This is a genomic window from Filimonas lacunae, assembly GCF_002355595.1.
Taxonomy (GTDB): domain Bacteria; phylum Bacteroidota; class Bacteroidia; order Chitinophagales; family Chitinophagaceae; genus Filimonas; species Filimonas lacunae.
Genome location: NZ_AP017422.1, coordinates 4,267,686 through 4,383,028, shown reverse-complemented (window position 1 = coordinate 4,383,028; position 115,343 = coordinate 4,267,686). Strand labels below are relative to the sequence as shown.

General features: G+C 44.0%; 85 protein-coding genes and 1 riboswitch (2 of these 86 cut by a window edge). Of the genes, 57 read left to right on the top strand and 28 right to left on the bottom strand.

Annotation, left to right across the window (positions count from 1 at the left end; all coding sequences use genetic code 11):
• The 10 genes from FLA_RS17410 to FLA_RS17365 form a co-directional block, all read left to right on the top strand.
• Positions 1–48: the 3' portion of an alpha/beta fold hydrolase gene (locus FLA_RS17410; RefSeq protein WP_231940279.1), read on the top strand. 888 nt of this gene lie to the left of the window's left edge; 48 of the gene's 936 nt are visible here — the last part of the coding sequence; the start codon falls outside the window, past its left edge; it ends in the stop codon at positions 46–48.
• Between the two features lie 30 nt (positions 49–78).
• Positions 79–1,113: an MBL fold metallo-hydrolase gene (locus FLA_RS17405; protein ID WP_084206438.1), complete on the top strand. Its 1,035-nt coding sequence runs from the start codon at positions 79–81 to the stop codon at positions 1,111–1,113.
• Positions 1,114–1,163: 50 nt separating this feature from the next.
• Positions 1,164–2,561: an alginate export family protein gene (locus tag FLA_RS17400; protein WP_231940278.1), complete on the top strand. Its 1,398-nt coding sequence runs from the start codon at positions 1,164–1,166 to the stop codon at positions 2,559–2,561.
• A gap of 64 nt (positions 2,562–2,625) precedes the next feature.
• Positions 2,626–4,965 (top strand): tetratricopeptide repeat-containing sensor histidine kinase, encoded by a 2,340-nt coding sequence (locus FLA_RS17395; protein WP_076381400.1) that lies wholly within the window; start codon positions 2,626–2,628, stop codon positions 4,963–4,965.
• Complete coding sequence (locus FLA_RS17390; RefSeq protein WP_076381401.1) at positions 4,962–6,908, top strand: sigma 54-interacting transcriptional regulator; 1,947 nt, start codon at positions 4,962–4,964, stop codon at positions 6,906–6,908. The genes FLA_RS17395 and FLA_RS17390 overlap by 4 nt, the downstream gene beginning before the upstream one ends.
• 76 nt (positions 6,909–6,984) lie before the next feature.
• A riboswitch (cobalamin riboswitch) is annotated at positions 6,985–7,192 on the top strand.
• Between the two features lie 110 nt (positions 7,193–7,302).
• Positions 7,303–9,375: a TonB-dependent receptor gene (locus tag FLA_RS17385; RefSeq protein ID WP_076381402.1), complete on the top strand. Its 2,073-nt coding sequence runs from the start codon at positions 7,303–7,305 to the stop codon at positions 9,373–9,375.
• Positions 9,372–10,523 (top strand): YncE family protein, encoded by a 1,152-nt coding sequence (locus FLA_RS17380; protein WP_076381403.1) that lies wholly within the window; start codon positions 9,372–9,374, stop codon positions 10,521–10,523. Before FLA_RS17385 ends, FLA_RS17380 begins: the two co-directional genes overlap by 4 nt.
• A 54-nt stretch (positions 10,524–10,577) precedes the next feature.
• On the top strand, positions 10,578–12,047 hold the full coding sequence (locus FLA_RS17375) for a PKD-like domain-containing protein (RefSeq protein WP_159445164.1): 1,470 nt from the start codon (positions 10,578–10,580) through the stop codon (positions 12,045–12,047).
• A 48-nt stretch (positions 12,048–12,095) separates the two neighbouring features.
• Positions 12,096–13,031 carry a DUF4465 domain-containing protein gene (locus FLA_RS17370; RefSeq protein WP_084206439.1) on the top strand — a complete coding sequence of 312 codons (936 nt, stop codon included), beginning with the start codon at positions 12,096–12,098 and terminating at the stop codon, positions 13,029–13,031.
• A 74-nt stretch (positions 13,032–13,105) separates the two neighbouring features.
• Positions 13,106–14,632, top strand: coding sequence for a hypothetical protein (locus tag FLA_RS17365; RefSeq protein ID WP_076381405.1), 1,527 nt, complete (start codon positions 13,106–13,108; stop codon positions 14,630–14,632).
• Positions 14,633–14,741: 109 nt separating this feature from the next.
• Here the strand turns inward: FLA_RS17365 and FLA_RS17360 are convergent, their stop codons facing one another.
• Positions 14,742–16,184: a glycoside hydrolase family 28 protein gene (locus FLA_RS17360; RefSeq protein ID WP_076381406.1), complete on the bottom strand. Its 1,443-nt coding sequence runs from the start codon at positions 16,182–16,184 to the stop codon at positions 14,742–14,744.
• A 966-nt stretch (positions 16,185–17,150) separates the two neighbouring features.
• Between FLA_RS17360 and FLA_RS17355 the strand changes: the two genes are divergently transcribed.
• The 4 genes from FLA_RS17355 (at position 17,151) to FLA_RS17340 (ending at position 21,946) form a co-directional block, all read left to right on the top strand.
• Positions 17,151–17,861, top strand: a complete 711-nt coding sequence (locus FLA_RS17355; RefSeq protein WP_159445165.1) for a GDSL-type esterase/lipase family protein — start codon at positions 17,151–17,153, stop codon at positions 17,859–17,861.
• A 284-nt stretch (positions 17,862–18,145) separates the two neighbouring features.
• Positions 18,146–20,614: a phosphoenolpyruvate synthase gene (gene ppsA / locus FLA_RS17350; protein WP_076381407.1), complete on the top strand. Its 2,469-nt coding sequence runs from the start codon at positions 18,146–18,148 to the stop codon at positions 20,612–20,614.
• Between the two features lie 110 nt (positions 20,615–20,724).
• Positions 20,725–21,273 (top strand): dihydrofolate reductase family protein, encoded by a 549-nt coding sequence (locus FLA_RS17345; RefSeq protein ID WP_076381408.1) that lies wholly within the window; start codon positions 20,725–20,727, stop codon positions 21,271–21,273.
• 67 nt (positions 21,274–21,340) lie between these two features.
• Complete coding sequence (locus FLA_RS17340; protein WP_076381409.1) at positions 21,341–21,946, top strand: FMN-binding negative transcriptional regulator; 606 nt, start codon at positions 21,341–21,343, stop codon at positions 21,944–21,946.
• 64 nt (positions 21,947–22,010) lie between these two features.
• Here FLA_RS17340 and FLA_RS17335 read toward each other — a convergent pair whose 3' ends face one another.
• Complete coding sequence (locus tag FLA_RS17335) at positions 22,011–24,182, bottom strand: TonB-dependent receptor (protein WP_076381583.1); 2,172 nt, start codon at positions 24,180–24,182, stop codon at positions 22,011–22,013.
• 53 nt (positions 24,183–24,235) lie between these two features.
• Positions 24,236–24,580, bottom strand: coding sequence for a hypothetical protein (locus FLA_RS17330; protein WP_076381410.1), 345 nt, complete (start codon positions 24,578–24,580; stop codon positions 24,236–24,238).
• Positions 24,581–24,756: 176 nt separating this feature from the next.
• Here FLA_RS17330 and FLA_RS17325 point away from each other — a divergent pair, with 176 nt between their 5' ends.
• Complete coding sequence (locus FLA_RS17325; protein WP_076381411.1) at positions 24,757–25,134, top strand: VOC family protein; 378 nt, start codon at positions 24,757–24,759, stop codon at positions 25,132–25,134.
• Between the two features lie 90 nt (positions 25,135–25,224).
• On the opposite strand, the gene FLA_RS17320 is transcribed toward FLA_RS17325, so the two are convergent.
• From FLA_RS17320 to FLA_RS17305, 4 genes are all read right to left on the bottom strand, one after another.
• Entirely contained in the window at positions 25,225–25,818 is a 594-nt protein-coding gene (locus tag FLA_RS17320) for a YdeI/OmpD-associated family protein (protein WP_076381412.1), read from the bottom strand.
• Positions 25,819–25,829: 11 nt separating this feature from the next.
• Positions 25,830–26,294: an SRPBCC family protein gene (locus tag FLA_RS17315; RefSeq protein WP_076381413.1), complete on the bottom strand. Its 465-nt coding sequence runs from the start codon at positions 26,292–26,294 to the stop codon at positions 25,830–25,832.
• A gap of 1 nt (position 26,295) precedes the next feature.
• Positions 26,296–26,616, bottom strand: coding sequence for an ArsR/SmtB family transcription factor (locus tag FLA_RS17310; protein ID WP_076381414.1), 321 nt, complete (start codon positions 26,614–26,616; stop codon positions 26,296–26,298).
• 153 nt (positions 26,617–26,769) lie between these two features.
• Complete coding sequence (locus FLA_RS17305; protein ID WP_076381415.1) at positions 26,770–27,195, bottom strand: hypothetical protein; 426 nt, start codon at positions 27,193–27,195, stop codon at positions 26,770–26,772.
• A 317-nt stretch (positions 27,196–27,512) separates the two neighbouring features.
• On the opposite strand from FLA_RS17305, the gene FLA_RS17300 reads away from it, so the two are divergent.
• From FLA_RS17300 to FLA_RS17200, 21 genes are all read left to right on the top strand, one after another.
• Positions 27,513–28,781 (top strand): sensor histidine kinase, encoded by a 1,269-nt coding sequence (locus FLA_RS17300; protein WP_076381584.1) that lies wholly within the window; start codon positions 27,513–27,515, stop codon positions 28,779–28,781.
• Between the two features lie 179 nt (positions 28,782–28,960).
• The gene (locus FLA_RS17295) at positions 28,961–30,922 is read left to right on the top strand and encodes a PAS domain-containing sensor histidine kinase (protein WP_076381416.1); all 1,962 of its coding nucleotides are present in this window, start codon (positions 28,961–28,963) and stop codon (positions 30,920–30,922) included.
• Between the two features lie 98 nt (positions 30,923–31,020).
• Positions 31,021–31,647: an RNA polymerase sigma factor gene (locus tag FLA_RS17290; protein WP_076381417.1), complete on the top strand. Its 627-nt coding sequence runs from the start codon at positions 31,021–31,023 to the stop codon at positions 31,645–31,647.
• A 91-nt stretch (positions 31,648–31,738) separates the two neighbouring features.
• Complete coding sequence (locus tag FLA_RS17285; protein ID WP_076381418.1) at positions 31,739–32,875, top strand: FecR family protein; 1,137 nt, start codon at positions 31,739–31,741, stop codon at positions 32,873–32,875.
• A gap of 171 nt (positions 32,876–33,046) precedes the next feature.
• Positions 33,047–36,304 carry a SusC/RagA family TonB-linked outer membrane protein gene (locus FLA_RS17280; protein ID WP_231940459.1) on the top strand — a complete coding sequence of 1,086 codons (3,258 nt, stop codon included), beginning with the start codon at positions 33,047–33,049 and terminating at the stop codon, positions 36,302–36,304.
• A gap of 12 nt (positions 36,305–36,316) precedes the next feature.
• Complete coding sequence (locus FLA_RS17275) at positions 36,317–37,702, top strand: RagB/SusD family nutrient uptake outer membrane protein (RefSeq protein ID WP_076381420.1); 1,386 nt, start codon at positions 36,317–36,319, stop codon at positions 37,700–37,702.
• A gap of 28 nt (positions 37,703–37,730) precedes the next feature.
• A complete protein-coding gene (locus tag FLA_RS17270; RefSeq protein WP_076381421.1) occupies positions 37,731–39,185 on the top strand; it encodes a redoxin domain-containing protein in 1,455 nt (484 codons plus the stop codon).
• Between the two features lie 170 nt (positions 39,186–39,355).
• Positions 39,356–40,399 (top strand): sensor histidine kinase, encoded by a 1,044-nt coding sequence (locus FLA_RS17265; RefSeq protein WP_076381422.1) that lies wholly within the window; start codon positions 39,356–39,358, stop codon positions 40,397–40,399.
• Complete coding sequence (locus FLA_RS17260) at positions 40,380–41,141, top strand: LytR/AlgR family response regulator transcription factor (protein ID WP_076381423.1); 762 nt, start codon at positions 40,380–40,382, stop codon at positions 41,139–41,141. Before FLA_RS17265 ends, FLA_RS17260 begins: the two co-directional genes overlap by 20 nt.
• A 96-nt stretch (positions 41,142–41,237) precedes the next feature.
• Entirely contained in the window at positions 41,238–41,813 is a 576-nt protein-coding gene (locus FLA_RS17255) for a porin family protein (RefSeq protein ID WP_076381424.1), read from the top strand.
• A gap of 375 nt (positions 41,814–42,188) precedes the next feature.
• Positions 42,189–45,779 carry a DUF4450 domain-containing protein gene (locus tag FLA_RS17250; protein WP_076381585.1) on the top strand — a complete coding sequence of 1,197 codons (3,591 nt, stop codon included), beginning with the start codon at positions 42,189–42,191 and terminating at the stop codon, positions 45,777–45,779.
• Between the two features lie 148 nt (positions 45,780–45,927).
• Positions 45,928–46,521 (top strand): RNA polymerase sigma factor, encoded by a 594-nt coding sequence (locus FLA_RS17245; RefSeq protein WP_076381425.1) that lies wholly within the window; start codon positions 45,928–45,930, stop codon positions 46,519–46,521.
• A 54-nt stretch (positions 46,522–46,575) separates the two neighbouring features.
• Positions 46,576–47,727, top strand: coding sequence for a FecR family protein (locus FLA_RS17240; protein ID WP_076381426.1), 1,152 nt, complete (start codon positions 46,576–46,578; stop codon positions 47,725–47,727).
• Between the two features lie 65 nt (positions 47,728–47,792).
• Complete coding sequence (locus tag FLA_RS17235; protein WP_076381427.1) at positions 47,793–51,938, top strand: SusC/RagA family TonB-linked outer membrane protein; 4,146 nt, start codon at positions 47,793–47,795, stop codon at positions 51,936–51,938.
• 19 nt (positions 51,939–51,957) lie between these two features.
• Positions 51,958–53,346: a RagB/SusD family nutrient uptake outer membrane protein gene (locus tag FLA_RS17230; protein ID WP_076381428.1), complete on the top strand. Its 1,389-nt coding sequence runs from the start codon at positions 51,958–51,960 to the stop codon at positions 53,344–53,346.
• Positions 53,347–53,367: 21 nt separating this feature from the next.
• Positions 53,368–54,390: a DUF1735 domain-containing protein gene (locus FLA_RS17225; protein ID WP_076381429.1), complete on the top strand. Its 1,023-nt coding sequence runs from the start codon at positions 53,368–53,370 to the stop codon at positions 54,388–54,390.
• 20 nt (positions 54,391–54,410) lie between these two features.
• The gene (locus FLA_RS17220) at positions 54,411–54,932 is read left to right on the top strand and encodes a TlpA family protein disulfide reductase (protein ID WP_084206443.1); all 522 of its coding nucleotides are present in this window, start codon (positions 54,411–54,413) and stop codon (positions 54,930–54,932) included.
• 11 nt (positions 54,933–54,943) lie between these two features.
• On the top strand, positions 54,944–56,071 hold the full coding sequence (locus tag FLA_RS17215) for a TlpA disulfide reductase family protein (RefSeq protein WP_084206444.1): 1,128 nt from the start codon (positions 54,944–54,946) through the stop codon (positions 56,069–56,071).
• Between the two features lie 5 nt (positions 56,072–56,076).
• Complete coding sequence (locus tag FLA_RS17210) at positions 56,077–56,964, top strand: S1 family peptidase (RefSeq protein WP_076381431.1); 888 nt, start codon at positions 56,077–56,079, stop codon at positions 56,962–56,964.
• Between the two features lie 25 nt (positions 56,965–56,989).
• The gene (locus FLA_RS17205; RefSeq protein WP_076381432.1) at positions 56,990–58,135 is read left to right on the top strand and encodes a TlpA disulfide reductase family protein; all 1,146 of its coding nucleotides are present in this window, start codon (positions 56,990–56,992) and stop codon (positions 58,133–58,135) included.
• Positions 58,136–58,210: 75 nt separating this feature from the next.
• On the top strand, positions 58,211–59,485 hold the full coding sequence (locus FLA_RS17200) for a TlpA family protein disulfide reductase (RefSeq protein ID WP_096511102.1): 1,275 nt from the start codon (positions 58,211–58,213) through the stop codon (positions 59,483–59,485).
• Positions 59,486–59,588: 103 nt separating this feature from the next.
• Here FLA_RS17200 and FLA_RS17195 read toward each other — a convergent pair whose 3' ends face one another.
• From FLA_RS17195 to FLA_RS17180, 5 genes are all read right to left on the bottom strand, one after another.
• Positions 59,589–60,023 (bottom strand): hypothetical protein, encoded by a 435-nt coding sequence (locus tag FLA_RS17195; protein ID WP_076381434.1) that lies wholly within the window; start codon positions 60,021–60,023, stop codon positions 59,589–59,591.
• A gap of 71 nt (positions 60,024–60,094) precedes the next feature.
• Entirely contained in the window at positions 60,095–60,301 is a 207-nt protein-coding gene (locus FLA_RS31205) for a hypothetical protein (protein ID WP_144264125.1), read from the bottom strand.
• Between the two features lie 21 nt (positions 60,302–60,322).
• Entirely contained in the window at positions 60,323–60,835 is a 513-nt protein-coding gene (locus tag FLA_RS17190) for a hypothetical protein (RefSeq protein ID WP_076381436.1), read from the bottom strand.
• An 83-nt stretch (positions 60,836–60,918) separates the two neighbouring features.
• Positions 60,919–61,701 carry a (Fe-S)-binding protein gene (locus tag FLA_RS17185; protein ID WP_076381437.1) on the bottom strand — a complete coding sequence of 261 codons (783 nt, stop codon included), beginning with the start codon at positions 61,699–61,701 and terminating at the stop codon, positions 60,919–60,921.
• Positions 61,702–61,746: 45 nt separating this feature from the next.
• On the bottom strand, positions 61,747–63,063 hold the full coding sequence (locus tag FLA_RS17180) for a 4Fe-4S dicluster domain-containing protein (RefSeq protein WP_076381438.1): 1,317 nt from the start codon (positions 63,061–63,063) through the stop codon (positions 61,747–61,749).
• A gap of 163 nt (positions 63,064–63,226) precedes the next feature.
• On the opposite strand from FLA_RS17180, the gene FLA_RS17175 reads away from it, so the two are divergent.
• The 3 genes from FLA_RS17175 to FLA_RS17165 all read left to right on the top strand — a co-directional run bounded on the left by FLA_RS17175 (position 63,227) and on the right by FLA_RS17165 (position 66,883).
• Positions 63,227–63,724, top strand: a complete 498-nt coding sequence (locus FLA_RS17175) for a phosphoribosyltransferase family protein (protein ID WP_076381439.1) — start codon at positions 63,227–63,229, stop codon at positions 63,722–63,724.
• Between the two features lie 98 nt (positions 63,725–63,822).
• Entirely contained in the window at positions 63,823–65,550 is a 1,728-nt protein-coding gene (locus FLA_RS17170) for a phospho-sugar mutase (RefSeq protein ID WP_076381440.1), read from the top strand.
• 112 nt (positions 65,551–65,662) lie between these two features.
• Complete coding sequence (locus FLA_RS17165) at positions 65,663–66,883, top strand: glycosyltransferase (protein ID WP_076381441.1); 1,221 nt, start codon at positions 65,663–65,665, stop codon at positions 66,881–66,883.
• On the opposite strand, the gene FLA_RS17160 is transcribed toward FLA_RS17165, so the two are convergent.
• Genes FLA_RS17160 through FLA_RS17140 form a run of 5 tightly spaced genes read right to left on the bottom strand, consistent with a single transcriptional unit; the run spans position 66,880 to position 72,958 of the window.
• Positions 66,880–68,010, bottom strand: a complete 1,131-nt coding sequence (locus FLA_RS17160) for a glycosyltransferase family 4 protein (protein WP_076381442.1) — start codon at positions 68,008–68,010, stop codon at positions 66,880–66,882. The two genes, FLA_RS17165 and FLA_RS17160, sit on opposite strands and share 4 nt — an antisense overlap.
• A 12-nt stretch (positions 68,011–68,022) precedes the next feature.
• A complete protein-coding gene (locus FLA_RS17155) occupies positions 68,023–69,207 on the bottom strand; it encodes a glycosyltransferase (RefSeq protein ID WP_076381443.1) in 1,185 nt (394 codons plus the stop codon).
• Positions 69,207–70,880, bottom strand: a complete 1,674-nt coding sequence (locus FLA_RS17150) for an ATP-binding cassette domain-containing protein (protein WP_076381444.1) — start codon at positions 70,878–70,880, stop codon at positions 69,207–69,209. Before FLA_RS17150 ends, FLA_RS17155 begins: the two co-directional genes overlap by 1 nt.
• Positions 70,855–71,796: a glycosyltransferase gene (locus FLA_RS17145; protein ID WP_076381445.1), complete on the bottom strand. Its 942-nt coding sequence runs from the start codon at positions 71,794–71,796 to the stop codon at positions 70,855–70,857. The genes FLA_RS17150 and FLA_RS17145 overlap by 26 nt, the downstream gene beginning before the upstream one ends.
• Positions 71,780–72,958: a glycosyltransferase gene (locus tag FLA_RS17140; protein WP_076381446.1), complete on the bottom strand. Its 1,179-nt coding sequence runs from the start codon at positions 72,956–72,958 to the stop codon at positions 71,780–71,782. Before FLA_RS17140 ends, FLA_RS17145 begins: the two co-directional genes overlap by 17 nt.
• Positions 72,959–73,308: 350 nt before the next feature.
• On the opposite strand from FLA_RS17140, the gene FLA_RS17135 reads away from it, so the two are divergent.
• Positions 73,309–73,968 carry a protein-L-isoaspartate(D-aspartate) O-methyltransferase gene (locus FLA_RS17135; RefSeq protein WP_076381447.1) on the top strand — a complete coding sequence of 220 codons (660 nt, stop codon included), beginning with the start codon at positions 73,309–73,311 and terminating at the stop codon, positions 73,966–73,968.
• A 421-nt stretch (positions 73,969–74,389) separates the two neighbouring features.
• Here the strand turns inward: FLA_RS17135 and FLA_RS17125 are convergent, their stop codons facing one another.
• Complete coding sequence (locus FLA_RS17125) at positions 74,390–74,836, bottom strand: septal ring lytic transglycosylase RlpA family protein (protein WP_084206445.1); 447 nt, start codon at positions 74,834–74,836, stop codon at positions 74,390–74,392.
• 55 nt (positions 74,837–74,891) lie between these two features.
• Here FLA_RS17125 and FLA_RS17120 point away from each other — a divergent pair, with 55 nt between their 5' ends.
• The 7 genes from FLA_RS17120 to FLA_RS17085 all read left to right on the top strand — a co-directional run bounded on the left by FLA_RS17120 (position 74,892) and on the right by FLA_RS17085 (position 82,021).
• A complete protein-coding gene (locus tag FLA_RS17120) occupies positions 74,892–75,998 on the top strand; it encodes a DNA topoisomerase IB (RefSeq protein WP_076381449.1) in 1,107 nt (368 codons plus the stop codon).
• Positions 75,999–76,463: 465 nt separating this feature from the next.
• Positions 76,464–77,912 (top strand): Fe-S cluster assembly protein SufB, encoded by a 1,449-nt coding sequence (sufB, locus tag FLA_RS17110; RefSeq protein WP_076381589.1) that lies wholly within the window; start codon positions 76,464–76,466, stop codon positions 77,910–77,912.
• Positions 77,913–77,928: 16 nt separating this feature from the next.
• Positions 77,929–78,699, top strand: a complete 771-nt coding sequence (sufC, locus tag FLA_RS17105; protein WP_076381450.1) for a Fe-S cluster assembly ATPase SufC — start codon at positions 77,929–77,931, stop codon at positions 78,697–78,699.
• Between the two features lie 5 nt (positions 78,700–78,704).
• Complete coding sequence (gene sufD / locus FLA_RS17100; protein ID WP_076381451.1) at positions 78,705–80,006, top strand: Fe-S cluster assembly protein SufD; 1,302 nt, start codon at positions 78,705–78,707, stop codon at positions 80,004–80,006.
• Positions 80,007–80,032: 26 nt separating this feature from the next.
• Positions 80,033–81,259 (top strand): aminotransferase class V-fold PLP-dependent enzyme, encoded by a 1,227-nt coding sequence (locus FLA_RS17095; protein WP_076381452.1) that lies wholly within the window; start codon positions 80,033–80,035, stop codon positions 81,257–81,259.
• Between the two features lie 16 nt (positions 81,260–81,275).
• Positions 81,276–81,701 (top strand): SufE family protein, encoded by a 426-nt coding sequence (locus FLA_RS17090; protein WP_076381453.1) that lies wholly within the window; start codon positions 81,276–81,278, stop codon positions 81,699–81,701.
• Between the two features lie 11 nt (positions 81,702–81,712).
• Positions 81,713–82,021, top strand: a complete 309-nt coding sequence (locus FLA_RS17085) for an iron-sulfur cluster assembly protein (protein WP_076381454.1) — start codon at positions 81,713–81,715, stop codon at positions 82,019–82,021.
• Here the strand turns inward: FLA_RS17085 and FLA_RS17080 are convergent.
• Positions 81,951–82,682 carry a hypothetical protein gene (locus tag FLA_RS17080; RefSeq protein ID WP_144264126.1) on the bottom strand — a complete coding sequence of 244 codons (732 nt, stop codon included), beginning with the start codon at positions 82,680–82,682 and terminating at the stop codon, positions 81,951–81,953. The genes FLA_RS17085 and FLA_RS17080 overlap by 71 nt on opposite strands.
• A 98-nt stretch (positions 82,683–82,780) precedes the next feature.
• Between FLA_RS17080 and FLA_RS17075 the strand changes: the two genes are divergently transcribed.
• On the top strand, positions 82,781–83,506 hold the full coding sequence (locus FLA_RS17075; RefSeq protein ID WP_076381456.1) for a hypothetical protein: 726 nt from the start codon (positions 82,781–82,783) through the stop codon (positions 83,504–83,506).
• Positions 83,507–83,632: 126 nt separating this feature from the next.
• On the opposite strand, the gene FLA_RS17070 is transcribed toward FLA_RS17075, so the two are convergent.
• The 4 genes from FLA_RS17070 to FLA_RS17055 are packed head-to-tail and all read right to left on the bottom strand — an operon-like array spanning position 83,633 to position 89,785.
• Complete coding sequence (locus tag FLA_RS17070; RefSeq protein WP_076381457.1) at positions 83,633–86,704, bottom strand: efflux RND transporter permease subunit; 3,072 nt, start codon at positions 86,702–86,704, stop codon at positions 83,633–83,635.
• On the bottom strand, positions 86,701–87,756 hold the full coding sequence (locus tag FLA_RS17065) for an efflux RND transporter periplasmic adaptor subunit (RefSeq protein ID WP_076381458.1): 1,056 nt from the start codon (positions 87,754–87,756) through the stop codon (positions 86,701–86,703). Before FLA_RS17065 ends, FLA_RS17070 begins: the two co-directional genes overlap by 4 nt.
• Before the next feature lie 8 nt (positions 87,757–87,764).
• Positions 87,765–89,135 (bottom strand): TolC family protein, encoded by a 1,371-nt coding sequence (locus tag FLA_RS17060; RefSeq protein ID WP_076381459.1) that lies wholly within the window; start codon positions 89,133–89,135, stop codon positions 87,765–87,767.
• Positions 89,136–89,167: 32 nt separating this feature from the next.
• Positions 89,168–89,785: a TetR/AcrR family transcriptional regulator gene (locus FLA_RS17055; RefSeq protein WP_197705802.1), complete on the bottom strand. Its 618-nt coding sequence runs from the start codon at positions 89,783–89,785 to the stop codon at positions 89,168–89,170.
• A gap of 282 nt (positions 89,786–90,067) precedes the next feature.
• On the opposite strand from FLA_RS17055, the gene FLA_RS17050 reads away from it, so the two are divergent.
• Entirely contained in the window at positions 90,068–91,480 is a 1,413-nt protein-coding gene (locus FLA_RS17050; protein ID WP_076381461.1) for an MATE family efflux transporter, read from the top strand.
• Here FLA_RS17050 and FLA_RS17045 read toward each other — a convergent pair.
• Positions 91,477–91,974 carry a hypothetical protein gene (locus tag FLA_RS17045; protein ID WP_076381462.1) on the bottom strand — a complete coding sequence of 166 codons (498 nt, stop codon included), beginning with the start codon at positions 91,972–91,974 and terminating at the stop codon, positions 91,477–91,479. The two genes, FLA_RS17050 and FLA_RS17045, sit on opposite strands and share 4 nt — an antisense overlap.
• A gap of 217 nt (positions 91,975–92,191) precedes the next feature.
• Here FLA_RS17045 and FLA_RS17040 point away from each other — a divergent pair, with 217 nt between their 5' ends.
• Positions 92,192–92,515 (top strand): hypothetical protein, encoded by a 324-nt coding sequence (locus FLA_RS17040; RefSeq protein ID WP_076381463.1) that lies wholly within the window; start codon positions 92,192–92,194, stop codon positions 92,513–92,515.
• On the opposite strand, the gene FLA_RS17035 is transcribed toward FLA_RS17040, so the two are convergent.
• The 3 genes from FLA_RS17035 to FLA_RS17025 all read right to left on the bottom strand — a co-directional run bounded on the left by FLA_RS17035 (position 92,501) and on the right by FLA_RS17025 (position 94,743).
• Complete coding sequence (locus FLA_RS17035) at positions 92,501–92,899, bottom strand: response regulator (RefSeq protein ID WP_076381464.1); 399 nt, start codon at positions 92,897–92,899, stop codon at positions 92,501–92,503. The two genes, FLA_RS17040 and FLA_RS17035, sit on opposite strands and share 15 nt — an antisense overlap.
• Positions 92,900–93,101: 202 nt before the next feature.
• Positions 93,102–94,220 (bottom strand): M42 family metallopeptidase, encoded by a 1,119-nt coding sequence (locus FLA_RS17030; protein WP_076381465.1) that lies wholly within the window; start codon positions 94,218–94,220, stop codon positions 93,102–93,104.
• Positions 94,221–94,299: 79 nt separating this feature from the next.
• Positions 94,300–94,743 (bottom strand): hypothetical protein, encoded by a 444-nt coding sequence (locus tag FLA_RS17025; protein WP_076381466.1) that lies wholly within the window; start codon positions 94,741–94,743, stop codon positions 94,300–94,302.
• 13 nt (positions 94,744–94,756) lie between these two features.
• Between FLA_RS17025 and FLA_RS17020 the strand changes: the two genes are divergently transcribed.
• From FLA_RS17020 to FLA_RS16990, 7 genes are all read left to right on the top strand, one after another.
• Positions 94,757–95,737: a LuxE/PaaK family acyltransferase gene (locus FLA_RS17020; RefSeq protein ID WP_084206446.1), complete on the top strand. Its 981-nt coding sequence runs from the start codon at positions 94,757–94,759 to the stop codon at positions 95,735–95,737.
• Positions 95,738–96,005: 268 nt separating this feature from the next.
• Positions 96,006–96,959, top strand: a complete 954-nt coding sequence (locus tag FLA_RS17015; protein WP_231940277.1) for a PorP/SprF family type IX secretion system membrane protein — start codon at positions 96,006–96,008, stop codon at positions 96,957–96,959.
• A 59-nt stretch (positions 96,960–97,018) separates the two neighbouring features.
• Entirely contained in the window at positions 97,019–103,240 is a 6,222-nt protein-coding gene (locus FLA_RS17010; RefSeq protein ID WP_096511100.1) for an MBG domain-containing protein, read from the top strand.
• 248 nt (positions 103,241–103,488) lie between these two features.
• Positions 103,489–104,499, top strand: a complete 1,011-nt coding sequence (locus tag FLA_RS17005; protein ID WP_076383019.1) for a PorP/SprF family type IX secretion system membrane protein — start codon at positions 103,489–103,491, stop codon at positions 104,497–104,499.
• A gap of 55 nt (positions 104,500–104,554) precedes the next feature.
• Positions 104,555–111,064: an MBG domain-containing protein gene (locus FLA_RS17000; protein ID WP_096511098.1), complete on the top strand. Its 6,510-nt coding sequence runs from the start codon at positions 104,555–104,557 to the stop codon at positions 111,062–111,064.
• Between the two features lie 141 nt (positions 111,065–111,205).
• A complete protein-coding gene (locus FLA_RS16995) occupies positions 111,206–111,994 on the top strand; it encodes a DUF5995 family protein (RefSeq protein WP_076381469.1) in 789 nt (262 codons plus the stop codon).
• 155 nt (positions 111,995–112,149) lie between these two features.
• Positions 112,150–112,362 carry a hypothetical protein gene (locus FLA_RS16990; RefSeq protein WP_144264127.1) on the top strand — a complete coding sequence of 71 codons (213 nt, stop codon included), beginning with the start codon at positions 112,150–112,152 and terminating at the stop codon, positions 112,360–112,362.
• A gap of 861 nt (positions 112,363–113,223) precedes the next feature.
• On the opposite strand, the gene purL is transcribed toward FLA_RS16990, so the two are convergent.
• Positions 113,224–115,343 carry the 3' portion of a phosphoribosylformylglycinamidine synthase gene (gene purL / locus FLA_RS16980; RefSeq protein ID WP_076381472.1) on the bottom strand. The gene runs 1,543 nt beyond the window's last position, so only the last 2,120 of its 3,663 coding nucleotides appear in the window; its start codon lies beyond the right edge, outside the window; its stop codon occupies positions 113,224–113,226.

Below are 115,343 nucleotides of genomic sequence, written 5' to 3'. Positions count from 1 at the left end.
ACGGAACAGGTGCAGAAGGATTTACTTGATTTTTTCTTGAGCAAATAGTATTGCCCTTACCTAAACAAACTAAGAATAATGAAAAAGCTGATCATGATATTAGCCATCAGCAGTGGAACGATGGCACTTACTAATTTTCGCATAATGGCACAGTCGTTGACTATGCGTGTGCCTGCACAACCGCCATTGCCACCGCATGTGCCTATCTGGGATGGTAATACGGTAGATTTAAAACTGCATAAGGTGTCCGATGGTGTATATGCCATTCAGCCTTCCACTGTAGAGGTGGAAACTACCAAAGGCATTCCACAGGCAACATCGGGCGGGTTTATTGTAGGCGATAAAGGTGTAATGATCATAGAATGCTTTTTAAACAAAAAACTATTCCAACAGCAAATAAAGCTGATCAGGTCGGTAACGGATAAACCTATTGTGTACGCCGTAAATACAAGCGATCATGGTGATCATTGCTTTACCAATTACCTCTTACCGGCTTCTACCATCATTATTCAAAATGAGTTTGCGAAAGAGAATCTCTCTAAAAACTTTGAGAACATTAAACAGTTTATGATTAACCTGTTTGGTAAAGGGCGTGGTATTGAAGAAGTGAAATACCGGGCAGCCGACGTTACCATTGCAAAAAATAACACGCTGTCTGTTGATATGGGAGGTGGCAAAGTGGTAGAGTTAATTAACACGGGTACCGCACAGTCGCCTGCCGATCTTTTTGTATGGATGCCTTCTTCCAAAGTGTTTTGGGCAGGTAATCCTTTTATAGCAGAAAGCCCCACCATTCCCTGGTTGTTTGACGGCTTCTTTTTAGAGCCTGCCGATAACCTGCAAAAGATATACAATATGCTGCCGGATGATGCTGTTGTAATTCCGGGCCATGGAAGAATTACCAATAAAGCGGGCATAAAATATACTATTGACTATGTACAGACTTTGAAGCAATCTGTAGAAGAAGCGGTTACAAAAGGGCTTTCGCTGGAGCAGGCACAGCAGACCATTACTATGAAGGAGTACAATAAAGGCTATGAACTTTTCGACTGGTTGCATTTTTACTTCAACCTTCCGAATGCTTACAAGGATATCAGCAGTAAGCGTAAATAGAACGCTGTAAGCCCTGGTAGGGTGTTACAGTGATTACCAAAACGAATAGTATGCAAAAGCGGATGATGACAACTGCCAGGCTGGTTACGCTATCCTTATTGGCTTTATTGTTTTATGATAGCCATGCGCAAAGTATGGCTCCTTTTAAACAGTTGAGATATGACGAGGATTATGCTTACCTGAAAAAGGATAGCAGCAGCAACTGGTATACAGCTACCAAGTTTACGGCGCTTTCAAAAGATAAAAATTCCTGGTTGAGCGCAGGGGGCGATATCAGGTATCAGCGCTTGTGGTTTAACAATGAAAACTGGGGTGAGACTCCGGCTGATAAGGATGGTTTTCTCCTTACCCGTATTCTTGTTCATGCCGACTGGCATGCCGGCAATCGTTTCAGAACCTTTGTACAAATGCAAAGCAGCCAGGCGAATGGAAGGGTGGGAACGCCTTCTCCTGTAGAGGAAAACCTGCTGGATTTGCACCAGGCTTTTGCCGATGTGGTATTCCCGTTTCAGCAAACTTCATCGTTGACCCTGAGGATGGGACGGCAGGAGTTATTATACGGTTCGCAAAGATTGGTGGCAGTGCGTGATGGGCCTAACAACCGGCAGGCGTTTGATGCTGCCCGGTTAATATATACCAATAGTAATATCAAAGCAGATGTTTTCTATTCTCACCCTGTACAGTCCAGGCCGCGACTATTCGATGATGGTTTTAATGATAACTCCAGGTTCTGGGGTGGGTACCTGGTTAAAAACCAGGTGCCCATTCTCAGTAATGTAGATGTATATTACTTTGGGTTATGGAAGAAAAATGCAAGATTTGACGATGGCGCGGGGCGGGAGATCCGGCATTCTATAGGTGGCCGCATCTGGTTGAATAAAAAGTACTGGAGATATGATGTGGAAGGGCTTTACCAGTTTGGCGATTTTGCCGGTAAAGCAATTGATGCCTGGACGTTCTCTGTAAACACAGGTTATAAATTTGCTGATACAAAGCTGAAACCGGAAATAGGGATAAAAACGGAACTGATAAGCGGTGATGCCACTAACGGTGATAATAAATTGCAGACTTTTAACCCGTTATTTCCCCGCGGAGGCTATTTTGGTTTGGTGTCGTTGATTGGTCCTTCCAACTTATTTGATGTGCATCCATCCATTACCCTGGATTTGTCTAAACGGTTATTCTTTAATATAGACTGTGATATATTTTCGCGTTATAGCCGGAATGATGGTATCTATGGGCCTAACGTGGCCATGATTTATCCGGGTACCAAAAGCACTAAAAAATCTATCGGGCGGCAATATTCCACACACCTGGAATATGTTCCCAACAATTTCCTGTACTTCCGGTGCGAGTTTACCTGGTTTAAAGCAGGGACTTTTTTGAAGGAAGTAGGGCCGGGTAAGGATATCTTGTTTGCCGCTACCACAGTACAGTTGAAATTTTAATATGTTTGTGGAAAGTGATAAAATATTTTTATCTTTCCATATTGCATTTTAAAAAATACAGTATATGAAGCCGGGGCGTATAAAAGCCAGTGTAAAGTGTGTCATATACTTTTTCATTTCCCTGTTATTTACTAAATCCTTTACTGCAACAGCGCAGTCTGTACCTGATTATCACAACGCAGATTCCATATTATATCAATTGCAAAAAAGCCGGCCCGATTCAAACCGGGTAAGTTTGCTGAATGAGTTAGCGGCAGACTATCTTTCAAAAAATGAACTAAGTGCGGCAGAGTTTGAAGCAGTTTTTAAGCATTTGGAGCATGCAGTGGCATTATCCGATTCGCTTCACTTACCCTTTGTAAACAGGAAAGCCCAAAGTCTTCATTTAATGGGAAGTGCACTGGTGCTTGGTAACAAGGTGGCCCAGGGGAAGGCGGTTTTTATGGAACTGGTTAAAAATGCGCATGATGCTGGTGATAAAAGAAGGGAAGCAGAAAGTTGGGTGGCGTATGAGAAGGCCCTGTGGGATGCCAATAAATTAGATACTTTCAGAATTGATGCAGAAGCGGCCGATTTGAATGCGATGGCCATTTATCATGAGATAAAAGAACTGAAAATTGAGCTAAATATTGGTTTGCGACTGGCTGCAGTATACTTTTCTAACCTGGAATTTAGTAAAGCAGAGAAATTATTGCTTTCTCTTATAAAACAAAGCGAAGCTATAGGTTCCCGTAAACTGCCTTACGCTTATTATCTTTTGTCGGTTGTAAACAGATATATTGGTAATTATAACAAGGCGCTTGGATATGCTTTACATGCAGTAAAGGAAATGGACGATTCCAACGATTATGCTACTGCTGAAACATGCTATGGCGAGCTTGGAGAAGTGTACCAGGCATTGAATAAACCGGCAGAAAGCGTTATCTGGTACAGAAAGTGCATTGAGCAAAGGGAAGCTATGACAGGTTATCCTAACTTCTTTTTATACCGTACCTACAGTTTACTGATAGTTCAACTTATAAAAGCCGGAGCTCAAAAGGAAGCATTGGCAACCATCAAAGACCTGCAAAGGCGCAGACCACCTGTTACGTCAGGAGAACGCGCTGTTTTTTTTCAAAGCATGGCCTATTGCTACGATGCTGTTAATGTGTATGACAGTACCGAGAAATATTTTGTAAAAATGGTGGAGAGCTATCATAAAGCAAATGAAGGCGCATTAGTGAATGAAGAAATTTATTTGCTGGCCTATTATGATATTGCTGAGTTTTATATAAAGAGCCTGCAGTTTACAAAAGCCCGTCCTTTTTTGGATATCATTATTTCAAAACCCAACTCTGTTAAAGTATCCAAAATGGCGGATGCGCAATTGTTGTTATTTAAGGTTGATTCTGCAGCAGGTAACTACCTGGCAGCGATAAGACATATGCAGCAATATAAAACCCTGGCAGACTCTGTTTTTAGCGAGAAAAAAAGCCTGCAGATAGAGCAATTGCAGGTGGAATACAATACGGAAAAGAAAGACCAGGCTATAAGGCTGCTGACTAAAAAGGAGCAGTTACAGCAAGCCAACTTAAGGCAGGCCAATATTATACGGAATTGGACAGTAGCAAGCGCTGTGTTATTGACACTACTATTGATAGCCGGGTACAACCGCTACCAGTTTAAACAAAAAACCAACAAAAGACTCGAAACGCAGCAAATTGTGATTAACCAAAAGAATGTTTCTTTACAACGTCTTGTTCACGAAAAAGAATGGCTGATCAAAGAAATTCATCACCGGGTTAAAAACAACTTTCATATTGTGATGGGGTTGTTAGGTACACAATCGGGCTATCTTAAAAACGAGGAAGCGATAGCAGCCATCAATGAAAGCCAGCAGCGCATACATGCCATGTCCCTGATTCACCAGAAATTGTATCAGTCAGATAATCTTTCCTCTATTGATATGCCAGGATATATTTATGAGCTGGTAGATTATTTAAAGGATTCATTCGATAATAGCATGGCTATACGGTTTCATTTACAGGTAGATCGCATAAACATAGCGCTTTCGCATGTGATACCTATAGGGCTTATTTTAAATGAGGCCATTACTAATGTTTTTAAATATGCTTTTCCTGGAAAAAAAGAAGGGAATATATATATATCGTTTACGCATAACAGCGAAAATGATCAGGTGGTGCTTACGGTAAGGGACGACGGAACAGGATTGCCTGCTGAATTTAATAGTAATGTACAATCCTCCATGGGCCTGAACCTGATGAAAGGATTAAGCGGAGACATTGACGGTAGCTTTACCATGCAAAGTAATAATGGAACCATTGTTACGGTTAGTTTTATATATAATCCCAATCAACCGGAAGACTTTTTACCATCTGATGCCAGCCAAAATTTTACTGTATGAAACCTAAAATACTCATTGTAGAAGACCAGTATATAGAAGCAGATTATTTACGAATGATGCTTACCAAGGCGGGCTACCCGGTGTGTGGCATTGCCCGCTCAGTGGCGGAGGCGCAGGATATTATAAAACGCGAAAACCCACAGCTGGTGTTACTGGATATTTTTTTAAAAGGAAAGTTTACGGGCATTGACCTGGCAAAACAGTTGAAAGAAGATCGTGTTGCTTTTATTTATCTTTCTGCCAACTCCAATGAAGATATTTTAACTGCGGCCAAGGCTACAGAACCTTATGGCTTTCTGGTAAAACCGTTTAGAGAAAAAGATCTGTTGATTTCATTGGAAATTGCTTTTTACCTGTATGAGCAAAGCATGAGTGCAAAGTGGCAGATGGAAGCACAGGTAAAGAAAGAGTTATTACAGATTGAACAAACAAAAGATGGCTGGACTAAAAAATTACTGCATACTGCCCGTGCCTTGCAGCCCTATCTTTCTTTCGATTGTCTGGCTGTAAAGTTTAAGGCGTTGGAGGGGGCGCATTTTTCCGGTTTTGCTTTATTACGTATCGGGTTCGATGAATACCAGGTGATAGGGTTTAAAGAATTGTGCACCATTTCGGGAAAAGACCCTGAAATAATACGGCAGGCATTAGTGCACACGCCTAATGACAACGCTGCCGGATGGTATAACGGGGAGGATTTTAAAAGCCTGTTTGCCACACACCCGATGAAAGCCTTGTTTGCCGATACTTTTGATTTAGGGTCTAACCTGGTACTCCCATTTTTATCTTCCGATAATTATGTTTTTTCTTTAAGCTTTTTCCGGCGTATTACTGATGGATATAGTACAGATAAAATGGAAGGGATGTTTCGCCTGCAACAACCTTTGGCAGCAGTTATGAACAGTATTGCCGCAGAAGAAAAGAAACAGGCGTTACTGATGGATGATAAACCGGCTGGTGCTGCCAGGGAAGTAGTGAACAGCAGCGAAGGCCATTTTAATGGTATTATTGGTAGCAGCCCTGCATTGCTGAATGTAATGGATATGATAAACCAGGTGGCGCCTGTAGACACTTCTGTTTTAATACTGGGCGAAAGTGGAACAGGGAAAGAGAAAATAGCAGATAGCATACATCATCTCTCCCGGAGGAAAGGGCAGCCGTTTGTAAAAGTGAATTGTGGTGCACTGCCGGCTACTTTAATAGAATCTGAATTGTTCGGCCACGAAAAAGGCGCTTTTACAGGAGCCATTGATAAAAGGATTGGCAAGTTTGAGCGCGCTGATAAAGGAACCATTTTCCTGGATGAGATAGGTGAATTACCCATTGAACTGCAGGTAAAGCTGTTGCGTGTATTGCAGGAGCAAGAGGTGGAACGTTTAGGATCACGGGCACCCATTAAGATAAACGTACGTATTATAGCAGCCACTAACCGTAACCTGGAAAGAGAAGTTGCGGAGGGCAGGTTTCGCCTGGATTTGTATTACCGCCTGAATGTGTTTCCCATTCTGCTACCTCCGTTGCGGGAGCGCCGGGAAGACCTGCCTGCATTAATAGAACATTTTATTCATTATTATAACAGGAAGGCCGGAAAGAAAATAACCGGGATGGCAGATAAAGCATTCAAAAAAATGATGGCCTATGAATGGCCGGGTAACATACGTGAATTAGAGCATTTTATTGAGCGGCACATTCTGCTGGCTAAAACCGGTATCATAGAAGATGTCAGCTTTTCAAAGCTGTTATCCCAGGAGCAGCCAGGCACTGCAACGGCAGGCAGAATGAAAACAAGCGATGAAAATGAAAGAGATCACATACTGGCAGTACTAAAAAAATGCAATGGTAAAATTTGGGGACCTGCCGGTGCCGCAGAAATATTAAACCTGAACCCATCTACATTACGATCCAAGATGATAAAGCTGGGTATTAAAAAAGAGTACAGTGAATAACAGAGCGGGCGTTTATACTGATATACAGGAATATCTGTAAAAAAAATTGCTATTGAATACTTGTCGATATTTTCCATTACTTTCGTGCCGCATTGGTTCTTAACATAGATTTCACATATGTTAGGATTAATAGGGAATTAGGTGAAAATCCTGAGCAGTCCCGCTACTGTAAGTTCTATACCAAACACTTGAACCATCTTTTGCCACTGTTTTTAGTGAATAAAACGGGAAGGCCGCGTCAAGTGAGAACAAGCCAGGAGACCTGCCACTGCGTATAAATTTTTAAGCTTTCGTGGATTGGGGCTTTGATTACTACTTAAACCGAACTATTTCAGGCTTTTTGCTTGTTGTCGTGCACCATTCTGCGTAAGCTATACGAGAAATCAATTGATGGATGTGTAGTGTAAGCGCTTCTAATACTTTACTGATCACCTTTCTGGCATGTATAAGCACCGGTTTGTATGGGCAACAAACCTATCGTGATACAACGCGTGCCGATACAGGCGTTGCTAAAAACCTGCCGCATGTTACCATTGCTACCACCGGGTATAAAGAAGTGATTCCTTCACAAAAGCTAGCAGGCAAAAATTTAGAAAGCTTAAACAGTTTTTCCGTAGCAGATGCCATACGGTATTTTGCCGGTGTGCAGGTGAAGGATTATGGCGGTATTGGCGGGTTAAAAACCGTGGATATGCGCAGCATGGGTACCAACCATATGGGCGTGTTTTACGATGGTATTCAGCTGGGCAACGCACAGAACGGACAAATTGATCTGGGCAAGTTTTCCATGGATAACATCGAATCCATTTCCTTGTATAATGGTCAGAAAAGCGAAATTTTTCAACCCGCCAAAGATTATGGTTCGTCCGGCTCTATCTATCTGCGCAGCCGCAAACCCGTTTTTGATTCCTTGCGGAAAACGCATGTGAAAGGGGTATTTAAAACCGGCTCCTTCGATCTCATCAATCCCTCCATTTTATTCGAGCAAAAGCTCACCCAAAAAATAAACCTTTCGTTTAGTGGTGAATCTATCTATTCTTCGGGCCGTTATCCATACCGCTACAAAAAGGTGATACATGAAACCCGCCAGGTGGCCTGGGATACCACAGCTATACGGCAAAACGGAGATATTCATGCGCAGCGGCTGGAGAGTGGATTGTATGGAACGATGAACCGCGGCTATTGGAATGCCAAAGCCTACTTTTATAATTCGGAAAAGGGTATACCCGGCGCTATTGTAAATAATATCTGGAAGCGCTCGCAAAGGCAATGGGACCGAAACTTTTTTGTACAGGGCTCTTTTCAAAAGAACATTAGCAAGGGATATGATGTACAGGTGAACGCCAAGTATGCCAATGATTATATGCGTTACCTGAATCCTGATACCACGCTGTTGCTGATTGATAACAGGTTTAAGCAGCAGGAGTGGTATGCTTCTATGGCCCATAAATACAGCGTGTCGAAAAAGGTAGATATGAACCTGGCTACCGACTTCCAGTATAATACACTCTGGTCAAGTATGGAAGGTTTTGTGTTTCCCAAAAGATGGACTTCCCTGGTAGCATTAGCCGGTGCTGCAGACCTGGGCAGGTTTAAAATGCAGGGGAGTGTGCTGGGCACGTTTGTAAATGAAAGCACCACTGTAAGTGGTACTTCTGTAGGTGATTCTGCTGCCGCGGCGCCTGCTAAAAAAGAATTGTCGCCTGCTTTGTTTGTATCGTATAAACTCTTTCCTAAAACAGACTTCAACATCAGGGCCTTTTATAAGCATATTTTCAGGATGCCCACTTTCAACGATCTGTATTATACAGATATTGGTAATAGCAGTTTGAAACCGGAATACACGCACCAGTATAACCTGGGCTTTGTATATCATAAAAGCCTGCCGGGTTCGGCATTAAGCGACTGGCAAATACAGGCGGATTGTTACTTTAACCAGGTTACCAATAAAATAATAGCTGTACCCAAGGGGGGGAGCCAGTATCGCTGGACGATGATAAATGTGGGCTATGCAGAGATTAGGGGAATAGATATCGTATCCGACCAGGTATTCACTTTGCCGGATGGTATTTTATTCAACCTGAGGGCCAGTTATACTTACCAGAAAGCGCAGGATTTTACGGAGCGTAAAAGTGGACAATTGCAAAGCATTACCTATGGCAACCAGCTTCCTTATATACCCTGGCATAGTGGTTCAGCAATATCAAGTATACAGTACCGGTTCTGGCGCCTGAACTATAGTTTTATTTATATAGGCGCCCGTTATACCGGAACCAATATCCCTTTTAATTATGTACAACCCTGGTACACACATGATTTGAGTGTATCGAAAGAATTTAAATGGAAGAAAAACCGCTTGAAGGTGGCCGGGGAGATGAATAATATTTTCAACCAGAATTTTGATGTGGTAGATAACTACCCGATGCCGCTAAGAAATTATAAACTCATTTTATCTGTTGAACTATGAGAACCTATGTATTATACTTCCTGGTGTTGCTGCTGGTTTTTGCAACACCATCGTGCCGAAAAGATGCAGAGGTGTTCCAGGCCGAACTGGATTCCCTGGCAGCTCCTGCACAAAACGGTTACCTGGGCTTTTACCTGCTGAATGAGGGTAATATGGGTAGTAATAAAAGCACGTTGGATTATTTTGATTTTACTACCGGTATTTATCAAAGGAATATTTATGCAGGCATTAACCCTACGGTTCCTAAAGAGCTGGGAGATGTGGGTAATGATTTAGCTATCTATGGCAGCAAGTTGTATGCGGTTATCAATGCTTCCAATAAAGTGGAAGTGATGGATGCAAAAACGGCGAAACGGATAGGGCAGATTGAAATTCCTAACTGCCGCTATATAAAATTTGATAAAGGCTTTGCATATATTACTTCTTATGCAGGCCCCATTGAAATAAACCCCAACTATGCACAAAAAGGGTATGTAGCTAAAGTAGATACGGCCACCCTTGCCATAGTAGCCAGGTGTATTGTAGGATACCAGCCGGATGAACTGGAAATAACCGGCGGTAAAATATATGTAGCCAACTCGGGTGGTTATATGGGCGCCGGCAATAGCGAGAAATACGAGCGAACTGTTTCGGTAATAGACCTGGAAACTTTTACAGAAGAGAAGCGTATTGATGTGGCTTATAACCTGCACCACATAAAGGTGGATAAGCGGGGCGACCTTTGGGTTACCTCCCGTGGCGATTACAAACAGCTGCCTTCCCGGTTATACTTTATAGATAAGACTACACAGCAGGTCACCGATACATTGCCCATTGCAGTGAGTGAGTTTTATCTCGACGGCGACTCCTTATACATATATAGTACGGAGTGGAGTTATATTACCAATTCCAATGTCATCACCTATGGTATTGCCAATACCCGCACGCACGAAATAGTTACCCATTCTTTCATTACCGACGGAACTGATAAAGACATAGAAATACCTTATGGTATTATGGTGCATCCGGTTACCAAAGACATTTATGTTACAGATGCCGGCAACTATGTGTCGCCTGGTTTACTGTACTGTTTTTCAAAAGAGGGGAAAAAGAAATGGAGTGTACGTACCGGTGATATTCCTGCGCATTTTGCCTTACTGCCTAAATAAATATCATATAAACCATAACCAAAGAAAAAGCAGACTAAGCTGAACATGAAACATATGAAAAAGAGCATTTTTCTAAAGCTGTTGACCGTTGTTGTTATCATTGCTTTCTCCTGTAGAAAAGAGCAATTCCTGGCTCCGGATATTACCGGGGTAACTTCTGATACCATTATCCTGAACCTTGGAGATAAGATGGTGCTGGCGCCTAATATCACTAACCTGAAAGGGAATAGCTATACCTGGCTGGTGAATGGAAAAGCTGCCGCCACTGGTATTAATTACACTTTCGAGGCTACCCAATCAGGCAATTTTGAAGTGATCTTTAAAGTAGATAATAAGGGTGGTAGTGATCAGCAATCGTATCACATCCTTGTCGAAGCGCCTATTGCTATTCAACTGGATAGCACGCTTACCGTTGCCCTGAGCACCGTAAAAGAAATTGTTCCTGTTATTACCGGCCCCCAAAGAGACGATTACACCTATGAATGGGCTATTGGCGATTCTGTTATTGGCAAAAGCCTGAACCTGAGCTTTATCTCGCCTGTATCGGGTAGCTATAAGCTTTCGCTGAGTGTAACGGCTGGCAAGCAAACTACCACAGCCACCAGCAATGTAACGGTAACCACCGCACAGTATGAAAGCAATGCCTATACGGTGTTAGAATATGCTCCTGCACCTGGTAAAAACCATAACTGGTCTATTATCGGAGATAAAGAATCCTGGAAATACGGAGCTGAATATCCGCTGGCTTATAACGACTTTATAGCCAAGGCAACAGCACTGAGAAAAGCGGTTCCTTATAATGGTTTGTTTATCGGCGCCTGGGGAGGCTATGCTACGTTTCAATTTGATCACACAGTGGCCAATGTGGCGGGCAAAACCGATCTGGAACTGACCGCTTATTTCTCCAGCCGCGATTTGCCTGGCGTGTATGTAGCCTACGATCGTAATAAAAATGGTAAGCCAGATGAGGGTGAATGGTATGAGATTAAGAATGCTGATTACGGACTGGAAGATACATTGAGCTATGAAATTACCTATACCTATGATAGCACCTTAACAGATGCCAAAAGGGTATATGCCTACTATAGCTGGATAGATAACAAAATAACACCTGCAAAGGGACAGATACTGACAAATAAAACTTTCAGCAGCGCTACTACTACCGCCGCAACACTCTCTACCAGGGGCTTCTTCCCGGGTGGCTACATGGATATCAGCACCAAACAAATGGTGTTACTGGATGGCTGGAAAAATAAATTCTCTCTGAAAGGAAAGCGTGTTACCAAAGACCTTACAGGTGCTGCTCCGTTTTCGCAGAAGCTGAATATTGATATTGATATGGCTGTAAATGAGAAAGGGGAAAGTGTGCAGTTACCGGGTATTGACTTTGTGAAAGTGAGAAAAGTAGTGTACCCTATACAGCAGGACTATATTAATAATGGCGGTGCGATGACCGATTTTAATATGGAAGAAGAGCGCATGTTACAGGTAGGTTCTATTATAGACAGAAACCTGAAAAACTAAACGAAAAGCCGGGTCACTCATATATATAACTCATCAAAATTAGCACTAATGAAAAAAACACTTTTTAGCAAAACACTACTGGTAGCCAGCATATCCCTTGCGGTGGCTACCTCCTGTACCAAGCAGAACGATCTGCAGGTTCCGGCCGCACAGGCCGAAACCGCAAAAGATGGGAAAAGCGGCGCTAAAGCATTGACTACTACTTATACCATTACGTTTGAAGGTATAGGACGCAGTTACATGGCTGATACTACTTCTTATGGAGACAATACCTATGCAGCTTATGGTGGTACACAAATAGCACCTTATACACATTCACCCAGCAATCTGCGGTTTGCTATCAAAGGCGCCGGCGGAGCTTCTCCGGTGAATTTCTGGGATGGAGGTTTTGTAGTTTCAGACTGGAACTATAAAACGAATAAAGCGGGTACATCAGGCGATTGGTGGTATTCGTACCTGAATCAGTGCAGCGTTTATTCCGGCACAGATGGTGCTAAAAATGGTGGTTACGGTGGCAGCAGCAATTTTGCAGTAATGTTTGGCTATGTAGATTCGTATAATTCCAGTTATGCAACCCGCCCCACCTTAAACTTTACCTCTGGCAGCGGAGTGGTAGAGGGCATGTATGTATGCCTTCCTTCCTACACTTATGGCATTATTCAAAATGGTAACACATTCGGTTCCACTGGTGTTGCTACGCCACTGAAAGATATTGCCAGCGGATATGGATATCTGACATTGCGTGCTTATGGTTTTAATGGCAGCACGGCTACCAACGGCGGCGCTCCTGTTGAAATTGACCTGGCTAGATATGCTAATCACATCGCTACTGCAGGCCCACTGACTGCATGGACTTATTTCGACCTGTCAGATCTAGGTACTGTTACACGTGTGGAATTTAATATTGTAGGTAACGATTCAGGTACTTATGGTTTGAACACTCCTGCTTATGTGTGTATGGACAATGTAGATGTAACCTTGTAATCGTATAACAAAATGCAGTGCCCGGCTTTTTTATAAACACTCTAATCATTAGTGCCACTTTTTAACTTATTAAAATGAATAATAAATATAGATTCCTGGGTTATCTAACCTTCGTTTTATTTTTAATAGCCAGCTGTGGTAAAAAAGACGCAGAACAACCAGAAACAGCGCCGGATATATCGGGGCTGGAATCGGAATATTATGTAGTGGTGAAAGACTCTGTAAAATTAACCCCCACTGTTGCCAGCAGAGTGGATTCTATTGTATGGGTAGTGAATGGCAACCGGGTGGGCAATGCACTGGAATATACCTTTCAGGCGTCTGCTGATCCTGCTACTTATAACCTGGTTGTGATAGCTTATAATGGTGGTAATGTTTTTCAGAAAGTGATACAAATAACCACTGGCAGATATCTGAACTTTAATACCACTATCAATAGCATCATCACCTTGAAGGCATCACAGAAATTTGCCGGTAAGAATGATGTAAAGTGGGAAATAGTGTCTGCGCTTTCTGAGTTATACAGGCTTGCAGGTACGGGCACAGATTCTGCATTGTTCAGTACCGTAGAGGTGGGCGCTTATAAAGTGAAAGTTTCTTCCGGTAGCCTGGTAGATACTTTACTGGTTACGGTGAGAAAGGGAGATAAAACACTATCACCCTATATTGCTAAAGTATTCGATTACCTGCCTGCTCCTGGTCAGTTTGTAAATGAAATTCCCAAATATGTTGCAGGCGATACCTACGAAAGCATGATAGCCAAAGCCGGTCAGGAACTGGTGGGCGAAGATGCCAATATTGTTACATTAGGCGGCTGGGGTGGTTATGTTGTATTAGGGTTTGATCATACCATTGTAAACGTAGCAGGCAGGCGCGATTTTCGTATTGATGGCAATGCTTTCCTGGCAACTGCCAATCCACGCCCTAATGCGCCCATTGGTGGCAGCTGCGAGCCGGGCATTGTGATGGTGGCGTATGACAAAAACAAAAACGGCAAACCTGATGAAGACGAGTGGTATGAAATAAAGGGTAGTGGCAGCTTTGGCGCTGAAAGTGAGCCGTGGTATAGTGCGGCGGTAGCCAATAAAAATGATGTGCGCACTTTTCGTAGTTATGAAATGACTTATAGCCGCCCAACAACAGAAGTGGCAGATGCCACGCCGGTTGATACATATACCAGCATTGGCCAGTATATTGCCTGGACAGATAACCAGGGACAGCAGGGCTACAAAGTAAAGAACACGTTTCACGCGCAAAGCTATTATCCGGCCTGGGTAAAGGACAATGCCATCACTTACAAAGGCGTTCGTCTGGCCTGCAATGGTATCAATGAGAGCATAGGAGCCGGTTATTATGTATTGTATGCTTATAACTACGGGTATGTAGATAATTATCCTAACACGCATGATAATTCCGGTATTGATATTGACTGGGCTATTGATAAAAACGGCAATAAAGTAATCTTGCCAGGCATTGACTTTGTAAAAGTGTATAATGGCTTAGACCAGGAGAACGGCTGGCTGGGAGAAGCTTCTACAGAAGTTGGCCGCGGTTCAGACCTGCACTTGCTAGGAACAAAAATAGATACCATTAATCAGTAGATATCTGGTGCCCGGCATATTGCCCGGTAGCTGGTATAAGAATGCCCTGTATAGGATTGGCTTTTGCGCTATCCTGTACAGGGCATTATGGTTTTATATGTGGCCTGGGTTAATTATTATCCTGTGTGGCAGGAGAAGTGAACAGGCTGTCGTTAATGCGAACATTGGTAAAGTTTAAATCCTTTACATGATCGGCTTTCATGGGCGTTTTAACGCCTTTTATGGTGCTATTGAACAGCTGCAGGTATTGAACAGGTGATTCTTTATAAGCATGAATGTTAATGCCATACTGTCCACCATTGGCTACATTCAGGTTGTCGATCAATATGTTTCTGATAGTGGGCACGTAGTTGCCGGGTTGTTCGTAAAACATGTCGAAGCTTAGTGCTGCATCTTTGTAAGAACCCACCTCTATATCTTTGAAGAATATATTTTCAATGATTCCCCCACGGGAAGAACTGGTTTTAAAACGGAGCGCAATATTTAAATTATGGCTGCTCATTTTACAGTTCATCGCATAGATGTTTTTAGCACCACCTGCAATTTCACTACCTATGGTAATGCCACCGTGCCCGTCTTTCATCTGGCACCCTTCTATGATATGGTTGAGGGCTGGTCTGCCGAATTTTCTGCCATCTTCATCGCGGCCCGATTTAATGGCAATACAGTCGTCGCCGGTATCAAAAAAGCAATCTTTAATCAGTACATTCCAGCAGGCATCCGGGTCGCAACCATCGGTGTTAGGTCCATCGGCCTGCACATGCACTTTTTCAATGGTTACATTGTCGCACATCACCGGGCTGATAAACCACATAGGAGAGTTGAGCATGGTAACTCCCTGTAGCATTACGTTGCGGCAGTTATAGGGAGCAAACATATAGGGACGCAGGTAATAGCCATCGCCAAATATGCGCTTGCGTGGATCGGTGCCTGCGTGCATTAGCAAATGCAGGCTATCCCTGGCTTTCAGCTGGTTGGGCATGCCTTCTTTCCAGCCATATTGTTTTTTGCCTTTCCAGCTCCACCAATGCTCATTGCTGGCGTTACCATCTATAGTACCGCTTCCGGTAATGGCAATGTTCTCTTCTTCATAAGCATAAAACTGTGGAGAATAGTTGATGCAGTCCATGCCTTCCCAACGGGTAAGCACCAGCGGGTAGTCTTTGGTATCCTGACTAAACACTATTCTTGCCCCGCTTTCCAGGTGAAAATCGGTGTTACTTTTCAGGTAAACAGGCCCGGTAAGATAATTCCCCGCAGGTACTATTACCCGGCCACCGCCACCTTTGTTGCAGGCTTCAATGGCATTTTTAATAGCAATGGAGTTGTTAGTAACGCCATCACCTTTGGCCCCATACTCTAATATATTATAGTCTCTGTTTTTGAAAACGGGAGGGGGGATCAGTTTACGCAACTGCTCCATTTCCTGTTGCGCCTGTGCTGGTGATGCCCATATTCTGGGCTTATCGATAGTTAAAGAGGTAAGTGCAAAAGCGGCAGCCAGGAACAGGGAGCCGCCGAGGAGTAGTCTGGTGGTTTTTGTTTGGAACATGAACAGTGAATATGGGTAAACAATCTGTGTTTTTTCAAATATAATCTATCGGGGAATATCTTTATCCATCTTTACCTGTTCGTACCGTTGCTGCTAATAATTATTATAAATCCTTCCATTTCTCCCACCTGCTGGCTTCTTCGTGCGTACTGCTGCGTCTTTCGTTCGTACGGATGAGTCATTCATCCCATGGGATGGGCCATCCATCCGTACGGATGAGCCTTCAGGAAGTTAAAATGGCTCCTTGTTGTGTACTTTTTGCTTGTTGGTCGGTACTGCTCCATGCTTCTATTGAGCAGTTTTGTCTCCACTTTTTACCTTCCGGACCTTCCTCCGTACGCATGAATGACTCAGCAAAACGGATAAGTCGTCGGGCAAAACGCACGAGACTCCCATCCTATGGGAGCAAACTCCCGGCAGTATGCACGAAGAAGCCAGCAGGTGGGAGGAGTGACTGATCCGTACTGCTGAGCCACTCCTCCCATGGGAGCAAACGCCGGACAGTACGCACGAAGAAGCCAGCAGATGGGAGGAATGACTGATCCGTACTGCCGAGTCTTTCCTCCCATGGGAGCAAACGCCGGGCAGTACGCACGAAGGAGTCAGCAGGTGGGATGGATGACTGCTCTGTACTGCCCGGCCATCCATCCCATGGGACGAGTCATCCATCCGTACGGATGAGTCGTGGGAAAGTGATTTTTTGTCCTAAATGGCCCTTTTTAATAAAAAGGCTCCAACTGTACACTGCCCGTCTGTTAGTTTCTTTATAATACGGGCGGTGCACAGTTGGGAAAAGGGGAGAGGGAAACTGGCGGAGCGCTACCTCACAGATGGAGGGAAAAGCGGATGCAGGCAGGTTCGTTCAGGATAGTTGTCAATGGATTTGTGTATAGGTTTGGCTCTCATTTTTCAGACCTGATCATTACTATGACATTCAAAACCTTCCCCGTACTTTTTACAGCCTTTATGGCTATGGAATTAGCCAGTGTAACTTTCCCTGCTTCTTCATATGCACAGGCGCCTGTTGCGGCTGAAACGGCGCTTCCGGATAGTTTATATCCCCCATTGGACAAGGTGGTGGCTACGCATAATGAATGGACGCGTGGCAATTATCCTAAAATGATTAAAGAGTTTAAGGCAAACCCGTTGCATATGCATGATATCGTTTTCCTGGGCAACAGTATTACCCGCCAGGGGCGCGACTGGAGCAAGCGTTTGGGGATGAGTGGAATAGCTAACCGTGGCATTGCCGGTGATGTTACGGATGGCGTGTTGCAGCGTTTGGACGAGATTGTTTACATACAGCCCCGTGCGGTGTTCCTGGAAATAGGCGTGAACGACCTTTTTAATAGTGAATTATCGCCTGAGCGAACTGCTGATAATATTGTTGCCATTATAAAAACACTCCACGCTAAATGCCCTGAAACACGCCTGTTTGTACAAACCGTTTTTCCTACTCAGCGCGATTCCATGGTAAAACGCATCCGGGAAACCAATGCCGGTATTCGCAAAAAGCTGCCTAAGAAAATCTGTACTATTATAGAAACACATGTGTTATTTGCAGATAGCGCTGATCATATGCAGGCGGCTTATACCAATGATGGGGTGCACCTTACTGAAAAAGGGTATGAGGTGTGGGTAGAAGAGCTGAAAAAATACCTGAGTCAATGGCAATAGGCTTATTTTGCTAATCTACGGCAGACAGCCACCATTGGGTGGGCAGTTAACAAGTAAAGGGACCAAATAGTTTGCCCGAAATGGCGTTTGGGTGCTGTTTGCGGAAAAAATAATATTCCTGCATATTTTCTTTGGATACGGGCGTGTGTTCGCAATGAGGTGACGATAAAAAATAATTTCAGCGTAATTTTTAGGCATTTTTATTAAACAGTTGTTAATAGGCTGGCTTGGCGTATTTGATAAATTCAAAGGATCAAAGAGCTTTGTGTTCTAAACGATTTGCTATGCCAGCGCTAAATTTTATTACACAATTGAAGGATGTGGGCATTAACGACATTGCCACAGTGGGAGGGAAGAATGCTTCTTTGGGAGAAATGCTGCGGAACCTTTCCGGACTGGGCATTCAGATACCGCAGGGGTTTGTTATAACGGTAGATGCTTATTACCAGTTTATCCGCTTTAACAACCTGGATGAAGTGATCCGGGAAATTGCCGGTAACATCGATTGCGATAACCTGGAATCTTTACGTCGCGGAGGGTTGCAGATAAGACAGCTGATACGCAATAGTAAATTTCCGAAAGACCTTAGCGAAGCTATTATTGAAGCTTATTATGCTTTAAGCGCCACCTATGAACAAGCCGTTACCGATGTAGCTGTTCGGTCGTCGGCCACGGCAGAAGATTTACCAGACGCCAGTTTTGCCGGTCAGCAGGAAACCTATTTAAATGTGAGAGGTCCGGCCGCTTTGATTGATTCTGTCCGTAACTGTTTTGCTTCTTTGTTTACCGACAGGGCTATCAGCTATCGTCAGCGTTTTGGATACGATCATTTCCAGGTAGGATTATCGGTATGTATTCAAAAAATGGTGCGTTCCGACCTGGGAGCGAGTGGTGTGGCTTTTTCACTGGATACAGAATCGGGTTTTAAAGATGTGGTGGTGATCAATGGTTCGTGGGGATTAGGGGAGATGATTGTGCAGGGAAGCGTATCGCCTGACGAGTTTATTACTTTCAAGCCCTTGCTGCATGAAGGATATGCCGCTATTGTAGAAAAGAAAATGGGGCAGAAGGATAAGATGATGGTATACGGTGATGGTCCTGATGCAAGGGTGCGTATTATACCGGTAGATAAATCTTCACAACACCAGTTTTGTCTTTCCGAAGAGCAGATACTTCAGCTAAGTAAATGGGTGTGTACCATTGAAACCTATTACTCTACCTTGAAAAACCATTGGTGCCCGATGGATGTGGAATGGGCACTGGACGGTTTAAGCAAACAGTTGTTTATAGTGCAGGCAAGGCCTGAAACCATACATTCCCGCAAAAAGAATAATGATTTTACAGAGTATTTCATTACCGATGAAAAACGCAGTAGCAATATTGTTTGTAAAGGCATATCTGTAGGCGATAAAATTGCAGCAGGCAAAGTGCATATTATGCACTCGCTGGACAAGCGGTTGGAAGGTTTTGATTTTAAACCCGGTGAAATACTGGTAACCGATATGACCGATCCGGATTGGGAGCCTATTATGAAAATAGCCGGTGCTATTATTACCAACAAAGGTGGCCGCACTTGTCATGCAGCTATTGTAGCGCGTGAAATGGGCGTGCCTGCTATTGTGGGCTGTGGCAATGCCACAGAAGTACTGAATGATGAACAAACGGTAACGGTGAGTTGTGCGGAAGGGGAGTTGGGGCTGGTGTATAACGGCGAGCTGGAATACACTGTAACCACCACCTCGCTGGATGATTTGCCTGTTATACAAACACCGTTGATGTTGAATGTAGGCACTCCCGGTATGGCCTTTCAATTTGCCCATTTACCCAATAAAGGGGTTGGATTGGCGCGGGAAGAGTTTATTATTAATAACTATATCCAGGCGCATCCGTTGGCCTTATTGCATCACAGGCAACTGAACGATGCAGAGTTGTCAAAGTCTATAGCCGCGATGATTAAAGGCTTTAAGGATGAAGAAGATTACTTTGTTCAGAAGCTGGCTTTTGGTATTGCACGTATTGCAGCCGCTTTTTATCCGCATAAGGTAATTGTTCGCTTTTCCGATTTTAAAAGCAATGAGTATTACAATCTGCCCGGTGGCAAGTATTTTGAACCGGCAGAGGAAAACCCCATGATCGGCTGGCGGGGAGCATCCCGCTATTATTCCGATGCTTTCAAACCTGCTTTTGCACTGGAGTGTAAAGCTATTAAGTGGGTACGGGAAGTGATGGGTTTTAAGAACGTAGTGGTGATGATCCCTTTTTGCCGAACAGTAAGCGAGCTGCATAAAGTACAGCATACTATGCAGGAATTTGGCCTGGAAAGGGGCGTAGATGGTTTGGAAATATACCTGATGGCAGAAGTGCCTTCCAATATCATCCTGGCAGATGAGTTTGCACCGCTGATTGATGGCTTTTCCATAGGCAGCAACGATCTCACGCAGCTGACCCTGGGGCTGGACAGGGATTCGGCGCTGGTGGCGGATATTTACGATGAGAGAAACCATGCAGTTAAGAAAATGATCACGCATCTTATCCGCACGGCTAAACAACATCAGGTAAAAGTGGGAATATGCGGGCAGGGGCCTTCTGATCATCCGGACTTTGCACAGTTCCTGGTAGAAAACGGAATAGACTCTATTTCGGTAACACCGGATTCTATTTTAAAAACTATAAAAGCAATTCACGAAATAGAAATGAAGTTGGGTGTAGCACAGCCGGAGCCTGTGGCAGATAAGCAACTGATTTTTCAATAAAAAACAATCAACCCGCTTCCATAGCGGGTTGATTGTTAATGGCACAAATACCCTGCAATCTGTCGTTTCTGCACCCTGTGCTTATCAGGTGTTTCATCGAACTTTAAAGTATGAGAAAATTAAAATTACAAGTACACATCAGTATTGATGGTTTTGTGGCCGGGCCAGCCGGAGAGTCGGACTGGATTTTTAATGGAGCAAGTCAGCAGCCTGTTATTGATTTGGCTGATAGCTGTGATACTATTTTGATGGGACGCAAAATGAGCCAGGGTTTTATCGAGCACTGGGAGAATATACTGGACAAATCCGGTGGCAGGGAGCAGCCACTTGCCCAGCGAATGGTAAGCATGCGTAAAATTGTGTTTAGTCGCACACAAACTACCATCCAGGGTAGGAATGCAGAAATGGCCAATGGTGATTTGGTTGCTACCGTACAAGCGCTTAAACAAGAAGCAGGTAAAGATATGATTGTGTATGGGGGCGCTACTTTTGTGAGTAGCCTTATTGAGCACAATCTGATAGATGAATATAATCTGTTTGTAAAGCCAGTTGCGCTTGGCAATGGTCTTAGCATTTTTAAAACAAGAAAACCTTTGGTGCTGGTTAAATCAGTGAATCATGAAAACCTGGTTACTATCAATACTTATTTGCCGGGATAAAAATGGACTACCCGTTTTCTTGTAATTGGTCTATAAGGGCAATCTCATGTGCGTGTAAGTTTGTAGTATGTACACACCACATCAGTTTCAATTTACCAACAGGGAAGAAATGGTTGCTTTTATGAAGCAATACAGCTTTGCTACCATTGTAACCAACAAGGGTAATTTACCTATAGCTACGCAACTTCCTTTTGCTGTGAAGTACAATGCCGGCGAACTATTATTGACTTCACACTTTGCGGTAGCCAACGAACAGGCAAAGTATATAGCTGAAAATACCTCATTGGTTATTTTTAGTGAACCGCATGCTTATATATCACCTACACACTACGATAAAATAGAGAGTGTTCCTACATGGGACTATATAGCTGTGCATGCGTATGGAAAGGCTAAGATTATTACAGAAGAAAATGCGGTAATAGGTGTGTTGGAGCAGATGATTGCATTTTATGAACCTGCTTATAGGCAGCAGTGGAATCATCTTCCTGATAAGTTTAAACAGGGAATGATGAATGGGATTGTAGCTTTTGAAATAGAAGTGGTTGACCTGCAAGGGCAAAAGAAACTGTCTCAGAATAAAACGGAAGTGGAGAAACAACGAATAATAGCTCACTTGGAGAAAAGTGACAATACTGTAGAAAATGTTATTGCGAAACATATCAGAGAACTGTAAAGCGCGGGACAACAAAAAAGGAGAACAATTACGTTCTCCTTTTTTGTTGCTAAACCAGTTTTTTTTATAAGTGCAATTTCAGCCCTCCATTGACTACAAAGCCATCCAGTGGCGCATACACATCTCTGAAAGCAGGATTGCTTACACTACCTGTGTAAATGGAGTCAAATTTTGTTTGACGGGCATCTGTAAAGTTTTCGAAATTGATAAACAGCGAAAACCGTTCCCATAGCTTTTCTGCCATAAACCCGAATATCCAGTAAGGTTTACCGGCGGCGCCGTCATGTAAAGTCTGCCATCCGTAATAATAGCCTTCCAGCCCCAGTTTCCATTTATCTTCTATTTCGTACATCAGCACATTATTGAGCCGGTGCTTAGCGGTGAGCGGATTCACACTTTTGATGCCATTGGCCGTTAATTGTGCATCTGTATAAGTATAACCAATTAACAGCTTTATATCCTGGTAGGTGAGCTTTATATTGGTTTCCCAGCCCTTGGTGTCTATATGTCCTCCCGACTCATTTAAAAGCCTGTATTCGCCGCCTGGTGCCTGGGTAAGCTGCAACGGATCTTTAATGCGGGTATAGAAGAACAACTGGTTAATGTGGAGGTGAAGGTTTTCTGATAAAGCTGTTTTATAGTTGATGTCGAAGTTAAGCCCGTGCGATTTTTCCAGTTTATTAGTGGCAATGGATACGGGCATTACATACCTGAACTGTATACGTTCTGCTTCTTCTGTAAAAATAGTAGGTGTTTTATAGCCAAACCCGCCACCTACACGCGAGGTGAGGGCAGGTGTTATGGTAAACAGCGCAGACAAACGGGGCAGAAATATCCATCCATAATCCGTTACATAGTCCGTTCTGATACCTGTTTCTGTATGTAACCAGCGGGTAGGTTTCCAGGTATTTTGAATAAAAGCGCCACCGGTATTGAGTTCATAATTTCTTTTAGTAAAAGCGTCTTTGGGGTATTCCCTGAACTTATCTGTGTAAAAGTTGAAACCGGCAACCCAGTCGGCCTTTTCGTGATTACTGTTGAAGGCCAGTTCTGAATAGCTGGACAGTTGCTTGCCATCAAACACATAACCAGGTATGGTAATGGTTCTGTTAAACAGGCTCACCGAGTTTTTAACCGTGAGTATATTGTTGGCATTGAAAGCATGTTCAACTGCCAGTTGTGAAGATAGGCGGGTGCTTTTATTCTTTTCAAAATAAGCATGAATAGCATCACCATTGCCTTTTATGTATTGGATATCACCACCGGTGCGGTTTTCAAAAGTGGTGTTCACGCCGGCATTCATCTTTGTTTTAGGACTGAAATAAATAAACAGTTTGGGGTTTAAGGTATATCGCTCTGTTTGCGGGATGGCCGTAAAGCCGGTGCTGGAAGGATCGTAAGCCTTGCTGGTATTGCGGGACGCAAACAAGGTTACCCCCACTTTTTCAAACTTTTGAGCGTAAAATCCGCTGAGGTCCAGTCCGCCTGCCGATGTCCCATTTACCAGGAAGCGAAGGTCGCGTTCTGCTGTGGGTGTTTTGGAAACCAGGTTTACCAGGCCGGCAATAGCACCTCCACCGTATAAGGTGGAAGAAGAGCCTTTTATCACCTCTACTTGTTTTAAATCCAGCGGTGGTGTTTGCAATAACCCCAATCCGCCGGAAAACCCGGAATACAGCGGAAATCCATCCCGTAGTATTTGTGTATAACGACCATCCAATCCTTGTATGCGAATGCTGGAATTGGCAGAAGTAGCCGATACCTGCTGGGTTTGTATGCCCGTGCTTTCGTTCAGCATCATGCGTATATCGCCGGGCTTCATATTGCCCTTTTCATCCAGTTCTTCTCTTGCAATCACCTCTACGCGTGTGGGTATTTGCTGTAGTGTACGTGAGCTACGCGTGGCTGAAACCACTACTTCTTCCATTTCTTCGCTGGATGATTCCAGTAGTATAGTGGCGGTATCGCTACCACCCGGAAAAGAGTAGGAAAGGGTGAGTGGTGCATAACCAACAAAACGAAAAGTGATAGCGTGTAGTCCATCGGGTATACCTGTGATAATAAGAACACCCGCAGAATCGGCGCTGGCTTCCAACTTTGCGGTGGGTATAATGGCAGATGCTTTTGCTAAGGGTTGCCTGGAACCGGCGTCTTTAATAATGGCTTTAAATATATTTTGTGCAATGCTGGTATTACCCAGGCACAGCAAGGATAGTATCACTATTATGTGTTTCATGAAAAGATAACAATTGATCATTACAGAAATATTCCACTATGGGTGGAATGGTGCTAAAGAATGGTATAGTTGTATAAGCACCGGGGCGGCTGCCAGATCACGGCAGTAAATTGGGGAAGTTGTTGTGGGGTATAATATGCCAGATGCAAGACGCTAGCCATAACGGGGTAGGGAACTTCCATAATGGCGGTTGCAGGTAAGGTAACTGCATGACAGGCACCGCAGGCGAAAAAAGGAGAGCAGGGGGCCGGGTAATTGTGCCCGGTGTCGTTTTCTTTTTCGCAATGGGCGTTAGCGCTTATGTCTTTTTCACCCATACAACAGCCATCATCCGCACTACAGGGAATGCCGGATAAAGCCAGGAGGTATAATGCAAAAAGGAATGCCAGCCATTTCATGGGGGCAAATATACTGTATCCAATACTTTAGTACTATATTTAGCTAAGGCAGTTCATACATAAACCTGCAATACGTTTTCATGAAAAAAACAGTTTTACTTATACTGATAACCTCAGCATCTTTTTGCCTGGGGTTTGCATTTAAATCCATTACATCTACACCAAAAACGATAAAAATGAAAAAAGTAACGGGCATTGGCGGTATCTTTTTCAAATGCAAAGATCCTAAGGCGGTGCGTGAATGGTATCAAAAGCACCTGGGACTTAATACCAACGATTACGGGGCCACTTTTGAATGGTATGAAGGAGACGACAGCACGAAGAAGGGCCAGACACAATGGAGCCCGTTTGATGAAAAAACAAAATATTTTGAACCTTCGGCTAAAGAGTTTATGATCAATTACCGGGTAGAAAACCTGGTAGAGTTGGTGGAGCAATTAAAGCAGGAAGGGGTAACCATTGTAGATAAAATTGAATCGTTTGATTACGGCAAGTTTGTACATATCATTGACCTGGAAGGTAACAAAATTGAATTGTGGGAGCCAGCCGTATAAGGCCTATGTTTCAAGAAGTAAAATAAGGTCGCCGGTTGAAAAACAGGCGACCCAAACTAAAATCGTATTAGTAAATAGTCCTCTTTCCAATTAATCATCCATTCCTTTCCCTTCCATAATTTTAGGCAGGTACTTCTCAATTCTGGATGCTCTTGTTGTAGATTGTTTGGCCTGTGAAAAATAATACAGGTAACCGCGTTGCCTGCCGGGCGTTAGCGATTGAAAAGCTTTTTGTAAGGCAGCATCGTTATCCAGTTTTTCCTGAAACTCTTCCGGTACTTCGTATTCAGCAGTTTCCTTTAATGTTACTTTCAGGCCTGCTTTTTCAATGGCTACGGCTTCTTTGATGTAATCTTTAATAACAGACCGTTGCTTTTTTATCTGTGCCAGAGTGGTAAAACGTAGCTGGCGTGCACTTTGAACATTCTCTGTTTGCTGGATAAGCAGGCCTTCCGGGTCTTTTAATAAAGCGCCTTTATGAAACAGTAAAGCGCAATACTCTTTAAACCCGTGTATCAGCACCACGTTTTTATCTTCCAGGGTATAGCACGGGTGCATCCACTTATAATCTTCGGTCAGCTCTTTGTTTTCCAGCACAATGTCTCTTAATAAGGTCATCTCTTCTTTCCACTGTGTGGCCTTATATAAAAACTGCTCTACTTTAGGATGGCTATTCTGTTTCATATGACTACAGATTATTTCAGTTGATGAGCTACTTGTTGCAAGCGGTCGTGCGCCATGTTAAGTCCCTGCGCAAATGGCATTTGCAGTAACTGGTTTCTGAATGCGATGGATTTAAAGATGATGTGCATGGTTAATTTGCTGGTATCATCTGTTAATTTTTCAAATTCAAAAAACTCCAGCTGCGCCGGAAAAGTACTGTTTTCCATTTCAAAGGTGCGGGTAATTTTTTGGTTAGGCACAAAGTCGAGTATGACACCATTGGCGCTAAACACCACTTTGCCATCGTACGTGGTTTCAAAGCGCCAGCTGCCATGCTTTTTGTTTTCCAGCTGCAATACGTTGGTGCCCATCCATTGCGCAACAATTTCAGCATCTTCATAGGCTTTAAACAACAGGTCTACGGGGAGGTCAAATTCACGGGTAATGATTAGCTCCTGTTTGCTTTCTTCGGCATGCACTTGTGTTTTCCTTTCCATATTATTTTTTTTTATAGTTTTTCATAATCGATTCCAGTTTGTTAAACCGGTCGTCCCAGGTTTGACGGAAGGGTTCAATAAAATCAGCTATCTCTTTCATTTTAGTGGCGTTTAAATGATAATAGATTTCTCTTCCATTTTGTTCCGGTTCCAGCAGTTCGCACTCGGTTAGTATTTGCAAATGTTTAGAAATAGTGGGCCGGGCTGTGTCGAAGTTGGCAGCGATAGCACCCGCAGTCATAGCCTGCGAAGCTATCAACATAATAATAGCCCTGCGTGTAGGATCGGCAATTGCCTGGAATACGTCGCGTCGTAAATTCATTGTGTAGCTATTTGGCTACAAATATATGTGTAGTTATTTGGCTACGCAAAATTTTGTAAGGTATTTTTCCAGGGAGGTATGTTGTACCTGCTATAAATGACAATAGCCTTCCATTAGGAAGACTATTGAAGAGATAATTCAGTTGTTGTATGCTTATTTTTTGAATATGCTCACAGCGCCTTCCAGGCTTACCTGTGCAATCACTTTCTGGTTGTTGTTCACCAGCGATACATAATAGAATACGCCTTCGGTGCTATGGTCCATTTCAATAACTTCGGTAGTGGTGTAGTGGCTGAATTTACGCTGTAAGGCGTTGATCGCTTTTAAAGGCAGCGCCTGATAGCTGATTACTTTGCTGATGGCTATTTGTTCACCATCCGTGTTGTAAAAGGCTTCCATGGCAGTATTGTCTGCTATAAAATGAATACTTACCAGATCGCCCAGTGTTTTGTAATGAACATGGGTGGCATTAGGGTAGGCAGCTTTAAACAGGCTGAGTGTTTTGTCGTTAGTGTCTGCTGCAAAAGTGTTGGCAGTGAAAACGATAATAGCGATGGCGGCGATGATAAACTTTTTCATAATTGTAAATTTTATAATGATGTTGTGTTTGCGTTTACAGTAACAGTAAGTCCAACGCAATGCCAAACCGAAATGCTAGCTGTAACTGATTGATTGCCAGTGTTGGCAGGGGTAAGGGATAAAAGTATGTTTGTAACGGAAGCGTACACTTTCTGTACGGTGGTGTGGCAATACAGGTTTGCGGTAGCATTTTAGCGATAAGGGAAACGCTGTTGATGCCAAACTAAGCACGGTTGACTTCTATGTGCAAAAGCAACTGTAGTAAAGGGCATAATCTGACGGGAAATAGGGGATATTACGGTAGTTTTGATGTAACCATGATAACCAAACAACTAGAACCGCACTTTGCAGAAGATGTACGCAGGATACAGGAACTGGAGATAGTACCTGCCATACTGGAGCTGATTTGTAAAACAACAGGGATGCGCTTTGCTGCGGTAGCACGTGTTACGGATGACCGCTGGATAGCCTGCGCAGTAAAAGATGAAGTTGATTTTGGATTACAACCCGGAGGGGAGCTGCGTATAGAAACCACTATTTGTAATGAAATAAGGGATAGCGTTAAACCGGTGGTGATTGATGAAGTGGCCACTGATGCAGCTTATTGTGCGCATCATACCCCCAGGATGTATGGCTTTCAGAGCTATATATCTATACCGATCATTCTAAAGGATAATACTTTTTTTGGTACCCTGTGTGCTTTAGATGCCAGGCCAATGCCATTAAAGGCGGGTAATATGGTGGATATGTTTACGTTGTTTGCCGATTTAATTGCTTATCATTTACTTTCCCGCGATCAGCTGCGTAACAGCGGCACTGCCTTGCAGGTGGCTAAAGAGGAACTGGCCGATACGCTGAATGAATTGCGACAGTTTGATCATTTGAGCAGGCATACTTTACAGGAGCCTTTGCGTAAACTGCAATTGTATTCGGATATGATTGCATCGGGCAAGACAATTGCTGCTGATAAAACCCAGCAACTGGCAGAGCGGATCAATAGCCTGGCCAAACAGTGTTCGGCTATGATAAAGGAGTTGACAGATTACAATGCGCTGCATCAGCCAGAGCAGGTGTTTAAGCCGGTAGACCTGAACATTGCTGTGCAAAATGCCTTAACCAGGCTACATCCCAAGATGGAAAAGTTGAAAGCCGTTGTATATACAGATTACCTGCATACCATTCCCGGTGTAGGCTCACAACTCAATCAGCTATTTTATCATTTCCTCGATAATGCACTCAATTATTCCTTGCCAGGTAAAGCACCGGTGATTAAAATTTCTTCTGTACTGCTGGAGGGAGAAGCGTTATTGCATTATAAGCCTGATGCAGCCTATAGCAGTTATTGCAGGGTGTGTATAGAGGACAATGGTATAGGGATTAACAAAGCCTATCAGGAAACGGTTTTTGACCTGTTTGTTCGCCTGAATCCGGGCGAGCATTTCCCGGGCATGGGCACCGGGCTTTCGCAATGCAAGAAGATTGTAAGAAACCATGAAGGCGCTATTCTTGTGGAGTCGGAAGAGGGCGCAGGATGTACATTTTCCTTGATCTTTCCTGTAGAAAAGCAGGGGGTAACAAAATGCTGATGCCACGTTTTTGGAAGAAATAAATTTCTAAACAGCTTGCATTCAGTGAGTTAGTACAGTGGCTGTTGCTAAGTATGTCTGCCATTATTTTTTCCGGCAAATTGGTGTGTTTATTGTTGCTGCATAATAGTATGCCCCCTTGCTGTATATCACCGGCAATGAAGTTTAATTGAAATCAGATGACTGATCCTCTTGTAAACGTCCACTTAACGGAAAATAACCAGGGAAAGCTGGAAGTGTTAAGTGCGAAGGAGTTGATAAAGAACATACCTGCTGCTGTTGCAGTGGTTGATTATACATGGCAGCTGAAGCTGGTAAATGACCGTTTCCGGCAGCTATTGCATGCTACTGACAACCCGTTGCTGCATCAGCCGCTATCCTTGCTTTTTCCTGCTGCTTTTGTTAACACGGAAATGATACAGCATGCTTTTGCTGGTGGTAAAACCTGCTTTGAACTGGCGGCAGTTCCTTACACCTCTGCCACAGGAGTTGAACAATATCTGAACCTTTCTTTTCAGCCGGTAACTGATCAATGGCAATTGCTGCCCGACATTATTATATATGCTTATGAGGTAACAGAACGCGTCGGGGATATACAGCGGGCTGCAGTAAATGAAAAAGAGATTGTTGTTTTACAGGAAAGTGAAAAACGCTTTCGGGCACTGGTAAGTGTGTCCTCTGAAATTGTGTACCAGATGAGTGCTGACTGGAGCCAGGTTCGCCGACTGGATGGACGTGGCTTTTTGATGGACACAGTAGAACCCGATGGGGAGTGGATGCACAAATATATTCACCCCGGTGATGTGGCTAAAGTACAGGAAGCTATTGCGCATGCGATTAAGTATAAAATGGTGTTTGAGCTGGAACACAGGGTGCTGGGGCCGGATGGTGCAGAGGGATGGGTATTTTCCAGGGCGGTACCTATTTTGAATGAGGAGCAAGAGCTGGTAGAATGGTTTGGTTCGGCCAGTAATATTACCGGCCGCAGGCTTGCTGAGCAGGCGCTTACAGGTGCGATGAAAGAGAGGGATGCACGCGAAAGATTGTACAATGCCGTTACAGACAGCACGCCCGATCTTATTTATGTGTTTAATCTTGATTATAAGTTTATTTATGCAAATACCGCTTTGCTGAACATGTGGGGGCGCACGGAAAGCGAGTCGATTGGTCAGGGATTATTGGCCCTGGGCTACGAGCCGTGGCACGCCGAAATGCATGAAAGAGAAATTGACCAGGTGGTGGCTACCAGGAAGGCCATAAGGGGCGAGGTTTCGTTTCCGCACGCTACGCAGGGAAGACGGGTATATGATTATATTTTTACTCCTGTGTTCGACGAAAGGGGAGAAGTGGAAGCCGTGGCGGGTACTACCCGCGATATCACTGATATGAAAGAAGTAGAAAGCAGGCTGGAGCAACTGGTACTGGAAAGAACCCGGGAATTGCAGCGTTCCAATACCGATTTGCAGCAGTTTGCACATGTGGCTTCGCATGATTTAAAGGAGCCGGTGAGAAAGATCAAAACTTTTGCAGGCAGGCTGGAGGCAGATAGCAGCAGCCGGTTATCGGAAGAGGGACGAAAATATCTGGATAAAATACACAGCGCCAGCAATCGCATGTTTAACATGATAGAAGGGGTGCTTTCGTATTCAACTTTGGGTAGTGCCGGCGAGCCCTTCCGGGTATTAAATACAGGTAGCATTATTAAGAATATAGAAACAGACCTGGAACTGGTAATGCAGGAGAAAGCGGCTTTTATACAGTATGGGCAGTTATTGCCCGTATGGGGGGCACCGGTGCTGGTGCTTCAGTTATTCTATAATTTAATGACCAACTCCCTCAAATTTGCGAAAGCGGGCGTGCCGCTGGAAATAAAGATAGAAAGCTGTGCCTGCACACAGGAAGGCAGGGATGGTGTAGAAATAGTATTAACGGATAATGGAATAGGCTTTGCGCAGAAAAATGCAGTAAAGATTTTTGAAACCTTTACCCGGCTGCATCCTAAAGATGTGTATGAAGGCACCGGTCTGGGGTTATCATTGTGCAAAAAGATAATGGAGCGTCATCAGGGTTCTATTATTGCATCGGGTGAGGAAGGGGTGGGAGCCACCTTCCGTGTATTTTTTCCCGCCGGACCATTGTAGCTGCGGAATGAGCCGGCCTAAATCACTGATTTCTTTATACCTTCACCCTCTGGCAGATAGGCAATGTACCTGTCTGTACCAACATCTTTTTACACGGGGTGACTGATTTTAATGTACATATCACGGGAGAAACTCAATTTTCGTTATTACATCAGGTGGCGGGAGGGGACGAGACTGCTTTTAAGCAGCTGGTAGACCTGTATTGGCTACGGGTTTTCCGTAATATTCTGGCCCTGACCAAGCAAACGGAAACCGCCCAGGAAATTACCCAGGACATCTTCTTAAAAATATGGCAACACCGGGATAAGCTGTTGGAAATTAAAGATCTGATGGCCTATATCTATGTGCTGGGACGTAACCAGGTGTTTTCGGCCATGCGTAAAAAACTGCTGGAAACAGTGGATGTAGGCCGGGGGCAGGAAGATTTTGCTGAAAGCAGGAATTTGCCCGAACTGGAACTGGAATACAAGGAAACCTGGCGGTTAATTCACCAGGCGATTGATCATATGCCGCCCAAACAGCAGGAGGTGTTTCGCCTTAGCCGTATTGAAGGGCTGTCGAACCAGGAAATTGCCCAAAAACTGAATGTGAGCAATTCTACTGTCAAAAGCCATATTGTAGCGGGGTTAAATACGGTGCGGGTGCACCTGGCCACCAGTGGTGGTGACCACGTTTTATTGTATTTATTGATTGCTGGCTGGGAGTTGTATGCTGCCCGCCAATAGCCCTTTTCCCCCTTTCTAAAAAAACTTTAGATTTTTTTTCACATGCACCCGTCCGGGAAGCAATTGTATGCGTCTATAGAATTGAATCATTATGAGTACAGAGAAGCAACAAGAGGTAAATAAGGCCTTTGACGCCTGGTTAACAGGCGAGCTGACTGACGAACAGCGCAAAGAACTACTGAACAGCCTGGAATCGGCTGAGGGAGAAGCGCGTGTGCAGGAAGAGATGATGCGTGACTATGAAGGAAGTGTAACAGCAGCCGAAGCGAATGTGAAAACGCAGATAGATGCCTGGCTATTGAATAATATGCAGGCGCAGCCAAAAGTGGTGCGTTTGCGGTGGTGGAAATATGTGGCAGCAGCCGTGGTGGTGCTGGCGCTTTCAGGTATGGGATACCTGTTCTGGGAGCAAAAAAGCGGGCAAACCCAGCTGGCAAGGCAACGGTATAAGAACGATCTGATGCCGGGTGGAGATAAAGCGATTTTAACGCTGCCGGATGGAAGTACCCTTGTGCTGGACGGTGCACATACGGGCCTGATAGCCATGGGTAATGGTGGAACGGTGCATAACGAGCAGGGAGTGCTTTCTTTCAATGGAAATGGCACGGCTGTTTACCAGGATATTCATACACCGGTAGCCGGTAAAATAGCCTTGAAGTTATCAGACGGTACCCGGGTATGGCTGGATGCGAATTCGGGCATTCATTTTCCAACCGCTTTTACAGGCAAAACACGGGAGGTGGAAGTTATGGGGCAGGCTTATTTCGAGGTGGCAGAGAGCAGGGGCAAACCTTTTCTGGTGCATGTAAAAGGAGAAACTATCCGGGTGTTGGGTACACGTTTTAACGTAAACAGCTATGCCGGTGAAGGAAAGGTAAAAACCACCCTGATACAAGGCAGTGTAAAAGTATCGGGTAGTGGAAAAGACCTGGTGCTGAAACCAGGTGAAGAAGCCAATGGGATGGCGTTGAACACTACACCGGACATTAACGAAACTGTGGGTTGGAAAGAAGGAGAATTCCGGTTTAATGGTGCTAACATAGAAACGATTATGAGCCAGGTGGCAAGATGGTATGGAGCAGAGATCAGGTATAAAGATGATATATCGGAGGAGTTTGTAGCGAGAATTCAGCGGAATGTGCCTGTATCGGAATTGCTGTTGCTGCTGGAAGCAACTAACCAGGTACATTTTGAAATAGAAGGAAAGGTTATTACCGTATCTAAATAAATAAAACGTGGGATAAAAGAAGCCGGTAAGTGTTGGAAGCGCTTACCGGCGGAATAAGATGAATAAATAGACTGGAATCGTAATTAATCACCTAAACACAAGCCCAAAGCTATGCTGATTTTCTCAAACGGCAAGGACGCGCCGTGCCCCAAACGTAAACTACTGATAGTGATGAAGCTGACGACTGTTTTACTACTGGCTACCATGTTGCAGGTAAGTGCCCGCACTTATTCACAGCAGGTTTCGCTGAAATTTAATAACGCAACACTGGACAAAGTGTTCGCGGAAATTGAAAAACAAAGTGGTTATAGTTTTATTTATGGCAAAAAATTATTACAAACAGCGCACCCGGTAAGCATTAGTATCAATAATGTATCGGTAGAAGCTGCTGTGCAGGCTGTGTTAAGCAAACAGCCATTGGGTTTTAAGATCAATAATAAATATGTGATCATTTCTCCCAAAGCCGACAACCCTGAATCTTCTGCTAACGCTTTGCAGGCGGCACCTCCATTGGTGCGGGGCCGTATCACCAATGAAAATGGGGAACCTGTTGCCGGTGTTACCATTAAAGTGAAAGATGGTAAGGTAGTAGGCATCAGCGGTGCAAATGGTGAATTTGAGTTAACAAACATTGACAAGGACGCTATCCTGGTGTTTTCCAGTTTGAATATGGAGCAACTGGAAATAAAGCTACAAGGCAGAACGGAACTGGCTTTTGTAATGAAAACGGTTGTAAGCAGCCTGGATGAAGTGGTAATGATTGGTTATGGTTCTTCGGTAAGGCGCGAGGCCACTGCTTCTATTGCTTCTATTACCGCTGAAGATATTAAAAAGCAACCCGTACAAAACCCGCTGAATGCTTTACAGGGACGTGTTGCAGGTGCAGTAATTACACAAGCCAATGGTTTGCCAGGCAGCCGTGTTACTATACAGATACGTGGTCAAAACTCTATTGATCCTACCGGTGCAGGCGTACAGCCTTTGTTCCTGATTGATGGTGTGCCTTTTAACATGAACGATAACAGTTTCCCGGTTTCCAACGATTTAAACAGCCGCGGTGCTTTTGCTGCTGCAGGCGGTTTAAGCCCGTTTTCTATGATTAATCCGGAAGACATTGAAAGAATAGACATTTTGAAAGATGCGGATGCTACGGCTATTTACGGTACCCGTGGCTCGAATGGTGTGGTAATGATCACTACCAAAAAAGGTAAAGCCGGTAAAACCAAAGTAGATGTGAAATTATACCGCGGCTGGGGTAAGGTAGCGCATTATATTCCTATGATGAATACGCAGCAGTACCTCGCTATGCGTAAGCAGGCTTTTGCCAATGACGGCATTACACCTACTGCTGCGAATGCACCGGACCTGGTAACCTGGGATCAGAATGCATATACCGACTGGCAAAGAACGCTAATGGGCGGTACCGCCGGTACCAGCGATGCGCAAGCCACTATTTCCGGTGGCGACCAGCGCACCCGCTTTTTGCTGAACGCAGGGTATCATCACGAAACCCCTGTTTTCCCGGGATCGTATAAATCGGACAGGATCTCTACGCGTTTAAATGTAGATCACAGCTCGCTGGACAAGCGTTTTAATGCGAATGCATCTGTTCTATATTCTTACGATAACACTAACCTGCTTGGCAACGACCTTAGTACTTTATATAACCTGCCGCCGAACATGCCTGTTAAAAATGCAGATGGTACTTATTTCTGGCAGAGCTATTATTTAAACAACCCGGCGGCTTACCAGTTAATAGGTTATTATGGCAAAACACACAACTTGCTTACCAATGTAATGTTGCGTTATACGGTATTACCTGGTTTGGATATCAAAACCAGTGTAGGGTATAATTCGGTAAGTCTGGATCAGAATACACGTACGCCTGGTGTGGCCAAAAATCCATTTGCCGGCGCTACCTTAACCAATTCCTCTCTTTTTGCTTATATAAATCAGCGTTCTTATATAGTAGAGCCGCAGATTACTTATAATAGAAATATCTCGCTGGGTAAGTTGTCTACTTTAGTAGGTGCTACTTTCCATAACTCACAGAACACATCGCTTAAATTAAATGGCGACAACTATAGTTCCCTGGCTTTAATGGGTTCTTATGCCAGTGCGGGTACATTCAGTACACCCAGCACCAGCTATGTGCAGTATCGCTACAACTCTCTGTTTGGTCGTGCTACCTATAATTGGGATGGTAAATATATCCTGAATGCAGTGTTAAGGCGTGATGGCTCTTCCCGTTTTGGTGCCAACAACAAGTTTGGAACCTTCTGGGATTTGGGTGCTGCCTGGGTGTTTACCAACGAATCTTTTGCTCAATCGCTGAAATTCCTGTCTTTTGGTAAGCTGCGCGCGAGCTATGGTAAAACCGGTAACGACCAGATTGCAGATTATTCTTTTGCAGCTACTTATGGCGCAGGTACTGCTTATCAGGGCGTTCCTGCTTTGAACCCTTCCAGGATAGATAATCCGAATTTGCATTGGCAAAGCACCTATAAAATGGAGTTTGGTTTAGACCTGGCTTTCCTGAAAAAGAGAATTGAATTAACGGCCAATTACTATCGCAACAGAACACCGGATCAGCTGGGCTATATCAACCTGTCGTCACAGGTTGGATTTAACTCTACGGTAGCCAACTTTGATGCGTTGATTCAAAACAGAGGTTTTGAGGTAGAACTGACTACACATAATATCGCCAAAAAAGATTTTACCTGGAATACTTCTTTTAATATTACTATACCCAGAACCAGGCTGATTACTGCAAGCCCACAGTATTTCTATTATAACCCCCAAACACTGGGTCAGCCGTTGAGTGCTGTATTGCGTTATATATACCAGGGTGTAGATAAAGCAACCGGCAACCCGGTGTATAAGAATATGACTAAAGACACACTCACCTTTACTCCTAACTACAGTTCTGACAGGGGTGTTATTGGTTATACTGCACCTAAAATGTACGGTGGTATCAACAATACTTTCAATTATAAAGGTATTGAGCTGAGCTTCTTCTTCCAGTTTACTAAACAGGATGGTAATATCTATCCTAATACTTCACCAGGCAACCTGGATAATGGTAATCAGACAGCTTATTGGTTAGATAATGTATGGACTAAAGCAGGTGATAATGCCAGCAAGCCACGATATACCACTGGTGGTAATTATACTGGTGCTTACGCTTATTATGGCAGCTCTTCTGCCAGCTGGGGTGATGCTTCTTTCCTGAAATTGAGAACTGTATACCTGGCTTACAACTTACCTCGTGAGGTATTGAAGAAAATGAAAATAGACAATTTCAGGATTTACTTACAGGGACAAAACCTGTGGACGGCTACTAAAAACAAGTATGCATTTGATCCGGAAACCGGCACTTCCATGCCTCCGCTGCGCATGCTTACCACAGGTATTAATGTAACCTTTTAATTTTTACTACCAATGAAATTGAATATATACAAATACGCTTTCACTGCCTTAACAGGTTCTGCATTGTTAATGGGTGCTACCTCCTGTAAAAAATATGTTACACTGGATACGCCCCCCGATGCATTAGAAACAAACGTAGTTTTTACTGATTCTGCTACAGCTACCTCTGCTATTGTGAATATGTATTCACGCATGGCTGCCAGTAACCAAACAGGCACACTGGCCAATACATGCGGATGGGGTGTTACCACGTATGGTGCTATGAGTGCCGATGAGGGTTATTATTATGGTAGTGGCAATTTTACTGATTATCAAACAAACACCCTCGCAGCTGGTAACACCGCCAACGTGTTATGGTCGGGTTTGTATCAGCGTATAGCCAGAGCTAATGGAGCTATCGTAGCTCTGCCGGATGCACCTTTGTCCACTACATTAAAAAGTCAGCTGCTGGGTGAGGCCAAGTTTGTAAGGGCATGGATGTATTTTTACCTGGTAAGTTACTATGGTGGCGTGCCTTTATACCTGAATACAGATGCTATCACCGGCTCGTTATTGCCACGCTCAGCTGCAGCAGACGTGTATACTCTGATTTTGCAGGACCTTACAGATGCCAAAGCACTGTTGAATACCAATTATCCTTCTACAGAAAGGGCCAGAGCCAACAAATATGTAGTAAGCGCTATGTTAGCCAGGGTGTATTTCTATATGGGTAAATGGGCTGAGGCCGAAGCGGAAGCCACCACTGTTATCAGCAGTGGTACCTATAGCCTGGTGCAAGACCTGTCTACCGTGTTTTTAAATAACAGTAACGAAACCATCTGGCAAATATCACTGGCCAGCACTACCACACCACAAACTATCTTTGGTTCGGAATACCTGCCAACAGGCACTACGCCCAAATTTGTATTGTACGATACCCTGGTAAATGCCTTTGAAACAGGTGACCAGCGTAAAACCAACTGGGTTGCTTCTCTTAGCAATGCTAATGGCACCTTCTATTATCCTTATAAATACAAAGTAGCTGCTACCACCACCGGCAAAGAATATCCTATTATGCTGCGCCTGGGCGAGCAATACCTGATAAGGGCAGAAGCCAGGGCAAACCAGGATAATGTAACAGGAGCCAAAGAGGATGTAGATGTAGTTCGCAACCGTGCAGGTTTAACCGGTACAACAGCACAAACCAAAGCCGAAGTACTGGCAGCGCTTACGCATGAAAGATGGGTAGAGTTGTTTATGGAATCAGGAGACAGGTGGTTAAACCTGAAGCGCCTGAACCAGGCATCTGTATTAAAAGGGTTAAAACCATCCTGGAAAGATTTCCAGGTGTTATACCCTATTCCATTAAGTTCAAGAAGCGCGAATATTAACCTGCTGGATAACGACGGCTATAAATAAGGATCTGAAAAACATTTAAACCTATAACATGCGCACTAAAGTGATGCTTACGGTTTTGCTGGCTGGCAGCCTGTACCAGGGATGGGCACAGAATACAGATAGCACTATCCAATATTATACACGCCTGGCCAAAAGCTCCGATGAAAAGGATAAGGCTTTGCTGAAAAATACCTTATACCAATTGCTGAAAAGCGATAAGGAAGATGATTGGCTTACTGCCCGCCGCTTCTTTTACCAGTTGAATGAAATAAACGTGTCCGATTCTATCACCAAAGCCGACAGGGTAAAATTTCCGTTAGGCCAGGTGGTAAGAGATTCAGAAGTAGAACCTATCTACAATGAAAAAGACCCGGTAAAGAAGGAGGAAATGTTTAAAGCCTGGATCAGCAAATATCCTCCTGAAAAGCTGGGCAGCGATCGTATTGTATATGACTATGCGCGCAACTCTGTATCTACTGCTTATGCCAATGAGGATAACGTAGAGAAGGCGGTGTATTACGCTGGTCAGATTGAAACCGGCCCGTGGAGAGGGGAAGGGTACGCTTCTGCCGCTCAGGCACTGCGTAAAAAAGGGCACCTGGCAGAAGCAGCCGATTTGTATAAGAAGGCAAGAGCCATTTCGTATGAATATCTTACCACTAAACGTAATGAACCCGGTGCAGGCTTTGCCGCTATGGGCTTCAGGGGCTATAGCACACAACTGGCAAGTGTGTATGTTGATCAGAAACGTTATGAAGAAGCTTTACCTATTTTGAAAGAGGCGCATGACAGTTCTAAAACAGTGAGCGCTGCTACCAATTCTGCCTATGTGCAGGTGCTGGAAAAGCTGGGAAAGAACAACGAAGCTTTTGATGTCATTGACGAGTCTGTTAAAGAAGGGCAGGCTACCGGTGAAATGAAAGCCACGTTAAAGCGCCTGTATGCCAAAGTAAAAGGCTCTGACGCCGGTTACGATGAGTACATGGCAACCGTAAATAAACAACTGGCCGCAAAGATCAGGAAAGACCTGGCGAAGCAGATGATTAAAGAAACGGCTCCTTTGTTTACACTGAAAGATGTGAATGGTAAAACTGTATCATTGGCCGATTACAAAGGCAAAACAGTGGTAGTGGATTTCTGGGCTACCTGGTGCGGTCCCTGCAAACGTTCTTTCCCTGCCATGAAGCTGGCACAAGCTAAATACGGCAGCAACTCCGATGTGCAATTCCTGTTTATACACACATGGGAAAAAGAAGAAAACGCTACCGCCAGCGCCAAAGCATATATTACAGACAATAAATATCCTTTCGAGGTATTGATGGATCTGAAAAATGCCAAAGGTGTTAACGAAGTAGTAACCAGTTATAAAGTGTCTGGTATTCCCACCAAGTTTATTGTAGACAAAAACGGCGATATCCGTTTCCGTTTCACGGGTTTCTCAGAAGGCGAAGACGCCGCTGTAGAAGAGGTGAGCGCTATGATAGAACTGGCGCAGAAAGGATAAGATTCGTATTCCCCTTTTACCAATAGTATAAGGCAAGCAGTATTTTACTGTTTGCCTTTTTGTTTTTATTGGCCGTCCATTCAGCCGGCTATAGGCCTGTTCGGGTGTGAATTTGTCCCTTTGGCCCGTTATCAGTTGCAGGCTGGTCGGGTTCGGATAATTTGCGGGTTATGAAACCTGTATTACCGGTTAAAAACCTGGTGCGTATTAACTGGGTGCTGATTATAGTATTCAGCATGGCTGTGCTGCTTTTTCTCACCTTTATGTTAGAGGAAACAGAGCTGCATAAGCTGTTGTATGGGGTAATGACGGCGGTAGCGCTGGGCTTGATCAGCTTTGCCAATGTGGCCATTATGAAGCTGTTGAGCCGGCGGCTTGTGGTGCATACCAGCACATTTAAGCAATATCGGTTTGTATGTACTTATGTAGCCAGTCTGGTTATTTACCTGGTGCTGGCCCCGGTTTTCGACTTCATTTCTCCGCAGCAGTATCGTTACTCTTATGCTGTGTACCTGCTGATATTTGTGCTGGCAGGTATAGTGGTGAACACGGTGGTGATAGTGGTGCATGACTTTGTGATTTTGCAGAGCATCCGGTTGCATAGCGATCTGGAGCTTTCGCGACTAAAAACGGTACATACAGAAGCTGCTAACCTTTTATTAAAACAGCAGATACATCCTCATTTTCTATTTAATGCGCTTAACACGGTAAAAGCGCTTTATCACACCAACCAGGATATGGGGGATTCTTATATTGTGCATCTGGCCAATTTTCTCAGGGCTTCTATTCATCATCATACGGCTAAAACTGCTTTGGTAGCGGAAGAGCTTGGAATACTGGAAAGCTACCTGGAAATGCAGCGTATTCGTTTTGGGGAAGCATTGAAGTGTGCAATAGATATTCCAGCTGAAATAAGACAGCGCTATTACCTGCCTGCCTTTTCGTTGCAGCCTTTATTGGAAAATGCCATTAAGCATAACGAGCTTACCTGTATGGCGCCTTTATCAGTGCAGGTATATTGCAGCAACGGGCGTATAGTGGTATGCAATAACTTAAAAAGAAGAACTATTGCCCTGCCATCTGCACATTATGGGTTGGCTAATCTTGCTGAAAGATCCCGTATACTATCGGGGGATGAAATAGTGGTGGATGAAAAAGAATACTCCTTTTCTGTAAGCATTAAATTGTTGTCGGATGAATATCGTGATCATTGAAGATGAGCGGGTAGTAGCGGAAGATCTGGAGATCAATCTCCGGAAATTAATACAGGAGCCATTGCAGGTAGTGCAGCTGGGTTCAGTACAGGAAGCCATACCGTACCTGAACGGCAGGAATGACATTGATGTCATCTTCAGCGATATTCAGTTGGGCGATGGTTTAAGCTTTGAAATATTTATCGCCGTTGCGCATGCCATACCCGTTATATTTTGTACGGCTTATGATGAGTATGCGTTGGATGCTTTTAAGGTAAATGGCATCGATTATATACTAAAGCCTTTTACCAGTCAAATACTGGAGAAGGCGTTGAATAGATATTACCAGTTGAAGAAGGCATTTGCGCGTGACCAGGTGCCGGCCTATCACTCGTTAATTCAATTGCTACAGGATAAGGGACGTAAAGCTTCTTCTGTGTTAGTGTACCACCAGGACAGGATTATTCCTGTAAAGTTTGCAGAGGTGGCTATTGCTTACCTGGCTAATGATATTATTCATTTGCATACGTTTCATGGCAAAGTGTATTATCCCAACAAATCGCTGGACGAGCTGGAAAAACTGGGTGGCTCGGAGTACTTCCGGGTAAACCGGCAGTTTCTGGTGCACAGGAATGTAATTACAGATGTGTCCAGCTTCTTTTCCCGCAGGTTATCGCTGAACCTTACCATTGCCTTCCCGGAGCGCATTACGGTTAGTAAAGCACGGGTGGCGCCTTTTTTAGAGTGGCTGGCGAATAGTTAGGTCCACTCAGGAGCTATTTTGTCCCGGCCGGGTGGTTTCTGCTTTCCTTCTTTTGTCTGCGTGGGCATCTTTGTGCGACTATTAAATAAACGTACAATGAAAAAAACACTCGTTATTATTTTAACCCTGTTTGCTACAAAAGGGTTTAGCCAGGGATTGTTTTCACGATTAGAGTTTGGATTAAAAGCAGGGGGTAACGTTAGCAATTTTACCAATGCTTCTTTTCCTACCGATCCGCTTTATGGTTTTCATGCAGGCTTCACTATGGCTTTTAAAATCACCGACCGTATCCTTATCCAGGAAGACATTCTATTCTCTACACAGGGTGCAAAAATAAAAGGGGGCTCTTTGGGCGATCAGGATCTGAAGCTTAATTACATCTCTATACCGTTTCTGTTGAAGTATAGAGCCCAGTCTGGTTTTTTTGTAGAAGCAGGCCCGCAGTTTGGTATGAAGGCGAATGAAAAAGTAGCCGGCTGGAGTAAAGATGATTTTGCTAAGAAGATAGATATAGCGGCAGCCGGGGGAATAGGGTATCAATCACGTATAGGATTAGGCGTGGGAGCCAGGTATATATACGGATTATCGAAGGTGGGTAACTTTGATATCTCTAATGTGAATAATGATTTTAAGAATAATACCATACAGGCAAGTATATTTTATGTGTTTTAAACAAAACGGCCATCTCCTGGCCTGGTGAGATGGCCGTTTTTAGTTTTTATGGCTTTGTAAGCATAAGTAAGCTCAATAAGCAAAAGATTCCCTTCTTTTGTGCAATACAGGATAAGACAGGATAGTTTTTTTGCGGGTAGTTGATAATATCGCTGCTCAGATTGTTGATGCTATTTCTTTTTGCTTGCTGTTGCCTTCCTTAATGCTGTGTGCATACGGTGGTGTTAGTAAGCTGCTGAAGCAAATAAAATCACCCGGATAATAAACAAACACAATCACCTATAGTCAAAGAAGTTAATAGGGATGCAGCCAATAGTTGTATACCCTGTTAGCTTTAATTTTTTTAACGATATGCAACAGACCAGGAAAGGAAACATGCCGAAAAGAATAGTTACAGCAGGTATAGGGTTGTTATTGTGCTGGGGCAGTGCCCGGGCACAGCAACAACAGGTGATGAGTGAGTGGCATTACCGGCCGCAGGGCAGCGATTTTGTAAAAGTGAACGGTAAACAACGTTTTAACCGGGCCTTATATGGAAGTAACACTGCTTTTAGGGTAGAAGCAGGCGATTTGCCTGAATTTGCTTTATATCTGCCCGGTATGGGCGGTAGTTTGCGTTTGGGCCTGATGCACGGTAACGAAAGTAAATGGCTGATGGATGCGCAGGAGGTAACAACGGTATATCGTCCTGGCTGTATGCTGTACGAAATAAGTGACAAGCTGTTGGGTAAAGGTAAGCTAAGCCTGAAAGTGATACCGCTGGCAGATAAGGAAGGTATGCTGTTACAGATAAAGGCCGACCAGGTGCCTGCTGGTGTTACACTTTGTTGGGCTTATGGTGGGGTAACGGGTAAAAAGTTTAGTCGCGATGGCGATATTGGCGGAGACCCGGAATCTTCTTTTTATCTGCAACCTGCTTATTGTAAAGATAACCAGGTAACTATTTGGGAAAATAAAGCCGGCATCAGCTTAGGGCAGAAACCTATGGTGGAGGCGATATTTCCGAAAAGTGCGGTGTTAAAAATGGCGGATGCTGTCAGGCAGGAAAATCCGGCTGTTTGTTTAAGTGCAGTGGTGTCCGGCACACCTATCGTGGCAGGTTCATTACCCCTTACTGGCTTTCAGGGATATTTCTATATTGGAAAACCTGATGCAGGCGTTAAAACATATGAAGAGCTGGCAGGGGCATTTGATAAAGCAGAAGCGGCGCGCAAAGCGCTGGCGGAACGGATACAGGTAAAAACGCCGGATGCATATATCAATACGCTTGGCAGTGCATTAAGCATGGCGGAAGATGGCATTTGGGAATACCCTACCTACCTGCATGGTGCAGTAGCCTGGCGCATGCGACTAAATGCGTGGCGTGGCCCGTATGTAGCCGATCCTTTAGGCAGGCACGACAGGGCCAGGGCGCACTTTAGCAGCTATGCGTTATCTCAGTTAACTGAACCCGCTACTGCACCGGTAGTAGCCGATACTGCGCTGCACCTGGCACGACAGCTGGAAAAGCTGGGCACGTCTCTGTTTAGTAGTGGTTATATCTGTCGCAATCCCAATGGCGATTTCCGGGCGCATCACTACGATATGAACCTGGTGTTTGTAGATCAGTTGCTGCGTCATTTTAACTGGACCGGTGATACGGCTTATGTAAAACAAATGTGGCCGTTGCTGCAAAGGCACCTGGCCTGGGAGAAGCGTAATTTTGATATGGATAATGATGGTTTATATGATGCTTATTGCTGCATATGGGCCAGTGATGCTTTACAATACAGCGGTGGTGCGGTAACGCATTCTACTTCTTATAACTATTTTGCCAACCGCGAAGCGGCTTTCCTGGCAAAGGTGATAGGGGAAGATGCCAGCTTGTATGAAAAGGAAGCAGATAAAATTTATCAGGCTATTCAATCCAAACTGTGGATGCCCGAAAAGGGCTGGTATGCAGAATACAAAGATGCATTGGGCAACCAGCAGCTGCATCCGTCTGCGGCTTTATGGACTATCTATCATGCCATAGACTCGAGGGTGCCGGATGCTTTTCAGGCTTACCAGAGCTTACGTTACATCGATACACATATACCGCATTTGCCCGTGCATGTAAAGGGAGAAACTACTCCTTCTTTATACCTGTTAGCCACCACCAACTGGCAACCCTACGATTGGTCGCTGAACAATGTGGCGCTGGCCGAAAACCTGCACACGGCATTGGCTTACTGGCAGGGCAACCGTTCTGACGCCGCTTTCCGTTTATGGCGGAGTGCTATGATAGAATCGATGTACATGAGTGCCAGCCCCGGTGGTTTTCCGCAGTTATCGAAGTATGATGCTGCAAGAGGAGAGTTGTACCGCGATTTTGGAGATCCGATAGGTATGGCTGCACGTTCATTGGTAGAAGGGTTATTTGGTATTGTGCCCGATGCTATGCGCGATACGCTTACCATTCACCCGGGCTTTCCCACTGCCTGGAAGCAGGCGGCTATACAATTGCCGGATACCCGCTTGCAGTTTCAGCGAACAGGCACTACAGACGATTATACTATTACCTCCACTTTTGCCAAACCCCTGCATTTGAAAATGGTAGTGAATGCGCCATTTACACAGGTGCAGCAGGTAACCATTAATGGCAAACCTGTACAATGGAAGCTAATAGTGCAGGTAGGTCAACCGGCTATCGAATTAGCCGCGCCTGCCACTACAAGCTGGCATGTAGTCATTCGCTGGAAAGGAGTGGCGCCTGAGAAGCCGGCATATGATAGTATCCGTTTGGGGCAACAGCTGTTTGCCTGTAATACAGCTAATGCTACCATACTGGATGTGTACGATCCGCAGCAGGTATTGCAAACGCATCAGCTACAGGCGCATCGCCTGGCGGCACAGCCGGTAGCAACACCGGGGGCGCATACCTTTTTCCTGTTATTAAAACAAGGCCAGCTGCAATGGTGGCATGCGGTAGATTTTTACCAGCAACAGGCTATAAGCATAGCTGCTACCAAACAACAGCCTGTGAATGCATTGGCATTTACCCTGTATAATGCAGCATCCGGTGCAGTAAATGGTACGGTGCAGGTGAATGACGGCAGCCGTGCCTTTATACAAAAGATCAGTATTCCTGCGGGAAAGCAAGGGATGAAGGTGGATGTGTCAGCAATCTCTGTGATTACAGGAACCAATCGTATACAATGGATAGGCGATGATGGCAGCAGGCTGGATACTACCATAATTAACTGGAATGTAACCACGGATCAAAAGAGTAGCTCCGTGGCGCTGGGGGCATTGTTCAATGATAAGCTTACCCGCATCTTTAAAAACAATTATCTCTCACCACGTCCGCAATCGCCCACGTTGCAATTGCCTGTACAGGGTATAGGTAACTGGTGTTATCCGCTGATACAGGCCGATATTGATAATAGTGGTTTGCGCAAAGCAGCAGGAGGCAGCAACAGATTCACGCTGCCACAGGGGATTGTGTTTGCTACACCGGCCGATAGCAATGCCAATAACATCATTTACACCTCTAAATGGGATAACTATCCTGATACAGCTACTGTGCCTTTAACGGGCAAAGGGAGCCACATATACCTGTTAATGGCAGGCAGCACCAATCCCATGCAAAGCCAGTTGGTGAATGGCAGGGTTACGGTGTATTATAAAGATGGCACCAGTGGTGTGCTGAACCTGAAGAATCCGGAAAACTGGTGTCCGATAGAACAGGATTATGAAGATAACGGGGGAGCTTTTAGTTTACAAACGCCACGCCCGTTGCGTGTGTACCTGAAAACCGGGCAGGTGGGTTTTACGCTGCCTAAATACAGTTCCATTAAAGGTTTCAGTAACCGCGCCATCGAAGGGGGTGCCGCTACGGTGCTGGATATGGTGCTGGACCCCCATAAAGTACTGGATCATTTACAACTGGAAACCCTTACCAATGATGTAGTCATTGGTTTAATGGCAGTGTCGGTAGTGCTATAAAATGTTGTTTTCAACTATAAAAAATGCCGCCTCATATATATGGGGTGGCATTTTTGTGTCATGTCTGTTTTTCTGTTTACAGCCGCTTTTGGTAGAATACTATTTAATTCCTTTTTTTGGGGACACATTCAAATAAGTAGAATTACTCATGCAGTCCATCCGCGAATATTCTGATGAAGAGCTGTTTACGCAGATAAAGGATGGGAAGCATTGGGCTTTTGCCGAGCTGTATAACCGTTATTGGGAAAAACTGCTGGTAGTGGCCAGTAATAAACTGAACGATGTTTTTCTGGCACAGGAAGTAGTGCAAAACCTGTTTATTGATGTGTGGACCCGTAGGGAAAAGATTGTTATACAGAAAACTGCTAACATATACCTGGCTGCTGCGCTCAAGTATAAAGTTATCAACGCTCGCCTGGAACGGACTAAAGCCCGGCAAAAATCCGGAGAGTACACCGATGATTCCTTCGTGGCGCCTGCCAATGCGCATGAAACCCTTTCTTTCCAGGAGTTGCAGCAACAGCTGGAAACCATTGTTACGGGGCTGCCCGAAAAATGCCGGCTGGTGTACCAGATGAGTCGTCACGATGGATTCAGCAACAAAGAAATAGCCTCTCAATTAGATATATCCGAAAAGGCCGTGGAAGCCAATCTCACCCGGGCACTGCGTGTTTTACGCGAAAAATTGAAATATTTCAGCCCGCTACACATTGTTTTTAAAAATATATTGGAAATGATATAGGGGTGCCTTCTTCTTTTTTGACTATAGGTATAGAAACAGCTGCTATTGTTGAATATGAATGAAGAATTACTGACAAGCTTAGAGAAAAAATGGCTTAACGGCACCATTACCCGCGAAGAGATGGATTTATACGCGGCCTGGTATAGCGATAACCAGGGAGCGGATGTGCTGGTGCCTGCTGCTATAGCGGAAGATCGTGAGCAACATCGTTTGCAGGTGCTGAGCGCTATAGAGCAGGAGATTGCCAAAGAAGACCCGGCCGTTCGTTTCACCCAACCAGCAAAGGTGCGCTCTGTTAAACGTGCTACTATTATTTACCTGTCTGGTGCGGCTGCGGTAATTGTGGCTTGTATTCTATCCTATGTGCTGTTTTTCCCGTCTAAAAAAGTACCGCAACTGGCTAATGTGGTGAGTGATAAAAAGCCTGGACAGGCGGGGTTGGTGCTTACCATGAATGATGGCAGAAAGTTGCTGCTGGATACGTTACAGGATGGTGTGGTTTCGGTGGAGCAGGGGATAAAAGTGATTAAGGAAAATGGAACGCTGCGTTATGAAGGTAAAGGTGTGGGTAACATATATAATACCGCTACTACCAACAGGGGCAGACGTTATCGTGTGCAACTGCCTGATGGCAGTGAGGTGTGGTTGAATGCAGGCTCTGAAATACGTTACCCGTTGAACTTTGAAAAAGGGATACGTTTAGTGGAACTGAAAGGGGAGGCGTATTTTGATATTGTGCAGCAGGCGAAAGCGCCTTTTATGGTAAAAGTGGACGGGGTAGAAGTGAATGTGTTAGGTACGCGGTTTACTATTAATGCTTATGCGGATGAACCGGCTATTGCCACTACGTTAATAGAAGGAAGTGTAAGTGTGCATGCAGGTGGGAAACAATCGTTATTGAAGCCTAACCAGGCAGCTATAAAACCCAGAAGTACAGAGGAGTTGAAGGTGGTGGAGGTGGACGCTGATAATGCAACGGGCTGGCTGAAGAATAAGTTTGTATTTGATAACATGAAGCTGGACGAAATTATGCGGTCCATTGAAAGATGGTATGGTATAACGGTAGTGTATGCCGATAATGTTAACAGGAATATTGTATTTACCGGTTCTACTCCTATGAACCAGAATTTATCCGAAGTAATAAAGGTGCTATCTCTCAGTGGCATACACTGTGTGCTGAAAGAAAACACACTTTATGTGAAATAATAATGATATAGCTATGTAACTGCGTTCGTCCCTTCCCTCTATTGATTAAAACAAAACTGCTTATTATGTACACTCTGCAAAATGGAGACAGGCATTCTATTACCCCAACTTACCGGGTTTTAACGGTAAGCCGGCACGGCCTTTTGCGTGCTCTTTTACAAAACAACTTCAAGCGGCTATGGTTGCTGCTGGTGCTATGTATTGTATCGGTTGCCACTGTAACGGCCCAGGAAATAACACTGGATATTACCGATGCGCCGTTGAGTAGGGTGTTGGATGAAATTAAAACACAATCGGACTACGATGTATTCTACAACCAGGCGTTGCTGCGTGATGTAAAGAAGGTGACCATCAAAGCCGAAAAAGAACCATTAGACAAACTGTTAAAAAGGCTTTTTGAAAAGCTGCCGGTAAACTATTCCATTGCCAATAAAACTATAGTAGTTACGCCCAAAAGCACCAGGAAGGCTGACGCGGGTAGTATCAATGCCCTGTTGCCCGTGGCCGGAAGCCAGGAGCAGATAAAAGGCCGTGTATTAGATTATAAGAACAGGCCACTGGCAGGTGTTATGATACAATACGATCAAAGTTATTTCTATACCTATACCAACGACCAGGGTGAGTTTTCTATACCCGGCACCAATGGCACCATCATCAACTTTTCGGGAGAGGGCTTTACCGATATGGAACTGCGTTATGATGGGGAAGGCTTTTTGCTTGTGCATATGGAACCTATAGGTGGCTCTTTACTGCAAAATGTAAAAGTATCATCTGTTGCCAGCAGAAAAGACCCTACTACGCACATCGATCTTACCAACAGAAGTTATATGAACCTGGGACAGGTGTTACAAGGCACTGTTCCGGGGTTAACATTACAAACGGTTACTTCTACCAACGTTATCGTTACCAATGTTGCTTCTTATAATCCCCGTACGTTGTGGACAAACATGACCTTAGATCAGTTTTTGCGCAGCAATCCTAACGGGCAGGAAATTATCAATGCCAAACTCAGTGGCAACATTCCCAGCTGGATGAATGCGGATATATATCATCTTACTACGGTTACCCGTGTGTCTACCACAGTGGTGCCTGAGTTGAGGGGGGTAAATTCTTTTGCCGGCAATGCTACCAGCATGCTGGTGGTCATCGACGGTTTTCCTAAAGATGGTTTCCCGTCCGATTTTCCCATGAACAACGTAGAATCAGTGGAGGTGATCAAAGACCCGAAAGAACTGATAAAATGGGGGCCAAGGGCCACCACCGGTATTATTATGATTCGCACCAAACAAGGTAAAAGCGGGCAGATACAGCTGAATTATTCTTCCAACCTGTATTATACACCTGCATCCCGGTTTAACAGGGAAAAACTACAGCTGCCTAATACCGCCGATGTGCTGGATTATATGTTACAGGCCGATTCCATGTTTGTTAGTCAGAACACTTACAATCCGGTAACCTCTTTTCATAATTCGCCTGCTTCGTTGTTGCTGGCCCGCTTACATAACAATCTTATTAGTAAAGGTGCGTTTCAGCAATCCTGGGATTCGTTAGGGAAACTGGATAATGAATCACAGCTGCGTCAGTTGCAACAGAATGCTTTTAGCCAAAGCCACAACCTGTCGATGAACGGCGGAACCAGGAATTATAAATTCTCTTTTATGGGTGGTTATAGCAATAACCAGGACAACAACCTGAAAGGATATAATAAAACCTTTAGCCTTAACCTCAACAATTCTTTTAACCTGTTACAGGATAAGCTGAACATTAGCTGGCTGGTATATGTAGCCAGTATGCATTCCCGCGCCGGCTATAACTTAAACCCCAGCAGCTTAAGCTTACAGCCTTACCAGATGTTGCTGGATAACAGTGGTAATTATGTGTACGATTATTATTCGCTTAACCCCGATGCTAATGCTAAAATTATGTCGCTGGGATATAAGAATAATGCCGAGAACATTTTAGAGGACGCCCTCATTAACAAAAGCACTACTAAAAACTACCAGGGACAAACCCGGTTTAACCTCAACTGGAAACTGTTGCCAGGCATACAATGGAACGCTGCGGTATACTATACGCAACAGAATAATACTACGGAAGATTTTTATGATAAAGAATCCAGCCTGGCCAGGCAAACCTATAACCAGTATGGTGAGTACAAAAGCACCGGTATTAACTTTTATGTACCCTATGGTAACATTTTTAAACAAGGCAAAAGCATTAACAAAGAGTGGAACGTGCGCACGGGGCTGGATTACAGCAGAACCTTTGGTAAAAGCGAGGTTAGCCTGGCTATAGGTGGAGGTGCGGCCAGCGTTAGTTACAGAAGACCTGATGCCTATACCTTGTATGGTTATAACACCATTACCAAAACCGGAGCTCCCATTTTTTTACCCACGCCCGATCCTAATGCTGCGGTAAGCAATTACTATGTGTTGTTTCCCGGCCAGGGCGCTACAGTATATCCTTCCAGTCTGGCAGTGCCTACCAATATGCTCAATACCAATTCCAGGAACATAAACTGGAACGCGGCGGCCAGCTATAAATATGATAACAGGGTAACTCTCTCCGGTTCTTATAACAGTGTATACAATCCTAATTACGGACAGGATAAAAAGTATTCTGTGATGTCTAACTATTATATCGACGGATCGGTAGATGTGCTAAAGCGTCCGTTAAACAGCTGGCTGGATAATATCGGCTTTTCTACAGGCGTAGTAGGTAATAAAATGCCTGACTTACCGGTTATTTATAATGCAGCACGTTATCAGCAGGTATATTGGAGCAATTATGCTATCTGGGTAAACAGCGCTTCGCCTACCCAGCAAAAGGGCCAACGTTCACAGAATGTGTACCAACGGCTAAAACTGGCATTGTTACAGGGAAAGTTTGAATTGTCGGCAGCTTACAATACACAAAAAATGACCGGGTTAAGCAGTGCTTCCGGAGTTGATACTACTATTCATTACGTAAGTGCCAGTGCCAAAGCCAATTTAAGAAATGGACTCTTCTCTATGGGAGTGAGCTACAGCAAATCTCCGGAAGGACAATCGCAGGTGAATGGTGAAGCCAAGTACAATATTGCCAAAGAATCTTTCTTCCATTCTAAACGTATCTCCACGCTCGAAGCCGAGGTGATAGTTCAAAACGTAAGTCCTTATCAGGGCTTAGGGTTAATGATGGGTACCAATGCTTCCAGCGGGGGTAGCTACAGCATGGCTACCAACAGTACATTTAATGTACTTCCTCCCAAGAATATCAACTACGAGGTAAGGGCAAGGATAGGTATTCAGGACGATAAGTACATGGTAGACCTGCGATACTACAATAAAACCACTTCAGGGTTGAACAGCACCGTTTCTGTTAGCTCAGATGTAGCCAGCGGTTTGGGGTCACAGGTTGCCTACAGTAATATCGTAAACAAGGGTGTGGAGTTCTTTTTAAAAACCAGCGTGGTAAAAACACAAAAGGTAAGTTATTCCATTACGTTAAACGGGGCTTACAATGTAAATATCGCCAAATCGGTACCTAGAACTGGTTTTACAGGTACCAACCAATATGCTACTGCTTACCGGGATGGATACAGTACCTCTAACATATGGGCCTATAAATGGGCGGGATTAGACAATCAGGGTAACCCACAGATCTATAATACCAAAGGGGAAAAAACAACTGCCTTGGATAGCGCTACGCTTACCTCTTCTCTTACCTATGCAGGTGTGCTAAAAGCTCCCTGGAACGGTGGGCTGATACAGGAAGTAACGCTGGGTCAGTTTTTTGCAAGGGCAGCCCTCACCTTTAGCTGGGGCGCTGTTATGAAAAGGTATATTCCTACCTCTTCCGGAACGCTGGTGAACAGCGCATTGATCAGGAACCGTTGGAAAAAGCCGGGCGACGAACTGTATACAGATGTGCCTGCTATGTCGGCAAATGGAGAAGGTACTTACCGGGCATTTGTTGCCAACAACTCTACCAATAGTATTACCTCGGCCGACTATGTTCGGTTACAGGAAATAATGGCAGGCTGGCGTGTGCCACAGAAAATGATCCAGCATCTGAAACTGAATAGTGTTATGCTTACCGTGCAAATGCAAAACGTGGCTGTGTGGGTAAAGAATAAGTATAAACTGGACCCGGCAGTAGTAGGCAGCAATGGTATTATAGGCCTGCCTATTCCCAAACAATATTCCTGTAGCCTGATGATAGGCCTTTAATCCACTAACTCAAATGTAAATGATGAAACAGCATCTTTATAAAATAGCTTTTTTACTTACCTGCTTTGCTTTTACAGGGTGTAGTAAGTTTTTAGATGTAACACCTTCTACGCAGGTGGTAAACCCCAGCACGATTGCAGACTTTCAGGAAATGCTGAACAGCGATTCGCTGGGCATTGGTAACTATTTTCTTACCGACCTGATGAGTGATGATACTTATATGACCAATAACATGCGTGGCAGCATTGACAATAGCTATACCCGCAGTTATTTATGGCAGAACACCATATGGAATGCGGCAGATGTAGATTTTATGTATTCCGGTTCTTATACCCGCATTCTGCAAATGAATGTGATATTGAGTAAGGTGACAAGCGCGCCGGCCGATACTTCCAATACCGTACAGAACAGGAATATGGTGATAGCTCAAAGCCTGATACACCGTAGCTGGTATTATCTGCAACTGGCTAACATATATGGTCCTGCCTATCAGACCACTTCTTCCTTTACCGATCTGGCGGTACCACTGGTACTTGCACCCAATGCGGCTGCTTTACCTTACAGGGCTACCGTACAGGAAGTGTATTCGCAGGTGGTGAGCGATTTGAGAACAGCAGTAAGTAATTCTTACTTGCCTGGCACAGGCAAGGATATCCTGCATCCAGGTAAGGCCGCAGGTTATGCTTTATTAGCCAGGGCATACTTATACATGCACAACTACGATTCAGCACTGTTATATGCCGATTCTTCATTGGCCCTGGTAAACAAAGTAACCAACTATATCAGCGGCTATGCTATTCCTACACAGCTGGTAGATCTGCGTAATAACCCGGAAATACTGATGGCCAAAATAGCCTATGAGCAAACATTTTATAAGATGTTTAATAACTACTCAGTAAGGAACAGCCCTTCTTTATATGCTTACCTGGGTTATTATGACATGCGTTATAGTCTTAGGTTTGACTATGCAGGGGCTATGCGCACTACTACTTACAACGGCGCTACTACTATTGTTACAGACTTTAGCCTGTCCACGCCGGAAGTGCTGCTTACCAAAGCCGAATGTCTGGCCAGGAAAGGGGAGATAACCGGAGCGGTGGATATTGTAAATACCATTGCAACCAACCGGGTAAGGTATTACGTTCCGGTAAGTGCTTCTACGTCATCAGAAGCGTTACGGCTGGTGTTGGCAGAAAGAAGGCGCGAGCTGTTTATGCATGGTGGCCTGCGGTTATTCGATCTCAAACGCCTGAACCAGGATGCTGCCACAGCAGTGGATTTAACACGTAAAGGGGATGACAGCACGGTGCTGGCCACCTTGCCCGCACTTTCTTCGCGGTATGTGATGCCATTTACACAAACCATACTGGCAAATAATCCCAACATTACACAGAATGTAAGACAGTAAAGAACTGAAAAACTGAATAGCATGAAAACAAACAGACCTTCCCATACATATGCTTTATTACTGGTGCTGGTAGCTGCTGTTACCGTGTTTGCCTGTAAAAAAGAAGACGATGCGCTTACCAGCCTGGCCCGGGAGCTATCCAATTATAAATTCTCTTATGTGCAAAGCGGTTCGGCTGTAAGGCTTAACGGCATTGCTTATGAAGATACTACGCTTACCTACAGGGGCTTTGCTGTATCACTTACGGGTGCAGCATCGCACGAGGTAGTGGTGGATGCAGTGATTGATCCTTCATTGGTAGCTTCTTATAATGCGTTGTATTCCGAATCTAATCCTTCCTTCGATACCTCTTCTTTTAAAGTATCTTATAACGGCGTTTTTACTATTGCCGCTAATGCCACCACAGCTACAGATTCTTTATTTATTAAGCTGAAAAGCGCTACCAGACTAAAAGACAGTACTACTTACCTGGTGCCGGTGCGCCTTACTGCCCGCACAGGCGAGCAGGTGGCCACTTCTATTGTGTTCTTTAAATTTTTTGTGGCTGCTACCAGTGTGGATGTATATATGAACGGAGCTGATTATTTCAGCTATTACTGGGCATATAACAGAAGTGGCAGCCTGTATTATCCTATCTACTTTACCCGAGATGAAAACGGGAAAATAACCGGTCCGGAATCATTAAGCTTCAGCAGCTTTGCCCGTACCCGTTTAAAGAGCCAGGAAATGCATGTATATGCGGTAACCAATGTAAGTGATTCGCTGATAAAAGCATTCAGCGCTTCTACTGGCTACAGTTACCAGGCTTTTCCGGCAGGTACTTATTCCCTGGCTAAAAATAAAGCTACCATACCTGCTAATGCTTATTTAAGCAGTGATAGTGTTAAAGTCAATTTTACCAACTATGAAGCGTTTGAAACCGGTAAGTATTATTTACTGGGTTTGCAAATAGTGCGCGAGCCAACAGATGCGCTCAGTGCGCCACCGGCGGCTACCACCTCTTTCAACGGCTTTGCGCTGGTGAGCTTCTATGTTTATCCATAAAATTTGCAGCATTAATAATTATGAGAACGAGTACAAAGATGTTTGTGGCTGGTACGTTGCTGATGTTTGTTATTGCCGGGCAGGTGCATGCCCAGCAACAAACCAGGCGCGATTCTGCCGCCTATGTAGCCAGCCTGGATGCTGCTGCCTACCGGTTTGAAGATTCTACCGGCAATGCGCATACTTTAAAAGAGTATGCAGGAAAGTATGTGTACCTGGATATATGGGCATCGTGGTGTTATCCCTGCCGGAAGGAATATCCTTTTTTAAAAGAACTGATGGGAAAAGTGGATGCGAATACCGTGAAGGTGTTAAGTGTTTCCATTGATCGTACCAAATTCCGGTGGATAGGGGCTTTGCAAGGTTATCAGATGACGGAAGGTACACAATGGGTGGTCACTGATACCACCTTTGAACGTGCTTTTGACATTGACCGTATACCCCGCTTTATACTGCTGGATAAGCAGGGAAAAGTATTGCAATATTCTATGTCCAGGCCTTCTCATGCAGAAACGCTGGAGTATCTCAATAAACTGAAATAAAAGGTAGCAAAATGAAAAGTAGCAAATTATTACTGGCAGCAGCATGTTTGTGCGGAGGAATGGCGCATGCCCAGCAAGGTAAAAGTGGTAAACTGGAATTCACTATTAAAGGGCAGTTGGGGAATGTAGCAGAGCCTGCCAAAGTATTCATTATATACAGGAATAATGGCATGAGGGGCGATTCGGCAGAAGTGAAGAACCATCAGTTTACTTTATCAGGTACAGCTGAATTGCAGCAAAAAACCACGCTTTACCTGCGTCAGGGAGGAGAGCCTTCCTATTCGCGCAGGCCTATGGATCAATTGACTATTTACCTGGAAAACGGTACCATAGAAGTTACTTCGCCCGATTCGTTACAACATGCTAAAGTGGGGGGCTCGCAGTTAAATATAGATCAGCAGGATTATTTGAATAGCATTGGTAATCTGAAAGAATTACAAGCGGAAATTATTGCCAAATACAAAACCGAAACAGATTCGGTGAAGCGTGAAGAGTTGATTGGCGATTACAAGCAAATGGATGTGATGTTACAAACAGGGATGGCGGGTTTTATTCAGTCACATCCCAGGTCGCTGGTGGCCATGCATGTGCTGAGAAATAATTTTAATCCTTCTGATAACGTAGAGCTGGCGTCTAACCTGTATAATTCTTTATCAGATGATATTAAAAATTCTTCTTCCGGTACTTTATATAAAGAATCTATAGAGAACGTGTACAAACTGGCGGTAGGTAAAGTAGCGCCGGATTTTGCGGCGAAAGATATGCTCGGTGCTGAAAAGCATTTAAGTGACTTTAGAGGTAAGTATGTATTGCTCGACTTTTGGGCAAGCTGGTGTGGTCCATGTCGCAAGGAAAGCCCGAACCTGATTACCAGTTATTCTAAATTCAAACACAAAAAATTTGAGATCATTAGTTTTTCAGTAGATCAAAGTGCCGATGCCTGGAAAAAAGCAGTAGCAGAAGACAAGTACACCTGGACCAATTTAAAAGACAACGCTATGGAAACGGAGTCGGTGGCCAAGCTGTACGGTGTAACTGCATTACCTACCAACCTGTTGTTAGACCCTGCAGGTAAAATAGTGGCTATGAACTTACGCGGTCAGGAACTGGAAAAACAATTAGCGCAAATTTTAAACTAAGAAGGATGTTACGTAAGATAGGGGCTGCCGGTGGGTTATTACTGGCAATGTGTACTACCGGCCTGCATGCGCAGGATACACTCAGCTTTCACGATGATGAGCTGTTTAAAAAAGATGTATATAAGAATGTGCGTGCCGATATGGAGAAAGGCCTTGTAAAAGGTTTTACCCAGCTTTGGCAGGAGAATATGGAGTTGAAGCCGGAGAAAATTGCGGTGCCTTATAAAAAAGCACAAACGGCCAAAAGCCTGCCGCGAACAGCTGTGGCCAAACAATTGAACGACCAGGTGTTTGTGATATGGAAATTTTTCAGAAAGACGAATGAGAACATTGAGGGTATTGCGGTAGATGCTACCGCCTTTGCATTGAATGATGAGGGGGTAATGGTGACCAATCACCATGTGTTTAGCAAATTGCTGGATAAATATGCGAAGTTCTATGAAATGGACAGTACGCTGTTTCTGTCAGATTTGAATGGCAATATCTATGGTATAGACAAGATACTGACCTATAATGAAAATGCCGACCTCGCATTGTTTACTGTAAAGAACCTGCATGCAGCTAAAATCAATGGCATTGCTATTGGTAAGGATGCCCCGGTAGGTGCTGATGTAAATATTCTGTCGCATCCCACTGGCTTTCCTTACTACTTCTCTACAGGTGTGGTAGCCCGTAATGTAAAGTACAGTGAGTTTGGAGGTTATACAGAGCGTATGGATATTACTGCAGATTATGCAGTAGGTTCCAGTGGTGGCCCTATTGTAGATGCATTTGGCAGCCTTATAGGCGTAGTGTCCAGCACACATTCTATCTATGCCCGTGAGCAGCAGAACTTACAAATGGTGGTAAAGCAGGCTATACCTGCCCGCTCTCTTTTTTCTATGATTCAATAGGCATTAACGAGTAAAAGCAAAAGAAATGAATACATTCCTGAAAATATGTTTTACAGCTGCGGCCGCCTGTCCCTTACTGGCACATGCACAAGACCCGCAACGTTATCAAATGAATGGGTATGTTAAAAACCTGTCACCCAACAATAAAGCGGTGCTCATGCGCATGATACCCGGTCGCATGGTGTTTGATACAGTTGATGTGGTAAACGGTAAATTCACCTTCAACGGCCAAAGTCAGGCGCCGCAGAAAGCTTACCTGTATGTAACGCACGAAGGTAAAATGCCCCAGAACATTGCCCTGGGCGATCATGTGGCTGTGTATCTCGAAAACGGTACTATTGAAGTAAATACCAACGACTCCCTCAAAAATGCCAAAGTAGGAGGTACGCCCTTGAATATAGACCAGCAGGAATTGGTAGAAATGCTGAAGCCTTTTGATAAACAGGTGGCTGCTTTGGAAGCCAGGTTTGCTACGGCCAGCAAAACAGAAGATTCGCTGGAATCGAGCCTGGTAAAATCGCAATACGAAGCCGTGAGTGCCAACAGGGATAAAGCATTACTGGCTTTTGTGGGCAAGCATAAAAGTTCACTGGTGTCATTGCTGATTATCCGTTCTTATTTCGATCCTTCTACAAAAGCAGAGCTGGCTATTGCAGCTTATGATATGCTGGACGAAACTGTGAAAAGTTCCTCACAGGGACAGGTAATAGCACGTATGCTAAAGCGTGCCAAAGCATTGGATGTAGGTTCGGTGGCTCCTGAGTTTACTGCTAAGAACACCAATGGGGAAGATATTGCGCTGAAACAGTTTCGTGGTAAATATGTACTGATCGATTTCTGGGCCAGCTGGTGTGTACCCTGCAGGCACGAAAATCCCAATGTGGTGAAAGCTTATAACCGTTTTAAAGATCAGAACTTTACGGTGCTGGGTTTTTCACTTGATGAAGGAGATGATGGCAAAAACCGCTGGATGGGCGCTATTGAAAAAGATGGATTAACCTGGATGCAGCTTTCCGATCTGGCTGGCTGGAGCAGCCCCATTGCTATGCTGTATAACCTCAAAGCTATACCTGCTAACTTCCTGCTCGACCCCAATGGGAAAATTATAGCAAGAGATTTAAGAGGAGAGGCGCTGGAACAAAAGCTGGCAGAAATACTGAAAAAAAGCTAAACCCTATACCCTTAACAGCAGCAGCGATACTATGTGCTGCTGCTGTTTCTTTACTATGTAATACTGTATATAATCATGCAAAGAAGTATACTTATAACCTGTTGGGTGCGTGTTATCGCTATTGCTTCGGCTTGTCCGGCAGTAGTGTTGGCACAAAAGGGTAAAGAGAGTACCATTGATCAGCAACTGGCCAACATCTACAATATTCACTCCGGCCATGCCATGGATTCAGCATTTCGCACCGTACAGGTGGATGCGAATGATACTGCCCGTTATCCTGCACTGGATAACCTGAGATCTTTTATAGCCAGTATGTTTGCCTGGGAAAAGAATGTTGTCAAAGTGGAGTGGTATATGAGCAACTTACAATATGGCCCTGCCAAAGCAGGTCATTATTTTAAAGTATCAAGGGCTTTTGAAAATGCCAACGAATGGGTGCTGGCCGAAAAATATGCCCGTCTTTCTATCGACTCAGCCATGCCTTATATTGATAAAGAAAAAATAGAAGGGGAGGGCATTACACCTGCTTCTATACTGGCATCTTCCTTAACGTTGCTTACCGGTTTCCTGGATAAGCAGCAACGGTATAGCGAAGCAGTAGATATACTCACAGCAAAGATGCAGTACTGCTCAAAAAAGAACGCCGCGGGCTTACAGAGATTACAGGCTGATATGCTATTGAAAAGTAAGCGTTATGAAGAGGCCTTACAGGTATATGTTGGCTTAATAAAAGCCAGGGCAGCGGGTAGTGCCGTGGAAAGTAAAATGAAAGAAGCTTATGCGGCTTTGTATGACGGCAAGCAACGTGGTTTTGAAGCGTACCTGGAAGAAGTAAAAGCCAATATCCGTAAAGACTTCAGTGACAGCATACGCAAAAGCAGCCTGAAAGAGAAAGCGCCTGTTTTTGTGCTGCGCAACCTCGAAGGCACGGAAGTGGATTTGAAGCAATATCAGGGTAAAGTAGTAGTGCTTGATTTTTGGGCCACCTGGTGTGTACCCTGTAAAGCATCTTTTCCGGCTATGCAAATGGCAGTGGATAAATATGCGGCTGATAAAAACGTGGTGTTCCTGTTTATTGATACCTGGGAGTATACGCCGCAAGCCCCTGTTGCAGCTATTAAAGAATATCTGGAAAAAAAGAACCTCCGTTTTAACGTGTTACTGGACGAAAAGAGCCCGCAGACAGGCAATTGTGAAGTAGTGAAAAAATACGGTGTAGATGGTGTGCCTGCTAAATTTATCATTGACAAAAATGGTTATATCCGTTTTCGCTTAACCGGCTTCAACGGCACTAATGAAGAAGCGGTGACTGAGTTATCGGAAATGATTGAGCTGGCAGCGAAAGGGTAAATGAATTAGTTGAGCGAATTATTTACTCAGCAGGCAAATTGAGTTGAATAAAAAAGCCCGGAGTTTATTCCGGGCTTTTGCTTTTATAACAGAATGTTAAAGGTTATTTATTATATTTTTTAAACACACTTACAGAACCGTCAACACTTACCTGTGTAATTACTTTCTGGTTGTTCTTTTCCAGTGATACATAATAAGAAGTGCCTTCTGTGCTATGCTCCATTTCAATTACCTCAGTAGTGGTGTAACCAGGGTATTTGCTGTTAAGCGTTGTGATGGCACGTGCAGGCAAACGATTGATACTGGTTTCCCGGCTAACGGCAACCTGCTCGCCATCATTATTATAGAAGGCTTGCATACTGGTGTTGTTTACTACAAAACTGATGCTTACTACTTCACCCAGTAATTTGTAATGTACATTGGTGGCATTAGGGTAGGCAGCTTTAAACAGGCTGATGGTTTTATCGTTGGTGTCTGCTGCAAATGTATTGGCAGTGAAAGCGATGATAGCGATGGCGGCGATGATAAACTTTTTCATAATTGTAATTTTTATAATGATGTTTGTTTTTGCATTTACAGTAGTAATAAGGCCAATGCAATGCCAAACCGCTATGCCAGTTGTAAGTGGTTGATAACCAGTTTTAATAGGTGAGGGGTGTTGGGGTGCCGTTGTAACGGAAGCGGACAGTTTCTGTGCGGTAATGTGTCAACCTGCTCGTGGTCCAGCAGGTGCTGGAGTGCACGCAGCAGGTGCTGCTCGCGGCCCAGCACCTGCTGTAAGACACAATAATGCACGCTCTCAACGAGAGCGTGCATTATTGTGTCTTGTTGTAATATTTAAACTGTTGTTTTAGGTAAACGTGCTGCCAGCCAGCTTTCTTTTGCTGGAACAATCCATTTGCTGGTAAGCTCTTCTTTAGTGGCAGCCAGGTTGTTGAAGTATAAAGTATCGTAGTTAATAAAATTATTCTCTATTGCATACTTCAATTGGGAAAGCGGTAACAGTTGTATTTTATCTTTTACCACAAAAGCAAGGCTTTGACGGTCGAACATACTCACCTTAAATTTCTCTTCAATGGCTTTGATTACTCTTACCGAGCTATCGGTGCTACAACCGCTTACGCCAGCAGCAGTCTCATCGGCCATCAGTACTACAAACTGCGCAAAAAACAGGTTGCCGTATCCTTTTACTGGAGTACCGTGTGTATTCCACTCTCCTATAAACTGCTCCAGCATTTCTTCCAGTTCCAGTGCTTCCCCCATAGTAAAAGGGCGGCTGGACTGGTAAATCCATACTCTTGAAGAGGGGGCGAAATTTTCCGGAAGTAAATGTGCGTAATTGAGGTTCATAGTGCAAAGATAATGTGTTGGCATAAAAAAAGTCTGACAACGGTCAGTTGCCAGACTTTTTATAACAGAGCACCTAACAGGTGTTAATCTGCCATGCTTTCCTGAATCATTTCTGCTATGTCTAATACTTTTACTTCCTCTTCTTTTTCGTTCAGCTTTACGCCGTCTGTCATCATGGTGTTACAGAAAGGGCAGGAGGAGGCAATAATTTTAGCTCCTGTAGCCAGGGCTTCGGTGGTGCGTTCCAGGTTAATGCGGGTGTTGCCCGGTTCATCTTCCTTAAACATTTGCGCGCCACCAGCACCGCAACAAAGACCATTGCTGCGGCAGCGTTTCATCTCCACCAGTTCGCCATCCAGCGCTTCCAGCACCTGGCGGGGCGCTTCGTAAATATCATTCGCACGGCCCAGGTAACAACTGTCGTGGAAAGTGATACGCTTGCCTTTGAACGAACCGCCTTCTTTCAGGCGAATTTTACCTTCATTTATTAGTTGCTGTAACAGGGTGGTGTGGTGTATCACCTCATAGGTGCCACCCAGCTCAGGATATTCATTCTTTAATATATTAAAGCAGTGTGGGCAGGTGGTTACAATCTTTTTAATACCGTAACCGTTCAGAATCTGGATATTGTTATACGCCATCATCTGAAACAGGAACTCATTACCCGATCTGCGGGCAGGATCGCCTGTACAAGCTTCTTCTTTACCCAGGATAGCATATTTAACGCCCACCTTATTTAATATAGTAGCAAAAGCTTTGGTTATTTTTTGTGCACGCTGGTCAAAGCTGCCTGCACAGCCTACCCAGAAAAGAAGTTCCGGAGTTTCACCGCTATTCATATAATCTGCTACAGATCTTACTTCCATGTGTGTTTGTTTGTAGTTGTCAATTGTGAAAACGCTTGTTAAGCACTAATTCTCCGTTACCCATTTGTCGCGATCATCCGGAGAAAACTTCCAGGGTGCGAAGTTGTTTTCAATGTTGCTGAACATGCCATTCCATTCAGCAGGAGCGCTGCTTTCTTCCATTACCAGGTAACGGCGCAACTGTAATATAATGTCCAGCGGAGAAATGCTAACAGGGCATTCCTGCACGCAGGCATTACAGGTGGTGCAGGCACGTAATTCTTCTTCTGTAATATAGTCGCGAACCAGTGACTTTCCGTCGTCGGTAAACTGGCCGTTTTTATTAATGTTTTCTCCAATTTCCTCGGCACGGTCGCGCGTGTCCATCATTATTTTACGTGGGCTTAGCTTTTTGCCTGTGATATTGGCAGGGCATGCGGCAGTACAACGTCCGCACTCGGTACAGCTGTACGCGTCCAGTACGTTTTTCCAGCTCAGGTCCATTACATCCCTCGCGCCAAAACGATGTGGTTCAGCGGGTTCGGTAGGAGCCAGTTCAGGCTGCATGGCATATAACACCTCTTTCTGAATATCAGGCATATTCTTCATCCGGCCCATCGGTTTTAAACGGGCAAAATAGGCATTAGGAAATGCCAGAACAATATGGAGGTGTTTGGAATAAGGTAAATAGTTCAGGAATGCCAGTATGCCCAGAATGTGCAACCACCAGCAGGTTCTTTCCAAGCCTTCCAGAGCTCCACTACTAAAGCCGGCAAACAGGGGCTGAAGTATAGAAGAAACCCAAAAATTACCGGTAACAGCTTCGCCATAATGGCTGTAGCCACGTTGCTGCAACAGGGTGTCGGCAGCGTTCATGGTTAAAAACAGTGACATCAGCACTATTTCGGTAATTAATATATAGTTGGCATCGCTTTTAGGCCAGCCAGTCAGGTCTTTACTGTTCAGGCGTTTAACCTTTACAATGTTCCGGCGAACCAGGAAGATGGAACAGGCAATTAATACGCCCGCCGCCAGCAGTTCGAATGAGTTAATCAGGAAGGTGTAAAAACCGCCCAAAGGCTCGGCAAACAAACGGTGTTTGCCTAAAATACCATCCAGCAGAATTTCCAGTACTTCTAAGTTAATGATGATAAACCCGGCGTATACAATAAAGTGTAGTACAGCTACTAGGGGATTACGAAACATCTTTTTCTGACCAAAAGCCAGCAGCAACAGGTTGCGCCAACGCTTTTCGGGTTCATCGGTCAATGCTTCGGGACGGCCCAACATTATGTTTCGGTAAATCTGCCGGGCTTTTTTGCTAAATAAATAACCTGCTACAGCCAACACCACAATAAAGGCTGCTTCCTGGATAATGTGCATACGGCAACTGGTTGTTGTGTAAGCCGCTAAGGTAACTGATTTTCCGCTGGTTATTGCTGGTTTTACAATATGTAATTTGCTATTTGTGAATTGTAGCTTTATTTTGCCCCTGTAAATAGCTGGTATAGTGTCGCAAAAATTATCAGCCGTAAAAACAGAGCCGATGTCAAACAGGAATTATTTTTTAAACCAGGCTTCTGCTGAGCAAAAGATGCAGCGGATGGCATTGGAAATAGCAGAGCACTTAAGTGAAGATGAAGCGCCACTGGTGCTGATTGGGGTGCGGCAAAGTGGAATGGTGCTTGCTGAAAAGATGGGCGTCCTGGTAAAAGCTTACTTAAAAGCACCGGTGCAGGTTATTTCCGTAACGCTGGATAAACACCATCCGGAAGAGGTAACGCTCAGTGAATCAGTGGATTTCAATGGAAAAAACGTGATTGTTCTGGACGATGTAACCAACAGCGGCCGTACTTTATTATATGCATTAAAACCGTTGCTGGCATTTTTCCCAAAAAGAATTCAAACGCTGGTATTGGTAGAACGTATGCATAAACATTTCCCCATAAAGGCCGATTTTGTAGGACTATCTATCGCCACTACCGAGCAGGATCATATCCAGGTAGAGGTAGAAAATGGCGAAATTGTAGGGGCATACCTCTAAAATGAGGTTACAGGGCCTGTATCCGGCACCTGATTTGTTTTTTCGTTTGAAATATAATCGTGAAATTGCTCACCGCTTAAATAGTAATCTGATATTTTATGGACGCAAGCATACAAGCTAAAGTAAATGAGTGGCTGAATGGTAGCTATGATGAGGCTACTAAAGAAGAAATTAAACGTTTGGAAAAAGACAGCCCTGATGAACTGGCTGATGCATTCTACCGTAACCTGGAATTTGGTACCGGTGGTTTGCGTGGCATTATGGGTGTAGGCACTAACCGTATGAACAAGTACACGGTAGGTATGGCTACACAGGGTTTTGCCAATTACCTGCGTAAAACTTATGGCGATAAGCCGGTAAAAGTGGCTATTGGCCATGACAGCCGGAATAACAGCCGTTTCTTTGCCGAAACCACTGCAAACGTGTTTGCAGCTAATGGCATTGAGGTGTTTCTGTTTGAAGCCTTGCGCCCAACTCCTGAATTATCATTTGCTATCCGCACCCTGGGTTGCCAGGCAGGTGTGGTTTGTACCGCTTCTCACAACCCCAAAGAATACAATGGCTATAAAGCTTATTGGAGCGATGGTGGCCAGCTGGTACCTCCACACGATAAAAATGTGATCCGTGAGGTAGAAGCGATCAGCAGCGTTGCTGATGTGAAATTTACCGGTGGTGAAAGCCGTATCTCTATCATTGGAAAAGATACCGACGAGGCATATATCAAAATGGTAAAAGGCCTGAGCGTATATCCGGAAGTGATCAGCAAACAGCACGATTTAAAAATTGTATATACGCCTATCCATGGTACTGGTATTACCCTGGTTCCGGATGTGTTAAAAGCATACGGTTTTACCAATGTAAGCATTGTGGAAGAGCAAGCAACACCGGATGGTAATTTCCCAACCGTGGCCTATCCTAACCCGGAAGAAAGCGAAGCGATGAGCATTGGTTTGAAAAAAGCCAAAAGTATTGATGCAGATATCCTGGCAGGTACCGATCCGGATGCTGACCGCGTAGGGGTGGGTGTTAAAAACCATAAAGGCGAGTGGGTACTCATGAATGGTAACCAAACCGCTGTACTGGCTTTTGCGTATGCGATTGAAGCACGTAAGAAGAAAGGGCTGGCTCAGCCTAACGATATGGTGATTAAAACCATTGTTACTTCTGAAATGATCGACGAAGTGGCTAGGCAAAACGAAATTACCTGCTACAATGTACTTACCGGCTTTAAGTGGATTGCGGAATTACTGAAAGAGAAAGAAGGTAAAGAAAACTATGTAATAGGTGGTGAAGAAAGCTTTGGTTTGATGATTGGCGACCAGGTACGTGATAAAGATGCCGTTGCTGCGGTGGCTTTATTATGTGAAATGGCAGCTTACGAAAAAGAACAGGGCAGAACCTTATACGATAAACTGATTGAATTATATATCCAGTATGGTTTCTATCTCGAACACCTGATCAGCATTACCAAAAAAGGTATGCGCGGACAGGAAGAGATTGCAGAAATGATGCAGGGCTACCGTAATAACCCGCCAGCTGCTATCAATGGTTCGCCTGTGGTACAGTTGCTGGATTACCAGTTGCAGGTAGGTAAAAACCTGAAAACCGGTGAAAGCTGGGATATTACTTTGCCTAAGAGCAACGTGTTACAGTTCATTTTGGAAGACGGTACTAAAATCTCTGCCCGTCCATCAGGTACCGAGCCTAAAATCAAATTCTATTTCAGCGTAAACACCAAACTGGCTGCTAAAGATCAGTTTGATGCTACTTATGCTGAGCTGGAAAACAGGATCAAAGGCATTATTACTGATATGAAACTGAAATAGTGTTGATATTTATCATCAGCCTGTAAATTATAAGAGATAATGCCCGCTTAGGCGGGCATTATCTTTCCAGGTAAGCCTTACCTGAATTTCCCACTTTATACAAATTGTTTTCTTGATTAAAGTATTACACATTAATTCCTATTCACAGGCCGGAGGAGCGGAACAGGTGGCGATGGATTTATTGAAGAATCCATTTGTCAGCTCCACGCTTATGGTAAAAGGCAATGGTCTGGTGCATGCGCAGGTAATAGAATTTCCCAGGCATTGGTTGGATAAGGTGTTTAAAAAGCTGGATGCCTGGTGCTGGCGGTTAGGTTTCAGGAATGATTTTAAGAAGTTGTTTTCATTGAGCGAGCAGCTAAATGGCACTTATCACAAATTACAGAGTTCGGCTGCTTATCAGGAAGCGGATATTATACACCTGCATAATTTACATGGTAATTATTTTGATCTTGGGGCATTAGAAAAAATAGCCCGGGAGAAAATTGTTGTCTGGACTTTACACGATATGTGGGCTGTTACCGGTGGTGAATTTTATACTTACAATAATCTGAATTATCAAAAAGGGATAGGTAAAACCCCGGTTGATTATTTGTACCCGTTGCGAAGGCCTTTTGTGGATTGCAGACAGCGTGATATGAATTGGAAAAGGAAAATCTATGCACGTATAGCTGGCAGGCTAACAATGGTTCCTGTGAGTGAGTGGTTACACCATGTGGTAAAAAGTGCATATGTGTTTCATCCCAATTTGCAGGTGCAGACGATTTTCAACGGCGTGGATACTACTGTCTTTTATAATAAATCGCTCCGTACATGGAATACACCCAGGGTATTGTTCTTTAATGCCAGCGGTGAAAGTAAGGCTTCTCCCCTTTTTACTAATATCATAAAAAAGATTACCTGGCCATTTCAGTTATACTTAGTGGGTAATCCTATCGATCATCCGGCTGTTTGTTATCATACCCCTTTTATAAGCAACAGGAGTGAATTGAATTGTTTGTATAACAAGGTAGATATACTTGTTTTTCCATCTAAAGCAGAAACTTTTGGCCTGGTGCCACTGGAAGCCATGGCTTGCGGCGTTTGTGTAATAGCATCAGATAGCACTGCTTTGCCGGAAGTAGTGAAGCCGGAACTGGGCTATATTTTTACCTCCGGAGAAGAAGAACATCTTTTATTCCGGGTAAATAGCAGCCTGCATCAGCTGGAAGAAAGCAGGCGCAGGGGAGCGCTTGCTGCACAATGGGCTATCCACTCATTTAGCCTGGATAAATGTCATAAAGCCTACTTTGCACTATATCAGCAGTTGCTGGCTGCAAAAAGCAAAGTCTAGGCTTTCGATTTCTTATAACTGTTTTGTACAACTGTTTCAAAGGCTGTTTTAAATAAGGATGCCATTTTTTGAGGTGTTTGTTGCATGGCTATTTGCATGGCCTTGTCTGTTAAATCTGATAGCCAGCTTTTCTCCGCATGTAATACCTGGTTTACAGCGGTGGCAATGGATATTTTCTGATAAGGATCTATATATATCACCGCATCTTTACCTACCTCTGGAATAGAACTGAGCCGGGAGGTGATAACCGGGCAACCCAGTGACATGGCTTCCAGTACGGGCAAGCCATATCCTTCATAAATAGAGGGATAAATAAGTGCTTTGGCGTTTTTATACAACGAAACCAATACCTGGTCATTTGCTTCTATAAACTGTACTTTATCAGCCACCTGTAGCTTACAAAGCATGTCGTATTCCCATTTATTACATGGTCCGGTACATACTACATGCAACTCTAGTTGTGCCTGTAGTATATCCGTAATAGCTGATATGAATAGTTTAAAGTTTTTTCTACCTGTACGGTCTCCTACAAACAACAGGTATTGGGAGGGAAGAGACAGGTTATTACTTGTTTCCAGTTCGGTATTTAGCAGGTTCCCGGTATGAATAGTGGTAATGTCTGTCTCTGAAAGCCCTGTAAGATCGGCTAAGTCTTTACAGGTGGTATGCGAAATGCTAATTACGCCCGATGCCCGATGTGTAAGGTAAGCCAGCTTGTCAGCGTTACTGCCCGAAGGATCAAATAAACCATCAGGGCCAAGTACACAGCGCATGGTGTCATGCACTACCATTGCAAATGGTTTATGTGCAGGCATATAATCCAGGAAGCGATCTTCAAAGACAGGAGAGTTGATAAATAGAATATCGTAGTTCCCCTTCTGTATTTTCCGGTAATATATTTTTTTCGAAAGAGTATTCAGTCGGTTGGTTATATATCTGCCTCCGGGTATTTTTCGAAACCATTGTAATGGCTGCAGGCTACCATTTATAAAGTCACTTTCTGAAAGTAAAAGCGGTATGTCAATGGTCAGTCCTTCATTTTTCAATTCCTTTATCAGACGGCTGTAATATCTTACCATTCCGCAACGGCCGTAAAAAAATATTTCAGGATCTATCAATACTTTCATAAGAGTAGAATATTAATAAGTATAGGAATACTGGTTGTTTACAATCGCATAGGCATCTTTCCGCATCTTTTCATAGCTGTTGCTGTTGTACAATATAGCTTCGCAACTTTTTATAAACTCATTGCTGGTTTCTGCAGCAATATAATGTTTGCCAGGTTCCAGGTCAAGTCCGTTTACTGCTTCCTGTGTGGCAATTACAGGTAAGCCGTATTGCATAGCCTCCAGTACTTTTATTTTAGTACCACCGCCTGCATGTAAAGGGGTTACTGCCAGTTGGGCTAATTGATACACACTTGCCAGATCGTTACAATTGGCATAAACTGTAATGCCTGGAGTTTGTTGAAGGAAGGAATGTAAGGAGACAGAAGGAGCATAGCCTGCCACTATGAGTGCAAACCTGTTATCACGTTGGTGCATAATACGGAATACATGGTTTACAAACCAGCGAATAGCTTCTTCATTGGGGTAGTAGCCCAACGTACCTACAAATAACATAGTGAGACCATGCGTGGGCGAGATGGAGGGTATAGGTTTGCTTTCTATTTTGTTAGCATGTATATGAATGTCTAAGGTTAAAAAGCGGCTGCTTAACAATTCCTGATCTTTGCGTGAACAAACAAAAATTCTGTCAAATAGTCTCAGCATTTTGTGTTCATTGACATAAAACTGTGCCGCAGCCAGTTTGTGATAAATGCCTGCTTTGTATATGCGGTTTTTAAGCAGAAGATTGCCTATACTATTCCACGTTGCAGACTCTATATCGTCCATGTCAAGCCACATACTGGTAGTATGAGTAACTGTTTGCAGGTACTGTGCAAACTCACTAAGATATAACCGGAAACAGATGATTTTTTCATAACGTAGATTACTATATAAGTTGTATAGCTGTTTCCTATCGTGTTTTTGTAAGGGGTACCAGCCTAGTAAAGAAGAGCCTCTGATCGAGCCCAGGGTAAAGCTTAGGCATATAGCAGCCATATGTGCCACTTTACTGATTCTTGCATAGGGTATTGAAAGTTGGTGATGTTGATAGTTGCTCAGAGGTACTGTGGGGGTATGTAAGTTTTGTGTGGTAATCACCAGCCAATCCACCTCGTAGTGGTGTTGCAGTTTTTGCAACCAGTAATAAGCTCTTTTTTCCCGGCCAGATCCATTATTGTCGGGTAAAACAGGACTGATAAATAGTATCCTTTTCATTAATTAAGCGTAATAGTTTTGTTTGAAAACATTTCTGCAGTCTGATTTCTATGGGTAATAAATAGAACTGCACCTGATGACATATAAGCGAGTATATTGGTCATTACTTCTTTTTCTGTGGTTTCGTCTAAAGCAGCGGTGGCCTCATCCAATAATAATACCCGCGGCTTCTGGTACAAAGCTCTTGCTATACTCAGACGCTGTCTTTGGCCTCCGGAGAACAGGGTGCCATTGTCGCCAATCTCGGTGTAAATGCCATTAGGCAGGCCTGAAATAAACCCATCCAATTTTGCCATTTTTAACGCTTCCCAGGCTTGTGGTTCATTCATATTGTCATTGCCAAAGCAGATATTGGCTAATACTGACTGGTTTAGCAGAAATACTTCCTGAGACACATAGGTGATTGCTTTTTCTGCTGTGTGCAGGCTTGTTGAAATAAAGATGTTGCCTTTTGTTGGTTGCAGTATACCACCGCATAGCATTATTAATGAACTTTTGCCTGTGCCTGTAGGGCCTGTAATGGCAACAGTGTCACCCACGTTTATGTCATAGGAAAAATGATGGATAAGTGTGTGGCCGGATTCATAGCCAAAACTGATATTGTCTAATCTGATTAGGGTTTGGACAGGGAGATTGTCATCAGGCATCAATGGCTTTTGCGCTACCCCATTTTCTAATTCATCCTGCACAATTCTCGCATTCATTTTACTGCCGTAAAGTTCTGTATAGGACGATAAGAACAAGGAAATAGAAGGTAACATCCGACGTGTAAGCACTGCAATGGTGGCCAGGGACGCTATCAGGTTTTGATAACTATAAGCGTGCTGGTGTGTAATAAACAGTAATATGCCTGTTAAGGATAGCGTTATTATCAGTTCCAGTACTAAGCGGGGAATATGTGGCAAAATAGAAAGTTCAACCTTGGCTTTGCCTAAAGAATCGAGGTTGTTACCAGTACGTTTTAAAAAAAACTGGTTTGCTTTGTATATGTTTATTTCCCGGTTAAAATTGAACAGTTCATATACATGTTGGAAGAAATTTTTTTGAGAGATTTCGTGTTTGTCTGAGGCATCATACAGCTTTTGCTTCAGGTATAATCTGGATATTAGCACAGATATAAGAGATGTGAGTATCAGGCTTATAATTAGCAAGGGCATTTTAAATAGAATGGCAATGCCAATTAAAACAAAAGTGCAACAGGCGTTTATTAAGTTGAGTACAATCTGGAATGAGTAAGAATAGTTAAGAGCGGTTTCTGTTACATTTTTCATTCGTGCAGACCGGTTCTCCGAAGAAAAACTTTGCCATGACATTTGCATGTATTTTTCCAGCAGTCTCATGGAAAACAGCTGGAATACCTGTTGGGTAAAATGTTTGGAGGCTTTAATAGAAAAATATTCAACAAGTTGTCGCAGAGCGGTTATTACGCCAATAACAATAAAAATGGTAGTGAATTTATCCCTGTTAAAAGTAATGCCCCTTATCACTACATGTTCGTTTTGTAGTACTATAATAAGTACATATAACCAATAGGCAGACAGTATATCCAGTAATGGCAAAATACAAATCCACCCTATAGCATGTTTCCATTGCCCTTTTAAAGAGGCAGGCAGGGATGAGGTGATATACGATATGTCACCAGTGAAATTAAAAAGTGATTTTGCGTAACGCATTTTTTAATCTGGATTTTGTGTGTAACCAAAGGTGTTTTCTGGCAAAGCGTTTTCTTTCCTGCTCGTATTGTTGCCGGGTAGTAAATATGTCGCCGGGCAAAAACTGCTTTGCAATAGTGGCATAAGTAGTGTTGGCAAATGCTACATATGCTGGCGTTAATTCTAAATGGCTGAAATAGGAAAAGTCTGTCCGGCTATAACTCCACCAGAGATGGGCCCATAAATGCATGCTGTATATATCTTCCCGGTGAAGAGGGTGGTTCATGAAAAGGTTATGAATTCCTTTTTTGTTCCAGCCAAAGTGAAAAAAGGAAGATTGTGGTTCTACATGAACAGCTGCTTCCGGCTTCTGGCTTAATATATAAGGTAAAAAGGTGGAGTGCCCACTCCATGATCCATCAAAGTATTGGTGAATTTCCTGTAACCATTGCTGAATAAAAACAGATTGTGGCGCTGCCATTATAAAAGCATTACATAATGATCCGCCTGCTTTTTGTGCCATCGTTTCCTGCCAGTTCACCATCTCTTTTCCCATAACACAGTCGTGCAGGTAAAGCGTGTCTGGTATTTTTTTTACGAATAAGGTATCCATATCCGCATATACTCCTCCATATTTCAGTAATACTTCCAGCCTGATAATATCTGATATATGGGCATATCGGAATATTTCTACCGCTTTATTCTTATACTCAAAAGTTTCGATGAAGTTGCTGTTGGTTACTTTACACAGCGTAATGTGGGGAGCTATTCTATCCCACCATTCGCCATAAGGCAAATGCTGATAGTGGAAATATATTTTCTCCGGCTTGTTTACTTCCAGGCATGATGCAAGGCACAAATAGTGCATCAGATGAAGGGGGGCTGTCTGAGGAATAAGCCCAAATACAAAATGGAATATGTTAGGTATTTTGGTCATGTAGTACGGTAAGAAGATGGTTGATAATTGTTGTATTATTAAATTGTATTTGCACTTGCTTACCTGCGCTTAGGCCTTTGCTGCTTGCGAGCGCTGGCTGTTCGTAAACAAGGCGCATTAGCCGACGTGCGTGTTGAATGTCGGCTAATGCCCAGCTTTGGCTAGAGGAGTAAGAGTTGTTTCCAAACGCTGTTTGCACCGGAGACAGGGTGTAATTAACCAGAAATGAATTAGCAGATGACAAATAATCCATTACACCACCATACCCTGTAATAATAACAGGCTTATTAAACCAGGTAGCCTCATAAGCTCCCATGCCCCAACCTTCGCCCCGGGCGAGAGACACAAAACAAGAGCCCTGCAGGTGCAGATGCTGTATATCTTCCTCACTTAATGTATCTGTAATATGAAAAATAGCAGCGTTGTTTTTATAACGTTTCAAAGAGGAGGTCATGGCCCTAGCTGCTGTTCCTACGCTTTTACGGAAAAGAGTACGCCAGTTTCTTTTATAGGAAGACCAGTCGGCATTGCCGGTTTTCAAAATAAGACAGATATTGTCGGCTGCTGTAAACTCCTCGCAAAAGGCCTGTATCAATAGTTCAGGAGCTTTACGTTCACTCCATACGCCTATATTATATAGTATGCATTTACCCCGGGCCGATTTTAGTATGTCTTCCAGTTGAGCGTTGGCAATGTTGCTAACAGGGGCTGTACCATGATATTGGGAAATATGGGGAAGCACTTCAATGGGCGCTGATACTCCGCATTGTTGAAAAACCTTCTTATTCCAGTGACAGGGTACAAAAATGCCGTCCATTGTATTGAGAATGTCTTTCCAATGGCCTGGAATGTTATCTGTTTCCCAGGTGGTATACCCCCATACTCTTACCTGTGGGTTCCGTTGTTTTTCTTTTTGTAACCAATATGGGAAATATTCAGGAACGGTATGAACAATGACAGAATGATAACTGCCCACATTTATTTCGTGTACTATCTGGCCACCTTGTTCAGTATTGCCGGGCTGTATGCCGCAATAACTAACAGGTATCTTTGTTTTTTGCAAAGTGGAAAACAGAGCGTGTGCTGCATTCCCATAGCCTGTGGTTTCTGCAAATCCTATATACTTAATACCTCGTAATTCTGTTCTTTCTGCACAATTCATCAATAGTCCCTTTAAAAATTTTTAGGCTTTTAGCAAAGCGTTAGTAGCACAATGGAAACTCAGTGAAAAGTAGGTCTGATCTTGCAAGACACTGGATCTTACGCGAAATAACTATAAGAAGGGCGCTATTCGCATATTACAAATGAGATATTCGAAGAATATGTGTATTAACAGGGTGATTTATGAGGATAACTGGGTGAATTATGTGGAAGGAATAGAAGGCCGTTCCTATTGTTATAATGAAGCAACAGTTGCCTGTTGTGGGCAAAAAATAAACTACTTGATTAATTGTCAACATCTTACGTAAGTACTCGTATTGCTGGGCCAGCGTTTGTACCTTTGCAAGAGATATGAGAAAGTATGAAGATTTATACAGGCATAAGGGGTTAAGGAACCAATTGATAAACGTGCTACGTGAAAAAGGCATTACAGACGAGGATGTATTAGATGCCATCAACACTATACCCCGTCATTACTTCTTAGATTCTGCATTTGATCAGATTGCTTATGAAGACAGGGCCTTTCCTATAGGAGAGGGGCAAACTATTTCGCAACCTTACACTGTGGCTTACCAAACCCAGTTATTACAAATTAAAAAGCTGGATAAGGTGCTGGAAATAGGTACCGGCAGCTGTTACCAGGCTACCGTGCTGGCACATTTAAATGCAAGGGTGTACACCATTGAAAGGCAAAAGAAGCTATACGAGCAAAACAAGAACTATATTTTCAAAAACAAATACCCCAACCTGAAGTTTTTTTATGGGGATGGGTTTGAAGGTTTGCCCACATACGGCCCGTTTGATAAAGTAATTATTACCGCAGCAGCACCTTTTATTCCCCCGAAGCTGATAGCACAGATGAAGGTAGGAGGTATGATGGTAATTCCGGTAGATGAAGCCAATGGTGGACAACGTATGTTGCGTATTACTAAAACTGGTGAAAATTCCTGTGTAGAAGAAAGTTTTGAGCTGTTTTCTTTTGTGCCGATGTTGCAGGGAAAAAATGGATAGTATTCTAAACAGTAAACTTATCAATATAAAATGGCTGCCCGCAAGGTGGCCACTTGTTTTGCAAAAAGCTATGGCACTTCCTAAAAAGTTAAGAGGGTTTAGAAAAGTAATGGTAGAAGGCAAATGCTTCTATTGGAGGTTTGCCTCTGTTATTGATATCCGGCCTGCCATGCAGAAGCAAAATAGGCTTTCGGTAGATTTTGGGTGGTACGATACATGGCTATATATTAACGATGATCCAGCCCATAGACCACCTCCTTTTGTCCCATTGGTAGTTTCCCCCGGAGTGGTAAAACAGGCTATCTTATTCGCATTGAGTAATCGTTGGAACACGGACAAAAAAAATGGTCTTATTCAATTGACATATAAGAATCAGCAGTTTTTCATAAAATAGATCTTACATACAAGGTTATGTAACAACTTACTTCTTATAACTAATCTCTACATTGCCCACGCCCTGCCTAACCATATCAATTGCCTGTGCAGCAGATTTGCTTAAATCTATAAGCCTGCCTTTGGCATAAGGGCCGCGGTCGTTAATGCGAACGGTCACTGATTTGCCGTTGGCCAGGTTTTTTACGGTTACCATGGTGCCAAAAGGCAAGGTGCGGTGGGCGGCTGTTAATTTACTCTGGCGGAATATTTCGCCACTGGCGGTTTTGCGGCCATCAAATTCGTTACCATAATAACTGGCTTTGCCTTTTTCTTTTACCAGCTTGCCGCTGCTTTTGGCGGGTGTGGTGGTTTTGGTTTTAGCCGGTTTGCTTTTGCTGTATTCACTTTTTTCCGGAACACTTTGCCTGTGACAGGAGGTTAAGATCAAAATGCAAGTACAGGCGCTAATAAGGATAAGGGGTTTCTGACGCATAACGCAAAATACATCCTTCTGGCATTATATTTTATCTGTTAACAGAAAAAACACCATGGGAGAAGCTGCCATTAAGCTACCTCATAAAGCTATTTTAGCCGTACACCGCAATTACAAAGATGCTGCATCGGTGGTTAAACTGGTTTATGTAAGCGATTCGCTACCGGGTATCACACGCCACAAAAAAGGAAATGGTTTTGGATACACCTTTTCCAATAAACCACTCACTAATAAAGAGGAGCTGGAACGTATTCGTAAGCTGGCCATTCCGCCGGCCTGGGAAAATGTGTGGATATGCGCTTTGCCTAACGGACATATCCAGGCTACCGGCATGGATGCACGCAAACGCAAGCAATACCGCTATCATGCCATGTGGCAGGTGGTGCGTACCGAAACCAAGTTCCATCATATGTACGAGTTTGGAAAAGCGCTGCCTGCGCTGCGGTTACAGCTGGAAAATGATATTGCACAAAAGCAGCTGTGCGAATCAAAAGTGCTGGCTACGGTAGTTAGCCTGATGGAACGTACGTTTATCAGGATAGGGAATAATGAATATGAAAAGCTGAATGGCTCCTATGGGCTTACCACGCTCAAGGATAAACATGTGTCGTTTGAAGGCGATAAGGTGCGTTTTTCATTTATCGGCAAAAAAGGCATTGACCACGATATCACGCTGAAAAGTAAAAGGCTGGCCAAAATAGTAAAACAATGCAGGGATATACCGGGTAAGGAATTGTTTCAATATTATGACGAGGAGGGAAAAAGGCACAGTATTGATTCCGGGATGGTGAATAATTATATACAGGCAGCCACCGGAATGGATTTTACGGCCAAGGATTTCCGCACCTGGGCAGGATCGTTGCTGGCGCTGCAAACATTATGTTCGGCAGGGGAGGTATTGTCCGAAACAGAAGGCAAACGTAATATTAATAGTATGCTGGATGAGGTAAGTGCCAAACTGGGCAATACCCGCACGGTATGCAAAAAATACTATGTACACCCCGGACTCATCCGGTTATACCAGGAGCAAAAACTTACACATTATCTGAAACAGCTGGATCAACTGGAAGAACCTGACCAGATCACCGGTCTTACGCAGGATGAACAGGTGTTGATGAAAGTACTGAAAGCCATTAACCGGGGAAACGCTTCCACATCCTAAAGGCTAAAAAGCGGCACAAACTACAGAAATAGGGCATGGGTGTGCTGGTAGGCTTTTTGTTTTTCTATACCAGGTCATTCACGTTATCTCACAAATGAAATATAACTCTATGAAAAGAAGCTATTTAATTGCAACAGTGGCGGCTCTGACAGTGTTCAGCAGTTGCCAGGTGGTAGGTGGTATTTTTAAGGCTGGAATGTGGTGGGGTATTTTCCTGGTAATATTGGTCGTAATCTTTATTCTGTGGTTATTTAACCGGGGGAAATCATAAATTCCTGATATAGAAACAAATGCTGGAAAAACGTCAGATGAATTCATTCGTCTGACGTTTTTCATTAGTAATCATGGGTTATTTTCTCAAAAACTAACAAACAAAAGCTTAAAATACCCGTAAGGATAGGCAACATCTGTTTTTAGCAGCCCGCTTTTTTTCGTTTACATATATTCCGGATGTACCTTTACATAATGGACAATGATAGCAATATATTGGATGAACTAACAGAACGGGAGTATGAGTACGGTTTTGTTACGGATATTGACATGGAAATTGTTCCTGCCGGCCTGAGTGAAGATACTGTTCGGTTCATTTCTGCGAAGAAAAATGAGCCTGAATGGTTATTAGAATGGCGTTTAAAAGGTTATAAGTCCTTTTTGAAGCAGGAAATGCCCCAATGGCAAAACTTTACCCTTCCCCAGGAACTGGATTACCAGAAGATGAGTTATTACGCGGCACCTAAAACTCAGCCTAAGTATAGCAGTCTGGATGAGGTAGATCCTGAATTATTACGCACTTTCGAAAAGCTGGGCATCCCCTTATCAGAGCAGAAAGCACTGGCTGGTGTGGCGGTAGATGTGGTGTTTGACAGTGTGTCTGTAACTACAACGTATAAAAAGCAACTGGAAGAACTGGGAATTATTTTCTGTTCTATCAGCGAAGCGGTGCAAAATCACCCCGACCTGGTAAAGCAGTACCTGGGCACGGTAGTGCCTTTCTCTGATAACCTGTTTGCTTCGCTGAACACAGCCGTATTCTCCGACGGATCGTTCGTGTATATTCCTAAAGGCGTACGTTGCCCGATGGAATTATCTACCTACTTCCGTATCAACGCGCAAAACACGGGTCAGTTCGAGCGTACTTTAATTATTGCCGATGAAGGCAGTTATGTAAGTTATCTCGAAGGATGCACTGCCCCGCAGCGCGACGAAAACCAGCTGCACGCAGCAGTGGTGGAATTGATTGCCCTGAAGGATGCGGAAATCAAGTATTCCACTGTGCAAAACTGGTATCCCGGTGATAAAGAAGGTAAGGGAGGTATTTACAACTTCGTAACCAAGCGTGGTGCCTGCCGTGGCGACCGCTCTAAAATATCCTGGACACAGGTAGAAACCGGTTCTGCCATTACCTGGAAATACCCCAGCGTATTACTGCAGGGCAATGCCTCAGAAGGCGAATTCTACTCTGTAGCCGTTACCAACAACAAACAGGTTGCCGATACCGGCACCAAAATTCACCATATTGGCCCCAACACCAAAAGCCGCATAGTATCCAAAGGTATTTCTGCCGGCCAGGGCCAGAACAGTTATCGTGGATTAGTGCAAATAGGAAGCAAGGCCGATAACGCGCGTAATTTTACCCAGTGTGATTCACTGTTAATAGGTAATGATTGCGGCGCGCACACCTTCCCCTATATCGAAAGCAAGAACAACACAGCTATGCTGGAGCACGAGGCCACTACCTCTAAAATTGGCGAAGACCAGGTGTTTTATTTAAAAGCGCGTGGTATTGACCAGGAAAAAGCGATAGCCCTTATTGTAAATGGTTATGCGAAAGAGGTATTGAACCAACTGCCTATGGAATTTGCCGTAGAAGCACAAAAATTATTATCACTTACACTGGAAGGAAGTGTAGGCTAAACAAAGAATGAGGACAATGTTAGTTATAAAAGATTTACACGCAGGAATTGACGGTAAAGAAATATTAAAAGGCATTAACCTTACTGTGAACGCAGGTGAGGTGCATGCTATCATGGGACCCAACGGTTCTGGTAAAAGTTCACTGGCTTCTGTATTGGCAGGCCGTGAAAACTATGAAGTAACCAGTGGCGAAGTGTGGCTGGATGGCAAAAATGTGCTGGAAATGGCACCTGAGGAAAGAGCAAGGGAAGGGGTGTTTCTGGCATTCCAGTACCCTGTAGAAATACCCGGTGTTTCTAATATCAACTTTTTAAAAACCGCTTTAGGCGAAATTCGTCAGCATCATGGCTTACCGCAGTTAACTGCGAAAGAATTCCTGGCTATGACCAAGGAAAAGCAGAAGCTGGTTGAGTTTGACGCCAAACTGGCTAACCGTTCGTTAAACGAAGGTTTCTCTGGTGGTGAAAAGAAAAGGAACGAGATATTTCAGCTGGCGATGTTAAATCCTAAGCTGAGTATCCTGGACGAAACCGATTCAGGTTTGGATATTGATGCGTTACGTATTGTATCGAATGGAGTAAATAAACTGCGCTCAAAAGACAACGCTTTTGTACTGATTACCCACTACCAGCGCCTGCTCGACTACATCGTTCCGGATGTGGTGCATGTACTGTACAACGGTAAAATTGTACGTTCGGGTACCAAAGAACTGGCACTGGAACTGGAAGAAAAAGGCTATGACTGGCTGAAAGAAGAACTGCGCGTACGTGAATCATCCATTCAATAAATATTATGACAAACCAGGTAGCTACACCTTTATATAATAAACTGGCCGCTGCATTCGAAGCTCGCAATGCAGCAGAGCGCGTTCCCCTGCGGGAAGAAGCGTTCGCCGCCTTCAAGGCCAAAGGCTTTCCGTCCGTGAAGGAAGAAGACTGGCGTTTTACAAGTCTGGTTCCTTATCTGGACGTTGATTTCAATTTAACCACACCTGTTGTTGACGAAAACGTTCTGCAGCAGGCTATTCATAAAGCCGCTATTGAAGGGCTGGATGCTTATAAGCTGGTAGTAGTAAACGGTGTGCTGAACACTGCTTTATCTGCATTACCTGCAGCTGAAAACCTTACCGTAAAAGCTTTACAGCCCATTATTGGTACAGAAGAGTTTACTGCACATTTTCCGGATCATACAGGCGGTAACGCCTTTACTTCTTTAAATACAGCATTCTTTACCGAAGGTATTTATGTAGAAGTTCCTAAAAATGCAGTAGTAGATAAGCCGGTACATATTATCCATTTGTATACCACTGCCGACAGTGCTTTTATACAGCCACGCCAGGTAATGGTGGTAAACCGGAATGCTGATGTGGTGTTTGTAGAAACAGCAGCAGCAGTACATGGGCAGCAGGTTATCTTTATCAACAATGTAACTCAGGTGGTAGTAAAGGAAAATGCGCAATGTACCCATTACCATATCCAGAGCAATGCAGCAGGAGAAAGATATGTGCACCATACCCAGGTTACCCAACACCGCACCAGCCGCTATAGCAATTATACCTTTAGCTTACCCGGTGCCGATCTGTTACGTAACAACCTGGAAATTACACTGGACGATACCGCTACAGAAACCCATTTATATGGTTTATACCTGGTAGCCGGCACTCAGTTAACGGACAATCACACCGCTATTGAACACAAGCACCCGGCTTGTCAGAGCACAGAGCACTATAAAGGTGTGATCATGCAAAACGGTAAAGCGGTGTTTAACGGTAAAGTATATGTACAGCGCGAAGCACAGCAAACCAATGCTTATCAGCAAAACAACAACCTGTTGTTGAGCGATAAAGCACAGGTATATGCCAAGCCGCAGCTGGAAATTTTTGCCGATGATGTAAAGTGCAGCCACGGTTGTACCATTGGTCAGTTTAACCCCGAATCACTATTTTATTTACAGGCACGTGGCATAGGTAAAGAATCAGCACGTAAACTGCTGGTAGAAGCCTTTATGTTTGATGTGGCCGAAAAAATAGAGAACGAGCCTATTAAAGAGCACGTTCGTCAGTTGATTTATCAGAAGATGTCAGAACTGTCCTAACCGGCAGTTTTCCAATAACCAGTAATATGTCAGGTACATTGAATTTAGAAGCGATAAGAAAGGACTTTCCGATACTGAACACAAAAGTGTACGGCAAACAACTGGTGTACCTGGATAATGGCGCCACTACACAAAAACCGCAAAGCGTTATTGATGCAGTAGACCGTTATTACCAGCAATATAACAGTAATGTACACCGCGGTGTGCACCTGTTAAGCCAGCAGGCAACAGAAGCATATGAAGCTGCCCGTAAAACGATAGCTTCCTTTATTCATACAAAGCACGAGCACGAGGTGATTTTTACCAAAGGCACTACCGATGGTATTAACCTGGTAGCTTCCTGCTTTGGACGTGCTTTTCTGAAACCGGGCGACAGTATTCTTATCTCTGCTATGGAGCACCACTCCAACATTGTGCCCTGGCAAATGATCTGCGAAGAAAAAGGAGCCACTGTAAAGGTGATTCCTATGGATACAAAAGGCGTTTTACAAATGGATGCATTATCAGCTTTACTCGACGATTCGGTAAAGCTGGTAGCCTGCACCTATGTAAGCAACTCACTCGGTACCGTTAACCCGGTAAGAGACATTATTGCACAGGCGCATGCCAAAGGCATACCGGTGTTAATAGATGCTGCACAGGCTATACAGCATATTCCTGTTGATGTGCAGGAACTGGATGTTGACTTTATGGTATTCTCCGGTCATAAATTATATGGCCCTACCGGTATCGGTGCTTTATACGGTAAAGAAGAATGGTTAAATAAGCTGCCGCCTTACCAGGGTGGTGGTGATATGATCAAAACCGTAACCTTTGCCAAAACGGTTTATAACGAATTACCTTATAAGTTTGAAGCGGGTACACCTGATATGTCTGGCGCTATAGGCCTGGCCGCTGCTATTGATTATGTGCAGGGGATAGGTTTAGCCGCTATTCAGCAGGCTGAGCAGGAATTGCTGCAGTATGCACTGAAACAACTTTCTCAAATTGAAGGATTACGTTTTATAGGCGAATCGCCCGAGCGTTCCGGTGTTATTTCCTTCCTGTATAAAAACACGCATCCTTTTGATGTGGGCGAATTGCTGGATAAACAAGGTATTGCCGTTCGTACCGGACACCATTGCTGCCAGCCAGTGATGGACTTTTTAGAAATACCTGGCACCGCCCGTGCTTCTTTTGCTTTTTACAACACTTTTGAAGAGGTGGATATGCTGGTGGCAGGCATTAAAAAAGCGGCCGCTATGCTGGATTAAACACACCCATTTAGCTATGACGATTAACGAGAAACAGGACGAGATTATAGAAGAGTTTGAGCTGTTCTCTGACTGGATGGATAAATATGAAAATATTATCCAGCTGGGAAAAGACCTGCCCATAATAGATGATCAATACAAAACAGCCGATCACCTGATTAAAGGTTGTCAAAGCATGGTATGGTTACATGCAGAATACAAAGATGGATTACTGCATTTTACTGCCGATAGTGATGCTATTATTACCAAGGGGCTTATTAGCATGGTAGTAAAAGTATTAAGTGGCCATACACCTAAAGAGATAGCTGAAGCCGATTTGTATTTTATTAATGCTATAGGTTTAACCAGCCATTTATCACCCACCCGCTCTAACGGATTATTATCGATGGTAAAGCAGATAAAAGCTTATGCCATTGCTTATATGGGAAAGGAGCGGTTATAAAGCATTACACAATGGAAGTTACTTTACGCGATCAGATAGAAGATACCTTGCGCACCGTATACGATCCCGAAATTCCGGTGAACATTATGGAGCTGGGCCTGGTATACAAAATTGACATAAAAGATAACAACGCTGTACAAATAACCATGACCCTTACTGCACCTGCCTGCCCTGTGGCTGGCGATATTGTATTGGAAGTGGAAACAAAAGTAAAAGCGGTGGAAGGCGTAAGCGATGTGCATGTGCATATTACTTTCGATCCGCAGTGGACGAGGGAAATGATGAGTGAGGAAGCGAAGCTGGAGCTGGGATGGCTGTAAACTTAAAGTAATACATCGCCCGCACCCGCGTAATCATATATCCTTTTAAAAAGCTTTCGTTGTCTGTATAAAAAGGCGCTGTTTCTACTTCGGCTTTACCATATACAGGCTCTTTGCCTTTCAGGTTGGTAGTGCTTAAAATAATATTCTCGCTGGTATAAGGTACTTCCAGAAAATCCGTTTTAGGGGCGTTCAACGCCAGTTGTAGTTTCTCGCCCCGCTCATACACCAAAAAACGGGAGGTAAGCTGTCCTTTTAATATCCAGTGATTAAAATGCGGCTGGTTTACTGTTTGCATGTTTAGCCAAAGCGTGTCTTTGTATAATTCTGCAATTACACCAAAGGGGGTACCTGTGGTAGGCAAGTAAAAAGGGATTTCTTCTTCCGGAACGGCTCTTTTATAATATCTCCATTCTTTTTTGTTCAACGTATCTATTACATAATCCGTGTAAATGCAAAGCCCGGTGTAACTACGTTTGGTACTGTCTTTATCCGGTTTATTTAAGTATTGGTTTATCACGGAATCTGTTTCGGCCAGCCGTTTTTGGTTGGTCCGCGCCATGGCTTCCTGGTATTTCTTCTTCACCAGCGAATTGTACGAAAGTTGTGCCTGGGCACAGATAACTGAAAATAGGGCAGTAGCCAGTAGCAGTGATTTCATAACGGCCATTAAGTGGTTTGCAAAAAAGGAAGTTATAAAGAAAAAGATTACATTGTTATTGGCTATTCTAATATTTCAACCTTTTTATCAACCCTGACATGAAACCTGTTATTATTCCTTCCTTTTCTGCCAGCAGCGTATTTCATACTGGCTATACCCTGGCGCAGCTTGGGACTATATTTAGCGAAAAGTTAATGGGAGGCTTACCCTTTGGAGGGGAGGATGAGCATCTTCGTGACGAGGTGCCTGCTATATTTATTGAACATAAATTTCTGGATATGTTTTTCCTGTTAATGGGAAATAGCAACACAGCGGAAGATCCCGGCTTTTCAATAAGTTTTTACTCCCGATCGCAAATACCAGATCATGATGAATTTTTATGCAACCCCCATGGGCTAAACGGCTATTGGTATTATCTGATACAAGAGGCTTTAAAAGAAATACCGGATTTGCAGATATCGCCGCTGCACGAAGAAGATCCTGGTAAAGCATTTACCAGGTTGCAAGGTACAGTTACTATCAAAAGCGCTTTATCATTGCCTGAACTGGGGCGTGCTTTAAGTTCCCGCCTTTTATTTGGGCTTCCTTTTTGTCCGGTGGCAGAAGGGTATCAGCGCAAAGAAACTGTAACACTTCAAAAGCAGGTGGCAGGGTTATCTGTAAAACTACATTTACAGGATGAGGGTGTGTATGTTATGGATGTATTTTCAACATTCGTGCCGCCTGGTGAAGAAAATGCTCCCGTAGTGAGCCTGGATGACTTTTTGAAGTATGTAGTAAAAACAAGGTTTGAAGATCTGATGGAAATAGAGGTGCAGGAATAACTTTTTATAAACAAGGTATATCTTATAAAAATAGTGGCATTATATAGGTTGTATAGCTGGTTACATAGTAAAAGCAAAGAGCCGACTTTACAATTGAAAGTCGGCTCTTTGCTTTTGTATAGATAACTATAACACTTCATCTTCTTTCTTCTCTGGCTCAATAGCTGGTGGCATTAGCTTGTACACCACCGGCGTAACAATACGCGACAGCAATGTAGAACTGATTAACCCGCCTATCATAACAATAGCTAGTGGCGATATCAGCGGGTTGCTGGATAACGCGATAGGTAATAAACCACCTATTGCTGTAAGCGTTGTTAAGATGATAGGTAAGAAACGTATTTCACCAGCCTGTTCAATGGCTTCCATTAAGCCCATGCCTTCGCGGCGTAGCTGGTTGGTGAAATCTACCAGCAATATGGTGTTTTTTACTTCAATACCTGCCAGTGCCACAATACCTATGGTGGCTACGAATGACATAGAGTTACCGGTGATCAGCAATGCCAGCACGGCGCCTACAATGCCCAGCGGAATTACAGATAATACAATCAGTGTGCTTTTAAAGGTTTTGAATTCCAGTATCAGCACGGCAATGAAGAGGAACAGTGTTACCATAATAATGCTGCCAAATCCGCCAAAGGATTGGTTCCGACTTTCTATTTCGCCCCCCATCTGGTAAGTATAGCCAGCAGGTAATTTCATTTTGTCCATTTGCTGTATTACGCTTTGTATCACACGGTCGTTTAAGTAGCCTTTCTGAACAAAGGAGTTTACACTTACAATTCTGTTTTTGTTATGGTGGTTAATGCGTAAAGGAGAAGTTTCCAGTCGCAGGGTGGCCAGTTGGGTTAAAGGCACACTCTGTCCCGTAGCATTGTTTACATACAGGTTGTCGAATATAGTCAGATCGGGATAAGAAGGGTGGGGCGTGGTAAGCACAATGGCATAGTCATCGCCATCCGAATCGGGGTTGGTAAAAGTACCCACGTTTAACCCGGCAATAGCCATACGCACGGTGCGGCCAATATTCACAGTAGGCACACCCAACGCCTGGGCTTTGTCTTTATTAATCTGTACGCGGATATCTGTTTTTAAATTACGTACAGGGTTATTGGTGTACAATGTGCCTGGTGTGCGGATGAGCATGGCTTCTACCTGCCCGGCCAGCATGCGCAGGGTATCCAAGTTATCGCCTTGCAGGCGTACCTCTACGGGAGAAATAATAGGTTCGCCTTGCTCAAAGTCTTTTACCTCCACTTTGGCGCCGGGATAAGGTGTCCATTTTTTGCGTAGCTTCTCTATGATCGCCAGCTTTTTATCTGTGCGTGTTTCCGGGTCCAGTTGCACAAACAGCTCCGCAAAATCAGTACGTTCGTTTTGGGTGAACACGTTATAGTAAATGCGTGGGTTGCCTTTACCTACGTTGGTGGCAAAGTATTTTACCTCCGGCATTTGCTTCAGTTCTTTCTCTATTTGTTTGGCAATAGAATCGGTGTAATACAGGCTCGATTGCTGAGGGGCAGAAATATCAATCAAAAACTGAGGCTTCTCCGATGCGGGGAATAAGCTTGCACCTACCACACCCATCAGTTTCAGCGATGCTACAAATATCACCAGCGCTACACCAATAGTAACCCAGGGGCGGTGCAGGGCTTTGTCCAGCAGTTTAGAATAGCTGCCGTGTATCACTTTCTGCAGGCCGCGCATAAACAGATTGCCTTCTGTATGTGCATGTGCTTTCAGCATTTTGCTGGCTAAGAAAGGTACCACGGTTAACGATACCACCATAGATGCCAATACGGCGCTGATCACTGCTATAGGCAAACTGCGGATGAAATCGCCGGATGCTTCAGGTAAAAACATCAGGGGCATAAAGGCAATGATAAGAGTGGCAGTACAACCAATTACTGCGGTGCCTATCTGGGTGGTGGCTTTTAGAGTAGCTTCCAGGCGCGAATGCCCTTCGCGCAGCCAGCGTTCAATGTTTTCTACTACCACAATGCTATCATCTACCAGCAACCCCAGTGCCACTACCAGGCCCACAATACTTAGCTGATTTAAACTATACCCCAGCACATGAATCAGTACAATGCCTATAGCCAGCGATAAAGGGATAGAGATCATCACCACCAGCGATGCGCGGGTGCCCAGTGGCAGCAGGGTTAATAACACCAGGCCAATGGCTATTAAAAAGTCTTCGCCCAGCCCGCCCAGGCGGCGGTTTACGTTATCGGCCTGGTCAAACTGTAATTGCAGGTCAATGTTAGACGGCAGTGTTTGTTTAAACTGCTCAATAACGGGCAGGTAAGCTTTTTGTACCTGTGTAATGTTTTCGCCTGTTTTTTGGGCAGCTACTACAAACACACAACGGTGACCGTTTAAGCGGGTAATATCGGTTTCCGGAGTATAGTCGAAATACACATTGGCTACATCTTTCAGAAAAATGTTTTTACCATTGCTGGTATATACCACGGTGTTCTTTATCTCTTCAATGTTCTGGTAGTTGCCATTGGTTTTAATGTTAAATGATTTATTGCCCTGGTTTACACTGCCGCCCGGGATGTTGGCTATTTCGCTTTGTAAAGCGTTGGCTGCATAGGTAAGCGGAATGTGCAGTTGTGCCATTCTTTCCAGTTGCAGATCTACACGTATAATGCGGCTGGGCAGCCCTACAATCTCTACATTCTTCAATTGCTTTATCTTCTCCAGGTTGTCCTGCAGGTCTTCCGCTGCCTGTTTCAGCTTGTCGCGGGAAGCGTTGTCCGATACAAGGCCAATTTGCAGGATGTTTACGTTGGAAGGATCGGCCTGCTGCACATCTATCTTATAAATGTCTTGCGGCAGGTAACTGCGGGCGGCATTGGTTTCGCGTACCAGTTCCTGGTATTTGTCATCTACATTGCTGCTGTATTTATATTCTACCGTAAGTACGGCCAGGCCATCGCTAATGGTGCTGCGTATACGTTTGATATCGTCCAGGCCGTAAATGCGTTTTTCTAAAGGCTTTACCACCAGCTCTTCCATGTCTTTAGGACTGGTGCCGGGATAAATCACAATCACCGGAAAGTTAGGTGCTTTTAAATCGGGGTCTTCCGAGCGGGGCATGTTCATTACCGTAGTAACGCCCAATGCTATCACCATCAGTACCATAATAAGGGTAAACTGATAGTTCTTTACCGCATATGCTGATATTCTCATGGGTGGGTTGTATTTTGAATGAGGATAGGAGAGTGATCGTTGAGGTAAGCGTTACCGGAAATGATGATGGCCTTCACGCTATCCAGCCCACCGGTTACCAGTACTTTGTTATTGTCTATTCCTCCCAGTGTTACTTTTACTTTGGTGGCGGTTTTATTATCGTTGGTAATAAATACATACCCCTGGTTTTGATCGCCGTCCAGCAGCGCATCATAAGGGATGGTCCAGCCATTTACGGCATGCGATGGCGTAATGGTGGCTTTACCAAATAAGCCCGATGCAATAGCAGTAGGTTTTTGCTGTAATTGCAATTGTATAATAAAGGTTCCGCTGGCGGGGTCAACGCCTTCTGGTTTTTTAGAAACTACAGCTGCAATGGTTTGCCCTGGTAAAGCGTCTGTTTCAATAGTGGCTTTATCGCCTGCCTGTATGGCTGCCCATTGACGATCGCTTACTCCTACCTTCAGTAACCAGCTGCCTTTGCCGGCGCCGTTTACCATTAACACAGGCGTACCGGGGCCTGTAACCTGGCCTTCATTCACAAACTTGCGCAGGACAAATCCACTGGAAGGTGCTTTAATTTCCGAATAGCTTTGGTTAAAGCGAATAGCGGTTAATTGCTGGCGGGCTACATCCAGCGCTGTTTTCGCGTTCTGCATTTGTTCCAGGGTGGCTACACTGTCTTTGTATAAAGCGCTGGCGCGGTTATAGTCACGCTCTGCTTTTTGTACAGATAAGGTAGCCTGCTCTGCCTGTGCATTAATTTCGGCCAGGTGCAGGGTGGCTAATAACTGACCTTTGTTCACCGCATCGCCTTCTTTTACATAAATGCGATCGATAATACCCCCGTTTTTAAAAGAAAGGCTGGTTTCATCATCGGTGGTAAACTGCCCTGTGGCAAATACCTGCTGGCGACTGTCTGCTTTTTCCAGCTGCATCACTTTCACAGGAATGGTGTCTTGCCCTATGGAGGTGTTGGCCACAGGCTGGTTATTATGACAGCTGCCTGCCACCAGTGCGATGGCTGCCAATGAGAGTATGGTTGATTTCATAAATACGTTTATTTATTGTTGATGGGATAGGATGCATTTTCTCTTTCCAGCGAGGCGGCGGCAATCAGCACTTTATACCGGTTAAGGGTAATGGCCAGTTGGGCATGGGTAAGCTGGCTGCGCGCGTCAACGGTTTCTATAAAAGTATTGGTGCCGGCTTTATAGCCTTTGTCAATTAAGCGGAAATAAGTGGCGGCGGCTTCCTGCTGTTTCAGCGTAGCCTGGCAGGTGCGCCAGGCACTATACAGGTTGTTGCGTGCCATGCCGGTGCTTACAGATATTTGCTGTAGTAGCAGGGCTTTGTTCACTTCTGCATTTTTTACATCCAGCTGGCTTTGCTTTATTTTAAGGTTGTTGCGGTTACCGGCATATAATGGAACGCTTAACGAAACGCCGGCCATATAATAGCGGCTTTGCCCGTTAAATTTCCAGTCCTGCGATTGAGAACCAAGGTCTAAAAAGCCGTTAAGCTTGGGCACCCGGTACTGCTGGTTCATTTTCACCACGGTTTGGTTAAGGGTAATCAGCTGCTGCACCTGTTTAATTTCTTCGCGGGCGCTGTTCACCAGCGAATCGCCCAGTTGCTGTGTGGCTTGTTGTAATTGTGCTTCTGTATCGTAACTGTTATCTATTTCAGCAGTGGCTTCCCGGTTGAGGAGAGCGTTAAAGTACAGGCGGGCATTTTGTGTCTGTTGCTGTGCTTCGCTTATCTGGGCATTGATATTCTCGGTTTCGCTTTCCGAGCGCAGCACGTAAGCAGGTAATCCCTTGCCATTTTCCAGCAACTTTTCATTTACCCTTTTGCTTTCCTGCGCCATTTGCAGCGAAGCCTGGTAAATACCTACAGCCTGTGCAGCCATCAGGTAGTTGAAATAGGCGGTTTTAATGCTTTTTACCAGTTCCCGCTTATACACTTCTACTTCATATTCCTGCAAGGTTACCTGTTGTTGCTGGATCTGTTTGTTGTAGCCAATGTCGGTGTTGATGATGGGGATGGTTGTGCGGATTTTGCCATCGTAAAAGTTCTTGGGCAAAAAGTTAATGCTTTCGTTTTTCAACTGGGGAAAACTATTACTGGCGGTTAACTGATTCAGCGTAGAATATACACCGTTCAATAAATCGCCCAGGGGGAGGGGAATGTTACGTCCTCCGTCTGCCGTCTGGTAGTCGAACATAAAATTGACCGTGGGCAGGTACAGACTTTGCGCGTTTTTAAGGGAATACATCGCTTTGTCCAGCGATATATTTTTTTGCTGCAACACCAGGTTGTGCTCAAATCCTTCCTGGATATACTTATCGAGCACGGTAGTTTGTGCCTGGGTGGTAGTTGCAAAAAACGCCGGTAGAGAAAGGGCTAGTGAGAGAATAACTGCTTTCATCGTTAACGGTGTTAAGTTGGTGGGTAAAAAAATTATTGATAACTCATCATGGTAATTAAGCTTTGAAATGCCTGCTCCAAAGCTAGTTCGGGTTGCAACAGCAACTTATGACTACAGGCTACATGGTCCAGGTGGCCAGTAAGCTTTAACGTACACAAACCATGTATGGCCGACCATACCAGTAAGGCGGTGGCCCGTGGTTCCTGTTTTTTAAAATAGCCATGTGCCATACAGTCTTCTATATTGGCCACCAACGTATTAAAAGCTGTGGAACCTTCTTCCCATTCTTCATGATCTTCATGATTTTCAATGAATTCGAGTGGTTCTTTTAAAATAAACATCAGTCGGTAAAAGTCGCTGTTCTCTTGTGCAAACTGTAAATAGATGCGGCCCATCGCTTTTAAACGCTCAAAAGGATCGTCTACATGTACTAATACACTAAAACGATCGTTAAGCTTCATAAAACCTTCACAATGAAGGTCATGCATAATATCGCTTTTATCTTTGTAGTATAAATAAATGGCTGTAGGACTGAATCCTACCGCTGAAGCTATTTTTCGCATAGAAGTGGCCTCAAATCCATCCTTTAAAAACAACTCGCGGGCTGCTTCCAGGATTTTCTTTTTTGACTCCTCACGCGGATTCTCCATCTTCCTGACTGTTACCATGACACAAACTTACTTTACACTGTTAACATGAAAAAATAATTTTCTTTTCCGCACCCCGTTTTATTGTTTTTACTTTGTTGCACTGCTTACAGGTTTGCTTGCCAGGGCAGTGATTTTTATAGCAAATACAATTGTGGTATGAAGACCATTTTCTAAACAGCTTCTTCTGTAACTAACGAAGAAGCGACTCTCGCCGTTTTTTTCTGTTACAGCCATTCAGGGCTGTAAGTAATCCTTTTATTGTAACTGAACTCTTTTATACAAATGACAACTAGTAGTGCTCGTACACGCCTGGAGCGTATCGTGAATTTTATTCAATTATCTATCCGTGGGGGCGAACAGGATTTTACCCAGGGAAATATTACCAGGGCTGTATTTCTGTTAGCCATTCCCATGATACTGGAAATGATGATGGAATCGGTTTTTGCAGTGGTGGATATTTTCTTTGTGGGCAAACTGGGTAATGCCGCTGTGGCCACGGTGGGGCTGGTAGAGTCTGTTTCTACTCTTATTTATTCTGTGGCAGTAGGGTTAAGCATGGCCGCTACTGCTATTGTAGCGCGTCGTATTGGTGAAAAAGATCCCGATGCGGCAGCCCGATCGGGGGCTCAATCTATATTGGTGGCATCCGTTATTAGTTTGCTGGTAAGTGTGGCAGGTATTTGCCGGGCCGGGGATATATTACGTATGATGGGGGCGGGTAGTGCTATTATACAGGAAGGTACACCGTATGCGCGTGTGCTGTTTGGTGGCAACCTGGTTATTATGCTGCTGTTTTTAATTAATGGTATATTCCGCGGGGCGGGTAATGCCGCTATTGCCATGAAGAGTTTGTGGTTGGCCAACCTGTTAAACATTATATTATGCCCTATGCTTATCAATGGCTGGGGGCCTTTTCCGCAATTAGGATTAACCGGAGCGGCTATCGCTACCACCATTGGACGTGGTACGGGCGTATTGTACCAATGCTGGCATCTGGCCAGGGGAAAAGGGCAGCTGAGGATGAAAAAACAGTATTTTTTGCCGGATGGGGCCTTAATCAAATCTGTAATAAGCATTGCTTACACGGGCACCCTGCAGTTTTTAATAGGTTCTGCCAGCTGGATACTACTGGCCCGGCTGGTAGCCGGTTCGGGCGAAGCTGTATTGGCAGGTTACCAGGTGTCGTTACGCATCCTTATGTTTTTTCTGCTGCCAGCCTGGGGGCTAAGCAATGCAGCCGCCACCCTGGTGGGGCAAAACCTGGGCGCACAACAACCAAAGCGGGCAGAGCAAAGTGTGTGGAAGGCAGCTATTATTAACGGCGTGTTTATGTTGCTGGTGACTGCTTTTTTCCGGACTTGCGGACCAGCTATTGTTCGCTTTATTAATAAAGATATACAGGCAGAAGCTACTGCTATTCATGCGCTTAGCATTGTGAGCATGGGCTATCTGTTCTATGGGGTGGGAATGGTGCTGATCAGTGCCTTAAATGGTGCAGGTGATACCCGCACGCCTACTATTATTAATATAGTGGGGTTCTGGTTGGTTCAGATACCACTGGCGTTCACTTTGTCGCAACATACCAGCCTGGGTGCAACAGGGGTGTTTATAGCCATCCCTGCTGCCGAAAGCCTTATTACAGTGCTGGCGTTAGTGTTCTTTATGCGTGGCAAATGGAAGCTGGTAAAAGTTTAGGTAAGGGCTTCTTCCATACACAGCATAAACTTCGCAATATTATTAATACTCATGCCTTTGACCTGGTCAAAGGCATATTCTTTTGTTTGTGTGGATTGTATAATTAATAGTAGGGAAGGCATGGCAACACCCGAAGTTTTTATGGGTAAAAAACTACTCAGCACATAGCCTGTTATAGCACCTATCATAAAGCTTATAAACCAAAAAGCGGGAAATAAAGCGATGCCCGCAGCTGCTAATGTAATAGCGCCCACTACCCGGTGCAACCGTTTTCTGCGATGTATAAAAGCTGTTTTGCGAACGCGGTATTGTTCGTAATCATCATAAATAGTAACTGCACGTATAGCGGAAAGCATAATACTCTCTGACTGTTCCTGACGGTTGATTATCAAACGTTTATTGGTAAGTGTGGCTTGGAAGTTATGAAAGTCACAGGTAACAACAGCATTCTCTTTCATACGGTAATAAATACCGGTTAAGGGTGTTTGCAGCATATAGCAGTCCAATAACAGTGAATAAATATATTTACTGGTTTCCGGAGGAGATTGGAATTTGTGATTGGCTAAATCGTAGGAGTGGATTTACGTAAATATAGCAGACAGTTTCGAATTACGCAAATATGTTTAGTCCTGCTTGTGCTGGCATGGTTTTTTTATATTATCAGCATCTCTCGCATTATTATACATACAATTAAAACAATCGTACAGATCTATGAATCCCGAAAATCTACCAAGAGAGTTTACCATTCACTACCAGGGGGCAGAGCTTCCAGTAACTACTAAATGTGCCAACTTTAAGCAGTTCGTCATTCGTTTGGCAAACGGAACTTTAACAGAAGTGTTTCCGGTAGCTGATAAGTTAGGGAAAGCATGGCACGAAGCGTTTAAAGGCGAAACCGGCCGCGCTAAAGAACTGGGTGTTGCTATTGAAGCTTCATTAAACATCATTCAACAGTTAAATTCTATCCTCAGCTTTCAACCTCAGCAATTGCTGTTGCAACAAAGTAAGGGAAGCCAGGCGTTACTGAAGGGTTAACTGGTAAATGTTTTTGCAAAATGTTTCGTAATGGTTGTATAGTTCCGGCTTATCTACGCACGCACTCGCACCCAGCTGCATTGCCTGTATTTTTAAAAAATCAGGGAACGAAACAGACATAATAATAACGGGAATTTGCTGGTAGGCTTTATTGCCTTTTAGTTCCTGTAAAATTTCCAGCCCATTTTTGCGGGGCAGGTTTAAATTGGTAAGAATGATCTGTGGCAAATGGTTAGGCTGAAGCAAACCTATTAATTTATCATAGTTGTCTGCAAAGCCGGTGATGTCAAAATAGGGACTAAAATGCTGTGCCATCAAATCGCACTCGTCACCATCGTCCTCTATTATTAATATGCGTTTGCGTGTAGCGGGTAATGTATCCATAGCATTGACTTTAACAGTATAAAGCTATTTATTTGCTACTACGTAGTTAGTTAAGCTCGTGTATTTTAAGCGGCATTTATACAACGAGGATTGTTATTTAAACAAAGTTTAATAAAAAAGGCCTTCTTTATATTTCTTTAAGCTGTGTAAACGGCTTGTTGAAATGCAAAGAAGGCCTTTTGCTATGTGTGTATGTAGTCAGTTAAAAGTAACTGAGGTTGGTTTTAGGTGTAAGCGTCAGTAATGTTTCATACATCAGCTGTATGGTGTTTTCTATGTCACGCTTATGCAGCATTTCTACGGTAGTGTGCATATAACGTAAAGGAATAGATATAAGCACCGAAGGGCATCCGTCGTTGGCATAAGCGAAGCTGTCGGTATCTGTACCGGTGCTGCGGCTTAACGAACGCAGCTGCACAGGTATATTGGCGTCTTTAGCCACATCCTGCACCAGGTCCAGCAACTTGTTATGTACGGCTGGTCCGTAAGCTAACGATGGGCCCTTGCCACACATAATATCACCTTCCACAATTTTGTTTACCATCGGCGTGTTGGTGTCGTGGGTTACGTCAGTAACAATAGCCACATTCGGCTTAATGCGTCTGGCTATCATTTCTGCACCACGCAAACCTATCTCTTCCTGCACGGCATTCACTATATACAGTGCATACGGCAGTTTTTTCTTATTCTCTTTTAACAGGCGTGCTACCTCAGCAATCATATAACCACCTACGCGGTTGTCAAAGGCACGGCCAATGTAATAGTCGTATGCCAGCTCGTCAAAGCCTTCTTCATACGTTACTACCGAACCTATATGTATACCCAGGTCTTCCACCTCTTTTTTGTTGCGGGCGCCGGTATCTAAAAACAGGTTTTCCACTTTAGGCTGTGGTTCCTTGTTATCGTTATTGCTTAATCGGGTGTGAATAGCAGGCCATCCAAACACAGCTTTCACCGGTCCTTTTTTGCCATGTATCCATACTCTTTTACCAGGTGCAATCTGGTGGTCAACGCCGCCGTTGCGTTTCAGGTATATAAGGCCCTGGTCGTTAATATAGTTTACAAACCAGCTTATTTCATCCGCATGCGCTTCGATCACTACTTTAAAAGGAGCGTCGGGGTTAATAACTCCCACAGCAGTGCCATAAGGGTCGGTAAAATGAGTATCAATATAAGGTTTCAGGTATTGCAGCCATAACTTCTGGCCGCTGCTTTCAAAGCCTACCGGAGATGCGTTGTTGATATAAGTTTTAAAAAATTGGAGCGATTTTTCGGTAAGCACACTTTTCTCTTTGGTAGCGTCTTTTTTTTCTTTTGCCATAGCTTATCTGTTTATTCGGTACAGAATATAAAAAAATACTGCGGACTTGCCGCAGTACAATATTCAATTCAGTCTAAAATTAGCGTATAATTATCAAAGGAGACGAAACGGTGTCGCTCACATTTCTGGCTTTATCAATAATCCAGAACTTGAAATAGCAACTGTCGTCATCATTATTACCCAACCCTAAAGCACATTTAGGAGCAGTACTAAAGGTAAATTCAATATCTGCTTTCAGGTCTTTTGTCTGAGGCAGTGTACTGGGTATTAAATAGGGATATGGATCGTCGTCCGGTGCCGAGCAATGCAGGGAATGTTTACTGGCCCATATGGTGTCTTCTACAATGTCGCCTTCTTTGTCAGTCACTTCCAGCGTAAAGGTGAGGGTGCTTGCCGTGGTAACAAAACGGGAGTTTTCCGACTTGTATTTCAACTGCGGTTTGGTGGTATAAGCATCCTTTTTGCAGGCTATTACTACTATTCCACTTATTATAACCCCAACTATCAATATTTTTGCTTTCATTTTCCTGACTTTCATGCCAAATTTAGATAAAACAAATAACATATTTACAGATACCCTTCAATTGTCTGATGCTGCTTTAGCACTTTGTATCAGGCAATATAATCAGAACCCCGTGTACCAGCAATGGTGTTCTATTCTGGGTATCCATCCGAATGATATACAGGCGATAACGCAAATCCCTTTTTTACCGGTGTCCTTCTTTAAAACACATGAGGTGGTTTGTGGCAGTTTTGAGCCGGAAGTGGTGTTTGAAAGCAGTGGCACCACGCAAACGGTGAATAGCCGCCACCTGGTAAAAGAGGTGAGTTTATACGAGGAAAGCACTATTGTAGCTTTTGAACGGGAGTATGGCGCTATTCAGGACTGGTGTGTTATTGGCTTGCTACCTGCTTACCTGGAGCGTAAAAACTCTTCACTGGTACACATGGTAAACCGCTTTATTGACATATCGCAGATACCCGAAAGTGGCTTTTATTTGTATGAGTATGATAAGCTGTATCAAACCCTGCAAACTCTGGAAGCCCGCGGTCAGAAAACACTGCTGATAGGGGTAACCTTTGGCTTGCTGGATTTTGCCGAAGCCCATACCATGCAGCTGCAGCATACCGTGGTAATGGAAACCGGAGGAATGAAAGGGCGCAGGCGTGAATTAACCCGCGAGGAAGTACATGGCTACCTGACAGAACGCCTGGGGGTAAAACAGGTACACTCTGAATACGGTATGACAGAACTATTAAGTCAGGCTTATTCCAAAGGAGAAGGCCGTTATGTGTGCCAACCCTGGATGAAAGTGCTGGTAAGAGATGAAGAAGATCCGCTGCATGTAAAAACCTCTGGAAGGGGGGTAATTAATATTATAGACCTGGCCAATCGGGATAGCTGTGCTTTTATTGCTACCGATGATGTGGGCATTGTGTATGAAGATGGCAGTTTTGAAGTAAAAGGAAGAATGGATGCCAGCGATATTCGTGGTTGCAGTTTGTTGATGATATAAATTTTTGTAAGAAAAATGCAAAAAGGCCCTGGTACGTTTACCAGGGCCTTTTTTAGTATACTTTTTTATCACTTCTAACTGCATTACTACCTGAAAACAGGTATTTTCTATACTGATTCGAAAAAAAGGCAATATGTTATTAACTTTGCGCCGCTTCGCCTATGATCTACTCCACATACTTTTCACAGCCTTTAAAAAATTGACCAATCCAATGATTCAACGAAAGTGTATGCTTTTGGGGTGCATCCTTAGCCTCAGTTCAGCTCTGATGGCGCAAGACCCACATTTTTCCCAGTATTTTACTTCCCCCATGTCGGTAAATCCTGCTTTAACAGGTAAGTCTGTAGAGGACTGGCGGGGTAGCATTAATATGCGTTCGCAGTGGTGGGGAGAGTCGGTGAAACCTTATTACACGGTAACCGCCGCTCTGGAAAAAAGACTGGGATCGCGGGAAAGCAAAGGCAACTATTGGGGTATAGGTGGAATGGTTATCAGTGATCAGTCTAATGGAGGTATTCTCAAGAATAATTACTTCTCTTTAACAGCCGCTTATCATATCACCTTAGATAAAGCAGGGCGTCACGCTTTGGCAGCAGGACTTACCGGTACCTATGCTAATCGTATACTGGATCCTACCCGGTTTAAGTTTCAGTCGCAATTGGGTAGCATGGGCTTTCAACGCGATATACCAGCTAACGACCCTATTGCTATTGCCAAAAACAATTATTTCGATGTAAGTGCCGGTCTGTCTTATCAATATGCCACCGAAACTTATGGTTTACATGCCGGGGCTGCTTTGTTTCATGTCGCCAAACCTAAAGAAGGAGTATATGAAAACACTACTTATCAGGTGCCACGCAAAACTACTTTGCAGGCTGGTGGCTGGTTTAAAGCAGGGGTGAATAATTCCATTCATATCAGCGCGCTGGGCGAAATGCAGGGCGGCAACAGCATTTACACTATTGGCGGTGTATATAAATTGAGTGTAGGTGACGAACTGTTGCGTAGTGTAAACCTGGGTGCATGGGAACGTTTCGGAGATGCCTTTTATCCTTATTTCGGATTGGAAGGTCAGCGCTGGCTGGGTGGTTTTACCTATGATTTTGTACAGTCTGGAGTTAAAAATTATGCCAGCGTGCAAAGCCTGGAATTGTCGTTTGTATGGAAAATGGGTAAGGCGGGGACTGGAAGCAATGCATCTTCCGCCGGGTTTCTTTATTAACCCATACAGTTTCTCATTCCCATAATGCTATTTAACCTCTACCTAAGTACAAATAAGTAATGAAGAATTTTATATACATTGTTGTTTTCTGTTTTGCCTTTCTTCAGGTTTCCTATTCCCAAACTCCTGATGTCAATGGTATTTTATATGTTAAAAAAGGGGTCGGCGGCAATGGCAGCAGCTGGGGCAATGCTTTAAGCGAACTGGCCGATGCTTTAAAAGCTGCGAAGGATGCTACCGCAGGTACCGTCAAACAAATATGGGTAGCCGGGGGCACCTACTATCCTTTATATGCTGCTGATTTTGCCAGCACGGATAACAGGGACAAGGCTTTTGTTTTGGTGAAAGATGTGAAATTGTATGGTGGTTTTACCGGAACAGAAACTTCATTGACCAACCGTAGCTTGTCGCTCACCAGTAATAAAACGATATTAAGCGGTGATTTTGGTACGGCTGACGATTACACAGATAATGCTTATCACGTACTTATAGCTTCCGGTGATATGGGTACAGCAGTGGTAGATGGTGTTACCATTATGAAGGGATGTACGACAACGGGCAGCGAAACCAATACCTTAACCATCAACGGCAATGCAGTGATGCGGATTGCCGGTGGAGGTTTCGTTTTTCATGCCTCTTCACCTGCTATCAGCAATGTAATTATTTGTGGCAATAAAGCTACTGCCGGGGCAGGCGTATATATGGGGTACAGTTCTAATCCTAGTATTACCAACAGTATCATCAGCGGTAATACTGCCGATATTTCCGGTACGGGTAATGGAGGGGCGATGTTTGCTTATTCTTCTTCACCAGTATTTACCAATGTGGTCCTCGCTGGTAATAACGCAGCAGGTTGGGGAGGTGCTTTTGCGTTATCCAGTGCTACCCCTTTATTCTACAACAGTATTATTTATGGTAATGGAAGTTCACAGCCTGTATGGACTATCAGTGGAAGTTACACTATGCAATACAGTATGTTGCAAGGAGGTGCGGCAAATGCCACTAATCACAACATGGCGGGTACTAATCCTTATTTTGTAAATGCACCTTCTTACAGTTCCGCTCCTTTCACTAATGGTGATTATTCGCTTCAAAAATACAGCCCAGTGATAGATATGGGCAGCAACAGCTTATATGCAGGGGTTAGTGCCTTTACTACCGATCTGGCAGGTGGCGTTCGGGTATATAATTATGCGTCAGGTGGTGTTATTGATATGGGGGCCATTGAAGGCAGGGGCATTAATGCCGATGGTATTATATATGTAAAAAAGGGGGCCACAGGTGCAGGCGATAGCTGGGCAAACGCTATGGGCGAACTCGGTGATGCATTAAATGATGCCAGGGACATTAATGCTGTTGTTGCAGGTAAGGTAAAACAGATATGGGTAGCAGGCGGCACCTATTATCCGCAATATACTCCCGTTACTTCTGCAGATAGCAGGGATAAAACTTTTCTGCTGTTGCAGGATGTAAAAATATACGGAGGCTTTGCCGGATCAGAAACGTCTCTGGCTAACCGCAATCTTTCGCTTACCGGCAATAAAAGTATTTTAAGTGGCGACCTGGGTACGCCTAACTCTAATACAGACAATGTTTATCACGTAGTAGCTATGGTAAGTGCAGCAGGCTCTGCCGAACTGAATGGTTTTACTATTACTGAAGGAAATGCCAACAGGTATGGGAACTTAACAGTAAATGGTACTGGGTTACTCGGAGCTTATGGTGGTGCAATGCAATTGGTATCAACTTCTCCGGTATTGGCCAATATTGAATTTATATCCAACACAGCCACCAATGGAGGGGCGCTTATGTTATACCTGGGAGTCAATTCTTCCATTCAGGATGTGGTATTTAAAAATAATACTGCCAACTATGGCGGCGCCATTTTCGTGCATTCCGGCAATAACTCTGTTTTTGACAGGGTGATATTTAGTGGCAACCGTGCTTTAGTGAATGGCGGTGCCATGTATCTGACATCCTCTGTTGCTCCTGTATTTAAAAACGTACAGATTACGGGTAATAAGGCCGACGTTAACGGAGGTGCTGCAGTTATAGCCAGTAACACGGGTAATACTGTTTCTTTTCTCAATTCGGTAATCAGCGGCAACTCCAGCTTTAATGGCGTTATTTATACGCAATCAGCCAACATTGCTGTAACAAATAGTATTGTGTATGGTAATAGTCATGGTATTATCAGCACAGGCGGTTCTGATCCCAACACTGTTGTTTATAGCCTGGTGCAGGGAATAAATGCAGATGCTGCTAATAATATTATAGATGGTGCAACAGACCCCTTATTTGTTACACCCGCCCCATATGCTAATGCACCTTCTACTGCGGGTAATTATGCATTGCAAAGTATAAGTCCTGTAATGAATAAAGGCAGCAATGCCTTGTATGCCGGTGTAGATGCTGCAACTATCGACCTGGCAGGAAATGCACGCATATATAATTATGCATCGGGTGGTAACATTGATTTGGGAGCATTGGAACACCAGGGTCTGCCAGGACAATACATTACGGTAGCGGATACTGTAAAAACCTATGGTGATACTGCTTTTGCGCCAGTGGCTTTTGCTTCGTCAGGACTGGCGGTAACGCTGCAATCTTCTGATAACAGCATTGTGCAACCATTTATAGATGCTGCTGATGGTAATAAATCTAAACTCACTATTAAAAAGGCAGGCGTAGCAACCATTACAGCCAGCCAGGCAGGTAATGCCACATATGCAGCGGCTACCAATGCTACTTTTACAGTTACTGTTAACAAAGCGGCTTTAACGGTTACCGCCGTAGATACTGCCTTTGTATATAGTGGTGCCACTTTCAGCGGAGGGAATGGGATTACTTATAACGGGTTTGTCAATAATGAAGATGCTACACAGGCACTAGCTGGTACAGTAACATATACCGGATCGGCGCAAGGTGCTAAAAATGCAGGCACATATGTTATTACGCCAGGTAATTTAACAGCACAGAATTATACTATCACCTACCAGTCAGGAATGCTTACTGTCAACAAGGCGGCGTTGAGCATTACTGCCAGTTCTCTGGTAAAAACTTATGACGGTATTGCCTTCAGTGGTGGCAACGGTGTAACCTATAGTGGATTCGTGAACAATGAAGATTCCACAGCTGCTTTAACCGGGGCGTTAATATACAGCGGCACTTCGCAAGGGGCTATTAATTATGGACCATATTCCCTTACACCTTCAGGATTGACTGCTGCCAATTATAACATTACTTTTTATAGTAATAATCTTACTATTACAAAAGCCCCCTTAACAGTCACTGCTAATGATTTTATCAAAACCTATGATGGGGGCGCTTTTACCGGTGGCAATGGCCTTGCTTACACAGGCTTTGTAAATAGCGAAGATTCTACACAGGTATTAAAAGGCCTGGTAACCTATACCGGTAATTCGCAGGGAGCCATCAATGCTGGCAGCTACGACATTATACCGGGTGGATTGTCTGCTACCAATTATGCTATCACTTATGCAAAAGGTACTTTAACCGTGGGCAAAGCTGCTTTAACTATTACAGCCAAAGACAGCACTAAAGTGTATGATGGCCTGGCCTTTAGCAATGGGAATGGTGTTAGCTACAGTGGTTTTGTAAATAATGAAGATTCTACTGCTGCTTTAACCGGTGCGATTACTTACGCTGGTACTTCACAAGGGTCTAAAAACGTAAACACATATACCATTATTCCTGGTGGATTGGTGGCCAATAACTATACCATCACCTTTGCTAATGGAGCGCTTTCTATTACCAAGGCACCATTGGACGTTACCGCCCGTGATTCGGTAAAAACGTATAATGGCGCTGCATTTAGCAATGGTAATGGCGTTACCTACAGTGGTTTTGTAAATAATGAAGATTCTGCTGCCGCTTTAGCCGGTGCAGTAACCTACAGTGGCACTTCACAAGGTGCTGTAAATAGTGGTAATTATACCATTATCCCTGCTGGTTTAACTGCCGCCAACTATAGCATCACTTATCATAGTGGCAGCCTGGATATTAACAAAGCAGGATTAACCGTTACTGCTAAAGATTCTACTAAAACATATGATGGCACAGCCTTTACCGGTGGTAATGGAGTAAACTATACCGGTTTTGCCACAGGCGATAATGCCTCTGTATTAGGGGGCACTTTAAGTTATTCCGGTACTTCTCAAAATGCCGTAAATGCTGGAAAATATGTCATTACACCGGGTGGCTATACTTCGGGTAACTACGATATCAGCTATGTCAACGATACTTTAACCATTGATAAAGCTGCTTTAACCATCACCGCAACCGATTCTGCCAAAGTATACGATGGTAATGCGTTTGCTGGTGGCAACGGCCTTGTCTACAGTGGTTTTGTACATAGCGAAGATTCCACTGCTGCTTTAACCGGAGCGGTATTCTATAACGGTAACTCGCAGGGAGCCATTAACGTAAACAGCTACGATATCATACCCGGTGGATTATCAGCCGCCAACTATGCTATCACTTATGCAAAAGGTACTTTAACCGTGGGCAAAGCTGCTTTAACTGTTACAGCTAAAGACAGTACTAAAGTATATGATGGAGTGACATTCAGCAACGGCAACGGTGTTAGCTACAGTGGTTTTGTAAACAATGAAGACTCTACCGCCGCTTTAACCGGCGCAGTTACTTACACCGGCACATCACAAGGTGCTACCAACGTAAACACATATACGATTGTGCCCGGTGGACTGGTGGCTGAAAACTATAGCATCGTTTATGCTGATGGTACGCTTACTATCAATAAGGCGGTTTTAGAGGTAACTGCCCGCGATACGGTAAAAACTTACGATGGCCTTACCTTTAACAATGGCAATGGAGTAACCTATTCTGGTTTTGTAAATAACGAAGACGCTACTGTGTTAACCGGTACTGTCAGCTACGGCGGTTCGGCACAGGGATCTGTAAACAGTGGCGACTATGCCATCATTCCTTCCGGTTTAAACGCAGATAACTATAGTATCAGCTATACAAATGGTAAGCTTACAGTAAACAAAGCCGCTTTGATGGCAACCGCCAATGATACCGCCCGCTGTTATGGTATCACCAACCCGGTGTTCCGCATCAGTTACAATGGTTTTGTAAATAATGAAACCAAAGCCGTGCTTGTATCAGAAGCAACCGCTGCCAGCATTGCCAATGCTCAGTCGGTAGCAGGTGGTTACACTATTGAGCCATCGGGTGCTGCAGGTGATAACTACACTATTTCTTATGCCAATGGCACCTTAACGGTTCATGCGTTGCCGGTAAGCACTATCAGTGCCGTAGAAGGTACGGTACTGTGTGGAAGCAACGATACACTGACATTAACCGCCTCGGGTAATTACACTTACGAATGGTATCTGGATAATTTAGTAATTACGGGTCAATCTACTGCTCAGCTGGATGCTGCAAAAACGGGTTCTTATACCGCAAAAATCACAGACATGTACGGTTGTGTAAACAGCGCAACCAACAGCATTACCCTTATCCGTTTACTGGCTCCCTCACCAGCGTTCAGCTTTGATACCTGGTGTGCGGGTACACCGGTTGCCTTTACCAATGCATCGGATGCGAGCACCAGCGGAACGGTAACCTACACGTGGAATAGTGGTGATGGGCAAACCAGCACAGCCGCTAATACACAGTTTACTTATGCTGCGGCAGGTAATTATACTGCCGCCTTAACAATAATACCAACAGCATGTCCTGTATTGGCAACTACGGTTACTAAAAACATAGCTATAGAAGCTTCTGTTGCTCCTGTACGTTTGGCAACGGTAAACACCACTGCTTACTTGCCTACACAGTTGGCTGCACGTTCTTTCACCAATGCCAGCTATACCTGGTTGCCAGGTACTGGCTTGTCTAACACAGCTATTTACAATCCTGTAGTTACAGTGAAGGAAAACCAGGAATACTCCATACAAATGGATTTCCCGTCTGGTTGTGTTACAGTTGATACTTTGCTGGTAACTGCTTTTATTGCCAATGATGTATTAGTTCCCAATGTGTTTACTCCTAACGGCGATGGACAAAACGATCTGTTACTTGCCAACCTGCGGGGTAATATCCAATTGCGTTTTTTCCGCGTATTTAATCGCTGGGGTAAAAAGGTATTTGAATCATCTGATCCTGCACAGGGATGGGATGGCCGTGTGAATGGCGAACTGCAACCGCTGGCTACCTATGTGTGGGCGGCAGAAGCTGTGGATGCCAATGGTAATGTCTTCCACAGGCAAGGTTCTGTTACGTTGCTCCGATAGTTTGAATGATGTAAGGATAAAAGAAGCTGTTTCCTAATCAAAAAGGAAACAGCTTCTTTTTTATATACACTAACCATTTCCGGAAGGATTGTAAGAAAGGAGGAGGCTTAGCTTTTTATACCGGAAAACAGGTATTTTCCTGTAGTCATTCGAAAAGTACGCCTATATGCATTAAATTGCGCCGCTTTGCCTGTGAGTTGCACCACCCTAATTCAACTTGATTCTGCTTTTAAAAAATGTACAACTCAATGAAACAACGAAAGTTCAGGCTTTTGTGGTGCACCCTTCTCCTCAGCTCAGCCCTGATGGCGCAAGACCCACACTTTTCACAGTATTTTACTTCTCCTATGTCACTAAACCCGGCATTAGCAGGTCAGGGTATAGAGGACTGGCGGGGTGGTATTAACATGCGCTCACAGTGGTGGGGCGAATCTATTAAGCCATATTACACGGTAACTGCCGCTTTGGAAAAAAGGCTGGGTTCTGCTGACAACGCAGGCAACTATTGGGGCCTGGGTGGTATGGTCATCAGCGATCAGAGTAACGGCGGTATTTTAAAAAATAACTATTTCTCTTTAACGGCCGCTTATCATATCACGTTGGATAAAGCAGGCCGTCACACCATAGGAGCGGGGCTCACGGGCACTTATGCCAACCGCATACTCGATCCTACCCGGTTTAAGTTTCAATCGCAACTGGGCAGCATGGGCTTCCAGCGCGATATACCGGCAAACGATGCCATTGCCATTGCCAAAAACAATTATGTGGATGTAAGCGCGGGTATTACCTACCGGTATACTACCGAAACCTATGGTTTGAATGCCGGAGCAGCTTTGTTTCATGCAGCCAAACCCAAAGAAGGGGTGTATGAAAACACTACGTATAACGTGCCACGCAAAACCACTTTGCAGGCGGGCGGCTGGTTTAAAACAGGGGTGAATAATTCCATTCATATCAGCGTACTGGGCGAAATGCAGGGCGGTAACAGCATTTACACCTTAGGTGGTGTATATAAAATAAGTGTGGGCGATGAGTTGCTGCGTAGTGTAAACCTGGGGGCATGGGAGCGTTTTGGAGACGCCTTTTATCCTTATTTCGGACTGGAAGCTAAGCGTTGGTTAGGTGGTTTTACCTACGATTTTGTGCAATCCGGGGTGAAGAATTACGCCAACGTGCAAAGCCTGGAATTATCGTTTGTGTGGAAAATGGGCAAAGTACATAATCCCACCAGCGCCGGAAGCGGTGTGGTGAATTATTAAGAACAGGCGTTGTCTTGTTCCCAGCCCTTTTAATTGATAACCCAAGCTGTTACAAATGAAACATTTATTACTCTATATATTATCAAGTGTATTTATCACCGCCGGTTTTGCTCAAACGCCCGATGCCAATGGCGTACTGTATGTAAAAAAGGGCGGATCCGGCAATTTATCCGGCAGTAGCTGGGGTAACGCCATAGCCGAACTGGGCCCCGCTTTGGAAGGCGCCCGGCTGGTGAACGCTACTACTCCCGGCTTAGTGAAGGAAATATGGGTGGCCGCGGGTACCTATACCCCTACAACTAAGATAGGCGGTAGTTCTTCTGTCGACAATTTCAAATCATTTATCCTGGTGCCCAATGTAAAACTATACGGTCACTTTGCTGGCACGGAAAGCAGTACGGGAACACGGGATCTGACTTCTTCTAATACTACTGTTTTAAGTGGTAATCTTGGAAGTTATAATTATGTATACCACGTCCTGTTCGGGAACAGATCGCTCGGTAGCGATCCGTTGGTAGTAGATGGCTTTACTGTTCAGGAAGGCTCTGCCAGTGGAAGTACTACGGTTGGAGATCAGGGCGACAATGTAAGTAGCATACATGGAGGTGGTATTCATCTTTTGAATGGGGCTTCGGTTAAGTTTAGCAACATGGTGGTTGCCAACAACTACGCAAGTAGTTATGGTGGGGGCGTAGGAGCTCTGTTCAGTAGCAATGTAACCTTTGAAAATTCGTACATCGCTAGTAATACAGCCGGTCAATTTGGCGGAGGAATAGGAGTATACGGTAATGACACAGTTACTTTAACCAATTGTACCATTCAGCAATGTGCTGCAAGCTTTGGAGCGGGTATTTATCTTAATCAGGGAAGCCCGCTTACAATAACCAATTCATTGATTCAGAATAATAGTGCATACAGCTATGGTGGTGGTATTTTTTCACAAACCGGTGGCCCTATTACTGCCAATGGCGTACAGATAAAAGGCAATACAGGAGGAAATAGTGGTGGTGGTATTTATGTGCAGTATAGTACCGGTACTAACGTATTTAACAATGTATTAATGTCCGGCAATTATGCAGGAAGCAACGGTGGCGCTATTTATATAACCAATGATATTGGCCAGTTTACGAACACTACTATTGTCGGTAATTCGTGTGCTTCGGGTGGAGCTATCTATAATAGTAGTGTAGGCCTTACTATCAATAACAGCGTCATCTATAACAATCAGTCAGGGATTGCCAATATTGGCAGTGCTACCATTAAATACAGCCTGGTGCAGGGCGTGGCGGCAGACGCCAATGCGCACAATTTATCGGGTAGTGATGATCCTTCTTTTACCCTTCCGGTTGACTATAATAATGGAGCAAATGTCGATGGTAATTATACACTGCAAAGCGGAAGCATATTAAAAAATGCGGGTAGCAATGCCTTATATCCGGGATTAAGTGCTTCCAGTACCGATCTGGCAGGTAGTGCACGTGTATCCAACTATGTTAATGGCGGCACTATTGATATCGGGGCTTATGAATTGCAGCAAACGGCGCAGTCCATTAATGCCAGCAATATTTCCAAAACATATGGCGCTGCTGATTTTGCACCCAACTTTGCCGCTACTTCCGGTTTAACGGTAAGTTATGTTTCTGCTGATAACTCCATAGCTGAAGCTTACCAGGATGCTGCTGACGGCAATAAATGGAAGGTGACCATCAAAAAGGCCGGTAGTGTGCAAATAACTGCCGCACAGGCGGGTAATGCCACTTATGCTGATGCGTCTGCCGCTTTTACCCTTACTATAGCTAAAGCTACTTTACTCATCAAAGGAAAAGACAGCACCCGATTTTATGACGGTGCCGCGTTTTATGGTGGTAATGGCGTTTCTTACACTGGCTTTGTAAACAATGAAGATTCTGCACAGGCTTTAACAGGTACGCTTAGCTATGCTGGTTCTGCACAAGGCGCGGTAAATGCCAATACCTATATTATTTCACCTAATGGATTGTCTGCAGATAATTACTCCCTTATTTACCAGCCAGGCGCTTTAACTATTAAAAAAGTAGCCTTAACAATCACTGCAAGCGACACTACTAAAGTGTATGATGGAACAGCCTTCAGTGGTGGTAACGGTTTGGCGTATCTCGGTTTTGTAAATAATGAAGATTCTGCTGCTGCTTTAACCGGCGCAGTAACCTACAGTGGCACTTCACAAGGCGCAGTGAATAGCGGTGATTATACTATTATCCCTGCTGGTTTAACTGCTGCCAACTATAGCATCACTTACCATAACGGTAGTCTGGACATTAATAAAGCCGCGTTAACCGTTTCTGCTAAAGATTCTACTAAAACATATGATGGCACTGCCTTTACTGGTGGTAATGGTGTAAACTATACCGGTTTTGCCACAGGCGATAATGCTTCTGTGTTGGGCGGTGCTTTAAGTTATACCGGTACTTCGCAAAATGCAGTAAATGCTGGAAAATATGTAATAACACCGGGTGGCTATACTTCCGGCAATTACGATATTAGCTATGGAAATGACACTTTAACCATTAATAAAGCCGCATTAACCATCACTGCAGCCGATTCAACCAAGGTGTATGATGGTAGAACCTTTACCGGTGGTAATGGTCTTGCTTACAGTGGTTTTGTACATAGCGAAGATTCTACAGCTGCCTTAACCGGAACAGTAGCCTATACCGGTAACTCCCAGGGAGCTATCCAGGTTAACAGCTACGATATTGTACCTGGTGGCTTATCTGCTGCTAACTACGCTATTACTTATGCAAAAGGAACTTTAACAGTAGGCAAAGCCGCTTTAACGGTTACAGCCAAAGACAGCACTAAAGTGTATGATGGCCTGGCCTTTAGCAATGGGAATGGTGTTAGCTACAGTGGTTTTGTAAATAATGAAGATTCTACTGCTGCCTTAACCGGTGCGATTACTTACGCTGGTACTTCACAAGGGTCTAAAAACGTAAACACATATACCATTATTCCTGGTGGATTGGTGGCCAATAACTATACCATCACCTTTGCTAATGGAGCGCTTTCTATTACCAAGGCACCATTGGACGTTACCGCCCGTGATTCGGTAAAAACGTATAATGGCGCTGCCTTTAGCAATGGTAATGGCGTTACCTACAGTGGTTTTGTAAATAATGAAGATTCCACTGCCGCTTTAGCCGGTGCAGTAACCTACAGTGGTACTTCACAAGGTGCTGTGAATAGTGGTAATTATACCATTATCCCTGCTGGTTTAACTGCCGCCAACTATAGCATCACTTATCATAGTGGCAGCCTGGATATTAACAAAGCAGGATTAACCGTTACTGCTAAAGATTCTACTAAAACATATGATGGCACAGCCTTTACCGGTGGTAATGGAGTAAACTATACCGGTTTTGCCACAGGCGATAATGCCTCTGTATTAGGGGGCACTTTAAGTTATTCCGGTACTTCTCAAAATGCCGTAAATGCTGGAAAATATGTCATTACACCGGGTGGCTATACTTCGGGTAACTACGATATCAGCTATGTCAACGATACTTTAACCATTGATGAAGCTGCTTTAACCATCACCGCAACCGATTCTGCCAAAGTATACGATGGTAATGCGTTTGCTGGTGGCAACGGCCTGGCCTACAGTGGTTTTGTGCATAGCGAAGATTCCACTGCTGCTTTAACCGGTGCCGTATCTTACACTGGTAACTCGCAGGGAGCCATTAACGTAAACAGCTACGATATCATACCCGGTGGATTATCTGCCGTCAACTATGCTATCACTTATGCGAAAGGTACTTTAACCGTGGGCAAAGCCGCTTTAACTATTACAGCCAAAGACAGCACTAAAGTGTACAATGGATTGGCCTTTAGCAATGGCAACGGTGTTAGCTATAGTGGTTTTGTAAACAATGAAGACTCTACTGCTGCTTTAACCGGCGCAGTTACTTACGCTGGTACCTCTCAAGGGGCTACCAACGTAAACACGTACACCATTATTCCTGGTGGACTGGTGGCTAACAACTACAGCATCACTTTCGCGAATGGAACACTTGCTATCAATAAAGCTGTATTAGAGGTAACTGCACGTGACTCGGTAAAAACGTATGATGGGGTTGCTTTCAGCAACGGTAATGGCGTTATCTACAGTGGTTTTGTAAATAATGAAGATTCTACTGCCGCTTTAACCGGCGCAGTAACCTACAGTGGCACTTCACAAGGTGCAGTGAATAGCGGTGATTATACCATTATTCCTGCTGGTTTAGCTGCTGCCAACTATAGCATCACTTACCATAACGGTAGCCTGGATATTAATAAAGCTGCCTTAACCGTTACTGCTAAAGATTCTACTAAAACGTATGATGGTACTGCCTTTGCCGGCGGTAATGGTGTGAACTATGCCGGTTTTGCCACAGGTGATAATGCATCTGTATTAGGAGGAACTTTAAGTTACTCTGGTACTTCTCAAAATGCGGTAAATGCCGGTAAATATGTAATAATACCGGGTGGCTATACTTCGGGTAACTACGATATCAGCTATGTCAACGATACTTTAACCATTGATAAAGCTGCTTTAACCATCACCGCAACCGATTCTGCCAAAGTATACGATGGTAATGCGTTTGCTGGTGGCAACGGCCTTGCCTACAGTGGTTTTGTACATAGTGAAGATTCCACTGCTGCTTTGACCGGTGCCGTATCTTATACCGGTAACTCGCAGGGAGCCATTAATGTAAACAGCTACGATATCATACCCGGTGGATTATTTGCCGCCAACTATGCTATCACTTATGCGAATGGTACTTTAACCGTGGGCAAGGCTGCTTTAACTATTACAGCCAAAGACAGCACTAAAGTATACGATGGCCTGGCATTCAGCAATGGCAACGGTGTTAGCTATAGTGGTTTTGTAAACAATGAAGACTCTACTGCTGCTTTAACCGGCGCAGTTACGTACACTGGTACCTCACAAGGGGCTACCAACGTAAATACATATACGATTGTTCCGGATGGACTAGTAGCTGATAATTACAGCATTACCTATGCGAATGGAACGCTTACTATTAATAAAGCCGCATTAGAAGTAACTGCCCGTGATACGGTAAAAACCTACGATGGCCTTGCATTTAATAATGGTAATGGATTGATATATACCGGTTTTGTCAATAATGAAGATGCTACTGTGTTAACCGGTACTGTTATCTACAGCGGCTCGGCACAGGGAGCTGTAAACAGCGGTGATTACACAATTGTACCTTCCGGTGTAAGCGCTGATAACTATACTATCAGCTACACCAATGGTAAGCTTACCGTAAATAAAGCGGCTTTGATGGTAACTGCCAACGATACCGCCCGTTGTTATGGTATTGCCAACCCGGTGTTCCGCATTAGCTACAATGGTTTTGTGAATAATGAAACCCAAGCCGTACTTACATCAGAAGCAACGGCTGCCAGCGCTGCCAATGCACAGTCGGTAGCAGGTGGCTACAACATTGCGGCATCTGGTGCAGCAGGTAGCAACTATGCCATTTCTTATTCCGATGGTACCTTAACTGTTCGCGCACTGCCTGTAAGCACTATCAGTGCAACAGAAGGTACGATATTGTGTGGTGTCAATGATACGCTGGCATTAACCGCTTCAGGTAACTACACTTACGAATGGTACCTGGATAGCGAAGTAATCACCGGTCAGTCTGCTGCCCAGCTGGATGCAGCCAAAACAGGTGCCTATGCCGCAAAAGTTACAGATGCTTATGGTTGCGTAAATAACACAAACAATAGCATCACTCTTACCCGTTTACTGGCTCCCTCACCAGCGTTCAGCTTTGATACCTGGTGTGCAGGTACACCGGTTGCCTTTACCAATGCATCGGATGTGAGCACCAGCGGAACGGTAGCCTACACCTGGAATAGTGGCGATGGACAAACCAGCACAGCTGCTAATACACAGTTTACTTATGCTGCGGCAGGTAGTTTTACTACGGCTTTAACAGTAACGCCGACAGCATGTCCTGCATTGGTAGCTACGGTTACTAAAAGCATAGCAGTAGAAGCACCTGTAGCCAGTGTGCGTTTGGCAACGGTAAATACTTCCGCTGCCCTGCCTACACAGTTGGCCGCACGTTCTTTAACTAATGCCAGCTATACCTGGTTGCCAGGTACAGGCTTATCTAACACGGCTATTTACAATCCGGTAACTACCTTAAATGAAACTCAGCAATACACCATTCAAATGAGTTTCCCTTCTGGTTGTGTTACAGCAGATACCTTGTTAGTGAATGTGTTTATTTCCAATGATGTATTAGTGCCTAATGTGTTTACTCCTAACGGCGATGGCCAAAACGATCTGTTATTGCCTAATCTGAGAGGTAATATCAAATTGCGTTATTTCCGGGTGTTTAACCGCTGGGGTAAAAAGGTATTTGAATCATCAGATCCTGCACAGGGATGGGATGGTCGCGTAAATGGCGAACTGCAACCGCTGGCCACTTATGTATGGACTGCTGAAGCTGTTGACAACAACGGTAAGGCTTTCCACAGGCAAGGTTCTGTTACATTGCTCCGATAGTTTTCAGTAACTGATGATATCCAAGGTGCTTCCAGCCGGAAGCACCTTTTTTTATGCAGAAAAGGCCTCCGGCAATCTGTGCATAATTCTACAAAATGATGTAAGTTTAAAATACAAACCAATCATAAACAACATACACCCATGCCTGCCAGCACCATTGCCGAAGTTGTTACTGCTTTAGAAACGATTATACACGATAGCATTGCCGCCAATAGTCGCCTGGGCTATTTTGCTGCCTTATACCATAAAGTCACCGTAAGTGTGCAACACGGCATACAAACCGGGCAGTTCCAGGATGGACCGCGTATGGAAAGGCTGGATGTTATTTTTGCCAACCGTTACTTGAATGCCTACGATCAATGGAAAAAAGGGGAGCAGCCCACAGCTTCGTGGAAACTGGCTTTTGAAACGGCTGAAAAGTCAGGTCCGTTAGTGTTGCAGCAGTTATTGCTGGGAATGAGCGCGCATATCAATCTCGATCTGGGCGTAGCTGCTGTAGAAGTTTCCGGTACCAATCCTCTACAGGATATTCATAACGATTTTGATATGATCAATACTATCATATCCTCCCTTACATACCAGGTGCTGAACGACCTGGTAAAAATATCGCCACTGCTATCCCTGCTGGGCCTGCATGCGGGTAACAATAATTCTGTGCTCATCCAGTTTAGTATAGATAATGCCCGCGATGGCGCGTGGTGCTTTGCTGAAGAGCTGATGCTATTATCAATAGCTGATAGGCCGGCTGGCATCACCAAAAGAGATACTAATATTTATAAGTTAGGTACCAGCATCGCCATGCAAAACGGCTTCCTGCTCTTCACCACCTGGGTGGTGCACCTGTTTGAATGGAAGAAACCTGCCGGCATTATAGAAGTGCTGCATGGAGGTAAAAAGCAACACTTTACCATAGATAAGCCCAATGCTTGATTGTTTATACAGCCATTGAAGATATTTACCTGGTGTTTTAAATAGAGTGTAAAAAAGAAAATTTTTAACTTGTTGGTTTTCAGTTTATAAATTGGTATTTGTTCATTCTATTCCAGAATTTTGTACATTTATACGAGTGAATGGATAAACTCAATATGAACAACAGCATAGACATATTAAGAATGCAGTCTGATATTATGAAGAAAATTCATGCCTTTAAAATGTTTAAAATAGAAGGGATGGATGCTGTTGTCAAATTCTTTCCCAAATTAAAGCCTTTCATACTAGCTAATGCACATAAGAATCTTGAAGATTTGGAATGTGAAATGATTGCACAATTAGACGCTATCAGAATGGAAGTAGTTTAAGATTTCTTTCTCGTAAGTATTCATTAAAATAATGAAGGTTCTGGCTATTTTCTAATAGGCTGAAGTCTCCGCTCCATGAAAAGCCATTTTCTATCCAGAACTTATATCCTTCTGTACTTTTAAGTAGTTCGTAAAGGCATGTTTTGGGCTTGTGATGTTTTTCACAAAGTGCTTGAAGTCGCAGTTGATCAAAAGGCCACATAGAATAGCCCATTTTTCACCAAGTGACATAACCATAGAAATCTGTGCCCTGGATAGCATTCGTTCTAAGGGTGCTAAAACTATGTGCCCTGGATGCTACAATCTGGTTATAGAAAAGTTTTGTGCCAATTCTTGTGCTACGATAGATAGTAGGAACAAGCATTGTGTTATTAATGATTATACCTTCTTGCAGATTAATGTTTCGGCTTACGTAATACTTTTCTGTATGTACTTCGGTCTCAAAAGTACAGGGGCCTTCGATTGTGATGGTAAGGTCAAGTTTGGTTAAAGTGTTATCCGGAATCCCTCCACACAAAGCCAATAGCTGTTTGTCGCTTAGATTACAATGTTCGGCAATGTCTTCATCTCCATTGCGGGTTACTTTCACAATGTGATATAATTCTTCAGTATGGTCAAGCAATTTTTTAAAGATTTTATTGTCGACTAACTAAGATAAATAAAAGGGGTATAGTAAAACAGATATAATTATATGTAATGAATGTGTGTGCTAGGCTGGCAAGTTATCAAAGCTAAGAACAGCTTGTGGAACGAAGGTGATGAATTGCTTGTTGTGCAAAGCTTTCAGGTGTATAAAAAGCAAAAGTCGTCTTCATTAATATCAATGAGACGACTTTTGCTTTTTATATTACCGTAAGTTGCTTATTTCTTCTCCAACCACTTGCGTGCATTCACAAACGCTTCCATCCACGGCGATACTTCATCCTTGCGGCCTTGTGGGTAGTTAGCCCAATGCCATTGGAATAAGCTGCGCTCAATGTGTGGCATGGTTACCAGGTGACGGCCGGTGGTGTCACATAGCATACCGGTGTTGTAAGCACTGCCGTTAGGGTTGGCTGGGTAGCCTTCATAACCGTATTTACCTACAATCTGGTATTTGCTTTCTTCGTAGGGCAGTTTAAACTTGCCTTCGCCATGCGATACCCACACCCCCAGCGTGGCGCCTGCCAGGCTGGATAACATTACAGAGTTGTTTTCCTGTATAGTTAAAGAGGTAAAGATGCTTTCGTGTTTATGACTGTCGTTGTGCAGCATTTTAGGTTTGTCGGCATGGTCCGGATTAATCAGGCCCAGCTCTACAAACAACTGACAACCGTTACAAATACCTATAGACAGGGTATCGTCACGTTTAAAAAAGTTTTCCAACGCTACACGTGCTTTTTCGTTGTACAGGAACGAGCCTGCCCAACCTTTGGCACTACCTAATACATCTGAGTTAGAGAAACCGCCCACAGCGCCTAAAAACTGAATATCTTCCAGTGTTTCGCGGCCGGTGATCAGGTCGGTCATGTGCACATCTTTCACGTCAAAGCCAGCCAGGTATAAGGCGTTGGCCATCTCACGTTCAGAGTTGCTGCCTTGCTCTCTTAACACCGCTGCTTTCGGGCGCGGCTTAGAAGCGTCAATCAAAGGCTTCTTGCCATCGAAATGTGCAGGGAAGGTATATTGTAAAGGCTGGTTTTTGTAGTTGGTATAACGTTCAGTTGCTTTGGCTACACCGCTTTGTTGCTGATCCAGCAAGTAAGAAGTTTTAAACCACACATCGCGCAGTTCTGTTACGTTAAAGCTATAAGTGGCACCACTGTTTATAACGTTCAGCGTAGCTTCTTTAGTAGCCTTACCAATGTTATAGAAGGTTACACCGGCTGCTTTCAGTATAGCTTCCGCGCTGGCGTCTGCCTGGAATACAATACCTGCATTTTCTGCAAACAGTACTTGTATAATATCATTATTACCTAATGCACTCAGGTCAATTTGAGCGCCCAGGTTGGTATCAGCAAAACACATTTCCAGCAGGGTGGTAATTAAACCGCCGCTGGCAACATCATGTCCCGCTTGTATTTTACCGGCTTTAATTAATTGCTGTATGGTATTGAAAGCAGTTTTAAACTGTGCAGCGTCTTTCACGTCCGGCGCTTCGTTACCTACTTTATTTACTACCTGTGCAAAAGAGCTTCCGCCCAGTTTGAAGGTATCGTTCGATAAGTTGATGTAGTAAATGTTGCCGCCGTTCTTTTGCAGCACGGGTTCTACTACTGCGGTAATATCATTACAATGTCCGGCAGCAGAGATAATCACCGTACCTGGGGCAATCACTTCTTTGTCTGAGTATTTCTGTTTCATACTCAGAGAGTCCTTGCCGGTAGGGATGTTAATGCCCAGTTCAATAGCAAAGTCCGAACAGGCTTTTACAGCCTGGTACAAACGTGCATCTTCCCCTTCGTTCTTACAAGCCCACATCCAGTTGGCAGATAAGGAAACGGATGTCAGGTCATCCTGTAAAGGAGCCCACACCAGGTTGGTCAATGATTCAGCTATGGCGTTACGGCTACCAGCTGCGGCATCAATTAAAGCGGTTAAAGGCGAGTGGCCAATGGAAGTGGCTATACCTTCTTTGCCGGCAAAGTCCAGTGCCATTACACCACAGTTGTTCAATGGTAATTGTAAGGGGCCTGCACATTGTTGCTTTGCCACACGGCCACCTACGCAGCGGTCTACCTTGTTGGTTAACCAGTCTTTGCTGGCTACTGCTTCCAGTTGCAATACCTGTTGCAGGTATTGGTGCAGTTGTGCTGCATCGTAGCTAACAGGGGCATAGGTTCTGTTTACAATTTTATCCGACATCACCACTTTAGGCGAGCTGCCAAACATATCTTTTAAATCCAGGTCCATCGGCTTGGCACCGGTAGAAGCGGAAGTGAAAGAGAAACGGTGATCGTTGGTAACGTCGCCTACAGCGTACATAGGGCTACGTTCGCGGC

What these genes read in the sequence shown, in the direction of transcription:
- FLA_RS17405 (WP_084206438.1), top strand. Translation starts at nt 79, where the DNA reads ATGAAAAAGCTGATCATGATATTAGCCATCAGCAGTGGAACGATGGCA.
- FLA_RS17400 (WP_231940278.1), top strand. Translation starts at nt 1,164, where the DNA reads ATGCAAAAGCGGATGATGACAACTGCCAGGCTGGTTACGCTATCCTTA.
- FLA_RS17395 (WP_076381400.1), top strand. Translation starts at nt 2,626, where the DNA reads ATGAAGCCGGGGCGTATAAAAGCCAGTGTAAAGTGTGTCATATACTTT.
- FLA_RS17390 (WP_076381401.1), top strand. Translation starts at nt 4,962, where the DNA reads ATGAAACCTAAAATACTCATTGTAGAAGACCAGTATATAGAAGCAGAT.
- FLA_RS17385 (WP_076381402.1), top strand. Translation starts at nt 7,303, where the DNA reads ATGTGTAGTGTAAGCGCTTCTAATACTTTACTGATCACCTTTCTGGCA.
- FLA_RS17380 (WP_076381403.1), top strand. Translation starts at nt 9,372, where the DNA reads ATGAGAACCTATGTATTATACTTCCTGGTGTTGCTGCTGGTTTTTGCA.
- FLA_RS17375 (WP_159445164.1), top strand. Translation starts at nt 10,578, where the DNA reads ATGAAAAAGAGCATTTTTCTAAAGCTGTTGACCGTTGTTGTTATCATT.
- FLA_RS17370 (WP_084206439.1), top strand. Translation starts at nt 12,096, where the DNA reads ATGAAAAAAACACTTTTTAGCAAAACACTACTGGTAGCCAGCATATCC.
- FLA_RS17365 (WP_076381405.1), top strand. Translation starts at nt 13,106, where the DNA reads ATGAATAATAAATATAGATTCCTGGGTTATCTAACCTTCGTTTTATTT.
- FLA_RS17360 (WP_076381406.1), bottom strand. Translation starts at nt 16,184, where the DNA reads ATGTTCCAAACAAAAACCACCAGACTACTCCTCGGCGGCTCCCTGTTC.
- FLA_RS17355 (WP_159445165.1), top strand. Translation starts at nt 17,151, where the DNA reads ATGGCTATGGAATTAGCCAGTGTAACTTTCCCTGCTTCTTCATATGCA.
- ppsA (WP_076381407.1), top strand. Translation starts at nt 18,146, where the DNA reads ATGCCAGCGCTAAATTTTATTACACAATTGAAGGATGTGGGCATTAAC.
- FLA_RS17345 (WP_076381408.1), top strand. Translation starts at nt 20,725, where the DNA reads ATGAGAAAATTAAAATTACAAGTACACATCAGTATTGATGGTTTTGTG.
- FLA_RS17340 (WP_076381409.1), top strand. Translation starts at nt 21,341, where the DNA reads ATGTACACACCACATCAGTTTCAATTTACCAACAGGGAAGAAATGGTT.
- FLA_RS17335 (WP_076381583.1), bottom strand. Translation starts at nt 24,182, where the DNA reads ATGAAACACATAATAGTGATACTATCCTTGCTGTGCCTGGGTAATACC.
- FLA_RS17330 (WP_076381410.1), bottom strand. Translation starts at nt 24,580, where the DNA reads ATGAAATGGCTGGCATTCCTTTTTGCATTATACCTCCTGGCTTTATCC.
- FLA_RS17325 (WP_076381411.1), top strand. Translation starts at nt 24,757, where the DNA reads ATGAAAAAAGTAACGGGCATTGGCGGTATCTTTTTCAAATGCAAAGAT.
- FLA_RS17320 (WP_076381412.1), bottom strand. Translation starts at nt 25,818, where the DNA reads ATGAAACAGAATAGCCATCCTAAAGTAGAGCAGTTTTTATATAAGGCC.
- FLA_RS17315 (WP_076381413.1), bottom strand. Translation starts at nt 26,294, where the DNA reads ATGGAAAGGAAAACACAAGTGCATGCCGAAGAAAGCAAACAGGAGCTA.
- FLA_RS17310 (WP_076381414.1), bottom strand. Translation starts at nt 26,616, where the DNA reads ATGAATTTACGACGCGACGTATTCCAGGCAATTGCCGATCCTACACGC.
- FLA_RS17305 (WP_076381415.1), bottom strand. Translation starts at nt 27,195, where the DNA reads ATGAAAAAGTTTATCATCGCCGCCATCGCTATTATCGTTTTCACTGCC.
- FLA_RS17300 (WP_076381584.1), top strand. Translation starts at nt 27,513, where the DNA reads ATGATAACCAAACAACTAGAACCGCACTTTGCAGAAGATGTACGCAGG.
- FLA_RS17295 (WP_076381416.1), top strand. Translation starts at nt 28,961, where the DNA reads ATGACTGATCCTCTTGTAAACGTCCACTTAACGGAAAATAACCAGGGA.
- FLA_RS17285 (WP_076381418.1), top strand. Translation starts at nt 31,739, where the DNA reads ATGAGTACAGAGAAGCAACAAGAGGTAAATAAGGCCTTTGACGCCTGG.
- FLA_RS17280 (WP_231940459.1), top strand. Translation starts at nt 33,047, where the DNA reads ATGAAGCTGACGACTGTTTTACTACTGGCTACCATGTTGCAGGTAAGT.
- FLA_RS17275 (WP_076381420.1), top strand. Translation starts at nt 36,317, where the DNA reads ATGAAATTGAATATATACAAATACGCTTTCACTGCCTTAACAGGTTCT.
- FLA_RS17270 (WP_076381421.1), top strand. Translation starts at nt 37,731, where the DNA reads ATGCGCACTAAAGTGATGCTTACGGTTTTGCTGGCTGGCAGCCTGTAC.
- FLA_RS17265 (WP_076381422.1), top strand. Translation starts at nt 39,356, where the DNA reads ATGAAACCTGTATTACCGGTTAAAAACCTGGTGCGTATTAACTGGGTG.
- FLA_RS17260 (WP_076381423.1), top strand. Translation starts at nt 40,380, where the DNA reads ATGAATATCGTGATCATTGAAGATGAGCGGGTAGTAGCGGAAGATCTG.
- FLA_RS17255 (WP_076381424.1), top strand. Translation starts at nt 41,238, where the DNA reads ATGAAAAAAACACTCGTTATTATTTTAACCCTGTTTGCTACAAAAGGG.
- FLA_RS17250 (WP_076381585.1), top strand. Translation starts at nt 42,189, where the DNA reads ATGCCGAAAAGAATAGTTACAGCAGGTATAGGGTTGTTATTGTGCTGG.
- FLA_RS17245 (WP_076381425.1), top strand. Translation starts at nt 45,928, where the DNA reads ATGCAGTCCATCCGCGAATATTCTGATGAAGAGCTGTTTACGCAGATA.
- FLA_RS17240 (WP_076381426.1), top strand. Translation starts at nt 46,576, where the DNA reads ATGAATGAAGAATTACTGACAAGCTTAGAGAAAAAATGGCTTAACGGC.
- FLA_RS17235 (WP_076381427.1), top strand. Translation starts at nt 47,793, where the DNA reads ATGTACACTCTGCAAAATGGAGACAGGCATTCTATTACCCCAACTTAC.
- FLA_RS17230 (WP_076381428.1), top strand. Translation starts at nt 51,958, where the DNA reads ATGATGAAACAGCATCTTTATAAAATAGCTTTTTTACTTACCTGCTTT.
- FLA_RS17225 (WP_076381429.1), top strand. Translation starts at nt 53,368, where the DNA reads ATGAAAACAAACAGACCTTCCCATACATATGCTTTATTACTGGTGCTG.
- FLA_RS17220 (WP_084206443.1), top strand. Translation starts at nt 54,411, where the DNA reads ATGAGAACGAGTACAAAGATGTTTGTGGCTGGTACGTTGCTGATGTTT.
- FLA_RS17215 (WP_084206444.1), top strand. Translation starts at nt 54,944, where the DNA reads ATGAAAAGTAGCAAATTATTACTGGCAGCAGCATGTTTGTGCGGAGGA.
- FLA_RS17210 (WP_076381431.1), top strand. Translation starts at nt 56,077, where the DNA reads ATGTTACGTAAGATAGGGGCTGCCGGTGGGTTATTACTGGCAATGTGT.
- FLA_RS17205 (WP_076381432.1), top strand. Translation starts at nt 56,990, where the DNA reads ATGAATACATTCCTGAAAATATGTTTTACAGCTGCGGCCGCCTGTCCC.
- FLA_RS17200 (WP_096511102.1), top strand. Translation starts at nt 58,211, where the DNA reads ATGCAAAGAAGTATACTTATAACCTGTTGGGTGCGTGTTATCGCTATT.
- FLA_RS17195 (WP_076381434.1), bottom strand. Translation starts at nt 60,023, where the DNA reads ATGAAAAAGTTTATCATCGCCGCCATCGCTATCATCGCTTTCACTGCC.
- FLA_RS31205 (WP_144264125.1), bottom strand. Translation starts at nt 60,301, where the DNA reads ATGCACGCTCTCGTTGAGAGCGTGCATTATTGTGTCTTACAGCAGGTG.
- FLA_RS17190 (WP_076381436.1), bottom strand. Translation starts at nt 60,835, where the DNA reads ATGAACCTCAATTACGCACATTTACTTCCGGAAAATTTCGCCCCCTCT.
- FLA_RS17185 (WP_076381437.1), bottom strand. Translation starts at nt 61,701, where the DNA reads ATGGAAGTAAGATCTGTAGCAGATTATATGAATAGCGGTGAAACTCCG.
- FLA_RS17180 (WP_076381438.1), bottom strand. Translation starts at nt 63,063, where the DNA reads ATGCACATTATCCAGGAAGCAGCCTTTATTGTGGTGTTGGCTGTAGCA.
- FLA_RS17175 (WP_076381439.1), top strand. Translation starts at nt 63,227, where the DNA reads ATGTCAAACAGGAATTATTTTTTAAACCAGGCTTCTGCTGAGCAAAAG.
- FLA_RS17170 (WP_076381440.1), top strand. Translation starts at nt 63,823, where the DNA reads ATGGACGCAAGCATACAAGCTAAAGTAAATGAGTGGCTGAATGGTAGC.
- FLA_RS17160 (WP_076381442.1), bottom strand. Translation starts at nt 68,010, where the DNA reads ATGAAAGTATTGATAGATCCTGAAATATTTTTTTACGGCCGTTGCGGA.
- FLA_RS17155 (WP_076381443.1), bottom strand. Translation starts at nt 69,207, where the DNA reads ATGAAAAGGATACTATTTATCAGTCCTGTTTTACCCGACAATAATGGA.
- FLA_RS17150 (WP_076381444.1), bottom strand. Translation starts at nt 70,880, where the DNA reads ATGCGTTACGCAAAATCACTTTTTAATTTCACTGGTGACATATCGTAT.
- FLA_RS17145 (WP_076381445.1), bottom strand. Translation starts at nt 71,796, where the DNA reads ATGACCAAAATACCTAACATATTCCATTTTGTATTTGGGCTTATTCCT.
- FLA_RS17140 (WP_076381446.1), bottom strand. Translation starts at nt 72,958, where the DNA reads ATGAATTGTGCAGAAAGAACAGAATTACGAGGTATTAAGTATATAGGA.
- FLA_RS17135 (WP_076381447.1), top strand. Translation starts at nt 73,309, where the DNA reads ATGAGAAAGTATGAAGATTTATACAGGCATAAGGGGTTAAGGAACCAA.
- FLA_RS17125 (WP_084206445.1), bottom strand. Translation starts at nt 74,836, where the DNA reads ATGCGTCAGAAACCCCTTATCCTTATTAGCGCCTGTACTTGCATTTTG.
- FLA_RS17120 (WP_076381449.1), top strand. Translation starts at nt 74,892, where the DNA reads ATGGGAGAAGCTGCCATTAAGCTACCTCATAAAGCTATTTTAGCCGTA.
- sufB (WP_076381589.1), top strand. Translation starts at nt 76,464, where the DNA reads ATGGACAATGATAGCAATATATTGGATGAACTAACAGAACGGGAGTAT.
- sufC (WP_076381450.1), top strand. Translation starts at nt 77,929, where the DNA reads ATGTTAGTTATAAAAGATTTACACGCAGGAATTGACGGTAAAGAAATA.
- sufD (WP_076381451.1), top strand. Translation starts at nt 78,705, where the DNA reads ATGACAAACCAGGTAGCTACACCTTTATATAATAAACTGGCCGCTGCA.
- FLA_RS17095 (WP_076381452.1), top strand. Translation starts at nt 80,033, where the DNA reads ATGTCAGGTACATTGAATTTAGAAGCGATAAGAAAGGACTTTCCGATA.
- FLA_RS17090 (WP_076381453.1), top strand. Translation starts at nt 81,276, where the DNA reads ATGACGATTAACGAGAAACAGGACGAGATTATAGAAGAGTTTGAGCTG.
- FLA_RS17085 (WP_076381454.1), top strand. Translation starts at nt 81,713, where the DNA reads ATGGAAGTTACTTTACGCGATCAGATAGAAGATACCTTGCGCACCGTA.
- FLA_RS17080 (WP_144264126.1), bottom strand. Translation starts at nt 82,682, where the DNA reads ATGAAATCACTGCTACTGGCTACTGCCCTATTTTCAGTTATCTGTGCC.
- FLA_RS17075 (WP_076381456.1), top strand. Translation starts at nt 82,781, where the DNA reads ATGAAACCTGTTATTATTCCTTCCTTTTCTGCCAGCAGCGTATTTCAT.
- FLA_RS17070 (WP_076381457.1), bottom strand. Translation starts at nt 86,704, where the DNA reads ATGAGAATATCAGCATATGCGGTAAAGAACTATCAGTTTACCCTTATT.
- FLA_RS17065 (WP_076381458.1), bottom strand. Translation starts at nt 87,756, where the DNA reads ATGAAATCAACCATACTCTCATTGGCAGCCATCGCACTGGTGGCAGGC.
- FLA_RS17060 (WP_076381459.1), bottom strand. Translation starts at nt 89,135, where the DNA reads ATGAAAGCAGTTATTCTCTCACTAGCCCTTTCTCTACCGGCGTTTTTT.
- FLA_RS17055 (WP_197705802.1), bottom strand. Translation starts at nt 89,785, where the DNA reads ATGGAGAATCCGCGTGAGGAGTCAAAAAAGAAAATCCTGGAAGCAGCC.
- FLA_RS17050 (WP_076381461.1), top strand. Translation starts at nt 90,068, where the DNA reads ATGACAACTAGTAGTGCTCGTACACGCCTGGAGCGTATCGTGAATTTT.
- FLA_RS17045 (WP_076381462.1), bottom strand. Translation starts at nt 91,974, where the DNA reads ATGCTGCAAACACCCTTAACCGGTATTTATTACCGTATGAAAGAGAAT.
- FLA_RS17040 (WP_076381463.1), top strand. Translation starts at nt 92,192, where the DNA reads ATGAATCCCGAAAATCTACCAAGAGAGTTTACCATTCACTACCAGGGG.
- FLA_RS17035 (WP_076381464.1), bottom strand. Translation starts at nt 92,899, where the DNA reads ATGGATACATTACCCGCTACACGCAAACGCATATTAATAATAGAGGAC.
- FLA_RS17030 (WP_076381465.1), bottom strand. Translation starts at nt 94,220, where the DNA reads ATGGCAAAAGAAAAAAAAGACGCTACCAAAGAGAAAAGTGTGCTTACC.
- FLA_RS17025 (WP_076381466.1), bottom strand. Translation starts at nt 94,743, where the DNA reads ATGAAAGCAAAAATATTGATAGTTGGGGTTATAATAAGTGGAATAGTA.
- FLA_RS17020 (WP_084206446.1), top strand. Translation starts at nt 94,757, where the DNA reads ATGCCAAATTTAGATAAAACAAATAACATATTTACAGATACCCTTCAA.
- FLA_RS17015 (WP_231940277.1), top strand. Translation starts at nt 96,006, where the DNA reads ATGGCGCAAGACCCACATTTTTCCCAGTATTTTACTTCCCCCATGTCG.
- FLA_RS17010 (WP_096511100.1), top strand. Translation starts at nt 97,019, where the DNA reads ATGAAGAATTTTATATACATTGTTGTTTTCTGTTTTGCCTTTCTTCAG.
- FLA_RS17005 (WP_076383019.1), top strand. Translation starts at nt 103,489, where the DNA reads ATGAAACAACGAAAGTTCAGGCTTTTGTGGTGCACCCTTCTCCTCAGC.
- FLA_RS17000 (WP_096511098.1), top strand. Translation starts at nt 104,555, where the DNA reads ATGAAACATTTATTACTCTATATATTATCAAGTGTATTTATCACCGCC.
- FLA_RS16995 (WP_076381469.1), top strand. Translation starts at nt 111,206, where the DNA reads ATGCCTGCCAGCACCATTGCCGAAGTTGTTACTGCTTTAGAAACGATT.
- FLA_RS16990 (WP_144264127.1), top strand. Translation starts at nt 112,150, where the DNA reads ATGAACAACAGCATAGACATATTAAGAATGCAGTCTGATATTATGAAG.